This window comes from Flagellimonas spongiicola (assembly GCF_023502425.1).
Lineage (GTDB): Bacteria > Bacteroidota > Bacteroidia > Flavobacteriales > Flavobacteriaceae > Flagellimonas > Flagellimonas spongiicola.
On sequence record NZ_JAMFMA010000001.1, the window covers coordinates 519,045 to 634,387 of the forward strand.

General features: G+C 39.8%; 91 protein-coding genes and 1 tRNA gene (2 of these 92 cut by a window edge). 48 read left to right on the forward strand and 44 right to left on the reverse strand.

Features of this window, described 5'->3' with window-relative positions; all coding sequences use genetic code 11:
* The 3 genes from accC to M3P19_RS02565 form a co-directional block, all read left to right on the forward strand.
* Positions 1-825 carry the 3' portion of an acetyl-CoA carboxylase biotin carboxylase subunit gene (gene accC, locus M3P19_RS02555; protein ID WP_249656049.1) on the forward strand. The gene continues 618 nt to the left of window position 1, outside the view, so only the last 825 of its 1,443 coding nucleotides appear in the window; its start codon lies beyond the left edge, outside the window; its stop codon occupies positions 823-825.
* A 5-nt stretch (positions 826-830) separates the two neighbouring features.
* On the forward strand, positions 831-2,372 hold the full coding sequence (locus M3P19_RS02560; RefSeq protein ID WP_249656050.1) for an acyl-CoA carboxylase subunit beta: 1,542 nt from the start codon (positions 831-833) through the stop codon (positions 2,370-2,372).
* A gap of 104 nt (positions 2,373-2,476) precedes the next feature.
* Positions 2,477-3,688 carry a multidrug effflux MFS transporter gene (locus M3P19_RS02565; RefSeq protein ID WP_249656051.1) on the forward strand — a complete coding sequence of 404 codons (1,212 nt, stop codon included), beginning with the start codon at positions 2,477-2,479 and terminating at the stop codon, positions 3,686-3,688.
* Here M3P19_RS02565 and M3P19_RS02570 read toward each other — a convergent pair.
* From M3P19_RS02570 to nagB, 5 genes are read right to left on the reverse strand one after another with little or no spacing between them, the layout of a single operon-like run.
* Entirely contained in the window at positions 3,681-4,766 is a 1,086-nt protein-coding gene (locus M3P19_RS02570; protein ID WP_249656052.1) for an anhydro-N-acetylmuramic acid kinase, read from the reverse strand. The genes M3P19_RS02565 and M3P19_RS02570 overlap by 8 nt on opposite strands.
* The gene (locus tag M3P19_RS02575) at positions 4,763-6,379 is read right to left on the reverse strand and encodes a glycoside hydrolase family 3 protein (RefSeq protein ID WP_249656053.1); all 1,617 of its coding nucleotides are present in this window, start codon (positions 6,377-6,379) and stop codon (positions 4,763-4,765) included. The genes M3P19_RS02570 and M3P19_RS02575 overlap by 4 nt, the downstream gene beginning before the upstream one ends.
* Positions 6,366-7,646, reverse strand: a complete 1,281-nt coding sequence (locus M3P19_RS02580; RefSeq protein ID WP_249656054.1) for an MFS transporter — start codon at positions 7,644-7,646, stop codon at positions 6,366-6,368. The genes M3P19_RS02575 and M3P19_RS02580 overlap by 14 nt, the downstream gene beginning before the upstream one ends.
* A gap of 7 nt (positions 7,647-7,653) precedes the next feature.
* Positions 7,654-9,207, reverse strand: a complete 1,554-nt coding sequence (locus M3P19_RS02585) for a glycoside hydrolase family 10-like protein (protein WP_249656055.1) — start codon at positions 9,205-9,207, stop codon at positions 7,654-7,656.
* Positions 9,207-11,141, reverse strand: a complete 1,935-nt coding sequence (nagB, locus tag M3P19_RS02590) for a glucosamine-6-phosphate deaminase (protein ID WP_249656056.1) — start codon at positions 11,139-11,141, stop codon at positions 9,207-9,209. Before nagB ends, M3P19_RS02585 begins: the two co-directional genes overlap by 1 nt.
* Before the next feature lie 206 nt (positions 11,142-11,347).
* On the opposite strand from nagB, the gene M3P19_RS02595 reads away from it, so the two are divergent.
* The gene (locus tag M3P19_RS02595; RefSeq protein ID WP_249656057.1) at positions 11,348-12,100 is read left to right on the forward strand and encodes a DeoR/GlpR family DNA-binding transcription regulator; all 753 of its coding nucleotides are present in this window, start codon (positions 11,348-11,350) and stop codon (positions 12,098-12,100) included.
* Position 12,101: 1 nt separating this feature from the next.
* A complete protein-coding gene (gene murQ / locus M3P19_RS02600) occupies positions 12,102-12,914 on the forward strand; it encodes an N-acetylmuramic acid 6-phosphate etherase (RefSeq protein ID WP_249656058.1) in 813 nt (270 codons plus the stop codon).
* Between the two features lie 8 nt (positions 12,915-12,922).
* On the opposite strand, the gene M3P19_RS02605 is transcribed toward murQ, so the two are convergent.
* Positions 12,923-14,041 carry a PQQ-dependent sugar dehydrogenase gene (locus tag M3P19_RS02605; protein WP_249656059.1) on the reverse strand — a complete coding sequence of 373 codons (1,119 nt, stop codon included), beginning with the start codon at positions 14,039-14,041 and terminating at the stop codon, positions 12,923-12,925.
* 147 nt (positions 14,042-14,188) lie between these two features.
* Here M3P19_RS02605 and M3P19_RS02610 point away from each other — a divergent pair, with 147 nt between their 5' ends.
* From M3P19_RS02610 to M3P19_RS02635, 6 genes are all read left to right on the forward strand, one after another.
* Entirely contained in the window at positions 14,189-22,507 is an 8,319-nt protein-coding gene (locus M3P19_RS02610) for a T9SS type B sorting domain-containing protein (RefSeq protein ID WP_249656060.1), read from the forward strand.
* A gap of 89 nt (positions 22,508-22,596) precedes the next feature.
* A tRNA-Pro gene (locus M3P19_RS02615) sits at positions 22,597-22,670 on the forward strand.
* A gap of 310 nt (positions 22,671-22,980) precedes the next feature.
* A complete protein-coding gene (gene mog / locus M3P19_RS02620) occupies positions 22,981-23,514 on the forward strand; it encodes a molybdopterin adenylyltransferase (RefSeq protein ID WP_249656061.1) in 534 nt (177 codons plus the stop codon).
* A 416-nt stretch (positions 23,515-23,930) separates the two neighbouring features.
* Entirely contained in the window at positions 23,931-25,205 is a 1,275-nt protein-coding gene (locus tag M3P19_RS02625; RefSeq protein WP_249656062.1) for a ribonucleotide-diphosphate reductase subunit beta, read from the forward strand.
* A 3-nt stretch (positions 25,206-25,208) separates the two neighbouring features.
* On the forward strand, positions 25,209-27,002 hold the full coding sequence (locus M3P19_RS02630; RefSeq protein WP_249656063.1) for a ribonucleoside-diphosphate reductase subunit alpha: 1,794 nt from the start codon (positions 25,209-25,211) through the stop codon (positions 27,000-27,002).
* Between the two features lie 73 nt (positions 27,003-27,075).
* Entirely contained in the window at positions 27,076-28,116 is a 1,041-nt protein-coding gene (locus M3P19_RS02635) for a sugar kinase (protein WP_249656064.1), read from the forward strand.
* An 8-nt stretch (positions 28,117-28,124) separates the two neighbouring features.
* Here M3P19_RS02635 and M3P19_RS02640 read toward each other — a convergent pair whose 3' ends face one another.
* The 3 genes from M3P19_RS02640 to M3P19_RS02650 all read right to left on the reverse strand — a co-directional run bounded on the left by M3P19_RS02640 (position 28,125) and on the right by M3P19_RS02650 (position 30,571).
* A complete protein-coding gene (locus tag M3P19_RS02640; protein WP_249656065.1) occupies positions 28,125-28,775 on the reverse strand; it encodes a hypothetical protein in 651 nt (216 codons plus the stop codon).
* Between the two features lie 11 nt (positions 28,776-28,786).
* Positions 28,787-29,794, reverse strand: a complete 1,008-nt coding sequence (locus M3P19_RS02645) for a DUF6588 family protein (RefSeq protein ID WP_249656066.1) — start codon at positions 29,792-29,794, stop codon at positions 28,787-28,789.
* A gap of 156 nt (positions 29,795-29,950) precedes the next feature.
* Entirely contained in the window at positions 29,951-30,571 is a 621-nt protein-coding gene (locus tag M3P19_RS02650; protein WP_249656067.1) for a DUF3313 domain-containing protein, read from the reverse strand.
* 200 nt (positions 30,572-30,771) lie between these two features.
* Here M3P19_RS02650 and M3P19_RS02655 point away from each other — a divergent pair, with 200 nt between their 5' ends.
* From M3P19_RS02655 to M3P19_RS02690, 9 genes are all read left to right on the forward strand, one after another.
* On the forward strand, positions 30,772-31,158 hold the full coding sequence (locus tag M3P19_RS02655; protein ID WP_249656068.1) for a hypothetical protein: 387 nt from the start codon (positions 30,772-30,774) through the stop codon (positions 31,156-31,158).
* A gap of 113 nt (positions 31,159-31,271) precedes the next feature.
* On the forward strand, positions 31,272-32,309 hold the full coding sequence (locus M3P19_RS02660; RefSeq protein WP_249656069.1) for a sensor histidine kinase: 1,038 nt from the start codon (positions 31,272-31,274) through the stop codon (positions 32,307-32,309).
* Complete coding sequence (locus M3P19_RS02665) at positions 32,306-33,067, forward strand: LytR/AlgR family response regulator transcription factor (protein ID WP_249656070.1); 762 nt, start codon at positions 32,306-32,308, stop codon at positions 33,065-33,067. The genes M3P19_RS02660 and M3P19_RS02665 overlap by 4 nt, the downstream gene beginning before the upstream one ends.
* A 9-nt stretch (positions 33,068-33,076) precedes the next feature.
* The gene (locus M3P19_RS02670) at positions 33,077-33,490 is read left to right on the forward strand and encodes a hypothetical protein (protein ID WP_249656071.1); all 414 of its coding nucleotides are present in this window, start codon (positions 33,077-33,079) and stop codon (positions 33,488-33,490) included.
* A gap of 9 nt (positions 33,491-33,499) precedes the next feature.
* Positions 33,500-34,525 carry a S1C family serine protease gene (locus M3P19_RS02675; protein ID WP_249656072.1) on the forward strand — a complete coding sequence of 342 codons (1,026 nt, stop codon included), beginning with the start codon at positions 33,500-33,502 and terminating at the stop codon, positions 34,523-34,525.
* A 135-nt stretch (positions 34,526-34,660) separates the two neighbouring features.
* Positions 34,661-35,302, forward strand: coding sequence for a DUF6515 family protein (locus M3P19_RS02680; protein WP_249656073.1), 642 nt, complete (start codon positions 34,661-34,663; stop codon positions 35,300-35,302).
* 19 nt (positions 35,303-35,321) lie between these two features.
* Entirely contained in the window at positions 35,322-36,059 is a 738-nt protein-coding gene (locus tag M3P19_RS02685) for a hypothetical protein (RefSeq protein WP_249656074.1), read from the forward strand.
* A gap of 270 nt (positions 36,060-36,329) precedes the next feature.
* Entirely contained in the window at positions 36,330-36,464 is a 135-nt protein-coding gene (locus tag M3P19_RS16895) for a hypothetical protein (RefSeq protein ID WP_283777899.1), read from the forward strand.
* A gap of 19 nt (positions 36,465-36,483) precedes the next feature.
* Positions 36,484-37,143 (forward strand): hypothetical protein, encoded by a 660-nt coding sequence (locus M3P19_RS02690; RefSeq protein WP_249656075.1) that lies wholly within the window; start codon positions 36,484-36,486, stop codon positions 37,141-37,143.
* 61 nt (positions 37,144-37,204) lie between these two features.
* Here M3P19_RS02690 and M3P19_RS02695 read toward each other — a convergent pair whose 3' ends face one another.
* From M3P19_RS02695 to M3P19_RS02715, 5 genes are all read right to left on the reverse strand, one after another.
* A complete protein-coding gene (locus M3P19_RS02695; protein WP_249656076.1) occupies positions 37,205-38,284 on the reverse strand; it encodes an adenylate/guanylate cyclase domain-containing protein in 1,080 nt (359 codons plus the stop codon).
* Between the two features lie 10 nt (positions 38,285-38,294).
* Positions 38,295-41,408 (reverse strand): efflux RND transporter permease subunit, encoded by a 3,114-nt coding sequence (locus M3P19_RS02700; protein ID WP_249656077.1) that lies wholly within the window; start codon positions 41,406-41,408, stop codon positions 38,295-38,297.
* An 18-nt stretch (positions 41,409-41,426) separates the two neighbouring features.
* Positions 41,427-42,518, reverse strand: coding sequence for an efflux RND transporter periplasmic adaptor subunit (locus tag M3P19_RS02705; RefSeq protein ID WP_249656078.1), 1,092 nt, complete (start codon positions 42,516-42,518; stop codon positions 41,427-41,429).
* Between the two features lie 14 nt (positions 42,519-42,532).
* On the reverse strand, positions 42,533-44,881 hold the full coding sequence (locus M3P19_RS02710) for a TolC family protein (RefSeq protein WP_249656079.1): 2,349 nt from the start codon (positions 44,879-44,881) through the stop codon (positions 42,533-42,535).
* 146 nt (positions 44,882-45,027) lie between these two features.
* Positions 45,028-45,498, reverse strand: coding sequence for an OsmC family protein (locus M3P19_RS02715; RefSeq protein ID WP_249656080.1), 471 nt, complete (start codon positions 45,496-45,498; stop codon positions 45,028-45,030).
* A gap of 559 nt (positions 45,499-46,057) precedes the next feature.
* On the opposite strand from M3P19_RS02715, the gene trxB reads away from it, so the two are divergent.
* Positions 46,058-47,026 (forward strand): thioredoxin-disulfide reductase, encoded by a 969-nt coding sequence (gene trxB, locus M3P19_RS02720; protein WP_249656081.1) that lies wholly within the window; start codon positions 46,058-46,060, stop codon positions 47,024-47,026.
* 74 nt (positions 47,027-47,100) lie between these two features.
* Here trxB and M3P19_RS02725 read toward each other — a convergent pair whose 3' ends face one another.
* From M3P19_RS02725 to M3P19_RS02745, 5 genes are all read right to left on the reverse strand, one after another.
* Positions 47,101-47,547, reverse strand: coding sequence for a DUF2147 domain-containing protein (locus tag M3P19_RS02725; RefSeq protein ID WP_249656082.1), 447 nt, complete (start codon positions 47,545-47,547; stop codon positions 47,101-47,103).
* 207 nt (positions 47,548-47,754) lie between these two features.
* Entirely contained in the window at positions 47,755-48,477 is a 723-nt protein-coding gene (locus M3P19_RS02730) for a head GIN domain-containing protein (RefSeq protein ID WP_249656083.1), read from the reverse strand.
* Between the two features lie 86 nt (positions 48,478-48,563).
* Positions 48,564-50,294 carry a PspC domain-containing protein gene (locus M3P19_RS02735; protein WP_249656084.1) on the reverse strand — a complete coding sequence of 577 codons (1,731 nt, stop codon included), beginning with the start codon at positions 50,292-50,294 and terminating at the stop codon, positions 48,564-48,566.
* Positions 50,295-50,302: 8 nt separating this feature from the next.
* Positions 50,303-50,632 carry a PadR family transcriptional regulator gene (locus M3P19_RS02740; RefSeq protein WP_249656085.1) on the reverse strand — a complete coding sequence of 110 codons (330 nt, stop codon included), beginning with the start codon at positions 50,630-50,632 and terminating at the stop codon, positions 50,303-50,305.
* A gap of 184 nt (positions 50,633-50,816) precedes the next feature.
* A complete protein-coding gene (locus M3P19_RS02745; protein WP_249656086.1) occupies positions 50,817-51,299 on the reverse strand; it encodes a DUF4870 domain-containing protein in 483 nt (160 codons plus the stop codon).
* Positions 51,300-51,467: 168 nt separating this feature from the next.
* Between M3P19_RS02745 and M3P19_RS02750 the strand changes: the two genes are divergently transcribed.
* The 5 genes from M3P19_RS02750 (at position 51,468) to nudK (ending at position 55,778) form a co-directional block, all read left to right on the forward strand.
* Positions 51,468-51,926 (forward strand): DUF4442 domain-containing protein, encoded by a 459-nt coding sequence (locus tag M3P19_RS02750; RefSeq protein ID WP_249656087.1) that lies wholly within the window; start codon positions 51,468-51,470, stop codon positions 51,924-51,926.
* Positions 51,927-51,965: 39 nt separating this feature from the next.
* Positions 51,966-53,549: an outer membrane protein assembly factor BamB family protein gene (locus tag M3P19_RS02755; RefSeq protein WP_249656088.1), complete on the forward strand. Its 1,584-nt coding sequence runs from the start codon at positions 51,966-51,968 to the stop codon at positions 53,547-53,549.
* 117 nt (positions 53,550-53,666) lie between these two features.
* Positions 53,667-54,464 (forward strand): TIGR00266 family protein, encoded by a 798-nt coding sequence (locus M3P19_RS02760; RefSeq protein WP_249656089.1) that lies wholly within the window; start codon positions 53,667-53,669, stop codon positions 54,462-54,464.
* Between the two features lie 48 nt (positions 54,465-54,512).
* Positions 54,513-55,166, forward strand: coding sequence for a DUF2461 domain-containing protein (locus M3P19_RS02765; RefSeq protein ID WP_249656090.1), 654 nt, complete (start codon positions 54,513-54,515; stop codon positions 55,164-55,166).
* A 24-nt stretch (positions 55,167-55,190) separates the two neighbouring features.
* A complete protein-coding gene (gene nudK, locus M3P19_RS02770) occupies positions 55,191-55,778 on the forward strand; it encodes a GDP-mannose pyrophosphatase NudK (protein ID WP_249656091.1) in 588 nt (195 codons plus the stop codon).
* Here nudK and M3P19_RS02775 read toward each other — a convergent pair.
* On the reverse strand, positions 55,772-57,058 hold the full coding sequence (locus M3P19_RS02775; protein WP_249656092.1) for a D-alanyl-D-alanine carboxypeptidase: 1,287 nt from the start codon (positions 57,056-57,058) through the stop codon (positions 55,772-55,774). The genes nudK and M3P19_RS02775 overlap by 7 nt on opposite strands.
* 116 nt (positions 57,059-57,174) lie before the next feature.
* On the opposite strand from M3P19_RS02775, the gene M3P19_RS02780 reads away from it, so the two are divergent.
* On the forward strand, positions 57,175-57,375 hold the full coding sequence (locus tag M3P19_RS02780) for a hypothetical protein (RefSeq protein WP_249656093.1): 201 nt from the start codon (positions 57,175-57,177) through the stop codon (positions 57,373-57,375).
* A 34-nt stretch (positions 57,376-57,409) separates the two neighbouring features.
* Here the strand turns inward: M3P19_RS02780 and M3P19_RS02785 are convergent, their stop codons facing one another.
* Entirely contained in the window at positions 57,410-58,351 is a 942-nt protein-coding gene (locus M3P19_RS02785; RefSeq protein WP_249656094.1) for a LysR substrate-binding domain-containing protein, read from the reverse strand.
* A gap of 163 nt (positions 58,352-58,514) precedes the next feature.
* On the opposite strand from M3P19_RS02785, the gene M3P19_RS02790 reads away from it, so the two are divergent.
* The 3 genes from M3P19_RS02790 to M3P19_RS02800 all read left to right on the forward strand — a co-directional run bounded on the left by M3P19_RS02790 (position 58,515) and on the right by M3P19_RS02800 (position 64,637).
* The gene (locus M3P19_RS02790; RefSeq protein ID WP_249656095.1) at positions 58,515-60,365 is read left to right on the forward strand and encodes a sigma 54-interacting transcriptional regulator; all 1,851 of its coding nucleotides are present in this window, start codon (positions 58,515-58,517) and stop codon (positions 60,363-60,365) included.
* Positions 60,366-60,543: 178 nt separating this feature from the next.
* A complete protein-coding gene (locus tag M3P19_RS02795) occupies positions 60,544-61,098 on the forward strand; it encodes an OsmC family protein (protein ID WP_249656096.1) in 555 nt (184 codons plus the stop codon).
* 65 nt (positions 61,099-61,163) lie between these two features.
* Positions 61,164-64,637 (forward strand): thiamine pyrophosphate-dependent enzyme, encoded by a 3,474-nt coding sequence (locus tag M3P19_RS02800; protein WP_249656097.1) that lies wholly within the window; start codon positions 61,164-61,166, stop codon positions 64,635-64,637.
* An 8-nt stretch (positions 64,638-64,645) separates the two neighbouring features.
* On the opposite strand, the gene M3P19_RS02805 is transcribed toward M3P19_RS02800, so the two are convergent.
* A complete protein-coding gene (locus M3P19_RS02805) occupies positions 64,646-68,029 on the reverse strand; it encodes a tetratricopeptide repeat protein (protein WP_249656098.1) in 3,384 nt (1,127 codons plus the stop codon).
* 244 nt (positions 68,030-68,273) lie between these two features.
* On the opposite strand from M3P19_RS02805, the gene M3P19_RS02810 reads away from it, so the two are divergent.
* Positions 68,274-70,436 (forward strand): TonB-dependent receptor, encoded by a 2,163-nt coding sequence (locus tag M3P19_RS02810; protein ID WP_249656099.1) that lies wholly within the window; start codon positions 68,274-68,276, stop codon positions 70,434-70,436.
* Between the two features lie 7 nt (positions 70,437-70,443).
* Here M3P19_RS02810 and M3P19_RS02815 read toward each other — a convergent pair whose 3' ends face one another.
* Complete coding sequence (locus tag M3P19_RS02815; RefSeq protein WP_249656100.1) at positions 70,444-70,866, reverse strand: DoxX family protein; 423 nt, start codon at positions 70,864-70,866, stop codon at positions 70,444-70,446.
* Between the two features lie 110 nt (positions 70,867-70,976).
* Here M3P19_RS02815 and M3P19_RS02820 point away from each other — a divergent pair, with 110 nt between their 5' ends.
* Complete coding sequence (locus M3P19_RS02820; protein ID WP_249656101.1) at positions 70,977-72,092, forward strand: adenylate/guanylate cyclase domain-containing protein; 1,116 nt, start codon at positions 70,977-70,979, stop codon at positions 72,090-72,092.
* A gap of 7 nt (positions 72,093-72,099) precedes the next feature.
* On the opposite strand, the gene M3P19_RS02825 is transcribed toward M3P19_RS02820, so the two are convergent.
* A complete protein-coding gene (locus tag M3P19_RS02825; RefSeq protein WP_249656102.1) occupies positions 72,100-72,573 on the reverse strand; it encodes a GNAT family N-acetyltransferase in 474 nt (157 codons plus the stop codon).
* A gap of 302 nt (positions 72,574-72,875) precedes the next feature.
* Between M3P19_RS02825 and M3P19_RS02830 the strand changes: the two genes are divergently transcribed.
* Positions 72,876-74,636: a PorP/SprF family type IX secretion system membrane protein gene (locus M3P19_RS02830; protein ID WP_249656103.1), complete on the forward strand. Its 1,761-nt coding sequence runs from the start codon at positions 72,876-72,878 to the stop codon at positions 74,634-74,636.
* A 6-nt stretch (positions 74,637-74,642) separates the two neighbouring features.
* Here M3P19_RS02830 and M3P19_RS02835 read toward each other — a convergent pair whose 3' ends face one another.
* The 6 genes from M3P19_RS02835 to M3P19_RS02860 form a co-directional block, all read right to left on the reverse strand.
* Positions 74,643-75,254: an FMN-binding negative transcriptional regulator gene (locus tag M3P19_RS02835; protein ID WP_249656104.1), complete on the reverse strand. Its 612-nt coding sequence runs from the start codon at positions 75,252-75,254 to the stop codon at positions 74,643-74,645.
* A 122-nt stretch (positions 75,255-75,376) separates the two neighbouring features.
* Positions 75,377-76,141, reverse strand: a complete 765-nt coding sequence (locus M3P19_RS02840; RefSeq protein ID WP_249656105.1) for a hypothetical protein — start codon at positions 76,139-76,141, stop codon at positions 75,377-75,379.
* Between the two features lie 29 nt (positions 76,142-76,170).
* Complete coding sequence (locus M3P19_RS02845) at positions 76,171-76,683, reverse strand: nuclear transport factor 2 family protein (RefSeq protein WP_249656106.1); 513 nt, start codon at positions 76,681-76,683, stop codon at positions 76,171-76,173.
* A 53-nt stretch (positions 76,684-76,736) separates the two neighbouring features.
* A complete protein-coding gene (locus M3P19_RS02850; protein WP_249656107.1) occupies positions 76,737-77,510 on the reverse strand; it encodes a hypothetical protein in 774 nt (257 codons plus the stop codon).
* A 354-nt stretch (positions 77,511-77,864) separates the two neighbouring features.
* Positions 77,865-78,677 (reverse strand): DUF4249 domain-containing protein, encoded by an 813-nt coding sequence (locus M3P19_RS02855; protein WP_249656108.1) that lies wholly within the window; start codon positions 78,675-78,677, stop codon positions 77,865-77,867.
* A 27-nt stretch (positions 78,678-78,704) separates the two neighbouring features.
* Positions 78,705-81,101 carry a TonB-dependent receptor gene (locus tag M3P19_RS02860; RefSeq protein WP_249656109.1) on the reverse strand — a complete coding sequence of 799 codons (2,397 nt, stop codon included), beginning with the start codon at positions 81,099-81,101 and terminating at the stop codon, positions 78,705-78,707.
* A gap of 256 nt (positions 81,102-81,357) precedes the next feature.
* Between M3P19_RS02860 and M3P19_RS02865 the strand changes: the two genes are divergently transcribed.
* The 9 genes from M3P19_RS02865 to M3P19_RS02905 all read left to right on the forward strand — a co-directional run bounded on the left by M3P19_RS02865 (position 81,358) and on the right by M3P19_RS02905 (position 87,219).
* A complete protein-coding gene (locus tag M3P19_RS02865; RefSeq protein WP_249656110.1) occupies positions 81,358-82,482 on the forward strand; it encodes a glycoside hydrolase family protein in 1,125 nt (374 codons plus the stop codon).
* A gap of 166 nt (positions 82,483-82,648) precedes the next feature.
* Positions 82,649-83,068, forward strand: coding sequence for a DUF2141 domain-containing protein (locus M3P19_RS02870; protein WP_249656111.1), 420 nt, complete (start codon positions 82,649-82,651; stop codon positions 83,066-83,068).
* 4 nt (positions 83,069-83,072) lie between these two features.
* Positions 83,073-83,696 carry a hypothetical protein gene (locus M3P19_RS02875; protein WP_249656112.1) on the forward strand — a complete coding sequence of 208 codons (624 nt, stop codon included), beginning with the start codon at positions 83,073-83,075 and terminating at the stop codon, positions 83,694-83,696.
* Positions 83,697-83,698: 2 nt separating this feature from the next.
* Positions 83,699-85,021: a 2TM domain-containing protein gene (locus tag M3P19_RS02880; RefSeq protein ID WP_249656113.1), complete on the forward strand. Its 1,323-nt coding sequence runs from the start codon at positions 83,699-83,701 to the stop codon at positions 85,019-85,021.
* A 168-nt stretch (positions 85,022-85,189) separates the two neighbouring features.
* Positions 85,190-85,468 carry a 2TM domain-containing protein gene (locus tag M3P19_RS02885; RefSeq protein ID WP_249656114.1) on the forward strand — a complete coding sequence of 93 codons (279 nt, stop codon included), beginning with the start codon at positions 85,190-85,192 and terminating at the stop codon, positions 85,466-85,468.
* Between the two features lie 41 nt (positions 85,469-85,509).
* The gene (locus M3P19_RS02890; RefSeq protein WP_249656115.1) at positions 85,510-85,812 is read left to right on the forward strand and encodes a 2TM domain-containing protein; all 303 of its coding nucleotides are present in this window, start codon (positions 85,510-85,512) and stop codon (positions 85,810-85,812) included.
* 2 nt (positions 85,813-85,814) lie between these two features.
* Complete coding sequence (locus tag M3P19_RS02895) at positions 85,815-86,120, forward strand: 2TM domain-containing protein (protein ID WP_249656116.1); 306 nt, start codon at positions 85,815-85,817, stop codon at positions 86,118-86,120.
* Positions 86,120-86,449 carry a 2TM domain-containing protein gene (locus tag M3P19_RS02900; RefSeq protein ID WP_249656117.1) on the forward strand — a complete coding sequence of 110 codons (330 nt, stop codon included), beginning with the start codon at positions 86,120-86,122 and terminating at the stop codon, positions 86,447-86,449. Before M3P19_RS02895 ends, M3P19_RS02900 begins: the two co-directional genes overlap by 1 nt.
* A 14-nt stretch (positions 86,450-86,463) precedes the next feature.
* On the forward strand, positions 86,464-87,219 hold the full coding sequence (locus M3P19_RS02905) for a LytR/AlgR family response regulator transcription factor (RefSeq protein WP_249656118.1): 756 nt from the start codon (positions 86,464-86,466) through the stop codon (positions 87,217-87,219).
* A gap of 96 nt (positions 87,220-87,315) precedes the next feature.
* Here M3P19_RS02905 and M3P19_RS02910 read toward each other — a convergent pair whose 3' ends face one another.
* Positions 87,316-88,500 carry an LETM1-related biofilm-associated protein gene (locus M3P19_RS02910; RefSeq protein ID WP_249656119.1) on the reverse strand — a complete coding sequence of 395 codons (1,185 nt, stop codon included), beginning with the start codon at positions 88,498-88,500 and terminating at the stop codon, positions 87,316-87,318.
* Positions 88,501-88,701: 201 nt separating this feature from the next.
* On the opposite strand from M3P19_RS02910, the gene M3P19_RS02915 reads away from it, so the two are divergent.
* On the forward strand, positions 88,702-89,349 hold the full coding sequence (locus M3P19_RS02915) for an OmpW/AlkL family protein (protein ID WP_249656120.1): 648 nt from the start codon (positions 88,702-88,704) through the stop codon (positions 89,347-89,349).
* 79 nt (positions 89,350-89,428) lie between these two features.
* On the opposite strand, the gene M3P19_RS02920 is transcribed toward M3P19_RS02915, so the two are convergent.
* Positions 89,429-90,433 (reverse strand): bifunctional helix-turn-helix transcriptional regulator/GNAT family N-acetyltransferase, encoded by a 1,005-nt coding sequence (locus M3P19_RS02920; protein WP_249656121.1) that lies wholly within the window; start codon positions 90,431-90,433, stop codon positions 89,429-89,431.
* Positions 90,434-90,697: 264 nt separating this feature from the next.
* Between M3P19_RS02920 and M3P19_RS02925 the strand changes: the two genes are divergently transcribed.
* Positions 90,698-90,871, forward strand: coding sequence for a hypothetical protein (locus tag M3P19_RS02925; protein ID WP_249656122.1), 174 nt, complete (start codon positions 90,698-90,700; stop codon positions 90,869-90,871).
* 8 nt (positions 90,872-90,879) lie between these two features.
* Here M3P19_RS02925 and M3P19_RS02930 read toward each other — a convergent pair whose 3' ends face one another.
* The 5 genes from M3P19_RS02930 to M3P19_RS02950 are packed head-to-tail and all read right to left on the reverse strand — an operon-like array spanning position 90,880 to position 100,798.
* Positions 90,880-92,100, reverse strand: coding sequence for a bifunctional alpha/beta hydrolase/OsmC family protein (locus tag M3P19_RS02930; RefSeq protein ID WP_249656123.1), 1,221 nt, complete (start codon positions 92,098-92,100; stop codon positions 90,880-90,882).
* A gap of 52 nt (positions 92,101-92,152) precedes the next feature.
* Positions 92,153-92,851, reverse strand: a complete 699-nt coding sequence (locus M3P19_RS02935) for a DUF2490 domain-containing protein (RefSeq protein ID WP_249656124.1) — start codon at positions 92,849-92,851, stop codon at positions 92,153-92,155.
* Positions 92,851-96,042: a VPS10 domain-containing protein gene (locus M3P19_RS02940; protein WP_417953513.1), complete on the reverse strand. Its 3,192-nt coding sequence runs from the start codon at positions 96,040-96,042 to the stop codon at positions 92,851-92,853. Before M3P19_RS02940 ends, M3P19_RS02935 begins: the two co-directional genes overlap by 1 nt.
* A gap of 50 nt (positions 96,043-96,092) precedes the next feature.
* Entirely contained in the window at positions 96,093-97,469 is a 1,377-nt protein-coding gene (locus M3P19_RS02945; RefSeq protein WP_249656125.1) for an amidohydrolase family protein, read from the reverse strand.
* Between the two features lie 35 nt (positions 97,470-97,504).
* The gene (locus tag M3P19_RS02950; protein WP_249656126.1) at positions 97,505-100,798 is read right to left on the reverse strand and encodes an amidohydrolase family protein; all 3,294 of its coding nucleotides are present in this window, start codon (positions 100,796-100,798) and stop codon (positions 97,505-97,507) included.
* Between the two features lie 226 nt (positions 100,799-101,024).
* Between M3P19_RS02950 and M3P19_RS02955 the strand changes: the two genes are divergently transcribed.
* Together M3P19_RS02955 and M3P19_RS02960 are read left to right on the forward strand one after the other, a co-directional pair.
* Positions 101,025-101,498, forward strand: a complete 474-nt coding sequence (locus tag M3P19_RS02955) for a hypothetical protein (protein WP_249656127.1) — start codon at positions 101,025-101,027, stop codon at positions 101,496-101,498.
* Positions 101,499-101,560: 62 nt separating this feature from the next.
* Positions 101,561-102,814, forward strand: a complete 1,254-nt coding sequence (locus tag M3P19_RS02960) for an MFS transporter (RefSeq protein ID WP_249656128.1) — start codon at positions 101,561-101,563, stop codon at positions 102,812-102,814.
* Positions 102,815-102,819: 5 nt separating this feature from the next.
* Here M3P19_RS02960 and M3P19_RS02965 read toward each other — a convergent pair whose 3' ends face one another.
* The 6 genes from M3P19_RS02965 to M3P19_RS02990 form a co-directional block, all read right to left on the reverse strand.
* The gene (locus tag M3P19_RS02965; RefSeq protein ID WP_249656129.1) at positions 102,820-103,395 is read right to left on the reverse strand and encodes a YdeI/OmpD-associated family protein; all 576 of its coding nucleotides are present in this window, start codon (positions 103,393-103,395) and stop codon (positions 102,820-102,822) included.
* Entirely contained in the window at positions 103,396-105,009 is a 1,614-nt protein-coding gene (locus tag M3P19_RS02970) for a M1 family metallopeptidase (RefSeq protein ID WP_249656130.1), read from the reverse strand. It abuts the gene before it with no gap.
* A gap of 15 nt (positions 105,010-105,024) precedes the next feature.
* Positions 105,025-106,359, reverse strand: coding sequence for a M28 family peptidase (locus M3P19_RS02975; RefSeq protein ID WP_249656131.1), 1,335 nt, complete (start codon positions 106,357-106,359; stop codon positions 105,025-105,027).
* Positions 106,360-106,368: 9 nt separating this feature from the next.
* Positions 106,369-106,872 (reverse strand): VOC family protein, encoded by a 504-nt coding sequence (locus M3P19_RS02980; RefSeq protein ID WP_249656132.1) that lies wholly within the window; start codon positions 106,870-106,872, stop codon positions 106,369-106,371.
* A 123-nt stretch (positions 106,873-106,995) separates the two neighbouring features.
* Positions 106,996-108,522 (reverse strand): nuclear transport factor 2 family protein, encoded by a 1,527-nt coding sequence (locus M3P19_RS02985; protein WP_249656133.1) that lies wholly within the window; start codon positions 108,520-108,522, stop codon positions 106,996-106,998.
* On the reverse strand, positions 108,519-110,729 hold the full coding sequence (locus M3P19_RS02990) for a bifunctional alpha,alpha-trehalose-phosphate synthase (UDP-forming)/trehalose-phosphatase (RefSeq protein ID WP_249656134.1): 2,211 nt from the start codon (positions 110,727-110,729) through the stop codon (positions 108,519-108,521). Before M3P19_RS02990 ends, M3P19_RS02985 begins: the two co-directional genes overlap by 4 nt.
* Before the next feature lie 101 nt (positions 110,730-110,830).
* Between M3P19_RS02990 and M3P19_RS02995 the strand changes: the two genes are divergently transcribed.
* Positions 110,831-112,630, forward strand: a complete 1,800-nt coding sequence (locus M3P19_RS02995) for a glycoside hydrolase family 15 protein (protein WP_249656135.1) — start codon at positions 110,831-110,833, stop codon at positions 112,628-112,630.
* On the opposite strand, the gene M3P19_RS03000 is transcribed toward M3P19_RS02995, so the two are convergent.
* Entirely contained in the window at positions 112,623-114,065 is a 1,443-nt protein-coding gene (locus M3P19_RS03000) for a pyridoxal phosphate-dependent decarboxylase family protein (protein WP_249656136.1), read from the reverse strand. The genes M3P19_RS02995 and M3P19_RS03000 overlap by 8 nt on opposite strands.
* A gap of 97 nt (positions 114,066-114,162) precedes the next feature.
* On the opposite strand from M3P19_RS03000, the gene M3P19_RS03005 reads away from it, so the two are divergent.
* On the forward strand, positions 114,163-115,343 hold the 5' portion of the coding sequence (locus tag M3P19_RS03005) for a PorT family protein (protein ID WP_249656137.1). The gene runs 28 nt beyond the window's last position; the window shows 1,181 of its 1,209 coding nt (coding positions 1-1,181); its start codon is at positions 114,163-114,165; its stop codon lies beyond the right edge, outside the window.

A 115,343-nucleotide genomic window follows, 5' to 3' on the forward strand; every position in this document is an offset into this window, starting at 1 on the left:
CATATTGAAATACAGGTAATGGCTGATACACATGGTAACGTTCTACACTTTTTTGAACGCGAATGCAGTATTCAGCGTAGACACCAAAAAGTAGTTGAAGAGGCACCTTCTTCCGTACTGTCCGCGGTATTGCGAAATGAAATGGGGGAAGCGGCCATAAAAGTGGCCAAAGCCTGTGATTATGTGGGTGCGGGAACTGTGGAATTCTTATTGGATGCGGATCACAATTTCTACTTTTTAGAAATGAATACCCGTTTGCAAGTAGAGCATCCAGTTACCGAACTTATATCTGGAGTCGATTTAGTAGAGCTACAAATCAAAGTGGCTCGTGGGGAAGCACTATCCTTAAAACAAGAAGATTTGACCATTAAAGGTCATGCCATGGAACTAAGGGTTTACGCTGAAGACCCTTTGAATGATTTCTTACCAAGTGTCGGTAATTTAGAAACCTATAAGTTACCTGTGGGCGATGGCATCCGGGTAGACAATGGATTTGAAGAGGGTATGGATATCCCGATTTATTATGATCCAATGTTGTCTAAGCTTATCACCTATGGCGAAACCCGCGAAGAATCCATTGAATTGATGTTGCAGGCAATTCGGGATTACAAAGTAAAGGGTGTTCAGACCACGCTTCCCTTTGGGGCATTTGTGATGGCACACGACGCTTTTAGATCCGGGAATTTTGACACCCATTTCGTGAAAAATTACTACACTCCAGAAAAGATAATGGAAGCCAAATCCAACGAAGCACAAATAGCGGCGATGATGGTATTGCGAAAATATCTGGATGATCAAAAAATAATTCAACTCCCTACAAACTAAGTACTATGGATTCCAAATTGAAGATTCTAAATGAAAAACTGGCTCAAGCACGACTTGGAGGAGGGGAAAAACGGATTGAAAAACAACATCAAAAGAAAAAGCTTACTGCTCGTGAGCGAATCCATTATTTGCTGGATGAAGGTTCCTTTGAAGAAATGGGCATATTAGTGACGCATCGAACCACAGACTTTGGGATGGACAAAGAACAATATTACGGTGATGGTGTGGTAACAGGTTATGGAACCGTAAATGGGAGGTTGGTTTACGTTTATGCCCAGGATTTTACCGTGTTTGGAGGTGCATTGTCTGAAACACATGCAGAGAAAATCTGTAAGGTGATGGATTTGGCCATGAAGGTCGGAGCCCCAGTTATTGGTTTGAATGACTCGGGAGGTGCACGAATCCAAGAAGGGGTGAAATCATTAGGTGGGTATGCAGATATCTTTTATAGAAATGTGCAAGCATCTGGTGTTATTCCCCAAATTTCAGCGGTAATGGGGCCATGTGCCGGGGGTGCTGTGTACTCACCAGCTATGACCGATTTTATTATTATGGTCGAAGAGACAAGCTATATGTTTGTAACTGGACCCAACGTGGTAAAAACCGTAACGAACGAAGAAGTTACATCAGAAGAATTGGGTGGTGCCAGCACGCATGCAGTAAAATCTGGAGTTGCACATAAAACGTCGTCAAATGATGCTGCTTGTTTAGATGACATTAAAAGACTGTTGGATTATTTGCCGCAAAACAACACCGAAAAACCTAAGAAGCATTCCTATGAATTAGGCGATGAAATTAGAACGGAGTTGTCAAAAATAGTGCCTGATAATCCAAACAAACCTTATGACATGCATGAGGTAATCGAGGGGATAGTTGACACCGATTCATTTTATGAGATCCATAAGGATTTTGCTGAAAACATTATTGTGGGTTTTTCAAGAATAGGAGGGAGAAGTGTCGGTATAATTGCCAATCAACCTTTATTCTTGGCAGGTGTTCTTGACGTGAATAGCTCGGCAAAAGCAGCCAGATTTACAAGATTCTGTGATGCATTCAACATCCCATTATTGGTGCTTGTAGATGTGCCGGGATTCTTGCCGGGAACAGACCAGGAATGGAATGGGATCATTATGCATGGAGCAAAATTACTTTATGCACTTAGTGAGGCTACGGTACCTCGAGTAACAGTTATAACACGAAAAGCGTATGGTGGGGCCTATGATGTGATGAATTCCAAGCACATCGGAGCGGATTTCAACTTTGCATGGCCAGGGGCAGAAATAGCGGTTATGGGTGCCAAAGGTGCAAGTGAGATAATATTCCGAAGAGAGATTGCCGCTGCTGAAGATCCTGAAGCAAAATTGAAAGAAAAAGAGGCTGAATATGCCGATAAATTTGCAAATCCGTATCGCGCAGCCCGAAGAGGCTTTATTGATGAGGTCATTTTGCCGGAAAACACTAGACGTAAGTTAGTAAAGGCCTTTGCCATGTTAGAGAAGAAGCAAGTGCATACACCAAAAAAGAAACATGGAAACATTCCACTTTAATACCATCAAAGCAATTTGGAAAGCTTCGTTTTAAAGTTGGATTCATAACATAAATACTTCATAAAATAGTTCAATGCTCAATAGGGGATGTGTAATTTTGCCGAATGCAAAACGAAAATCAAAAACCCAACTTTGAGTTTGTGGCCTTGATGGCTGCTTTGATGTCCATAGTTGCCTTGGCAATTGACGCTTTGTTGCCGGCAATTTCCAATATTAGTGAAGCTATCAACAGCTTTAGCACTACGGATAATCAAATGCTGATTACCATGATTTTTCTTGGACTCGGACTGGGTCAATTGATTTTTGGTCCATTATCAGATTCCTTTGGAAGAAAGCCAGTAGTATACTTGGGGTTTGCATTGTTTGCCATCGCAAGTGTTATCTGTGTTATGGCGCCATCCCTTGAAATAATGGTGGTAGGGCGTATTCTTCAGGGAATTGGACTTTCTGCGCCAAGGACTTTGGCCATATCCATAATTCGTGATACGTATAAAGGGGATTACATGGCAAAGATCATGTCATTTGTAGTGGCCTTCTTTATTCTTGTACCAGTTGTTGCGCCAGCTTTTGGGAAGTTGATTTTGGATGCATTTGATTGGAGAGCTATTTTTTACATTCAATTGTTTTTTGGAGCCATCGTAGTTATCTGGTTTTGGAAAAGACAAGTTGAAACCTTAAAGCCTGAATATAAAATCCCATTTACCCGACATGTGTTTGTTGACGGATTAAAGGAGTTTTTTAAATATAGGGATACGGTGGTGTTTACCTTTGTGTCAGGACTGGTAACAGGTTCATTCTTGGTGTATTTAAGTTCCTCCCAACACATATTTGAAAATCAGTATGATTTGAAAGAGGCATTTCCATACATTTTTGCAGGCTTGGCAATATCAATAGGATTGTCAACATTTACCAATGGGACACTTGTAATGCGATTTGGGATGCGCAAGTTGTCAATTATGGCGTTAGCTGCCTTTTGCAGTATTGCGGTATTGTATGTGTTGTTGTTTTGGAATTCCCCGAATCCTAATATTTATGTTTTGGTAGGATTTCTAACGGTACAGTTCTTCTGCCTCGGGTTTATGTGGGGTAATTACCGTTCAATTGCCATGGAGCCAATTGGGCATATTGCAGGAATTGGCGCAGCTATTAATGGTTGTATTTCTACCATCTTGGCAATTCCCATAGCTACTTTTATAGGCGAGTTCATCGCAGATAGTGTTTGGCCTCTTTTTGCTGGTTTGGCAATTTGTGGAATGGTTTCCTTATTGTTGGTTCTGTTCACGCGAAAACCAAAAAGAATCGTGGCGGCTAGTTGATGCCTTGTGGTTGAAAAATGGCTCCACTAACGGAATCGGAATCAGCACCCGTTACTGAGGATAATACATTTATTTTTTGCTGGCTGCGTAGGACACCCATAAATGCGAATACCAAAGCCTCTTTATACGCTATCAAGGTTTTTGAGGGAATCACCACTTCTACAGTGGGGCCTAAATGCTCCTGAAGTACCGCTATGAAAAAGGAATTTAGTGCACCTCCACCTGTAGTCAATAGTTTATTTTTCGGATTGGTTACATGGCGATGTATTGCTTTGGCAATTTGAATGCAATTGTGATGAATCAATGTATGTAGAAGATCTTGATTTGAAGATTTTGATGCCTTCAACAAAGGAAGTACCTTAGCGATGAACCATTCATAGCCGGTGGATTTTGGATGGGGTAAATCATAATAGGCCAAACCATTCAGTTTTGCCAACAAATCCTTATCTATCTTTCCTTTGCTCGCAATTTGTCCATCTTCGTCATAAGCCAAACCCATTTGTTCAGTGATGTAGTTTAATGGCATGTTGGCCATTCCTATATCAAAAGCAATTCGCTTTCCATCCCTTTGAAAAGAAACATTGCTTATTCCTCCAAGATTCAAGCAAAAATCATAAGAATTGAACAACAAGCTATCTCCGATAGGAACCAAAGGTGCCCCTTGTCCCCCCAATTTCACATCTTGACTTCGAAAATCACATATGACTTGTAGGTTACTCGAATCCGCAAGAACTTGACCATTTCCCAGTTGAAAGGTAACGCCATCTTCTGGTCTATGATGTGAAGTATGCCCGTGGCTCGCAATAAAATCAACAGGAATATCGGATTCTTCAATGAAAATGCGTGCTTGTTCGCCCAACCATTCCCCATAGACCAAATCCAATTCAGCATGGGCTTCATTTGACATTCTAATGGCATTCTTCAATCGATCTCTCCAATCCTTAGAATAACCAATCTCCTTGGTTTTTTCAATTTTAAATTCCCAACCGGATTCAGATTCCCAAAAATGACAATAGGCTAAATCCAAACCATCCAAGGACGTGCCAGACATCATGCCCAATACCTTTTGAATTTTCATGGCTTATTCAGAAATTTTAGTTGAACCGGTAATTTTCCCTTAGCTTCCAATTTATCCGAAAAATGCTCAAAGGCAACTTTTTGAAAAGACTCGAAACATTGATAAGCAAAGACCACGTTGGATTTCCCATTTAATCCTAATATATCTGAGACGTAGGGATTTCCAAACAGATAGATGAGCATGTTTTTCTTCTGCACGATATCACGGATAAATTCCAGCAATTCTGGTTTTATTTCAAATTGGTCTTTGGGCTTTGCCGCCGGGGGAAACAATGCCAACACTGCATTATCGGATTTGTATAACGCTTTTTTGATTTCCTCCAGATTGTCTACATCGATATAATGATGCTGGGCGTTATAATTTAACTCAATCGCAGTCGAAAAATAATTTCCAATACATTTTCCAATGGACAGATTGAGGAATGAATCCGATTTAATCAGGTCTAATTGACTCTCGTTTCCGTAATATTCAGTAATGGAAAAACGGGCCAATTCTGTATTGAGTTCGTTATAATCCAGTTTGCTTTTAGTAAACTTGGTAGGATTTGAAGCCATGGCTTTTCTCTTTAAATGCCATACTCTTTCAAAGCTTTCTTGAATGCGTTCGGGGGTAGCGGTTTTCAAAATTTCATCTATTCCCTCGACCGGATGCTCAGAAAAACACATCATGTCCATTCCAGCATCAAAGGCCTTGGCTTCCAAACTACCTTTCGTAGTGTATTTTTTGGAAACTGCGTGCATATTCAACGCATCTGATATGATTACACCTTCAAACCCAAGTTGATTTCGTAATAAGCCATCAATAATGGTTCGGGAAGTGGTGGCAGGATTTCCTGAATCATCCAATGCAGGAACCTGCAAGTGGCCTACCATTACCGAATCAACACCTTTATCGATTAATTTCTTGAATGGATAAATTTCATTTTCCAAAAATTCCGCTTTGGATTTATTGATCACAGGTAGGCCTAAATGTGAATCCGTAGCGGTATCGCCATGACCAGGGAAATGTTTAAGTGAATTCAGGATACCTACACTGGTCATACCGTCTATGAAAGCTTGAGCTTTCCTGTATACTTTAGTTTTATCATCACCAAATGAGCGATAACCAATAACAGGGTTATTGGGATTGTTGTTAATATCCGCAACTGGTGATAGATTCCAGTGAATCCCCACATTTTTGCAATCCTCCCCAATTTTCTTTCCTAATTCAATAAGAATTCCCTCTTGATCTTGAATCGCACCTAAGCCAATTGCATAAGGGTATTGTGGTGTGTTTTCTATTCGCATGGCCAATCCCCACTCGGCATCAATGGCTATTAGCAATGGATATGGGGCAGCAGTCTGATAACGCTCAATTAATGAAACTAACCTTGCGTAGCTGTTATCATTGTGGATGATTTTTTTCTTGCCTTCAAAGTTTGTCGCGGCGCTGGCACGACTATGAAAGAAACATAATGCTCCAATATTGGCTGCACGTATGAGCGCTTCCATTTTCTGAACTTCCTCTTCAGAATCATTGATAAATACCGCAGGCATAAATAGTTGTCCCACTTTCTGCTTAAGGGATAATTTTTTTGCGTCTAGGATATCACCTTTAGATTCAATCATTTTCATTGGAGGTTTTTTTGCCATAATCGGCGGGGTAATTCAAAAAACGTACGACTAGAAAAGCGGGTAGTGCAGCGATTACGACCCAAAGGAAAAAACCATCATAACCTAGCCATTCCTGGATGTATCCACTGAGCATTCCGGGCAACATCATACCTAAGGCCATAAATCCTGTGGCCAAGGCGTAATGTGATGTTTTTGAGGCACCCTCGGCAACATATATGAGATAAACCAGAAAGGCAGCAAAGCCAAACCCGTAACCAAATTGCTCTACGACCACTGTGCTAATTACGGCCCACAAGCTATCTGTATGTGTAAATGCAAGCAAAGCATACAATACATTGGGAAGGTTCAATGACAAGAGCATGGGAACCATCCATTTTTTGAGGCCATCTCTAGATATGAGGATACCCCCAAGGATTCCTCCCAATGACAACATGATGACACCAACAGTCCCGTAAATGGTGCCAACGGCTTCAGTGGAATACGCCAATCCCCCTACGGTTTTATCATCCAATAAAAAAGGGGACGCCATTTTTACCAATTGTGACTCGCCTAACCGATAGGTAAGGATGAATAATAAGGCCAATCCAATCTGTTTCTTTCTGAAAAACGTTTCAAATACCTGCCAAAAATTTTCAGGCTTATCTTTTTTTGATTCAACACCTAATTCAAATTTTGGCGCTGCGAACATATTTGAAATAGTCAGGATCAACATAAGAACAGATGCCGCTACCATTGTTATGGACCAAGCTTTTGTATTGTCTCCGTATTGATTCTCAAGGAAGCCGGCAAAAATCACCAAAAGTCCTTGACCAGTAACCATGGCCATTCGGTAAAAAGTGCTTCGCATTCCTATAAAGAAGGATTGTTTTTTTTGAGATAAGCCAATCATGTAATAACCATCAGATGCAATGTCATTGGTTGCTGAGGCGAATGCAGCCATCCAGAAAAATGCCAATGAAATAAGAAAGAATGCATTTGTTGGTAATGATAGGCCTATACCTAGAAACGCCAATGAAACCAGGAATTGCATTGCTAAGAACCATTTGCGCTTAGTGCCGTTCAATTCTACCAGTGGACTCCATAATGGTTTAAGCACCCAAGGCAAGTAAAGCCAACTGGTATATAAACCAATTTCTGCATTGCCAACGCCTAATCGCTTATACATGATAACGGAAACAGTTACAATCAATATATAGGGTATGCCTTGGGTAAAATAAAGGGTTGGAACCCAAAACCATGCTTTTGTATCTTTTGCAACTGCATTCATAATCTAATCAATCTTGTATACTGGATATTAAATGAACATCACTTTCATTTCCCAAAGCGTCCGAAATGGTAATGCCCAATTGCCTTTTTGTTTTCACCATATCTATACACCCATTTTCATCGTTCTCAGAAAGGTATCGCTTTTGGATAAGTATCCAATCTTTTTCCTTAAATCCGCTCTTTGATTGATACAGTTTTAGAAAACGTGGAACAGAATCTTTATGTGAAATACAAACTTGGCCAACTCCGTTAGCTGTATTCAGTGTTTCAACCTTTGCAATCGATAACTCCCTATTAATTTTTATTGAACCAAAAGGATTTTGTGCTGGATTGGCATAGAATTTCCGTTTCATGATTTTTACAACGGCATCGTGCTTTCCCATTAAAGACTTAGCGCTGAAGAAAATGTTACCGTTAATGTTGTTTAAACTCCTTGCTAACTGAAGTTGTTTAGGTATTTCATTTTTTTTGTTCCAGGCTTTGTCAGGATTGTTCTTGATTTTATATGTTCCGTTTCCCATATAGAGATTGGTCCTGTTGGTGGTGTTGGACCACCATTGACTAATGGTCTTATGCGCTGCTGGTGGGTATTCCATACTCCAATAGGCTTGAGGTGCCAAATAATCCAACCAACCCTGTTCCATCCACAATAAGGGGTCAGCATAAAGATCTTCATAGGTGGTCTGACCTGCTTTGGTTGCTGAACCTTTCGGGTCTGTACTGTTGTTTTTCCACACGCCAAAAGGACTTATACCAAATTGAACCCAAGGTTTTATGGATTTTATGGTATGATGGACGTTCTTTACCAAAGAATCAACGTTACTCCTTCTCCAATCTTCAAGGTTTTGATTTGGAAGTTGATGAGCCTTAAAAGTCAATGAGTCGTTAAAAACTTCATCTTTGATTTTATAAGGATAGAAGTAATCGTCAAAGTGTATGGCATCAATTTCGTAATTGGAAACAAGCTCGGAAACTACCTTGTCAAAGTTTTGTCGAACTTCAGGGAGACCGGGATTGTAATAGTATTTTTTGCCATATTTGACCATCCAATCGGGGTGTTTAAAAAAATCGTGTTCTTGCGATAGCGACAATGTATCCAAGTCCACGGTTGCCCTGTAGGGGTTTAACCAGGCGTGAAACTCCATCCCTCTTTTATGGGTTTCCTTAATCATCCATTCCAAAGGCGAATCAAAACCTTCAGGTTTTTGGCCTTGTTTACCACTTATGTATTTGGACCAGGGGGCAAATGACGATGGATATAATGCATCACCTGCTGTTCTAACCTGAACGATAGCTGCATTAAAGTTCAACCGTTTGTAAAAGTCCAGTATCTCAATGAAATCCCGTTTTTTCTTATCTAGGTTGTCCAGCGGATGTTTTGGCCAGTCAATATTTGCTACGGTAGCAATCCAAACGCCTCTGAATTCTGGTTTTGAATAGACCTTAGGCTGACGTATGGTGGAACAGGAGAATAGAAAAATTAATACAAAGCTTAGGGTATATCTGTACATCATAAATCTAAAAGGCCCACTTTGAATAAAAGTAGGCCTTTTTTTAAGCATTAAATAAAGTGATAACGAACAAATCCTTCCATGGCTTCATATTCAGCCATTCCTAGCTTATTGTACTTTCTGGCCGTGTCCTTGTTCCGTTCTTCGGCACGCATCCAAAACTCTCTGGAATCATCACCTTGGAACATTACCCCATCTTTCTGCGATTGATGGCAAAATATGGCCATCCTTTTTCTCAGAACTTGGTCCGGACTCATTGGGACTGCCATTTCTATTTCGTCAATGTCCCATTCATGCCATGCACCTCTATACAGCCAGACCCAACAGTCTTTCATGTATTCTTTGTCCTTAAGTTCTTCCAGTGCTGCAAACAAGGCATCCAAGCAAATCTTATGTGTTCCGTGTGGATCCGCCAAATCGCCTGCTGCATATATCTGGTGCGGTTTTACTTCGGCAATTAAGTCCACCATAATGTCGATATCAGCCTGAGAAAGATCATTTTTCTTGATGGTTCCTGTTTCGTAAAATGGGAGATCCAAGAAATGTACGTTGGTATCCTCAACTCCAAAGTATCTCGTGGCTGCATAAGATTCACCTCTTCGGATATTTCCTTTCAGTTTTCGAACTTCAACCGGATCGTAGTCCGCATCTTTTTTTGTTTTTAAAGCGTCAATTATCGCCTGAACATTTTCCGATGGGTTAATGGACTTGGAGATTTCAGCAAATTTCAATGCTTCGGTATCGGATACTGCAATATTTCCTGATGTCTGATAGGCAATATGTACGTCGTGACCTTGAGTTACCAGACGGTCAAAAGTACCACCCATGGAAATAACGTCATCATCAGGGTGTGGACTGAAGATGATCACACGTTTGTTGACAGGTTGGGCACGTTCCGGTCTGTTGGTGTCATCCGCATTTGGTTTACCACCAGGCCAGCCTGTGATGGTGTGCTGTAACCTATTGAACATTTTAATGTTCAAATCATAAGAGTCTTGACTCGTCAGCAACCCGGACATGCCATTATCGTTATAGTCCTTATCTGTTAGACTAAGAATAGATTTACCGGTTTGGCCGCACAGCCAAACTATTGCTTTTGCTGTTAACGCTGCAGTCCAAGTCAAAGATTCATCTACGAGCCATGGAGTTTTATGACGGGTCAGTTCGCTAGCCGCACCCGTATCCAAAACAAAAGTACAATTACGATGTTCTTGTAGGTAGGTTGCAGGAACTTGAGAAGAAATGTCTCCTTCTACGGTTTTTTTAATAATCGGAGCCTTGTTGGATCCCCAACCAAGCAATACGATTCTTCGTGCGCTCATTACTGTGGCAATACCCATTGTGATCGCCCTTCTCGGCACATTGTTAATACCGAGGAAAGCTGGAGCTGCATCCACACGTGTAATATGGTCTAAGGTAATCACCCTAGTAGCTGAGTTGTGGTGGGAGCCGGGTTCATTGAATCCTACATGCCCTGTTCGTCCAATTCCTAGTAATTGAAAATCGATACCGCCAGCGGCCTTTATCTTTTTTTCGTAATCCAAGCAATGTTCAATAATGGCTTCACCTGAAACGGTTCCATTTGGAATATGAACGTTTTTTGGATCAATGTCGATATGGTCGAATAAATGTTCATGCATGAAAAAGTGATAACTCTGCTTGTTTTCCTTTTCCATAGGGAGATACTCATCCAAATTAAATGAAATCACGTTGGAAAAACTCAATCCTTCTTCGTTGTGCATACGAACCAATTCCCTATAAACCCGAATAGGGGATGACCCAGTTGCCAAGCCTAAAACACATTTTTCATTGTTTGCTTGTTTTTGCTGTATTAAGTCTGCAATCTCTTTTGCTACTACGGCAGATCCATCACTTGAGTTTTCGAAAATGGTGTTGTGGATTTTCTCAAACCTTGTCTCTTCAAATCTTCCCGCGGGATGATAAGAGATGTCTACGTTGGATTTTTTTAGTGTTGTTGATTCCATTAGGCGGTAAATTTCTTTTTTTTCTTTCTGTTCTTTGCTGCTTTTGAAATGCAAAAATAGCAAATAATTTTAAAAAATGCAGTTTTTTGCTGTTTTAATGCAATATTTTGCTTTTTTTAATACTTTTGTAAAGCTGTGGTAACATTAAACCGCATAAATTGGAATTGTTTTCAGTATTTTTGACGCTGATTTAACCCAAGGGAAAAATGCTAAAGGAAGAAAGACAACATACTATACTAAACGAAGTAGAGCTTCATAATAGAGTATTGTTAACGGATTTGGCAGAAAAACTGGATGTTTCCATTGACACAGTTCGTAGAGATGTCAAAGAATTGGATTCGGACAACAGGTTGGTCAAAGTGCATGGCGGAGCTGTTTCATTGGGATTCGCTAACCATAGTCCACAGCGAAACAACAATGTATATTCCCTGGAAGAAAAGATTTCAATTGCTCAAAAAGCAACAAGTTTGTTAAAGGACAATAGTGTAATCCTGATAGATGGAGGTACTACTTGTCTTGAATTGGCAAGACTGTTACCAGCAAATATCAATTTAACCTGTTTTACGCTGAGCTTACCTGTTGCCATGGAGTTATTGAGCAAACCAAATGTGGAGACCATATTTATTGGAGGCGCTCTATCAAAGGATTCCCAAATAGCTATGGGTGCCAATGCAATTCATAATTTATCACAGATAAAGGTTGATTATAGTTTTATTGGTACTGGATATGTTGATGCAGCATTTGGATTGACAGAATTTGATTGGGATACGGTACAAACCAAAAAAGCCGTAATCCAAGCATCCAAGAAAACCGTATTATTGTGTATCTCAGAAAAGTTAAATTCGCAGCATCGATTCAAGACCTGTGACTTGAACATGATTGATACCATGATTACTGAATTACCACCAGACCATCCTTTATTGGAAAGTTTCAAAAACCAAGAACTGTTTTTATTATAGTATGTCAGATTTTAAGAAGATTACAGAAAAGCCTTCACTTCATAATGATTTGGAATTAATGTCTACCCAAGAAATATTGGAAGGCATAAATAAAGAAGATAAAAAAGTGGCCGATGCAGTGGAGGCGGCTTTACCGCAAATTTCTAAGCTTGTAGATGGAATCACTCCACGATTTTTAGAAGGAGGAAGATTGTTTTACATTGGGGCAGGAACTAGTGGAAGGCTTGGCATATTGGATGCGTCGGAAATACCACCAACATTTGGCATGCCACATGAACGGGTAATTGGTTTGATAGCAGGAGGTGATGTGGCTATTAGAAAGTCTGTGGAGTTTGCGGAAGACGATACCCAGCAGGCTTGGAAAGATTTGGAAGCTCATGGTATTAATTCCAATGATGTTCTCGTAGGAATAGCTGCTTCCGGTACAACGCCCTATGTACTTGGAGGTATTGCTGATGCTAAAAAACATGGTATTCTTACTGCTGGAATTACGAATAATCCTGGTTCTCCACTAGCGCTAGATTCAGACATTGCTATTGAAATCAACGTGGGACCAGAGTTTTTGACCGGGAGTACGCGAATGAAAAGTGGAACAAGCCAAAAATTGGCCTTAAATATGATATCTACTGCATTGATGATTCGCGTTGGCCGGGTTAAAGGAAATAAGATGGTGGATATGCAACTAAGTAATAATAAGTTAATGGACCGTGGTACACGTTATCTTGTAGAGGCATTGAATCTGGACTATGAAGCTGCTGAAGAAGCCTTGAAAAAATATGGTTCCGTTCGAAAAGCGATTTCTGAATTAAAGTAACCCTACGGTTATTTAGGTTCTAATCGTACGATACCCTTTCCTTCTATTCCTACGTAGATAAAACCATCAGGCCCCTGGCGCACATTTCTTACTCTGCCAAGTCCATCTAAAAGTTTTTCTCGGTAAGAGACCTGTCCGTCTGTTATAACCAGTCTTTCCAAATATTGAAAGGCTAGGGAACCCACTAGCAGATTTCCTTGCCAATCAGGGTATTTATCGGAGTTTACAAATGTCATTCCGCTGGGAGCAATGGATGGAGTCCATTGATATACGGGTTGTTCCATGCCTGGTCTTGATTTTTCATCTGTAATTTTGGTACCGCTATAGTTAATGCCGTAGGTGATGACTGGCCATCCAAAGTTTTTTCCTTTCCGTATGATATTGATTTCATCCCCACCTCTTGGTCCGTGCTCGTGTTCCCAAATTGCTCCGGTAATTGGATGCATGGTCATACCCTGCGGATTTCGGTGTCCATAACTGTAAATAGCTGTTTTCGCGCCACTTTCATTTACAAACGGATTGTCATTTGGAATTGAACCATCGTCATGAATTCGGTAAATTTTACCGCCATCTCTTTTTATATTTTGAGGGTTTACATCCCTATTACCTCGATCTCCTACCGAAAAATAGAGGTATCCATCTTTATCAAATTCCAATCGCGATCCAAAATGATGTCCTTTTGTGGTATTGGGTAAGGCTTTATAAAGTAATTGACGATCAATTAATTTGTTGTTATCGATTTTGGCGCGGATAATAGCGGTATTACCTCCTTTTTCCTTACCCTCTGTCGAAGAATAGGAGAAATAAATCCAACCATTTTTTGGATAATCCGGGTGGAGTTCAATATCCAAAAAGCCGCCCTGACCTCTTACATAAAGTGGAAGATCATGACTGATTTCTATGCGGTTTCCATCATGGAAATGAATCAATTTTCCCGATTTTTCAGAAATCAGGATTGTGCCATTCGGCAGAAATGCCATTCCCCACGGGTTTTGAATGTTGTCAACCACCGGAACTACAGTAAAATCAATACTTTCAGGAAGATTATTGCTTTTATCCGCAGTTTGGGCGCAAGAAGATGATAGCATTACAACGAATAAATAGGGTAAAATGGCACTTTTTTTCATAATTTAACGTTGAAATTATAGATTTTATAGACGAACGACGGCTTTCTAAAGTCGAAAGATAAAGAGAATTATATAAGTTTAGAAAAATACGATCTAGAATATTAAGACCCCAAATCTGACGTATTCTACCATAACAAGACTTAACCTATGCTCCCACAGAAAACAAGGCATTTGCTGTATGCCGTGCTGTTGGTGTTTGTATCAATATTTGGTTCCACAGTGCTTGCAAAAACGGAAGTCAGAGAAGCTCTGACCCGATTTTCCAGTGCAGTTTCGGGAACAAAAGATGACCATGCTACCAAAACGGTAGTTGCCAATGAATCGGTAAAAGAAAAGCGTTCTTCAGCGCTTGAGATGAGCCCCATGTTCATGACCATAATTCAAGGGGCTAATGAAGAAGTGGTGTGTCCAAATGATGGTAGCACACTTGCAAAATTTTTCCTATGTGGTACCAGTGATATCAGAACCTTATCATTGAGTCTATCCGGTAGTAGCTACGAATGGCAACAATTGGATACGAACACTTGTGCGCCCACTGTTGTTGACGATTGTCCTACAATCAATGCTGCCTGTACTTGGAATACCGTTGGAACTACCGCGACCTATAGTCTTTCTACAGCAGGCGAATTTAGAGTACGTGTGGATTCCGGTCAGTATTTTTATTTCAAATCCACTTTAAATCCCTTAGATCCACAGCTTATAAAAGACGATATTATTTGTGGTAACCCCGGAAGAGTGGAGGTGACGAATGTTCCGGCAGGTTATGAATATAGTATTAGTGGAGCATCAGGACCATATCAGGATGATCCATATTTTGATGTTACCACAGCGGGCAATTATATGGTTTGGGTTCGATTGAAAAATGTATCTGCCAGTGCCTGTGTTTTCCCTTCCAATACCGTAACTGTGGATGATTTGGACATTACAGTGGATGTTACAGCCAACGATATTCTTTGTAGCGGGGAATTGGGGAGTGTGGATGTCCAAGTGGCGGGCGTACCAGGATTTTATACCTATCGACTGATTAAAAATGGTGTTACTGTTGATACGTTTGGTCCCAATGGCGCCGATTCCTACACCTTTGCAAATGTAAGTCCAGGAATATATACCATTAGAGTAGATACCAATGATTGTTCGGAAACAGTTACCACGGATACCTCAGGGGCCTTAATAGAAATTGGAAATGGGATTAGTCCATTGGATGTGTCAGCAACTGCTTCCGATAGTTTTGGTTGTGGCGCGACTTCTGTCGATGTGAATCTAACTACATCAGGAGGAACCGCTCCATACCGTTTTAGTGTGGATGGTGGTGCTTTCAGTGCTCCGTATTCCGGAAGCGCTACATTTACAGTAAGTTCTGCAGCTGCATATGCTATATTGGTAGAGGATGCCAATGGATGTCAAAGAGGTGCATCAGTAGATGTTCCTAACATTCCACCTCCTATTTTCAATATTACTCCAGAGGATGCCAATTGTGGCGGTGTCAATGATGGTCGGATAACAGTTAATGTAACCAATGGTTTCGGTTATGAAATTGAGTATAGTATTGATAATGGTACAAATTATCAAGTCAGTAATGTATTTTCCAATTTAGCACCAGGATCGTATGATATTGTATTAAGATATGAGCAGGACTCCTTTAGCTGCACCACTACACCTCAAAATACTACAGTAGGTACGCCAACGGTTATCAATGCAACGGCAACAGCTGATTCAGCGCCAACCTGCCTTAATGAAAATGGAGGGCAAATTACCATATCCGGGGTCTCCGGAGGAACAGCACCTTATGAGTATAGTATTGGAGCAGGTTTTGGATCAGGAGCTGTGTTCAGCAATTTAGGTGTTGGGTCATATACCCCATTGGTAAGAGATGCCAATGGTTGTGTACAAACACTCCCAGCCATTGTTTTCAACACGTTGAATAAGCCTACGGATTTGGCATTTACAATATCTAGTTTGGATTGTATTTCCACTACGGCTGCAGTTGGTTTAGTCGTTACTGGAGGAACAGGACCATATACCTATGAAATCATTGCCCCGGCTGCAAGTGCGGTAAATAATGGCACGAATGATACATTTACTGGCCTTGGATTAGGGACATACACGTTTAGGGTAACGGACAATGAAGGTTGTAGTTATGATGAGAACTATGCGATTACAGATATCAGTTCAATTGGGGTACAAGCCCAACAAACTCGTGTAGTTACTTGTGTTGGAGATGCAGATGGAGAAGGACGTTTTCTAGTTGACGGTTTTGGTACGACATATAGTTATAGTATTGACGGAGGAACAGTTTTTACCGGTCAGAATGCAGGGATAATACCAGTTACCGGTTTATCAGCAGGTAGTTATGTGATTTCCGTAACAGACGAAGACACCAATTGTACGGATACTTCTACTTTGGTGATTGAGGAACCTTCCACGGCTTTTGCCATAGCAAGTTTAGATGTGACCGCAATGAGCTGCCAAAATGGAAATATTGGTGCTGTTAGAGTTAATACCGTTGGAGGTTGGGGCGGTAACCGATACACCTTGAGCCAACCTGATGGATCTACGCGCGGCCCAAGGAATGGTAGTGTGTTTTCAAATTTATCACAAGAAGGTTTGTATCAAGTAAGTGTGACAGATGCCAATGGCTGTACCGTTACGGATAGTTTTAACCTTACGGCATTGGAAGCGCCAACACTGACATTGGATACCGGAGCATCGGATTTCTGTTATGATAATTTTACGGCGGCGACTTTGGTGGTAAGTACGACTTTAGGCACCGCACCTTACCAATATCGTATTAATGGCGGGGCACTTGGTGCCAGTAATACATTTTCTGGTCTTACACCTGGCAATTATACTATTGAAGTAATTGATGCCAATGATTGTAGAGATACGGTAACAGCCACAATTGAACCGCAGGTTATTGCAAATGCTACTACCATCCAGGAGCTTGATTGTGCAGGACCTCCGGCGCAAATACAGGTCAATATCGGTAATGGATATACCTCTGGAGGAAATTACGATATTTATGAAGTCAGTATCAACGGTGCACCATATACATCAGATAGTAACAACATAACAGGCAATTCATTTGTCTATAACATTCCCAATGATGGTTCCATTATTGTAGATACCACATTCCAGTTTTTGATAACTGATAGTCAAGGTTGTACGACAGAATCCAATGTGGTGACCATTTCACCCCCAGAAACAATTGCTGGTTCTGTTGTTGGAACCGATACCCAATGTGGTGACAATACCAGCGGTATTGTCGAATTGATTCCTGATACCACTCAAGGTGTGCCTCCATATGAATTTAGTAATGACAACGGAGCAACATTTGTATCCGGGAACATTTTTGGTGGTTATGGAGCAGGCACCCATGGTGGTTTTGTGATTCGGGATAGTAGGGGCTGTATAAGTCCAGCTTATAGCGTCACTATTGCAGCTAGTGCAGCTTTAGATGCCACCGCAACGCCAACACCTGCAGTCTGTTCAGCCGGTGCGGTAAATGGTTCAGTATCCACAACCATTAATAATGGTGTAGCACCTTTTGACTACGTTTTGCTTGACGTTGCTGGGAATTTAGTGGCTTCCTCTATGGGAACTGGAAGTACAACCGTGAATTTCCCAAATTTACCTTTAGGTAATTATACGGTCGTTACCACAGATGCGCAGGGTTGCGAGGACAGGGATGATGTGGTAATAGACCAGAATGTATTGGATCTAATTCCTTTGGATCCACCACCTGCACTATGTACGGATGCTTTTATTTCATATCGAGTACAGGCAACTGGAGGAACTGCGCCATACGAATTTCGATTGGTAGGCGACCCAACTTTTGTTCCTGCCAATGTAAACGGTGTGGACATTCACGACTTTTCTGCTGTAGTGACTTTTGGTGTGACCTATTTTGTTGAAGTAAGGGACAACCTGGGCTGTATTTATATTGAGGAAATTGATCCAATTACAGCGCCAAGCCCTGTAACGGTTTCAGCAACAGCAACTACGGCCTCCTGTAATGTAGCGGGTAGTGGCGCAATAGATTATGAAGTTACTGGTATAGCCAGCCCTGCTAATATCACGGTAACACTTGAAAACACAGATTCGGGTACCACGATTAATGGACCTACCAATCACCCAACAGCTATAATTCCATTTAACGACACATTTACAGGATTGGCACCTGGTAATTATCAAATTTTGGTTACCGATAATGCTACAGGTTGTACTGGAAGCACATTGGTTTTCATAGGATTTAGTTCTCCTTCCATTGTTATAGATAGTAATGTTCAAGCGACATGTACATCCAATGCATTTGTGTCTGTAAGAGGTATCGGTTCAGCAACACCATTCAACTACGCATACGTTCCTTCAGGTGCCGTACCTCCAACGGTATTCAGTCCGGATACCACTTTCGAGATTCCAGGACCTTATCCCTCGAACTATGATTTTTACGTACAAGATGTAAACGGTTGTACAGCCATGGTGATGGCAACGGTATCACAGGAACCTGGTGTGCCAAATCCAACAATTGATGTCACGAATCAGTGCACAGCTACCAGCGGATATCAAATAGAGGTTACCTCACCTTTAACCACAGGGTCAGGATTGCCGGAAGATACATTTATGTATGATATTGGAAGCGGTTTTCAGACCAGTGTGAATTTTGTGGTGCCCAACCCAGGTAGTTACGTGATTACCGTACGAGATGGTAATGGATGTACCAATACAGTGACTGCTGATGTATTTGATTTCTTTGCCATTACTGCGGATGCAACTTCTTTTCCAACATGTAATGCAGGGGATGGTGAAATCACGGTAAATACCACCGGTGGTAGCGGAGTTTTTGAATTTCAGCTAAGGGATGCCGGAACACTAGCGAACATTGGACCACCTCAAAACTCAAATATCTTTACCAATGTTCTGCCAGGGGATTATAACATTTTGGTTACCGATTTAAATTCGAACACGGCCCCGCTATGTTCTGATGAAGCACTAGTGAATGTTTCCACTGTGAATACACCAGTGATTACAGCTACCCCAAGTACTAACATTACCTGTAACGGAGCTGCTGATGGTACAATTGCTATAGAGCTTCAACCTGGTAGTGATACGGATACACCTATTAATTACATTCTGTATGATGGTGCCAGTTCTACAATTTTGGCAGGTCCGCAAGCGTCACCGATTTTTGATAACCTTACTGCGGATACTTACCAAGTTGAGGTTGTATCGGATAGGGGTTGTTCAGATCGTTCGGGAAATGTTATTATTGATGAGCCCACAGTGTTACAGGTCGATGCAATCCATACAGAATTCAGCTGTAATCCATCAAGTAATCAATTTAGTACAGCAACAATTACGGTTTATACCGATACCAACGGCGATGGAACCGGGGCATTAACAGGAACTGGTCCGTATACCTACAGTTTAAATGATGGTACACCACAGTTTGATGGTACTAATTTCCAAACCAGCAATGTATTTGAAGTTATTGATAATGGTACCAATCAATCCTTCATTTTGACGGCTCGGGATCAAAATGGATGTGAAGAATCAACCACGGTTAACATTAATACCCCGACGGATATAACATTTAACTATGATGTTGGACCAATTAGCTGTGATGCCACTGGTGTGGGAGTAAGTCCTGGTTATATTGAGATCATTGTTAACGAAGGACCGGGTAATTATGAAGTTGAAATTCTTCCATTAGGTTCGGAACCTGCTCGCAGTTCTTCAGGTACTGATCGTGTGGTATGGGATATTGCAACACCTGGTGATTACATCTTCGCCGTTACTGATATTGGGAATGGAGGATGTTCGTATTTAACGACCACCATAAATATGCCGGAGTACAATACAATTGAAGCGGTTATCGCAGAGGTGCGTCCAGTAACATGTTTTAATGGGAATGATGGTGAAATAAGCATAACGATCAATAATTATAGTGGAGCTTACAATTATGAGGTCTTCTCTAGGGATAATGCAGGTGTGGAAACATCTACAGGTGTAACAGGAAGTTTTGATACCACCGCCCCAATAAATACGCCAGAAATCATAACAGGATTGCCCGCCGGTAATTTGATTGTACACGTAGAAGCGTTGGATACGCCGTTTTGTGATGTCGTAAGTAATGTGACAACGGTTAGATCACCAGACCGACCTTTGGATGTTGTTGCCATTCAAACGACTGAAGTAACTTGTAATGTACCTGGTTTTGGCGAAATAACAGCTACTGGTGATGGCGGATGGGGTACGTATGAATATCAATTGATAGCACCAGATGGAACAACTGTGCTTGTGGATTATCCAAATACCAATCCGGTTTTTCCAGGCTTATCAACAGGAACTTATACAGTGAACATTAGGGATTTGAGAGGGTGTGAAGAAAGTACCACGATAAATTTACCATTACCTACTCCTATTACGGCAAATATTCAAGTAGTTCAACCACTTCGTTGTAACAATGATAATGACGGAATAATAGAAGCCCATAATATGGCAGGAGGTCAGGGACCAGGTAACTACTTGTATCAATTAAACCGGATTACTGATGGAACCAATAGTGGTTTACAGACTACACCAACCTTTGCCAATCTTTCTGCTGGAGAATATACGATCACCATTTTTGATGGATGGAATTGTAGTTTTACAACCGTTCCGATTACAGTTCAAGACCCTGAAATCGTAATCACTGAATTAGTGGAATTACAACCTCCAGGATGCGGAGATTTGGGTCGAATGCAATTGACAGTGTCGAATCCGGAAATTGGGGTGGATTATTTCTATCGCAGATCAGGTACAGCGGATCCTTTCACGCCGTTTGGTGCTGGAATGACAAGTGTGGAAATTACTGCTGATATCACCTTGGATCCTGGACCATTCCAATATGATGTACAGAATTCCAACGGATGCCCGTTTGAACGATCTAATCAGATTTCCTTGGATCCAGCTGCACCTCTGGTGATTGCCTTGGATTTGACAAATGCAACGATAAATTGTGCCGGTGAAGCAACAGGAATTATTCGTTCCGAAGCTTTTGGAGGTATTGGCAGCTATGTGTATACCTTATTGAATTCAAATACACCTCCAAACCCAACACCTGCAACTACGGTTAGATCAGCTCAAAGCTCTGGTATTTTCAGGGATTTGCTTCCTGGAACGTATTATGTTTATGCCCAGAGTGGGGGGTGTGAGGCAATTTCCGACCCCATCATTATAGAACCGAAACCGCCGTTGGTGCTCGAGTATTTAGAGGCGGTTCCAGTGGCTTGTTATGGCGACACTAATGGACAGATCATAATTGAAGCGAGTGGAGGTACTGGAGATATTCGTTATTCGATATCGGATACGCTAAGTGAATTCTTTGAAGGGGACGACCCTGCTAATCCAAATAGGAAAACGTTCAATGATCTTTCACCTAGAACCTATGACGTTATTATCCAAGATGATTTGGGATGTACCATTACAAGAACGGTTGAGATTACACAACCTATGGAATTATTGGCTGGTGTAGCATCAACCACCCCTGAAGTTTGTTTGGGGGATATGGATGGTACGTTGACCTTGGAAGTTACCGGAGGTACTGCTCCATATTACACCAGTGTAAATTCTGCAGATGATGTGGACTTCGTACAAAACGATACCATGTTCTTTGATGGATTAACGGGAGGAGAAACCTATGTGATCTTTGTGCGTGATGCCAACGGTTGCCAAACAAATGTAACCGCGGATATTGGTCTTGGAATAGAACTTATGGCCGAACCTATTGTGGAATACGGTTGTGAGGGGATTTTCCCCAATAGTACAGCAACTGTAGCCATTGCAAATGAATCACTATTGGATAGACTCTTGTTTGCGTTGGATGTTGACGATATCAATTTAGCTACGGAGCAGCGTGTGTTTGGAGATCTGCCACCAGGAGAACATACAGTTTATATTTATCATGAAAACGGTTGTGTCACCTTTGTTGAATTTGAAATTGATGCTTACGAGCCATTAACCTTGGACGTGATGAAAACTGGCCCAACGGAAATCACTGCGGTTGCCAATGGGGGCTTTGGGGATTATGAGTTTTTCTTCCAAGGAGAGTCCTATGGTGAAACCAATACGTTTACGATTACACATGATGCCAATATCAGCGTAATGGTTCGGGACAGATATGGATGTATGGCCAATTTAATCATGCCTTTCAATTTTGAGGGAATGCCGGAGATGCCTCCATTCTTTACACCTGACGGGGACGGAATGAATGACAATTGGTATCCTAGAAACAGAGAATTCTTCCCAAATATAGATGTGATAATTTACGACCGATATGGGCGAGTAGTAGCACGATTGAATCAGGTTAAAAAATGGGATGGAACCTATGAAGGTCACCCACTTCCAACAGGTGATTATTGGTATGTTGTTTTTGCAAATGATCGTGAAAAACAACAATATGTTGGGCACTTTACGCTATACAGATAAGCCTCAAATTAGCTAAACAGCAAGCTTCCAAAATAGTTGCGTTTTGGAAATGAGGTTTCATATTAATTTATATTTTTGCATTCCGATTTCGGGATGTGGCGCAGTCTGGTAGCGTACACGCATGGGGTGCGTGTGGTCGCTGGTTCGAATCCAGTCATCCCGACAAGCTAAAGCGTTGAAGGTTTTCGTAGAAAGTTCACTTTCTTAAGGAAACCTTTCGCTTTTAGATACAATTATAGCTTTGCTATAATTTGCAACAATCCTTTGCTCTGGATGCACGTAGTGAATCCAGTCATCCCGACGATAACCCTTCAATTTTAGAAAAAAGCACCGTTCGTAAACAGTGCTTTTTTTATTCCGAAAAACTTAACAGTATTTGCTGCTATTAAAAAATACAAAGCGTTTAATTTCGTCAAGCTTTAAAAATTGGAGTTTAAAAGAAATAAGCTTGTAATAATTAAATCTAAGGGAAAGTGGAGCATGCTAAAATTGGAATAATCAATGTGTCGGACCGCGCAAGTCGAGGGGAGTATGAGGATATACCCGGCAAGGAAGTCAAAAGACTACTTAATCTATGGTTGGTAAGTCCTTGGGATTCGGAGTATGCCGTAATTCCAGACGAGCAGGACCAATTGGAAAAAGAAATGATACGAATGGCGGACGAAGTAGGGTGTTGCTTGATTGTCACAACTGGAGGTACGGGACCTGCAGTTAGGGATGTTACACCTGAAGCAACCATAGCCGTCTGTGATAAGATGCTACCTGGATTTGGAGAGCAGATGCGACAAGTGAGTTTACAATATGTGCCAACCGCGATTCTCTCTCGTCAAACCGCAGGAATAAGGGGTAAGGCATTGATCGTAAACCTTCCAGGCAAACCAAAGGCAATACAAGAGTGCTTAGAAGCTATATTTCCTGCAATCCCATATTGTATTGATTTGATTGAAGGGCCTTATTTGGAGCCTAATTCGGATGAAATAAATGTCTTCAGGCCAAAGCAAGGATAACAAGTTTTGATGGCTGTGTTAACAAAGTCGTCAAAACAAAAACTTTTTCAATTTAATTTTCAAATTGATGATGAATTGAAATGAAAAAAGGTGTCGAACAAACTCAGCACCTTTTTTATTTAGTGTTAATTTCAAGTGTTGAAAATCTAATGAAAATCGCTCTAAACTCCCTTAAAAACAGCGATTAATTCGCTTGTTTCACCAATTTTCCTACACCATTGAACAGCGATAAGCTCTTTAATAGGAAAATTTTCAAATAATTGGAAATCAATGTTTTATACGGGGAAAGCTGACCTTTCTGGTGCTGTTGATAAGATTGTGAAGAACACATTTGGTCGGTCGTAAAATCAATGTAAAGAAAATGTGAATTTTACAGTAAGCTTTAAAAGCGATTCCAACCTAAATTCATTTTCTTCATGGAGATTACCCATATCACTAAAAGGGATTTTAGTACAAAACCCTTCGAGCTTTATAAGATTACCAACGCTGTTTTAAAGGCAATGACGGCTGTTGAACATGGTCAAATGGTGGATGCTCAAGCTATTGCGAACAATGTACATAAAGCCCTTTTGGAGCGAAAGGTTTTGGATTCGGGTTACGTACCAACAGTAGAAGAAGTACAGGATATTGTTGAGACCAAATTGATGCAGAGTGAGTTCCAAGATGTGGCCAAGGCATATATCATTTATAGGAACAAACAAGCGCAAGACAGACAATCCAACATCTTTGAAAAGCGTATTAATTTAAAGCCTTACGAATACCCACAATTATATGAATACGTCCCAGCGATAAGGCACTCGTATTGGATTCATACCGAATTTAATTTTACTAGTGATATCCAAGATTTCAAATCTAGGCTTACAAGTGTTGAGCGCACAGCTATTAAAAACACCATGCTTGCCATTTCCCAAATTGAGGTGGCGGTAAAGACGTTTTGGGGGGACATCTATCATAGAATGCCAAAACCAGAGATTGGTTCCGTAGGTGCCACCTTTGCGGAAAGTGAGGTAAGACATCACGATGCATATTCCCATTTATTGGAAATTCTAGGCTTGAACAAAGAATTTGAGACCTTAAAGAAAAAGCCCGTGATAATGAAACGGGTACAATACCTGGAAACCGCCTTGAAAAATGCGAAGAGCGAAGACAACAAGGAATATGCAGAATCAATTCTGTTGTTCTCATTGTTCATTGAACATGTATCCTTGTTTTCACAGTTCTTGATCATCATGGCATTCAATAAGCATAAAAATATGTTCAAGGGCATATCCAATGTAGTGGAAGCTACTTCCAAGGAAGAACAAATTCACGGGGACTTTGGAATTGATGTAATAAACATCATCAAAAAAGAGAACCCTAATTGGTTCGATGATGAATACCAAAAAACCATTCAGCAATTATGTGAGGATGCCTTTAAGGCCGAAAGTAAGATTGTGGATTGGATTTTTGAGGATGGTGAACTCGACTTCTTGCCAAAAGCTGTGGTCAATGCGTTTATCAAAAACAGATTCAACAATTCCTTGGAAAGTATTGGTATTGCAAAAATGTTTGAAGTCGATCAAGAGTTACTCAAGCAAACAGAATGGTTCGATGATGAGATTATTGGGACCAAACATGGCGATTTCTTCGTAAAACGATCAATTAACTATAGCAAAAGAACACAAAGTATAACCAGCGACGACCTTTTTTAAGATATGGAAAACAAAACCTTCGAGAACCTGAATACCCAAACCGAAACCAAAACTTCAACCTCACAAGATTTAGTTAATGCTAGAAAAGAAGGACTTGATAACTTAAAAACGAAACCACAGGAAGGCTTTAAATGGTTAAATGATCACAGTAGGAAATTCTTGGGGTCTGGATATTTGACCGATGGTGCCACTCCAGAGGGTAGAATCCGGGAAATAGCGGAAAGGGCTGAACATATTCTACAACTACCGGGTTACGCGGACAAGTTTTACAATTATATGTCCGAAGGTTTTTTCTCATTGGCTTCTCCAGTGTGGTCCAACTTCGGAAAAGAACGTGGACTTCCAATCAGTTGTTTTGGTTCCCATATTGATGATGACATGGGGAATATCCTTTACACCCAGTCTGAAGTTGGAATGATGTCAAAGCTGGGTGGAGGTACTTCTGGTTACTTTGGAAAAATAAGACATAGAGGGGCACCCGTTAAAAACAATGGCGAAGCTTCTGGTGCGGTGCATATTATGCAGTTGTTCGAATCGATGGTGGACGTGGTAAGCCAAGGTTCAGTAAGAAGAGGGCGCTTTTCACCGTATTTGCCTATTGAACATCCAGATATTATGGAATTCCTTGAAATTGGAACAGAAGGGAATCCAATCCAACAATTGACACATGGCGTGACGGTTACCAATGAATGGATGCAGGAAATGATTGATGGAGACGTGGATAAACGTACCATTTGGGCAAAAGTGTTGCAATGTCGTGGAGAAATGGGGTATCCTTATGTGTTCTTTACGGACAATGCGAATAACGCCAGCGCAGATGTTTATCAAGATAAAAAGCACAAAATCTACGCGAGCAATTTGTGCACGGAAATCATGTTACCCTCCAATGATGATTGGTCCTTTGTGTGCGTACTTTCCAGTATCAATTTGTTGCATTATGATAAGTGGAAGCAAACAGATGCGGTGGAAACCATGGTATATTTCTTGGATGCTGTCATCACTGAATTCATTGAAAAGCTTGAAGTATATCGAGATTCATCAAATAGGGATGATAGACAAACATTCCTTTTCATGGAAAGAGCGTACAATTTTGCCAAAGAGAATAGGGCTTTAGGTCTTGGTGCTCTAGGATGGCATTCTTTATTGCAATCCAAAAGAATACCGTTTGATAGCCAAGAAGCTTACAATTATAACAATGAGATATTTAAAGCCATAAAAGAGCGATCTTATAAGGCTTCAGAAGAATTGGCAAAGCGTTTTGGAGAACCAAAGGTTCTTGAAGGTTATGGAAGACGTAACGCAACACTTAATGCCATAGCACCAACGACTTCTTCGGCCTTTATACTCGGTCAAGTATCACAGGGTATCGAACCAATTTGGTCCAATATTTACGTGAAAGACATTGCAAAGATCAAAGTAACGATCAAAAATCCATTTTTGATGGATTTGCTGGAAGAAAAGGGGCAAGATACAGATGAGGTTTGGCGAAGCATTCGTGATCGTGATGGATCGGTACAGCATTTGGAATTTTTAACCGAAGAAGAGAAGTCAGTTTTTAAGACGTATTCCGAACTTGATCAGTTGGATGTGGTCTATCAGGCCGCTGCCCGTCAACACCATATTGATCAAGGACAATCTGTAAATATCATTGTTCATCCTGATATGCCCACAAAGGATATCAACAAAATACATGTTTCTGCTTGGAAGCTAGGCCTTAAATCTTTGTACTATCAGCATAGTATGAATGCCGCCCAAAAATTTAAGCAGAAAAAGGAATGTACGAGTTGCGAGGCTTAAGGCTTGTGCTTTTAAGAGAGAAAATTGTAACTTTTAAGTCCTATTTTAAAAGTCAAACAGCCATTCCAACCACATGAAAAAAGTTGTCACCTTCGGGGAGATTATGCTTCGTTTAGCACCTCCTGGTTTTTTACGGTTTTCCCAAACCAATAGTTTTGATGTTATCTATGGCGGAGGTGAATCCAATGTTGCCGTTTCATTGGCTAATTATGGAGTGCCTGTTGATTTTGTTACGCGACTTCCAGATAATGATATCGGTCAATGTGCTTTGATGGAGATGCGAAAGCGCGGAGTTGGCACGGATAAAATTGTTTTTGGTGGTGATCGTCTGGGAATTTACTTTCTGGAGACAGGTGCCGTTAGCCGCGGAAGTAAGGTGGTATATGATCGTGCTCATTCCGCTATGGCAGAAATAGGTCAAGGTATGATCGATTGGAAGGCTGTGTTTGATGGCGTGGAATGGTTTCATTGGACTGGAATTACCCCTGCAATCTCACAGGGAGCAGCGGATGCTTGTTTGGAAGCTGTTAAAACTGCCAGTGAAATGGGTGTCACAATTTCCACGGATTTAAATTATAGGGCAAAACTTTGGAAATATGGAGGTGATCGAGAGGCCATCATGTCTGAACTTACATCCTACTGCGATATCATTTTAGGAAATGAAGAGGATGCAGAAAAGCACTTTGGAATCAAACCTGTAGGTTTGGACATTACAACGCAAGGAGAGCATGTAAAAGCGGAAGCGTTTCTTTCCGTATGTCAACAGATGATGAAACGTTTTCCTAAGGCTAAAAAAGTAATTACTACGCTACGTGGTTCGCTTTCAGCCTCTCATAACACCTGGGCGGGCGTGCTGTATGATGGCGAAACCATGTTCAAATCCCCGGAATATCAGATTACCCATATTGTGGATAGAGTTGGGGGAGGAGATTCTTTTATGGGTGGCCTTATTTATGGATTGCTTACCTATCCGGAGGATGATCAGAACGCACTGAATTTTGCCGTGGCGGCTTCCTGTTTAAAACATACGATTAAGGGTGATGCCAATTTGGTTACTGTCGCTGAAGTTGAAAAACTGATGGGTGGTGACGCATCCGGAAGGGTGGCCCGTTAGCAATTCGTTTATTGTGCCACAGTAATAATCCCATCACCCAGTAATTGGTTCACCATTTGCTTGGTAAAACTTTTGGAAGCGGATGCTACGGATGATGGATCCACTAATGACGATTGACCTGTCCAAACCATGGTTTCTTTTCCTTCAACAAGTTCACCCTTTACATTGTACAAGACTGCTTCAATTAAAAACGATTTGGAAGAGCGATAATAGCCTGGAGTATCAATGGTATTGTAGCGTCTAACAATATATCTGCCAACACGATAGTAAGAAGGTATATACACGGTTTCACCGGGCTCGTAACGGTCAGATTCCTGGGAATCTATCAAGGCCATGGTCAGGACACCATCCAAGTTTTGCTCTTTAATAATTTTGATGTATTCCTTGGCGGTTCTCATTTTTTCACCTCCGGTGGGCGGAAAAAGTCCAATACCTTCAACGGCGTTTATGCCATTTTCCCGCAATAGTTTCACAGCATCCTGTTCAAAAACCGTACGGGAATTTAAATTCTTACTGATACCAATAACTGCAATTTTTCCATAGTCGCGGTTAACATAATTGTCTTTGGTCCAAGTAGAGTTCATTTTTGCTGGACCGCAACTCATTAGAAATATGAGGCAAAAGAGCAAACTGTATGTCAAGGTGTTTTTGATTTTCATGGTGGTATGTTTTAATTTTTAGGATTGTAAATGTTAAAATTGAGTCCAAGTGATAAGTTATTAAAGCCTTGGAAGGTATAACCCAAATTTAAATTGAACCATCCCATGCGGACTTTCCCGCCAACATTCACTCTTAATCCACTTGCGCTATTTTGAACATCAAAAGGGTCATTAAAGACAAGGGGTTCCATTTGTGTTTGTATTATATAGGTGCCTTTTAAGGAATAGTCAGCATTACCGGTCACATATCCTATTCCTCCATACACATTGAAAATAGGATTTTTCGTAGATGCCATCAATTCAAATACCCAGGCATTTAGTGACCCTTCTGCCAATTGATTGTTTCCGGTTACAAAACCATCGGCTTGAAAACTATATTCTGCATCCAATCTGGTAAATCCGGCCATTGCTGCTAGTGCAATAGGACTTGCTTTTAAAATTCCAATGGATTGTGAAAGATCGTGTTTAAACGCCATACCCAACATTCCCAGTGTAACATCACAAATGCCTATTTTTGGAAAATAGCGAAGGGCTACTTCAGAATCACCTGGGATGCCAATATTTGCTTGGATAAATGCAGTAGGTAAAAGGTTTAAGTTAATTAGCCCTATGCCAGTAGGAGCATCAAAAGTGACGATTTCGTCATTTACAGTTGTTACCAAAGTCACACTGGATTCTTTGCTGCCCAATATTGTGGGTATGGCAACAACATCTCCACCACCCAATACTTCCAAATCCGGAATTTCACTGATGTTGATATCTTTAGTCAATCGGTCACTTGGAATAAAGGAACCATTGGAAACCAAAGAAAGTTCTATGCTCCATTTCTTTTTTGATACAGCAGAATTGAACCAACCGCCCGTAAGTCCATAGGCTAGTCCTTCGGATAAAGGCTCTAGGTAAATGGCCGTTAAATCCTCAGCTTGCTCCACGCCGATCAATAGGTAATTGTTGAAGTCCAAATCTTGACTTTTGCCGGAGCACCAGCATATAAGTAGTATGTAAATCAACTTTTTCATAGAGACCAAATAAGATACCAATAATTCGGCTCAACTTCAAAAGCTAATACATTAAAAAATAGTGATTTAAAATGGTCAATTGGGGTATAACTAAATAGAACCTGATTAACTGGATTTAAAGATCACAAAACTGAACTAAGTGGTTTTCAGTATTGCCTACTGGTTTTTATAATGATCAATACGCTCTTTTAAGAGCTCCGCCCAATATTTAAACACGGCTCTTGCATTACCAAACTTACTAAAGGTCTCCACATAACCTCGGTTTTTTCGATTGTCCATGGCTTGACCTAACAATTGGCCCGTTTGGGAATCAACAACTTTCATTTCCAAGGATGCACCGCCTTTACCACGGCCGGTAGCAGAATTTATAGCTACTGAAAAGGGAAGAATATTGCTGATTACCTTACCTGGAACAATATCGGTAATGGCAATCTGTAGTAGTGCAACATCGTCCGCAGGGGTATCAACCAATTCATACTCCTGTTCTAATTGACTTATAATCTCATTCTTGAATAGATCCGTTAGTTCCTTCAATTTATCCACTTTTATCTTCACCCCTTTGGCCTTCTTATGAAATTGGATGGTAATATCATCCAACATAAATCGCTTGTATTTGCCCCTTTCAAAATCGCTGCTCACATAAGACAACATGGTCTTGTTGGCATTGGAATCTTGTAAAAGTGAATAGTCATCTAAAAATCCAGACTGTTTTTTACTTTGACCAAAACCTAGTAATCCTAAAAGTAAAAAGGACAGAATAGTCAGTTTAAGTTTCATGGGTAGCGCATATGGGATTATCTCAAACTAAGATACTAAATAAACCAGCCATAGTCTGTTTTAAAACCCGTTTTCAATTCAGTATCCGATTCGGTCACTTCGCTGTACATATCGGTCATTTCACCTTATTTGAACCATTTGGACAACACGACTCATTCTAGTTTTGTCCTGTAAATCAGAAACAATTAAAACGAAATAATATGAAAACTTTTAGCACAATCTTCGTAACAGGAACTATCATAAGTTCAATTATGATGATGGGAAATAAAAATGACTTTAAGGTGGACGATTTTAATACGCCCACAGAAAATGTTCAGGTGGTTAACATAGATCCAGAAAACGAAATCCCTAAGCCAGAGTTGGATATCAATTTTGACGAGTTATTCCTTATTAGCAAGGAAATAGAGCTCACACTGGATCAAATAGAATACTTGGAAGTGGAGGAAGATGAGCAGCTGGAAAATTACAATATTCCGGACATGGACATCGATATCAATTTTGATCAACTTTTTCAAGTTGAAGATGAGGAGGAGTTAAATCTTGATGAAATTGAATATATGGAATTGGAGGATGATCAATTGTTGTGAGAAGAAGATGATTTGATTGATGATGTCCTTGAAGCCTTTAATTTTTTATTAAAGGCTTCTTCCGATTCCAAAAAATAGTAAACATGCCTATATTTAATAAAATATCCATCCCAATGAGCCCATATTCAGGAATTAGGACCTTGCAATTGGTAAAAGTCTCCTTTTTGGTCACCTTTTTGGTTGTATTGCCCAGATTGGTCGGCTATTTAAATGTTGTGGATATGGGGACAGGTTACTTTTCTGGAGTTACCTTATCTGATATTTTGTTGCGTATTGCCGTGTATTTCGGATTTTCCTTGCTGCTCTTGGAAATCCATGTAAATGGTCATCGTATATTTCCTGAGATAAAACGATTGTATCGTCTAATTGGCGTGTACGCAATTACAATTCTACTTGTCTGGGCCATTACAGAATTGTTTCGATTTTTATACCCTAAGGTTGTTGAAATGGGACCAGGGGATACGATTCCAAAATATGTGGAAATCATATTTATTTTGCTTGCCATCATTTTGATTTTCATTTCGAGCATTATCAATCTCCAAAAAGCACGACATGATAAAATATTGGAGAATGCGGAATTAAAACAACAGAACTTACAAAAGGAACTTTCAGCCCTAAAAAATCAGGTGAATCCACATTTTTTGTTTAATTCACTTAATTCTTTGAGTGCTTTGGTGCGAGATAATGACAAGGCATCAACATTTGTCAAAAACCTTTCCTTTCTATACCGATACATTCTTCAAAGTGGCGATTTGGATTTGGTTACGGTACATGAGGAATTGCGGTTTCTGAAAAGTTATATGGAGTTGATCAAGGTAAGATATGGTGAAAAAATCTCGTTCAATATTACGGTCAATGATGAGTTAATGCCCAAACAAATCCCTCCACTAGCTTTACAATTGCTTGTTGAAAATGCAGTGAAGCATAATGAAATTTCAGATAAGTATCCGCTGGAAATCAATTTGTTTTCATCGACTGAAAATTTGGTAGTTGAAAATAGAATAAGACCACGAAAATCACTTGTGCAAAGCGGTGGTGTTGGACTTTCCAATTTAGATAAGCGCTACCACTTGTTGATGGGTCATCATATCCGAATAAAGAAAAAAGAAGGTATTTTTAGGGTAGAACTGCCAATTTTTGATAAAAGATGAAAGTAGTTATTGTTGAAGATGAAGTAACGGCAAGCGAGAATTTGACGTTTTTGCTTAAGAACTTGGAACCAAACATAGAGATTGTCAGTGTTTTGGATTCAGTCGAAGGAGCAATAAACTACTTTTCTCAATCGGTCGATGCCGAATTAGTGTTTATGGACATTCATTTAGCTGATGGGATTTCCTTTGAGATTTTCGATCAGGTGAAAATCACAATACCAATAATCTTTACTACTGCATATGATCAGTACGCTTTAAAAGCATTCAAGGTCAACAGTATTGACTATTTATTGAAACCCATAATGGAAGACGAACTGGAAACAGCTTTGCAAAAATTCAAGGATAGGGGTAAGGTTCAAAGTACGATGCCGTTGCAGATGACAGCTTTTATGGAGATGATGCAATCCCAGGGAACCCATTACAAGGCTACTTATTTGGTACATCATAAAGATGAAATGGTACCTGTGAAAACCGAGGATATTGCCTTCTTTTATATTGATACAGGAGTGGTTAAAGCAATAACCTTTGCTAATAAGCCCTATGTGATCGAGGAAAAGTTGGAGGATATAGAATCAGAATTGAACCCATCATTGTTCAAAAGAGTAAATAGACAGTACATTGTACAAAAGGAAGCAATTGCCAACTTGAAATATTATTTCAATGGAAAACTGATATTACAGACAAATCCGCCAGCAAAGGAGCGAATTGTTATAAGCAAGGCAAAAGCTACTGAATTCAAATCATGGGTCAACCAATAATACTAGGATATGAGAAAAATTAAGTTTATGACTACGCTATTCTTGATTACCACTTTTTGCGTGCATGGGCAAAAGAAGTCCAGTTCAAAGATAGATAGTCTTAAGGTAGAGATTTATACCTCGGAAGAACGCGACAATCTTCAGTATTGGTTTCATGAAAAAATAGGCCCTATGGCCATGTCTGATACAACAAGCGACCAATATTTCGCAATATTGACCAAATACGGTTATAAAATTGGTAGGTTGAATGACAAAGATCAGTCTTATACCAACTTACAAATCATGCGTAAAATGGATTCTTTGGTTGTACTGCAAAATTCTGAATTGAAATTGTTGCTAACAGAGAAACAATTTGAATTACATCAAGAAAATTATAAAGACATTATTTACAGCATCAAATCCCGTCTTGAAGAGGTGGACTAATCATAGCTTATGAAGCGACTTGTATCCTTATCCATTATTCTTTTTTGCCTTATTGGCCATACACAAAATCTTGCACAACTTTATAAGAAGGTGAGTTCGGCGGTGGTGGTCATCAATGTGGAAAGTGTAGCGCCTGATGGCGAGGGGAGCTCTTTTCAAATGGCTTTGGCTGCTTCCCAAGGCTCAGGGGTGTTGGTCAATTCGGAAGGTTTGATTTGGACGGCGGCCCATGTGATCCAATCTGCAGAAAGCATAACCGTGGATTTTTTAGACGGAGATAGTTACCCAGCGGAAGTAATCGCATCTAACCCCATGTCAGATGTTGCCATCATTAAAGTTTCTGGAACATTTGAGCTAAAGGAAAAAAAGATTGCAACCATCGGGGATTCAGATAAGGTTGAAATCGGTGAAGATATATTTGTGATTGGAGCTCCACACGGCTTTAAACAGTCCTTGTCCCGTGGTATCTTAAGTGGTAGATACATACCGGATAAATTGAGCAATGATTTTGAGCAAATCGAGTTCCTACAGACGGACGCTGCGATTAACCCGGGAAATTCCGGAGGTCCTCTCTACAATATGAAGGGTGAAGTAATAGGTATTGCCAGTAGTATTTATACAACCTCTGGTGGATTCGACGGTATTGGGTTTGTAGCACCATCCAATAGTGTCAAAAATCTCATGGATAGCTCAAACGGTCCTTGGACTGGTATGGAAACCTTGCTCTTAAATGAAGAGTTGACACGGATTCTGAACGTGCCTCAAAAATCAGGCTTATTGGTCATATCAATTTCTTCTAAAGGATCTGCCGGTAAATTAGGGCTTCGAGGGGGGTATATTCCAGCTGTGATAAATGGCAATCAATTGCTTTTAGGCGGTGATATTATCATGGAAGTGGCGGGCATAAAATTTGAGGATAAGAACTCCCGATCATTGATCAAGCAAAAATTGGCATCTTACAAAACAGGAGATTTAATTCCGATAGTAATTCTCCGAAATGGGCAAATTGGAGCAGCTCAATTCCAAAAGCAATAATACTTCAAATGCAAATAAGGTGACTTCATTCCTTAATAAGGACACTTCACCTTTTTATTCATGATTCAGGCCTTTTAGGTGGGATATTTTTGTGTCATAAATCAATGGGATTAACCCCAGACAAAAAAAGGAATCATGAAAACAAAACAGCTAATTACCGTTTTAGGATTGTTCTCATTAATGCTTCTTCCAAATAATTTGGAGGCCCAAAGCCGAAACGCTAAAGCACAAAGAGGCACCATGGACCGTAAGATGGATAAACGAATAGGTATGGACCATTACAGAAGCAATCGCTATAGGACACAACCAATTGGACGTAGACACCATTACAGGTATCCAAAGCACCGCAGATATGTAAGAACCCTTCCGGTTGGCTATTCTAGGTTTTACTTTGGCGGATTTAACTATTATTTCCATGCCGGTATCTATTATATGCTACATGGAGACAACTACGTTGTGGTATTACCGCCTTCGGGATTTAGAATCGCCGTGCTACCATCAGGATATGTCAGAGTAGTAGTGGGCCCTCGAATTTACTTTTATCATTCCGGAGTTTACTATGTGGAATTATCCGATGGAGGCGATCAAGAAAATTACGAAGTTACCAAACCTCCTTTAGGAGGGATCATTAAAGAATTACCTCAAGATGCTGAAGAAGTGGTGATTGACAGAAAAATTCTATATGATGATAACGGAGTGCTTTATAAAAAGATTTATCTTAATGAGGATGAAGTAGGTTATGAAATTGTTTATGTATCTAAAGAAACCACAACATAAAAACTATAAAGAATTAAGTATGAAAACCAAGATTATTATATCAGGATTGGTGTTGATGTGCGGTGTAACGCTGCAGGCACAGAACGTGAAAGAAGCCATTCAAAATACCAAACAAATAACAGAAGGGAAGAAAAACCTGGAACGTGACATAAAGGAATTGGAGGCCTTTAAGGTGAAAATAACAGCTTTGAGCACCGCTTTTGAAGCTAAAAACCCGGAGAAATCCAATGAGTTGAAAGCTAGTATTGTGAAGGATATGATCAGGGAGGTAGGACAGAGTGGCGAAAAGGCCAAGAAAGCTCGAATGGAAATCGCACAAAGCTCTTCCGAGGTACGGTCAGAGCGAAGGGAAATACGAAGAGATCGAGATGACTCGGATAGAGGAAGATATGACCGTAGGGATGATGAGCGTGATTTGGCACGGGACAAGGCCAATGCACGAGATGATCGTAGAGACCGAAGGGATGATATCCGTGATTTTCAGGAACAGATAGATCGCGCTGAACGACAGGCCGCCATTCTTGAAAAACTAAAGGATTACCAATTCGCCTACGGATCTTCTGAAATGGAAAAGGCCATTGCTCAAAAAGCACTTTTGGTTGAATTCCAAAACAGTTTGCAACAAGATGTGGTTGCTACCCAACGAGAACTTGGTGAGGATGTGAGAGAAAGTAGAGAGGATAGAAGAGAACGTAGGGATGACCGTAATGAGCACAATGAATTTGATTCGAAAAAAAAGCGTAAAAAGAATTGGTGATTAAACCAGGACTTTTAGAAAAAAGGCTTTGCAGTAATGCAAAGCCTTTTTTTATGCCTTTTCAATGACGTATTCCCAATCATAGCTGAAAACCAATAATGGAAAATAGTTATGGTGTTCCCTATACAAAACCCAACGGTTAAGAGCATAAATCATTTCACTTTCGGTTTGGGTCACTTCACTATCCGAATTCACCGTTACACCTAGTTTTCTCAGTTTTTATGGGGGTTGTAGAGGTACTTTTGGTATAGAAATTAAAAACAAATCAAAATGAAAACAATAAGAAAATACCTAATCGAAAAGTGGATGGAGAAATTGGACAAGAATTTCAGCATTCTAAGACAGCACAGAGAATTAAACTCCCTTTATGGAAGTAAAGACGAAGAAACATTTTTATTCATTTAAAACCCAAAAACAAATAGCGATGAGAAACTATAAAACAATTTTAGGCCTTTTATTACTTACAGGAACAGTTTTCAGCTGTTCCACGGTAAAAGTATCGGACACATGGAAGGATATAGATGCTTCCAATATCAAAAGCAAGGACATTCTTGTTGTGAGCAAGTCAGAAGACAATACCATCAGGGAAAGATTTGAAAAAGACATGGTGACCCAACTGAACAGCAAGGGATTCAATGCTACGGAGAGTATCACAAAGTATCCCGACCTAAAACCCATTAAGGAAGGAAATGTAAATGAGCTTAGAAAACTTGGGAATTCCCTGCTAGACCAAGGATATGAGGTAGTGGTATTGACCTCTTTGCGAGACATTGAAGAATACACAACTACGGTTACGTCCAGTTCTACTTACTCGGTAAACACATTTCCTGTGCATTATCATAGAAGAGGATATCACAGAAGTTTTTATAGAGGTTTCGGAACCATTTATGTGGACGGAGGACCATCAGAGACCATAACGTCCAACAATAAAAAATACATTTTGGAGACTTTGGTTTATGACTTGACAATGCCGGAGGATGAACAATTATTGACAATTATAACATCAGAAGTAGATAATCCGGAGACCTTGGGAACAACATCCAATGATTTTTCCAAGCAAATGGTAAAGCAATTGTCCAAGTAGGACAGAGGTTGAGTGTTGATTGCGAAGGGGAGTGGTAATGCCACTCCCTTTTTTGTACGTTTTATTCTCTGTTGATGGAATAAATAACAACCTTATTGTCTTTCCCTTTTAACGTTACTTTTTCTTCAATTTTGGTGACGTTTAGTCTATCATCCAAGTTTTTCAATAACTCTTCCGATATCAAGAAATCCGAATTGTTTAGATTACATTGGCCTTGGATTCTCGCAGCGGTATTGATAACATCCCCATGGTATGCCAATTCTTTTTTTACATGACCCACTTCCACAACAATTAATTTGCCTCCATGGACACCAGCTTTGAATATAGGCAAGGCCCCGTATTTTTCCAGATAGTATGATTCTCGTATTGATAATTGTTTTTGGAACGCCCTGAAAAAATGGATACAGTTGTTATTTCTAACTCCTTTTTCAAAAGGCCAGGTCAATACTGCCTCGTCTCCCACATATTGATAAATTTCTGCCTCATACAATGGCGCTATATGATTTAAATCTTCAAAACAATCCTGAATGAGTTGACTATAGCGAAAATGCCCCAATCTTTCTGCCAAACTCGTAGCATCCTTTAAATCTGCAAACATGAATATTCGATGCTGTTCATGTGGATATTTGAATCGTCCGACCAAAGTTTTTAGGAACATATTTTTTCCAAATCGTTCACTTGCCATTTTCAGAAATGAAAATACCAAGGAACCAAAGAAAATGTAAAACAGCAGTACCCACACTGTTTTATTCGCTATCCACCACCCGCGCTCTAGATTGAAATCCACCGGCAAAATGTTAGAGGTGATATTAAGAACTATGGTGAATATAATAATGGAGCTAATAAAGTAAGCCATGGTTTTCAGCATGAGGTGCAGGCCAAGGGTGAACCTTCTTAGAAAAGAATTTTCAAAATACCATTCAATTAAGGCATACAGTACTCCAAGACATGCTCCCATGCTCATCAAAACACTTAGATGCGGTAGGATAGGCGATTTTTCATCTAAATTAGGATTTATGATGGCCGCAGAATTACCGTCAGCGCCATAGTACCTAAGTATGGCAAAAAAGCCGAGGGCCAAACTCCAGTATACCACGGATTGCCATAAATGATGCAGGTATCTTCCAAGTTTCGATGGCATAGTGAATCCGTTAGTCCTCTAAAAGGCTTTCATTGAATTCGTATTCCTTATAGTTTACCTTGAATAGGACACTGTAGAGTGCAGGAATAAACAACAGGGTGATAATAGTACCGAACAACAAGCCGATCATTATACTAACTGCCATTCCTTCCCACATTTCACCGCCACTTACGTAAAGTGGAATTAAGCCCAAAACCGTTGTAAATGTTGCTAAAAGAATAGGTCTGAAACGTTGAAGGCAAGCAGCAATTACCGAATCTTGTTCGGAACGTTTCAATTCGTTCCGTTCAATCTCCATCCGGTCTATTAATACAATAGCGTTGTTGATTACAATACCGGCCAAGGAAATAACACCCAAAAATGGCATAAACCCAAAAGGTTCTTGGAAGACCAAAAGTCCTATGACAACTCCAATTATTGCCAAGGGGATGGTTAATACCACCATACTCATTTTTCGGAACGAGTTGAATTGGATAATCAATAACAAAACAATGATAAACCCGGATATTGGTAAAAATCCTATAACTGAGCCCATATTCTCTGCGGTACTTTCCGCATCTCCACCAAATTTATACGTATATCTTTCTGGCCAGTTGCCTACTTGTTCTTCCATCCATGGACGTATTTCGGCAGTAACTTGCGAGGCATTTCCACCTTCACGTAGCTCACTACTGATAACTATGGTGCGTTTTAAATCCAATCTTTTGATTTTAGCGTATTGCCAGTCAGGAACTATAGTGGCTACTTGCAACAGTGGAATACTTTTCCCAGAGTTTTGGGCATATATGTTCAAGGTTTCCAAAGATGCCAAAGTCTGTTGTTGACTATCACCACTACGCATCAATATTGGTATTGATTTGTCGTTTTCACGATACTCCCCTGTTTGAAACCCGTCTAGGACAGTTTGCAAAGAAGTGGCTATATCCGAGTTGGTTATACCTGCGGATTGCGCTCTGTTTTGGTCAATTTGAATCAAGAACTTCTTACTTTTTGGCCCCCAATCATCCTTGACGTTTTTGGTTGAGGGAATACTGGAAAGGCGCAGTTTGACTGCTTCAGCAATATTTGAAAGCTCATCTGGGTCAGCTCCAGAAACTTTAATTTCAATCGGAGTTCCTCCGCCCCCGCTTCCAAGTAAGCCTACTTTAACATCGGCATTTGGAAAATTACTGAAGGCATAGCCATCCAACTTTGCAACGATTTCGTTGTTTTCATTAAATGAAGTGGTATTTACCAGTATATGGGCATAGTTTGAATTGGCCTCATCTGGATTGTAACCTAGATCATAACTTTCTGGTCCCTCCCCGATATAGGATGACCAACTCGTAACCCCTTTGGTTCTATTTGCATTCACTTTTAGGGAATCGCTCAGGTAATTTTCAATATGGGCTACTACATCTTGGGTACTTTCTATGCGCGTTCCCTCCGGTAAATTTATGTCAATGGTAATCATGTTCCTATCACTATCTGGGAAGAACACAAATGCAATCTTTGTAAAACCATATAATGATGCAATGAAAGCAAGAAAAATAAAACCAATGACCTTGTATTTGTTTGATAGTGCAAGTAAAATCAGGTTTTTGTAGTAGGCCTTCATACTTGCAATAATCCTGTCCACCAAACTGGGATTATTCTCGCCTCCATCATTCCCTTTCAAGAACATGTAACAGAACAGTGTAATTACGGAAAGCGCAATGATCCAAGAAGATATCAAGGCTATACTGATGACCACGAAAATTGGCCCGACAATATCTCCCATTGTGGTAGGAGAGAGGTAAAAAGCCAAGAAGGCTGCAGAGGTGGTTAACGTGGAAATCAACAATGGCATCCATAACTCGGAAAAAGCCTCAGTGGCTGCCTGCTTTTTGGCTATGCCTTTTTCTAATTTCACCATTATGGTTTCGGCCACTACGATAGCATTGTCCACAAGCATTCCCAGTGCCATGATCAATGCAGCCAAGGTAACTTGGTTGAGCCCCACATTGATAAGTCCCATGACCATTAAGGTCATGATGGTTGCAATTGGAATGAGACTGGCAATTACGAATCCAGTTCGAATTCCTAGAAACACAAGCATAACTAAAAGCACAATGCTAATGGACTGTAATAGGTTGACCATAAAGTCGCTCACCTTCACATCGATATAATCGTCCAAAGAGGAAACACGCGTTAATTCCAGGCCAACAGGTAAGCGGCCCTGCCAATCTGCAACAACGAGATTGATTTGTTCACCGAGGGTTACAACATTCTTGTTCTCTTTTAGATTCACGTGCATGGTAAGAGCGTTTTTACCATCTACACTCACAATTTGTTTAGGAGGGTCAATATATCCTTTAGTGACATTGGTAATATCACCCAACTTAACCAATTGTGATCCATCACCTACGGCCACTAACATATTGCTGATGTCATCCACCGAGTTGAAGTTTCCGGTCGGTTCCAAGATGATTCGCTCATCACCGACATTGATTTGACCTCCTGAATTCAGAATGTTGGTTACAGAAATACTCTGCTGTAATTTGGAAGCGGATAATCCGTATTCCTTCAGTCTACTATTGTCAAATTCGATAAATACACGTTCATCCTGTATCCCTCCGATTTCAACTTTAGCCGCATCTGGTAATTTGATTAGATCGTCTTTGATATCATCTGCATATTCCTTCATTTCGGCATAGGAAAACCCGTCTGAAGTAAGACCTACAACAATACCGTATACTTCTCCAATACCATCATCTTGTAGATTTGGGGTCACACCTTGTGGTAAACCTCCCAAGCTATTTAGTTTCCTGCGAAGGCGATCCCAAACTGCTTGCATGTCTTCCTTGGCCACCTCATCCTTTAAGGTCACATTCACTACGGACAAACCGGTTCGGGAGGTACTTTTAACCTCATCCAATTCGGGAAGTTCCTGTGCAATTTTTTCAATTTTATCCGTGACCAATTGCTCCACCCTTTCTGGACTTGCACCCGGGAATTGGGATACCACCGAAGCTACCCTAACCGTATAAGGCGGCATACTGTCCTGGGATAAATTGAAATACATGTTTATACCCAATAGAATAATGGTCGTCAACACCATTATGGTGATGCGATTTTTCTCAATTGCAAATTTTGCGAGATTCATAAGCGTTGGGTTAGGGTTCTAAGGTTGCTGTAATCGTACTTCTTGACCGTCTAAAAGTGTTTGCAACCCTGCTGTGGCAATATTTTGACCGGCAGTTAATCCTGATGTGACCTCAAAGCCCTCCAAGGACAACTCCCCAATGGAAATATGCTGCTTCTTTACGACTACCTTTTCACCTTCAGATTCCAGTAGGAATACGAATCTACCCTGACTGTCTTCCCCAACGGCTTGCGTGGGCACCACCAAACTTTTGGCCCCTGAACCTTCATCATCAAAATTGAACATGACATTTGCCGCCATACCACTTTTAATGTCATCCGTAGGGTTGGTTACGGTAACTTTTACTGGGTAAGTAGCCGTGTTTGAGTCTAAAGCAGGAGCTACCTCGGTTACCACTCCATCAAATTGCACACCTTCTAAAGCTGATAGCCCAATGCTTACTTTACTATTTTCCTTTACACGATTAATAACACTCTCAGGGATTCCTAATGTGATTTGCATATCCGCACCTGCATTCAACACCCCAATTGCTTGCCCCGCTTGTACATTTTCATCCAATTCAGCTGTAACTGATGCAATAATACCATCTTCAGGAGCATAGATATAGCCAAACTGGATTTGCTCTTGTTGAATCTGCACTCCGCGTTTGGCTGATTTATGGCTTTCCTGAGCGGTATTATAGGAATTTTTTGCCGCTTCAAAATCGCTCAGTGAAGAACTTCCTTTTTCATAGAGTGAACGAACCCGATTCAAACTAAGTTTTGCCGTATTCATCTGAGAAGCTGCACTATTTAAATCGGTCAATGATTGCTCATAAGCTAAACGCGATTGTACGTTGTCCAGTTTTGCCAATAATTGCCCTTTTTTTACCTGCTGTCCAAGTTTTATGTCCATTTGGGTAAGAATCCCGGAAGCCCTGAAACTTAAATTGATGATTTTATCTGTTTGGGCGGTTCCACTGAAGCTTCTGGTATTTTCGCCTCCGATAAATCCAACCGTGTTGTATTTAACAGGACGTAGCACCACTTTTTGTTCTTCAGGTTGGTTTCCACAGGAGCTTATGAGAAGACCAATAAAGAGGTATTTAATTGGAGCCAGTTGTAATTTCATGACACTATATTTAGTTAGTTCCTTGTGTTTAAAAAGTCGAAAAAACGCTGTCTAAACGCGTCGTTTTCGGCATCGGTGTTCAATAAGAAATAATACCCCATTATACGTTCCAACTGTATTGCATTTATGAGGTAATTATAGCTTGCATTTACCCGCGCCAATTGGGCATTTAAATAGTTGTTTTGAGCATCTAGGAGCTGCACAATATTCACTGCGCCATTGGAGTAGGAGTTTTGCGTAAGCTCCAAGGCCTCCTTTGCAGCGTTCTCAGATACTTCCGAAAGTTGGATATTGGAAATTTGGTTCACCAGATTAAATACACCGTTCCTTACTCCTGCAGAAATACCCAATTTTGTATTGTCCTTATTGATTTGCAGTTGCTCTTTTTGGATAATGGCCGTCTGACGGTTTACATTCGTCAGATTTTGATTGAATATGGGTAGTGAAATATTCAATGTGGCATTGTAGCTGTTATCCACCAATCCAAAACCTGGTGGTGGGGTGCTTCCAGCCCCAGACCTATTGAAGGTTGAATTGTACTGTCCTTGCAACGCCAATGTTGGAAGAAGTCTACCTAATGAATTCAATTTGAGATTACGTTCCGTTGCATCCAGATTGTAATCCAGAAATTTTAACTCCGGCGCATTATTGTACGCTTCTTCAACCAAAAAATCCACAAAAGGTTCTCTAAGGGAAGGATTATCCAATAGACCAAAGAGCTCGTCATAATTGTAACTTTCAAAAACCCCTTCGCCCAAAATGGCATCCTCTACATCAATATCCAAACTCATGGGATTGTTCAAGACTTGGTTCAAAGAGAGAAATCCCTGTTGCAGCGAATTTATGGCCTCTACCATGGATTGGGTGTTTTGAGCCATTTGACTTTGGAATCGTAACATATCCGATTTGCCAGATTGCCCTGCATCGTAGTTTTGCTCGGCGATTTCAAGATTTCGCTTGGTCAACTCCAGATTTCGGCTTTGAATTTGAGCATTTGCCTTTAGTATGAGCGTGTTGAAGTAGGCATTGGCCACATCAAATACCAAGTCCAATTGTGCCGCATTGAAATTTTCTTGTTGCGCTTTTTGCAAACTTTTTTGAATGGAAATATTCGCGTTGGCACCCTCCGAAAACAAAGTTTGGGTTAATGTTAGATTACCCGCTGTGGAAAATTCTGGATTTTGACCATTGGTGATTGCTGCCAAATCTGGATCAACGTAAGTCCCATTGGCATTCGCTGTCAAAGAAGGTAAATAGTTACTTTGTGCACTTTTAATATCCTGTCCACTAAGTTCAACATCCTTTTGGTTGGCCAATAGGGATAAGTTGGCTCCAATTGCTTGATCAATGGCCTCCAGCAACCCATATTTTTTTTGGGATGCAGTTTTATTGAAATCCCCAACAAAATCGGTTTCCGCAATCAGGCTATATTTAATAGGTATACCAATTGCCTTTGCCGTGTTGAAGTTAATGGTCAATCGTGGTGTATATTCAATGTAGACGGGTAAATCACCTAACGAAGTTCCGTTGATGTAGGATTCGATACTCAATGCAATCCTTCTAAAGAACTGGTCAATATTGTCCTTAGCTTGATTGGTAGCCAAATAACCGCCCTTGACGTCATCCGGGCCATTTACCGTGAAGGATGGGAGTTTCTTCTCAATCAATACCTGGGCAAGTGCAGCATTTTGATCTGAGGTTAAATAAAAACCATCTGCAATATAAACGGCGTCTATTCCTTCTAGCTGTGCTGGAATGTCATCATAGGTACTGAATGGAATCAGCTTATAATCGACATCCAGTTCGTTGGTTAGCCGATCAAAAGTTTCTTTAAGTGGCAGGATTCCCATTAATGGTGCTTCTACCAAAACCCCCAAATTGGAGAAATCGGTCAATTCCTTGAATTTTTTTAAATCTGTACTATACGATTCCGATTCCACTAAATAATAGAAGTTTTCCTGACCAGAAGTAGGTTTGGTTAAATCCAAAATATGGATATCCTGGTTTACCGCTCCAAACATGATTGTTGGTTTGTCATGGGTCTTCAGGCGATTGATAATGTGAGCGTTGACCGGACCGAATGCCAGAACAATATCCGTTTCATTTTCCATCAATGTCTGATAGTTGGACATTGCGGTTTCCAAATCGTAATTGTTGATCAATATGTTGGACTCTGAGAAGGAAATAACGGCATCTTCACCTACCACACTTTCAATTTCGTGCTGAAGTTGCTGTAATAAAGGTTGAACTTCTGAAGTTCGATAATCGGCCAAAATTCCGATATCGTATACTTTTTTTTGTTGGGAGAATGTAATCCCTATGCTGGCGAGAAGAAAAAAGGAAAGAACCCAGTTGGTTTTCATCGATATAATGTGGTTGATTGGAAATGGGTTAATATCGTTTCTACAAGATATAGAAAAATTATTCAAGAACTACGGGATACCGTTTTCTATTGAAAATTGTAACCTGATACTATTTAATAAGTACCTTTTACTTAGAAAATGAAAGTTTAGTACTTACGTACCGAAGGTTTGTGATAAATGGGAAAATTACAAGAGTTGGCGATAAAGCACATTTTATTTGCTTCATGATGTAGTTGGTCAATCAATTTTGGTTCAACCTCGCCTAGCACAGTTACTTCAGGATTTAGTGTTACCTCTCTAAACTTTCCACTGCCATCCTTGGCTTCTTTCATAATGCCAGTGGCGATATCTTGATATTCCATTACGATTATCTTATGGGTACTGCATAGATGCAAAAACCAGAGCATGTGGCAGGATGAAATGGAACTAACAAATATATCTTCAGGGTTATAGCGTGATTTATCACCTCTAAAACTTGGGTCAGAGGAACCTTTGATCACATGGTTTTTGCCTATTCCCGTTAGTTCAAAATCACGCTCATAGGACCGATAATTCTTGGTTCCCTCACCGGTGTTTCCGGTCCAATTTAGTTGTGTCTGGTAGTGGTGTTCTTTCATGATATGATTTATGCTGATGCATTGAATATTGATAAGGGTAAAGAAATTATTCCAATTTCGATTACCGTGCATCAAAGATACGGCCCTCATTTTTCATTCGTTGATCCAAAAAGGGTATCCATGAACGCAAAAGGGGCATTGATCCATTGGCAGGTAGATTTAATCTATAGCCACGCTATGTTTGTACCGGAAATGATAAACGATCATTTAGATTTTGAAACAAACCTCCGACTGTCCAGAATGATAGTATTCTGAGAACACTTTTTAAGCGTTCCTTACCCAAATCTGGTTTTCATGAGGTTACCGTTGTGCTAGGGGGTTTTGAGGTTGAGCCCCTTGGCCATCGGTTTTTCAATGCATAATATTCTCCATACACTTAACCTGCACGTTTGGACAAAGAGTCGAGACCCGGACTCTTTTCCTTTTTCACGCTTATTTTAGGCAAATTTTTTCTTTTCCTTGCCTTGTGCATAACTACTTTTAAATACCCTGTTGCCTACTGTAAGTTTTTTATCAAAAAACCTACTTTTGTAAAAGAAATTTTAGTGGATAATACGTTATGTCAGAACAAATAGAAAGAATAAAGACCTTAATTATAGGCTCAGGACCTGCTGGTTACACTGCAGCTATATATGCTTCAAGAGCTGATTTAAAACCAGTACTTTATACCGGTATGGAACCTGGCGGTCAGTTGACCACCACGACGGAAGTAGATAACTTTCCTGGATACCCGGAGGGCGTTGATGGTCCTACAATGATGGTGCAATTACAACAACAGGCCGAACGTTTCGGTACCGAAGTGCGCATAGGTATGGTTACCGCTGTTGATTTTAGCGATGAACCAGGAGGTATTCATAGGGTTACTGTAGACGATAGCAAGCAAATTGAAGCAGAGACTATCATCATTTCCACAGGAGCAACCGCAAAGTATCTTAATCTACCAAGTGAGCAACGACTTCGTGGTGGAGGTGTATCTGCATGTGCAGTTTGTGATGGGTTCTTTTATAAAGGTCAGGAGGTTGCCATAGTTGGGGCAGGTGATACTGCTGCGGAGGAGGCTTCTTATTTGGCCAATATCTGTAAAAAAGTCACCATGTTGGTAAGAAAGGACCATATGAGAGCTTCCAAGGCTATGCAACATAGGGTCAATAGCTTGGAAAACATCGAGGTCAGATATAATACTGAAGTGGATGAGGTTTTAGGTGACCAGGTGGTAGAAGGTTTGCGAATGGTGAACAACCAAACAGGGGAAAAGGAAGATATTGAAATTACCGGGTTGTTTATTGCCATAGGGCATAAACCAAATACCGATATCTTCAAAGGTCAATTGGAGATGGATGATACCGGTTATATTATTACGGAGGGCAAATCCACAAAAACGAATAAACCAGGTGTTTTTGCCAGTGGGGATGTCCAGGACAAGGAGTATCGTCAGGCAATAACGGCGGCAGGTACCGGCTGTATGGCAGCCTTAGATGCTGAAAGGTATTTGGCAGCTGTAGAAAGTCAGGAAGAGGCAGCTGTGTAATTAAGTTGTCTAAAGAAAATGTAAAAAAGGCGCCTCAATTTCAAGGCGCCTTTTTTAGTGGAGTGCTAATTCAATTAATCGATGCGCTTGTAATTCTCCGAGAAGGTTCTATTGCCTTCTTCATCATAGCTAATTTGGCTATACGTGTCTTCGGTCAGTTCCAATTCAAACCGGAAAACACGTAGTGTATCCAAAGCAGACATCATAGGTGCTGAACCATATTCCAGTCTTTCGATGAGTGAATCTGCGGTAATTTTATAGGTACCGTAACCAAACCAATCCAGTGAATCTTTTGGTGCATGCCTGCTCCACATGATTTTTCCATTGTAATACATTTTTACCTGCCGGTAACCATCTGATGTTGGAACTGTATCCGAAATATTTACACCGTCGTCATAATTGTAAAAACTTTGAAGCTCCCATGTCCCTTCAATTGAATGAAAAGGAGCGGGTGCTACTGTACTGATGGTTGCGGAAATTAGTATGAATGCTAAAATGAGTAATCCCAGTAGTTTTTTCATGGCAGCGTGTTTTTATATTAGTGTTTCGGTTTCACATATAAGGTATGATTTTTTTAAGAATAAATCAATAAAAACGACTGATAGTTAGATATATATCAAAATATTAAGATAAATACAAAAAGCCTAGCAATCGCTAGGCTTTTGTGACAGATTGGTTTGGTCTGTCCGCTAAACAACCAAAATTCTTTGGATGGTAATTGTATATGTTTAGTATTTGTGCACGCTTCCAGATACTGATTTGTTGGTTTGTACACTTGCTTCTCCAGTATATGAAATATCCGCACCGCTACTGGCATCAGCTATCAAGGATTCTGATACATTTACAGCTATATCCGAACCGCTACTGGCATCAGCATTGCAGCGTTTGGCCATAAGATCACGAGCTCTGATATCCGCACCACTGCTGGCATCGGCATATAGCATATCTGTACGTCCTGATACCTTTATATCCGCGCCACTACTTGCATCGGCAGATACCTCAACCGCTACCAATTCTACATGAAGGTCGGACCCACTACTGGCGTCCAATTCAATTTTTTCGGTCTCAATAACATTCTGGGCTATTAAATCAGCACCGCTGGAGCTTTTTAAGCCAGAAACATCAGGTAGGCTTACATACACCTTTTTTGTGGCTCTGCCTATGTTTTCAATAGCGTGGATACGTAGTTTACCATCTTTAATGTCGGTTCCTATAAGATCGATAATGTTTTCGTCAGCTTCGACATCAATTTTAAACTCGCTGTCTTGGGTAACGTACACGTCAATTCCCTCAGATGCGGAAACTACGGTGAATTCCTCATTTACTTTTCGCGATTCTTCTACCACTTGGCCGTTACCTCTTTGTCCGTTACCAAAATCTATATCCCATTTGCAGGAGGAGGCCATCAAAGCCATCAGTACTGCGATTGCGATTCTTGCTAATGTTGTCATGATTGTTGTTTTTTTTGATTGATTAAATTTCGTGTTTATGCTTGTTGTTCTCTATTAAATGTTTCCCAATTGTTTAAAATGGGTTCTCAATTGTTAGTATCGCCGGCTTTAATGCTAATACCGTCTTCATTCAATTTCATTTGAAATTCATCATTTTGATCCTTGATGTCGATATTAACTCCGTCTTTGTCAATTATTATGGATCCCCCGTTTTCCGTTTCATCACTTTCGGGTTCTTCTGGACAATCCTGGCATTTCAGTTCACCATCGTCACCCATTGTCCACAGATGGCCTACGATTGAACTTCTGTAATAATCTTGGTCATTCTTAATTCCTCTCCCGATATGACCTCTTGCGGATTCTTCAAACTTGATAAAGGTACCCTCCGGAATATAAATCGTTGAGGTAATCTCTTGGTTTCTTGCCTTGCTGGATGGCGGTGTAGTCAAAAAATCATCCAAAAAGATGGTGCTTCCAGCAACTTCATAACCATAACTTATTGTTTTGGCCCGCTCGCGAGCATTCAAAGTTGTATTTCCGTGTGAATCTTTTCGAACATTGATGGAAAAGGCATCGTCTTCGGCTTTTCTAACTTTAACATCCACATCGTCAGAAATTAGAATGCGCTTGTCGTTATCGTCGTAAGTAAAACGCATTCGTCCAAAATGTACATCGTCCATATTGAATTCCAATTCGGATCCTCTCATTTTCACAAGTAAAGTGTCCGTTGCGTTTTCAATAAAAATGTTCTCTCTATTGTTTACACTGCCTACGTTTGCAAATTCAGCTGCTTGGCGTACACCTAAGGCAAATAAGGTACCCATGGAGATCAACCAAAGACCTAAAAGCGAGAACTTGGCAATGTTCCCAATGGATTTTAAATTGGTCACCAATATCTTCAGGCCTAGGTACATCAAGAAAAAGAATGGTATACCAACGGTAAAGAATATCAAAATGGACATTAACCACACTGGTACGTTGGTAGTGCCTATGATTTCATAAAAATCCACTCCGGGAATACTTATTGCATTTGATAAACCTACGGTGAACATGGCAATGAACAGTCCTATAAGCGTGGATGCACCAATAATGATCAAGAGTATTCCTATGAATTTACCAAAGATCTTGAAAAAGAACATGATGATATCCCCGATGGTATCGAAAAAGGTCTTGGAGCCGCTTTTGACCTTGTTGCCCACTTTTTCGTAGTCAACATTTTTTACTTTGTCCGCAACATCATCAAACCCCTCTTTTACTTTGCGTTCTATATTGCTGATGTTGATGGGCTCTCCCGACATATCCAGTTTTTGGGAGGTTGTGGCGGCTTCTGGAACCAAAATCCACAATAAGATATAGGCGATTAAACCAAATCCACTGAAAATGGTCAGCAGAATGAATCCTAAACGTAACCAAAGGGCATCGATACCCAAGTAGTGCTCCAATCCGGAACATACGCCACCAATATACTTTTGTTCGATATCACGGTAAAGTTTTTTGGTCCTTCGTGTGGTCTGGGTTTGGGTTTTTCTTGGTTCGTCTTCAAAAATATCCTCATCAACCATATAGTCTTCCGGTTGCCCCATGATATTTATGACTGCGTCCACTTCTTTTTGAGTGATGACCTGACGCTCGTTTTCCATCTTCTCCAAGAAAAGCTCTGCAACTCTGGCTTCAATGTCGGATATGATTTCTTCACTTCCTGCGGTACCCGAGAATGATCGTTTTATCGACTCTAGATATCGTCTCAGCTTGTTATACGCCTCATCATCGATGTGGAAGAGGGTATTTGCTAGATTTATATTTACTGTTTTGTTCATTGCTTTTTTTATTTTGTGTTGGTTACCAGATTAACTGCATTTCTAAGTTCATCCCAGGTACCGTTTAGTTCGTTAAGGAACAATTTTCCTGTTTCGGTTAGTGCGTAATATTTTCTTGGTGGTCCAGAAGTGGATTCTTCCCATCGGTAGTTGAGCAGTCCTGCATTTTTCAGCCTCGTCAACAGCGGATAAATTGTGCCTTCCACCACCAGCATCTTAGCGTCTTTTAGGGCACCAAGTATCTCGGAGGCATACTTGTCCTTATCCCTAAGGATAGACAATATGCAATACTCCAGAACCCCTTTGCGCATTTGTGCTTTTGTGTTTTCTATGTTCATAATTACATGGTTCTTATTTTGCCGAACTAGGTTCGGGTTCTTGTTAACTGTTCGTTTTTTGTTTCCGTACCGTCCCGCTTTGATGAGAAGCGGGTACGGAAACGTTTTTTGATTGATTGATTGCTTTGATTGATGTTTGTTTTTTGATTGATGAATAAACTTCGTTAGGTGTTTCGTATGCCTATTACTTGATGAATTTAATGGTTATGGGATACTTGAATTCCTGACCTTCATTGGTTCTGATCGTAGCCAATATGGTGTAAACTACATTGATAACCACTAATGCTACTTGTAATAAACCGGCAATACCTGCTGGCCAAAATATCCTGCCAAACCTAAAATCGTCGCTATTGATGTGGATGTTCAGATTGTTCAAATCGTTCAATCCATGGAATCCAAACCAGTTCCAATCGAATAGGTCAGGTAAAAAACCTATAAAGAAGGGTATACTGATCATACCAACCAAAATTGAATACAATAACATACTGATTTGAAAATTCAATGCTTGTTTACCGTTGTAATCCACGAAGGCATAGTCCTTTCTGTTTGCCGTCCATAATATCAATGGAAGGATGAAATTCCCGAATGGAATAAAGTACTTTGAAAAAGTGGACGCGTGTATGATCGCTGATAAATTTCTTTCGTGTTTGGTTAATGTTGCTGCCATTTTTAATTGATGATTTTTGGTTGTAAGAGGGGTTAACCTATTAGCTTACGATGCAAATATATATCCAAAGGAGGGTACTATGCAAAACAAAGTACTAAATATTAACATATATTTAACAAATGGAAATGGCGAATATTTTAGTTATTTTTAAGCGCAAATAGAAAAATTATGGCTCTTAATCCCAGTAAATTCAACAGTTTCACTTTTTTTAAGTTACCCTCCGCTTGGTGGTGCGGCGTTCGCTTAAAATTTATTGATGACCAAAAGGCGGTAACAAGTGTAAAGCATAAATGGTTCAATCAGAATCCGTTTAACTCCATGTTTTGGGCAGTACAGGGTATGGCAGCGGAGCTAAGTACAGGAGCTATGGTTATCAGTCAAATTCAAAAAAGTGGAAAGAAGATTTCCATGTTGGTTGCTAACAACAACGCCACCTTTACCAAAAAGGCCACGGGTCGCATCACCTTTACTTGTGAAGATGGTCATTTAATTGGCGAAGCCATTCAAAAAACAATTGAAACCGGCGAGGGGCAGACCTTCTGGATGAAATCCGTAGGCGTAAACGAAGATGGCGTTCAAGTTTCGGTTTTTAATTTTGAGTGGACCGTGAAACTTAAAAAATCATAACATATTCCTTTCGGAAACGATTTGAGAGCATAACAAATCATGAAGTACACGCTTATAATTGTCATCGTAAATTTCATCTGCATAACTGCTATGGGCCAGACAGCTACTAATTGGCCTCAGTCTTCGGGTCCAAATGGTAATTGGACCTTATCAACAGAAAATAAAATCCCGACAGAGTTTAGCGTAACTACAGGTGAAAACATCCTTTGGACTGCCGAATTACCTGAAGGCGGCCAAAGTGGAATCGCCATCTGGGAAGACACCATCTTCTTAACGGTAATGAAACCAATACTGGAAGTTAAAGAAGGTCAAACTATCAAAGGAAAAGATGTTCTTGCTCTTTGTATCGATGCCAATGATGGACATATAATATGGGAAAGAGAACTGAAAGGTAGCGCACCAAGCGAATATATGTACGGTTTTAGCGATTCTTCCACACCAGGACCGGTTACGGATGGCCAATTTGTTTGGTTTTACAATGCTAGTGGAAATCTTAGTTGTTTCGATTTTAAAGGTAACCTAGTTTGGGAAAGAGCCTGGTATCCAGTGGAAGAGTTGGATGGCATACATTTTCCTTTCAATAAGCAATTTGAACCATTTATGACCGACGACCTAGTCATTAATATGGAAACCTATTGGGAAAAAGACGGAAATCGTACTTATGGCTGGAACTATCTCTACGGAATTGAGAAAAAAACTGGCGTGGCACACTGGATTTCTGAAGATGCATTGACACATTACAATACACCTGTCTATTCAACCACAGCTGACGGAAGACCCGCTGTTTTGATTGGTAGGGGAGGGCATCATCAAGTTCCAGAGTCACCAACAGGCTATTCCTTGATTGATTTAGATAATGGCAAACGGTTATGGAAATTTGACAGTGATGAAGGTCTTGCATTGTATAATGCCACTTGGAACGCGGATTATGCGATTTGGTATACAGAAAAGGAAGGTGTGGTTCATATTTTGGATTCTAAAACAGGAAAACTACAAAGGAAGGTATCATTGACCGCAAATGCCGATGTGCGCACATACGACAATGATATTAATTCCTATATGGTAAGAACCAATGTAGATATCCAAAAGGATTTGAACATCAATGTTTTTCCTGCTTGGTTTACCAACATAGTAGTGGATGACCAACTCTTTTTTCTTTGTTTTAAATCGGGAAATTATAGGAAGGACATTGGTCCGGAATATTCAATCGCACGAATAAATTTAAACTCCGGAAAAGCAGAATATTTACAAGTCCCAGTTCAAGTAACGTATGGAAATAGCGGTAGATCCTATATCTGGAACCAAGAATTGACGACGGAAACGATAAATTCTAGAGGATTGGATGTTTCCAATGACAAACGATCTCGGCGTGACGGTTGGCACTGGAATTTTAATGGAAATCCTATCGCAATTAATCGAAAAATCTATTTTACTACAATGTTGGGAGTTGTATACTGTATTGATAGTCAAGTGGAACAATTTGATGAAACAGCATTGGTCAGTCTTAATGATTTAGGTCCAATGGGTAAAACATGGTCTGTAAATACACCTTCAGTAGCAAATGGTAAATTGTACCACCGAACTTTAAAACATCTTATCTGTATTGGGAACGATAAGCAATAATTGTCGTTAACAACAAGCTATGGCGGGAAGGTTCGTATGTTCAAGTCCATAATTCATTTGTAACAAATCAGCCAAATGCTCAACTAATGATTGTCAATTAAAAACAACGATAAAAAAATGAATGCACACGAAATAGATTATCAGATTTACGGGGAGGAAATGCAATATGTTGAAATAGAACTTGACCCGCAGGAAGCCGTTGTGGCTGAAGCAGGAAGTTTTATGATGATGGATACCGATATACAGATGGACACCATTTTTGGAGATGGTTCCAATCAAGATTCTGGGGTATTGGGTAAATTGTTTTCCGCAGGTAAACGATTATTGACAGGGGAGAGTCTTTTTATGACTGCATTCCTGAATATAGGCCAAGGTAAAAAGCAAGTGAGTTTTGCTTCACCCTACCCGGGAAAAATTCTTCCTATTGACCTGTCAGAAACTGGCGGGAAATTTATTTGTCAAAAGGATGCTTTTCTATGCGCAGCCAAAGGTGTGTCAGTGGGTATTGAGTTCTCAAAACGATTAGGGCGAGGTTTGTTCGGAGGTGAAGGATTCATCATGCAAAAACTGGAAGGTGATGGAATGGCTTTTGTCCATGCTGGAGGTACCATGGCAAAAAAAGAACTTGCGCCAGGAGAGGTCTTAAAAGTGGATACGGGTTGTATCGTAGGGTTTTCGCATACCGTGGATTATAACATAGAATTTGTTGGCGGAATAAGGAATACTGTTTTTGGCGGTGAAGGTTTGTTCTTCGCCACACTTAGAGGTCCCGGCACTGTTTATGTTCAATCATTACCATTTAGCAGACTTGCCGGTAGGGTGCTGGCTTCGATACCCAGAGGAGGAAAAGATAAGGGAGAAGGAAGTATTCTAGGCGGCCTTGGTGATATCGTAATGGGAGATAATCGATTTTAGATTAATTAGCAGGAAATAGTTTTATTTTAGGTCTTTCAAATTCATAACATGGATTTCAAAGACCTTTTTCAATTTTTGGAGCATCTCCAGAAAAACAATACCAAAGAATGGATGGACGCCAATAGAAAATGGTATAAATCCCTGCGGATGGACTTTATCGCTTGGTTGGATCAATTGGATATGACCATGGAGCAACTAGATGACCATTATTATTCCACTCCTGGTAAAAAGGGAATCAACAGAATCAATAACAATCTCATGTTCCATCCACATAAACCTATTTACAAAGATCACTTTGGAGCGGGTTTGGACAAGGCTCCAAATTCAGCGGATTTTTATATCGAAATAGGTGTAAAACAATGTTTACTGGCAGGAGGATTTTGGAGACCAGATTCTAAAACCCTTCGTAGTATCCGAGAGGGGATTGATTATAATGGCGAGGAGTTACAAGCGATATTGGATAGCCCTTCCTTTAAAAAACAATTTGGCGAACTCTACAAGGATGAACGCTTGACCAATGCACCTAAAGGTTACAGCTATGACCATCCACATATAGAATTATTGAAAAATAAAACCTTTGCCGTGGTTCATGAATTTGATAGAAAGGAGGTGCTTCAACACGGATTTGATGATAAAATCAAAAACGTTTATTTGGAAATGCTTCCGTTCCGACGTTATTTGAACAATTCAGCTTCAGTATAAAACTTCATCCACAAAATACCTTAAATGAAAAACGGCACCGTAAGAAACATCAAAAAAGAATTATTATCAGACAATTGGTACTCCCTCAATAAGGTCACTTTTGAATATCACCGTGAGGACGGCGAATGGGAGACACAAATCCGAGAAGCGTATGACCGCGGGAATGGGGCCGTGATTTTACTGTATAATAAAGAGAAGAAATCCGTGGTCTTGACCCGACAATTTCGAATGCCCACCTACCTGAACGGAAATGAAGATGGGATGATGATTGAAGCTTGTGCAGGTATTTTGGAGAAAGGTAATGCGGAACAGACAATTCGGATGGAAGTGGAAGAAGAAACCGGGTATATGGTTGAACAGGTAGAAAAAGTCTTTGAATCTTATATGTCACCTGGTTCTGTTACGGAAATCCTTTACTTTTTTATTGGACAGTACCATGAGGACATGAAAGTAAGCGAAGGAGGAGGTGTCGATGACGAAACCGAGAACATTGAGGTTTTGGAAATGCCATTTGCACAGGCATTAATCATGATGGAATCTGGTGAAATCAAAGATGCGAAGACCATAATGTTGTTGCAATATGCACAACTAAAAGGCTTGTTCAATCAATAGCTACGATGGATTTCCTTTAGCGTGGCATAGATTTCAGCCCGGATTTGTGAAGAAGGCACCCTAAAATGATTATTCATCATACTGAAAATCAATAGTTTTCCTGAGGAAGTTTTTATATAGCCACTCAGGTTGTAATGATTGCCAAAAGAACCCGATTTGGCAAAGATGAACGGCTCAATTTCAGAATGGGTCCAATGTTCAACAGTTCCTGTTTCATCCCACATGGGGAATAAAGTCAAGAGTCTGTCATGAGAAACTTCATTATACAACTTTTGTAAAATCGTAGTAAAGGACTTGGGTGTAAATAAATTATAGCGTGATAAACCTGAACCATCAACCCATCGGGGTTGTGTATTTAAATCATTCAAGTAATGTTCCAGCATATGGTTGATTGCTGTTCGTGTGCTCAGCGTATCAGTTAGCGTTGAGGATGCCATCATTAAAATCTGCTCCGCTAAAAAATTATCACTTTTGTGCATCATCCTTTTATAGATAGAGTCCATCGGGATTCCGGAAAGGGTTTGTTTTGGACCTTCAGGAAATTGATTTACAGTATAAACCCTCATGTTCAATACTTCTTCCAGTAGATTTAGGGTCAATGCTTCATCGATTATAAAGGGTATTTCCAAAGTATCTGTTCGATGTTCCGGTATATAAAAGTCATTTTTAAACTCAGCCCTCCGGAATTTATTTGTTTCTGATTTCAAATCCTTTTTGAAATACTCAGGGAGCAGATGCCTTGAGGAATCTTTCCACGTAGTCACAACATTTCCATAGATTGGAAGTTCACTTTTCTCAGGAGAGAAATAGGTATCGTAATCTTCCCATGCCCAACCGGGGCCATAACGATCTTCGGAAGTATTGTTTGGGACCCAATAAAGTACCTTATAATCTTTTAAAAACGTTAATGTGGTTTGTTCCTTATAATAGGGGTGTGCCAATGTTGGATCACCAGTCCCCTCAAAATAAAGTGTATCCTTTCTAGCGTTATATTTTAACGCAGGTGCATGATTAGGCAGCAATTTTATTCCGGAATAAAGCGTAACGATTTTGGTATTGCTGGCAGGGGTGAAATAACGATCTCCATTATGGGAATAAAGTACCTCCTGGGATGATGGGTCACGAACAACCAAAGCGTGAAATGATTGATCTAATGGTTCGTTTTGGACCAAATCTTTAAAATAAGGCATTCGAGATGAAGAACAACTGGAAAGCAAGAAAAGGATTACGAACCCTTTGAAAGTCAGATTGATAACTGTCTGATTAGATGTGCTGTACATTTAGGTGTTCATCGATTTTAACACGAAATTATTTATTTTTTAACTTAGAACGTTTCTAAAGAAGGTGGATTTTTTTTAATTTAGGAGGACAACCTTTTAATCCAAATCAAATTTATATGCCACGAGCAATGTTAGATTACACCAAAACGGTCCTTCAGAAGGTAAGTTTTGATGCTAAACTATTCGCTAAAGAACTAAAAAAAGCCGTTTCCAGGCTATTACCAAGTGAAATTGAAGAACTTAAAATCTGGTTGCAGACCTATATTTTGGACAAGCCAGAATTACGACCCACATTACTTTTAATAGAAGCAAAATAATAGGAAGGCCGCTTAAGCGGCCTTTTTTTATATCTTAGTTTTTACTCAATGGGCTAATGATTTTCACGTCCTGGAAAGCAATCGCGCCCTTTACAATACTGGAGATCACTTCTCTTATGGCCTCTGTAATCTGGATTTTTAATTCACTTTTGTGGTAAATAAGGCTGATTTCCCTTGCTGGCGAGGGATTCCTGAATGGCCTTAATTGCTGCTGCTTTTTGGTATCAAGGTCCAATGTATTGAGATAGGGTAATAGCGTCATTCCCATTCCCTCATCAGATAAACTCACCAAGGTTTCAAAGCTTCCACTTTCAATTTTGAAATGCTCATCTTGCGCATTTTTTGGTGTCTTGCACAGATTGATTACACCATCTCTAAAGCAATGACCATCTTGTAGTAGGAGAATATCGCTTACATCCAAATCTTCAGTAACTAATTCTTTTCGGTCTGCAAGCCTATGGTTATTGGGTACGTAACCAACGAAAGGTTCATAATATAAGGGCCGTTCTTTAATGAATTCAATTTCCAAAGGGGTTGCCGCTATTCCGGCGTCCAAATGTCCATCAAGAATATTACGGATCAAAGCCTCCGTAGGTTGTTCCTTAATGATGAGATTTACCTTTGGATACTTCTTTATAAATGTATTTAGGAACATAGGTAGTAACGTGGGCATTACAGTAGGAATAATACCAATAGTGTAATCTCCCCCAATAAACCCTTTGTCTTGATCAACTATGTCCTTTATTCTTTCTGCTTCAGCAACGATGTTTTTGGCCTGTGCGACAATTTTCTTGCCCACCTCTGTAATGGTAATGGGCTTTTTACCGCGATCAAAGATCAAAATGTCCAATTCGTCTTCCAACTTTTGAACCTGCATACTTAATGTAGGTTGGGTCACATAGCTTTTTTCAGCCGCCAAAGTGAAGTTTCTATATTCAGCTACGGCCAGGACATATTGTAGTTGTGTAATGGTCATTAAAATAAGTTTGAGAAATAAAAATATAAAAAACTATCAATTTAATTTATGATGTTGATAAGCTAAATACCAACAATAAGTAGGTAATACCTATAGAGGTTTCCTATTGTATTAATTTTCAATTCTGTATATTTAATTGACACCAAATTGTCATTCGTCAACCATGACCAACCACAATCCTGAGCAGTTTGTAGATTTCCTTTCAAGCGTCACATTCTTCTCCGATGTTTCCAAAAAGTCCTTGTTGCAACTTTCCAAACATCTTAAAGTGGAAACTTATGATAAAAAGGATTGTATAATCAACAAAGGTGAGGTCGGTGATGCAATGTATGTGATTTTGAAAGGTGAAGTTAAAGTCCATGACAAGGAGCACCTTTATATTAAATTGTCCAGTTCGGAATGTTTTGGAGAATATGCATTGATCGATGATGAACCTAGATCGGCCTCTGTTACTGCCCTAGAAGAAACTACACTCTTAAAGTTAGGAACGCGTCATTTTGTCGAATTGATCAGTACGGACCGTGGTTTTGCCATGGGCATTCTTTCCGTTTTGATTAAGCGGCATCGAGAGCTGGATATCATTCAAGAAAGTTTGACGGTGTCCAAGCGTGAACTGGAAATAGCCAATTCCAAGATGATGGGCCTCATCAATGGTGCCATGGACGCCATAATAATGTTTGACAGCAATTTTAGGATTGTACTAGCCAATGCATCGGCCAAAGACATTTTACAGAATGCCGACGTGAACCAAAGAAATGTGTTGTTTTTCTTTGAAGATGAAGATGCCAAAATGTTGGAAGATTTAGTTGCCTCGAACGCAGAAGGAAAGGTGGACAATATGAACACCTATTTACCAAAAGTGGTCAAGGTAATTGGCTCCCAAGAACGGGAAACTCTGAATGAAGGCACCATAAGCAGCTATGGTACGGGTCAAGAAATCTATTATACCTTAATATTAAGGAGTATAGAAGAACGGTTACAAGCAGAAACCAAGATATCCCGACTCACCAACCAAACAAAGTACCTTCAGGAGGAGATCAAGGAACTCACCAATGACTATGGGATAATTGGGCAAGATAAATCGATGCGGAATTTATTGAAATTGGTGGAGCAAGTAGCGGGCACCAGTGCAACGGTTTTGATCCAGGGTGAAACTGGAACCGGGAAAGAACTGGTAGCACGGGCTATCCATAAAGCCAGTAATAGAGCCGAACGCCCGTTGATACGGGTTAATTGCGGAGCAATTCCTGAAAATCTTATTGAAAGTGAACTGTTTGGTCATGAGAAAGGGGCTTTTACAGGTGCCACAGCAAGTAGAAAGGGCCGTTTTTTATTAGCGGATAATGGCACCATATTTTTGGACGAAATTGGAGAGTTGCCATTGGCTTTGCAACCAAAACTGTTACGGGTCATTCAAGAAGGGGAATTTGATCCAGTCGGAAGTTCCAATACCATCAAGGTAAATGTGCGCATCATAGCAGCCACCCATAGAGATCTGTTTGACCTTTCCAATGAAGGCAAATTCCGCGAAGATTTGTTTTATCGACTGAACGTATTTCCACTACAAGTTCCTGCACTTCGGGAAAGAGGTAAGGATATTTGTCTCATTGCCAATCAAATGATACGGCAATACGGCAAAAATCTGAATAAGGCCGTTGCAAAACTATCCAAAGAAGAGGAAAAACTTTTTCGGGAATATCACTGGCCTGGAAATGTTAGAGAGCTTCAAAATTTGGTAGAACGTGCTATTATTGTCTCCCAACATGGCGAGGTTGATTGGCTTCGAATCATTCCAAACTCCAATTTAACTGCATCGGCGTCTTCGGGTATGGAAGCGGAGCGGATATTTTCCGCAGAAGAATGGCTTGAAATGGAAAGGGCCAACATTCGAAGAGCATTGCGGCATACCAATTGGAAAATTTCTGGTGAAAAAGGCGCTGCTTCATTACTCGGACTGAAACCTACTACACTTACATCCAAAATTAAGGCATTGGGTATCACTAGACCTATCTAAAATCAACGAAATATCGTAAAATATATAGCGATAAATCGTTTATTAACGAAATATCGTTAGGGTAATATTGTTGTTATGTCTGTTTATATATCTGTAAATCAGTATATTATGTTTTTTGGCACGGCAAATGCATTTTCTAAGGCAAATGCGAAATAATTAATCTTAAAAACAAAAAAAAATGATTACAACAGCAAACATTAAAAACGGAGTAAACGTAGATCAATTGGTAGACACAATCAATGCAGTTCAAGAAAATCCAGCATTGGCAAAGTTCGAGTTCAGAGCTAAAAACAACTGGATAGAAGGGGGACATTGCGTAACGAGTATTAAGGACTACTATGGGGTAGGTGAAGAGCACACCGAACGTGCTAAGGATTCTTTTACCATGGAAGCCGACCACGTAGAGGTTCTTTTAGGTAAGGACAAAGCACCTAACCCAGGTGAAATTGTATTACATGCGCTAGGTTCTTGTTTAACTGGTGCCATGGTATATCACGCAGCTGCTCAAGGGATTGAAATTGAAGGTATGGAGTCCAGCTTAAAAGGTGGCGTTGACTTACACGGTTTCTTAGGTCTTGATCCTGAAGTTAGAAAGGGTTATGACGGTATCACCGTAAAATTCAAAGTAAAATCAGATGCTTCTGAGGATCAATTGAGGGCCTTGTCACAATTCTCCCCAGTATTTGATATGTTGACAAATCCAACTCCTGTAACCATCGAGTTCGAAAAGTAAGAAAGAGGTAGAGCCGCCATTTAAGGCGGCTCTATACTTTAGGCAAATAAGCATCCACTCCTACCATGAAAAAACAAGAACTTGTCGTTTTAACTGGAAATCAAGCTGCGGCCCACATTGCATACAAAGTCAATGAGGTCTGTGCTATTTATCCTATTACGCCTTCTTCGGAGATGTCCGAGTTGGTAGAATTGTGGAGCGCAGAAGGACGGGAAAACATATTTGGGGATATTCCCTCCATATTTGAAATGCAAGGCGAGGGTGGCGTAGCGGGTGCCATGCACGGAGCCTTACAAACAGGGGCTTTTAGTACCACATTCACCGCTTCACAAGGATTGCTTTTGATGCTTCCGAATATGTATAAGATTGCTGGGGAATTGACACCAAATGTGATTCATGTGGCAACACGTACAATTGCAACGCATGCCTTATCAGTGTTTGGGGATCACAGCGACATCATGGCGGTAAGAAATTCGGGTTATGCCTTTTTAGGAGCTGCATCAGTGCAGGAAACCATGGATTTCGCTTTAATTGCCCAAGCCGCAACATTGGAATCAAGAATTCCTTTTGTCCATTTTTTTGATGGATTTCGAACTTCCCACGAAACATCCAAAATTGAAAAAATAAACGATCAGGTTATCAGTGCTATGATCTCAAAAGATATGGTTAATGCACATGCCCAAAGAGCGTTGAATCCAAATAACCCGGTAATAAGAGGTACTTCTCAAGGACCCGATGTCTATTTTCAAGCTAGGGAAGCAATAAATCAATATTACGATGCCTGTCCAACGATTGTCCAACGTCAAATGGACAAATTTGCAGCACTAACCGGACGTCAATATCGTTTGTTTGATTATGTAGGTCATCCAGAGGCGGAATATATACTTATTGCCATGGGTTCTGCAACGCAAACCATGGAGGATACCGTTCTAAATTTAAATACCGAGGGTGCCAAAGTAGGTCTAGTTAAAGTAAGATTGTTTAGACCTTTTAGTATGGAAGGTTTGATCAATAGCATTCCAGAAAGCTGTAAAGCAATTGCCGTATTGGACCGCACGAAGGAACCTGGAGGAACAGGAGAGCCACTATATTTGGATGTTTGTCAGGCGTTTATGACCACTGGCAAAACCAAATTTGAATCACTTCCAAAAATTGTTGGGGGACGTTATGGGCTTTCTTCAAAGGAATTTACACCAGCAATGGTCAATGCTGTGGTGGAAAATCTTAAAACATTTGAACCAAAAAACAACTTCACTGTCGGAATTGAGGATGATATCACAGGACTTAGTCTTACTATTGATTCGGATTTCAGCTTAAGATCAACTGCATATCAGGCAATATTTTATCAAACAAAAAAAGGTAACACCTTGCACGATTTTGAAAACAGTCTAAAACTGTTAGGTAATGAAACCCATCATTTTGTTCAAGGTTATACCGAATGCGATTACAAAAAATCAAACTCTAGAAGTGTTTCCCATCTTCGTATATCCGAAAATACAATTAATGCCCCTTATTTGGTTTCCGACGCGGACTTTGCGGTATGTGGTTCCATCGAATACGTTGTCGAAGATTCGGTTTTAGAACAGCTTCAACCTAGTGGTATTTTGTTGGTGCATACGACCTTAGACGAAAAAGCCTTTTGGAATTCACTACCAATTCATACACAAGAAAAAATCGTTGACAAATCCATCAAACTGCACATAGTGGATTTGCAAGCTTTAGACCAGAGTTTTACCATTAACGGATATGTAATTTCAAGCATACATGCTTGCTTTTTAGCGCTTACTGATTTTTTACCCAAAAACCTTTTCCCAGTACAGTTGAAAAGTCAAATTCTTGAAGTTGAACCATTATTTGATTTAGGGAATAAAACGATTAACAAGCTTGACGAAACTCAACAAGCTACTACACTTCTGGATATGTTATTGCAAGGAAGAGGCCATGAAGTACCTACTAGTCTTTTGCCCGTTGACGGTACATTTGAAAGCGGTACCTCCGACCGTAACAAGAGAAATCGGTCACTTCCTATTCCAATCTGGGATACCGATTTATGCACACAATGTGGAGCTTGCAGTATGGCGTGTGCTCAAGCTGCAATACGAACAAAAGCATATGAAAAGGGAGTATCAAATGATGGTCCGGAACTGTTTAAGGCCATACAGTTTGAAGATACCATAGATGACTTTGATTTACTGGACTATACTGTTCAGGTGAATCCTGAACAATGCACATCTTGCTATAATTGCGTTGATGCCTGCCCGGCTAAGGCATTAACCATGAGTTCATCGATTCAAAAGAAAGAAATTGAACAAACCAACTGGGAATTCTTTACAACTATTCCAGAACTAGATCGAACTAAGTTGGATGTACTCAATGTTGCGCAGCAGCAATTACAGGAGCCTTTGTTTAAATATTCCATGGGTGTTGACGGTTGTGGAGAAGCACCTTACTTAAAACTACTATCACAATTATTTGGAGACCGAATGTTGGTAGCCAATGCCACCGGTGCCAGTTCTATTTTTGGAGGTGGATTACCAACTACCCCTTGGGCAAAAAATGAAAAGGGGAGTGGCCCTGCATGGTCCAATTCATTGTTTGAGGATAATGCGGAATTTGGCTTGGGTTACCGCTTGTCTTTGGATCATAAGGAGGAAAAGGCAAAAAGATTGTTATTGGAACTTTCTGAATACCTAGATGAAAGTTTGGTGGAAGAAATTAGTAACGCAACCCAAAATTCAGAAGCAGAAATTGATACACAAAGAAAACGTGTACGGGAACTAAATGCACAATTATGCGAACTGAAACTGGAAAGTGCGGCTAAGCTGCTTGAGACATCTGAACATCTGGTCAAAAAAAGTGTTTGGATTGTAGGGGGTGATGGTTGGGCCTATGATATTGGATTTGGAGGTTTGGACCATGTACTTGCTTCGGGTAAAAATGTAAATATTTTGGTGATGGATAACGAGGTGTATTCCAATACCGGAGGACAAATGTCAAAGGCCACACCATTTGCTGCAACGGCTAAATTTGCCGCCAAAGGCAAACAAAAACAAAAAAAGGATTTGGGGCTTTTGGCTATGGGTTATTCCGATGTTTATGTTGCTTCTGTGGCAATAGGTGCAAGTCAAGAACAAACACTCAAAGCCTTTGTTGAGGCTGAAAAACACGATGGTCCGTCGCTGATTATTGCGTATTGCCATAGTCCAGCACATGGTATCGATATGAGTAGACCCTCCCAATACCATCAGGCCGCAGTTGCTTCAGGTCAATGGCTTTTATATCGAAATGACCCAAAAAGACAGGAAATGAGATTGAAAAGTTTGCAATTGGATTCAAAAAGGCCCACAATACCTATTGAAGACTATTTGAAAATGGAAGGGAGATTTGTTCGCTGTTTTGGGAATGATCAATCAATAGAATATGAACTGATACGAAGTATGCAGTTTATGGTGGATTCGCGATTTGAATTTTATAAAGGTCTGGAATACAAAAAGGCTGGAAAACCAGCGAGGATAACCGAAATGGAATATATCCAATAGTGAAGTGATTACTTTTCCTGCATTACGGTAACCGATTGCCAATTCCCTGGAGCACCTGAGATGGCATAGACATTAGCCTTTCCTAAAAAGTACTGCGTTACGGTATCTTCAGGATTCATTGTTAAGACCTTTTCAAAATGCTCGACGGCTTTTTCAAATTTTTGGTCAAAAAACAATTTGATGCCTTTGTCGTAGTCTTTTTTGGTGTTTAGTTTTAATGTAATGGCCTCAACCGGGTCACCATCAATACACTCGTATATGCCCATCACTTTTTGCTTGCCCTTTACTTTAACCTTACCCAAATACCTAAAGTTAAATCCGCTGGCATCCTCCATGGCTTCCAAGCAACTTTCACTGATAATGATGTTGGCACCATAATGTTTCGTAACACCTTCCACACGTGCACCGCTGTTAACGGTATCTGCAATTACAGCTGGGTCATTGCGTTTTTCATCACCAATTATACCCATAACTAGTGGACCTGAATGAAGCCCCATACCAACGGTTATAGGTTTGTATCCTTTTTCTTCTATACGTCTTTTGTTGTACAGTGCTAGGGTTTTTTGCATTTCGATGGCCGCATCAAGTGCTGATTCGGAACTTTTGGGAAATAAGGCCATAATACCATCACCCAAATATTGATTCACAAATCCTTGATTGTCTTTTATAATGGGCCCCATTCGTCCAACATAGGCATTTACAAACTTGAAGTTTTGTTCTGGGGTCATAGATTCAGAAAGCGTGGTATAGTCACGTATATCACTGAACAATACCGTCACTTCTTTCTGAATATGATCGCCAAGTTTCACATCTGTAATGGATTCCTTACCAACGGACTGTACAAATTCCAAAGGAACAAATTTGGAAGTTGCACGATGGATCGTATTCAGATTGATATGCGTTCTTATCCGACTTAAAAGTTCATTTTTGGAAAATGGTTTGGTCAAATAATCATTGGCGCCAGCTTCAAATCCAGTAACCAATTCGTTGATTCGGTTTTTAGCGGTGAGCAGAATAATTGGTAATTCGCTTGCTGGCGTTTCTTCCCTTATTTGTTTGCATACTTGGTATCCCGAAAGACCGGGCATCATTACATCTAAAAGAACTAGGTTGAACAATACTCCGGAATCCATAATTTTTAAGGCCTCTTTTCCTGAGCTGGCCTCAACTACCTTGTATCCAGCAACGGTAAGATGATTTTCGAGCACACGACGGTTTACTGGTTCATCGTCAACAATCAACACTGTGGCTCCTGCAGCTGATTCAGTTTCCTCTACATCATTTGTGAGAGGCTCTTTAGGTGTATTGAGGTGTTGGACAAAATCTGTTGTCGCGTCAAACTTATAGCCGGATTTCTTCCTTTTCTCCTTACTCATCGGAAGTGTGAACGTAAATATGGAACCTTTGCCTTCCTCGGAGGTTGCTTGAATGGTACCCCCATGAAGTTCCACCAATTTTTTGGTAACAGATAACCCAAGGCCTGTTCCCCCATATTCGCGTTGCGTGGAACCATCAGCTTGCTCAAACGAATTGAATATGGTTTTCAGTTTATCCTTGGGAATGCCAATTCCAGTATCCGATATCGTTATTTTCAATACTTCCTTCTTGGGTTCGGCCAAAAGTGTGATATAACCCTTTGGCGTAAACTTTATAGCATTACCAATTAGATTATACATTATCTGTTGTAATCGGTTTTCATCAGCTTCTACCAATGCAACTTCTTTTGGAATGGAATTTATGAGTCGTAGTTTTTTTCCATGCAACAACGGCTGGCAAAGCTGTAAAACAATGGTGGCTATCGCATGTATATCCACTGGCCTTTTTGCAAGTTCCAAATCCTTATTCTTTAATTTTGAAAAATCAAGGATGTCGTTCACTAAGTGGGATAAACGTCGGCCGCTATTTGCAATCATATCTAGATTGTCAATTGCTTTTTGGGGCAAATCTCCAGCTATCCCATCTTTTAATGATTCGGTTAAACCAATAATCCCAACAAGTGGTGTACGTAATTCATGTGAGGTGTTGGCTAGGAATTCATCTTTGAGCTGATCTATTTTTTGAAGCTCGGTCACACGCTGTTTTTCAATTTCCGTACGATTCCGTTCTTCTTCAATTGCTCTTTGCTTTTCCTCGTCCGCCCTTTTTACGCGTTGTGCATGTCTGTATCTGTTAAAGGCAAAAAGTAGAAAAAGTACAATGGCCGCTGCAATACCTATAATAACATTCCGTAAAGTGGCCTGTTGCCTTAGTCTTAGCGCACTTATTTCCGCATCTTTTTCCAATGCTGCAATGGCATCTTGTTTCTTTTGGGTGTCAAACCGAACTTGCAGTTCTTCAATCTGCTTAGATCGGGAAACATTGAACAGACTATCTTTAATATTGACCGATTTGTTTTTGAATTCCAAGGCATTTTTGAAATCCCCAGTCTCTTCATACAATCTGGCGAGCAAACCATAATTGTTCTGCAGCTCTGAACGTGCGCCGATTTCTTCCGATATGGCAATAGCCTTGTTGATACTATTTTTTGCGCGGTTGTATGATTGTTGTTCTAGGTAAACTTTGCCTATTTGTGAATGACTCATGGAAAGTTCGAGTCGCATACCCAATTTCTCACGCAATTGCATGGCTAACTCATGATACTTAAGCGACTCCGAGTAGTTCTTTTGGAACGCATATACTTTTCCCAAGGCTTCATAATCATAGGCCAACCCCCATTCGCTTTGGGTTTCTAAATCCAAGTCCAAGGCCCTCTGAAATAGACCCAGAGCCATGTCGTATTCTTTTAGCTGCATGTGCGTGTCGCCAATATTGTAAAGGCAGTTCGCAATTTCAGCCTTGTCACCAATTTCCGTGAACTGTGTCAATGCCTTGGTGTAGGTCTCCAAGGCCTTTTCCATCTTCCCTGTTTTTTTAAGGATTTCCCCCAAGGCATTTAAGGTAGATGCCTCACCGAATTTATCATCTATGTCTTGGTAGATTTCGAGAATGTCATAGTAGATTTTCAAACTCTGATCAAAATTTCCCAGATCATCCAGTATCAGCGCCTTTTGATAGAGCCCATTCGCCATCGCAAATGGCGATTCGGTGTTTACAGGGTTCACTAAATAATTTTCAATGTAATCCAGTGCTACTAGATAATTGTTTTCCTGTCGGTTTAAAACCGCATATTGGTAGTTGGCTATGGCAATCCCACGCTGATGATTGATTCGTACACTTATTTTATGGAAGCTGTCAATATGTTGTTCTGCTAGTTTTATGTCCCGACTATTGTTGAGGTATTCCCAAGAAATATTTTTTAAAATCTGAATTCTTGCGGAGTCAGATGTAACTGCTTTGAATGTCTGCTGTAAACTATCCAGCGTGTTTTCTTGCCCATAAAGTGAGGTGGGCAAATAGCAAAGAAATGCGAATATGAGAATCGCTTTTTTGATGGTGATGGTTTAAAGGTTGATTAACAGTCTCTTAAATGTAACGTTAATTGGAATAAGGTCAAAATTGCAATGTTTTACTGACGTCGAGCGAAAAGAAAAAAAGAGACATTCTTCAGTTCATCGCTTAAAAACAACAATTGAGTATTTCTGATTGGTAGGATTTGGAATAGGATGGCATTTTTGGACCATCAATTAACGAACAGTCATGAAAAACCAATTACTTCTTTTCTTTTTTCTACTAAGTTTTACAGCTCATTTTGGGCAAACCACCATAAGCGGTAAAGTAACAGATACTAAAAATACACCCATTGTTGGCGCCAATGTCTATTTGGAAGGTACCTACGATGGAGGTTCCACAACTGAAGATGGTAGTTTCAGTTTTGAGACTACTGAATCAGGTACCCAAACCCTTGTCATTTCCATGCTTTCTTTTGATCCTCACTATGAGGTAGGAGATGTCTCCTATTTCCAGGATCTTAAAATTGAGTTGCAGGAGTCTATCAATACTTTGACAGGAGTTACTTTGACTGCCGGGACGTTTGAAGCGGGTGATAATACCAAAGTTTCCGTTTTGAAGCCATTAGACATTGTGACCACAGCAGGAGCAGCGGGTGATTTCGTTGCTGCTTTACGAACATTACCTGGTACCACTACAGTGAATGAAGACGGGCGTTTATTTGTTCGTGGAGGAGAAGCCGGCGAAACCCAAGTATTTATTGATGGTCTACGTGTATTCCAACCTTTTAATGCAACGGCTAACAATATTCCGACTCGAGGTAGGTTCTCACCATTTCTATTCAAGGGAATTACGTTTAGTACAGGAGGGTATTCCGCAGAATATGGCCAAGCACTTTCAAGTGTACTTTTATTAAATACCACAGATGTTCCCGTTCAGGAAAAAACAGATATTTCAATTATGTCTGTAGGGGGTGGGCTTGGTCATACCAAGATCTGGGGAGGTCAATCCTTGAGTATCAATACATCATACATCAACTTATCACCCTATGAAGCATTGATTCCGTCAGATCAAGGTGTTCGTTGGAATAGTCCATATGAATCCATTGCCGGTGAGGCGGTATTTAGAAGCAAGGGTGATAAAAGCATGTTTAAGTTGTATACAGGATTCAACCATGCGGATTTGGATATTTCACAAGAGGATATCAACTTCGACGATTTTGTTCGCTTTAGATTGACCAATAACAACTTGTATTTCAATGCTTCTTATAAATATTATTTTGATAATGATTGGAGCGTATTTACTGGAGGGTCCATTTCCTGGGATTCCAATGATATAGGATTGGAGAATAATACGGTTGATGCAAGTGAAACTGCTTCACATGTCAAAGTCAAGGCACACAAGAACTTTAGTAGTCGATTCAATCTTAATTTTGGTTCCGAACTATTCAATCTAAAATACGATGAGACTTTTGCCGATGAAACCAACAATGAATTTGAAAGTGGGTATACGGACCGATTATTCGCAGGTTTTACCGAAGCCGATATCTTTTTGAGCAACTCATTTGCCATGAAGTTAGGCGCAAGGGTTGAGCATAGCAGCTTGTTGAATTCCTTCCAAATCATGCCTCGTGTTTCACTGGCCTACAAACCAGGCGATAAAGGTCAATTTTCATTGGCCTATGGGGATTTCTACCAGAATCCATTAACAGAATCTTTGCGATTTGATGCGGGTCTTGGTTCAGAAAAAACATCACATTATATTCTTAATTACCAGAGGGTTGGTGATGGGACTACGTTCAGGGCAGAAGCCTATTATAAGGACTATGACAATCTTGTTAAGTACGACACGGAAATGGTACAATTCAATTCAAATTTTGATAATTCTGGTAGCGGTTATGCCAAAGGGTTGGACATTTTTTGGAGAGACAATAAGAGTATCAATCAATTGGATTATTGGATTTCATATTCGTATTTGGATACAGAACGCGATTATCGAAATTTTTCGGAAAGCGCAACACCTAACTTTGCGCCAAAACATAACTTTTCTGTGGTCACCAAGTATTTTGTAACGGATTTACGTTCGCAGATAGGTTTTTCTTATTCCTATGGTTCAGGTAGACCGTACGATAATCCGAATACACCAGAATTTATGGCAGAGAAAACTAGATCTTTCAACAATCTTAGCTTTAACTGGGCCTATTTGATCGATCAGCAAAAAATCCTTTACTTCTCGGTAAATAATGTACTTGGTTTTAAAAACATCAATAATTACCAATACGCAAACACACCCAATGTGGATGGTATTTTTGATAGAAGGGCCATAACGCCTGCTGCTGACCAGTTTTTCTTTGTTGGTTTCTTTTGGACCATCAGTAATGATGGAAAAAGCAATCAATTGGATAATCTATAGTGAGAACTTACTGCTGCATTTTTAGATAGTAATCCGCTGAATGTTTTCCCGATCCATAGAACACGAAGAAAATGCAAACTAATAGGGTAATTGTTGCCAAAACCAAGTTGGACGTATTCATTACACCCAAGAAATTAGTAAGCACAGCACCAATAAGAATGGGCAGTTGCGCAAGCGCTGCCCATCTGGTGAGTAAGCCAACAACAATCAAAAACCCGCCAACAAAATGTGCTGGCGCAATGTAGTGTAGTAGAATCATTCCACCAGGCATGTCTTGAAACGGACGAACCACCTCTGCCATTTCAATAGGATTGGACATGAATTCCACACCTTTCATAAAAAGAAAAACGCCTAAGGCAATTCGGATAAGATCAAGGGGATAATACGTATGGGCATTTGCCCACTTGTTCAATCTTTTAACTCTTCCCATGACTTCAAGTATTAATGTGACTTCTATAAGTTACTCATTTTTAAATGCATATGAAAATTCTAAGGTGCTTAATCCAATGTGTTGCATAAGGAGTTTACCGCTCTTACCAAATGAAAATAGTATCTTTATTTTCCATGCCTAAACTCCATCCTCGATACATAAGTTATATCCAACAAGCTTTTTTATTCGCAATAGTTTGGGGCATGTTCGGTTTTATTTATGGTATTCTGGAAAAGGGTATACTAGGGGATTTGAACTACTATCCAGCTACCAATACAAAGTATGATTTTGTCAGTGCCATAAGCTATGCCACCTTTGGTGGATTTATTGTAGGTTGGCTTCATGGTTTGTTGGAAGTGGGGTGGTTGCGAAACAAATTCACACAAAACCGTTTATGGTTTAAAATTGTGGTCAAAACGCTGTTCTATCTTTTGTTTTCTGTAGTGTTCATACTCATTTTAAGCACAGCGGTAAATAGTTATAGGCTTGATGCCTCACTTACAAGTGATGTTGTCATTGAAGGTGTCAGTAGGTTTTTCTGGAGCTTCTCATTTTTGAGTGTGATCATGTTTGTTGCATTTGGATTGGTCATTGCAATGTTGTTTTCAGAATTGTCTACCTATTTGGGACAAGGCATGTTTTGGAATTTCCTATTAGGTAAATATCATACCCCAAATCGGGAAAATCGGATTTTCATGTTTTTGGATATGGAATCCTCTACCAGTATTGCTGAAAAGATTGGACATGCCAAGTATTTTAGGCTATTAAGAAGGTGCTTTGCTGAAATGACAAATCCAATATTAGAGGCATCTGGTGAAGTCTATCAGTATGTGGGTGATGAAATTGTAATTTCTTGGCCCTTGGATTTAGGTGCCAAGAATGGTAATTGTTTAAACTGTTATTTTGGGATAGCCAAAGCATTGGAAGCTAATTCCACTTATTTTAAAAAAAGGTTTGGTGTGGTACCAGTATTCAAGGCAGGTGTTCATATGGGTGTGGTTACGACCGGTGAAATTGGTGTGATCAAAAAGGAAATTATTTATACAGGTGATGTGCTCAATACCACGGCAAGAATACAAGGGCAATGCAAAAACTACGATTCTAGTCTATTACTTTCAGAATCCCTACATACATTTCTAAAACCGGAACCATATCGATTTAGAAAGGTGGCACAACTTAAACTGCGCGGTAAGCAAGAATCCGTCGGCTTATTTGCGATGCAATAGTGATGATTTAGGATAAATCCAATTCCATTTGGATATCACTGCGTTCATAAGGAGAGGTGGCACCAACAATTTCTGTAAAACCCAATTTTTTATAAAGATTGATAGCTGGCTCTAGTATTCGGTTACTTTCCAAATAGATTTTTTGTGCACCTAGGGATCTGGCTTTTTCAACAATATGTAGACCAAGTTGTTTGCCAATACCTTTTCCTTGCGTTTTTGGTGAGACCCCCATTTTGGCTAACTCATACTCAAATCCTTTACGGGTACTTGGAATCAGAGCACAAACACCAACGGGCTCATCATTTAATAAAGCCACCGCAATGTAGCCACCTTTGTCAATAATATATGCTTTGGGGTTATGGAGTGAAACAAGATCCATTTGTTCCATTCTGAAGTATTTGGTAATCCATTCTTCATTAAGATCGCGGAAGGCGATAGCATAGTCATCTGTATATGGAATAATGCGCGTGGAATTACTCATTTATTGGGATGGTTTAAAGAATTAAAAATACAATCAATTTGAAAAAATGACAAGATGTAAATGGAGTAAGCAGGGATAAAATAAATACCTAAATTCCTCGTTTTTAAAATCTTAGGCGGTTAATTACCGCTTAAACCATGCAGTTGAACGATAAAATTGGTTTTTTACCGATTTAATATGTAATATTACAGATAAGTTAATAGTAAAACTCTTACAAGTATCCCAAATCTTGCTAATGAGAACCAACAAAACATACACACCTGTACCAATCAGGCTCTTTAACCTACTAACACCCATTGGCTATGGAAGTAATTTTACCCCCATTCTCCCAAAGCAAAAAAACGTTACCGTATAAATACGTATTTTTTCTTTTCATATCATGCTTGATCACAACTGGGTTAAATGCTCAGGAAAGCAACCCGTACGTTAGTTATGATGTACCGTTTCAGAATTTATTGAAGTTCAATCGATTCCTGATTAACCCAACATTTTCAGCAGTCCGTGAAGACAAATCTTATGTGAACCTATTCCATAGGAGTCAAGGAGCGGATTTTAATGATAACAATCAAAATTACTTTTTAAGTTATAGTGGGCGTATCAATGATCGCATTGGTATGGGCGTTAGTCTATACAATCAGCAAGAAGGTGTAATATCCAATTTAGGGGTAATGGCCAACTATTCCCATGGTATTCAATTAGGACAGAAGAGTAACCTAAGCTTTGGAGTGAATATCCCTTATTATGTGAGTAGTTTTGATCCTGATCGTGCGATTACGGTAGAGGATGACCCTTTATTGAATTCCACCACACAGAACTCTATAATTTCTTTTCAGCCCGGATTAAATCTGTCCTTAGGTAAATTTGATTTTGGCGTTTTTGCCCAAAATCTAGTGGATTACAACATCAAAACCGGAAAATCTTTGAGTGAGTTCAACGAGAAGACATTTTCAGGTCATATTCAGTTTGCCCATGAGTTTAAAAATGGGCCAGGAATTTTTGAAGATGGTCGATTGCTACCTTTGGCCCGCGCGCGATTTGAAGGTAATGAGGACCCTATTTTTGGTGGTGGTTTGATACTGGATTTACCAAAATTAGGATGGATCCAAGGCGGATACGACCAATTTTATGGCGCTTCAGCAGGAACGGGTTTTAACTTGAATCGTAGATTATCCTTTGGATACAACTTTGAAAAAAACATCAACAACAATCTAACTGATTTAGGGGTAACCCACGAAGTTTCCATTGCATTCTCCTTTGTACCCTCACTAAGTAAAAACACACTTGCTTCCAACAATGAACAGGAACGCAAACCCATTGAGGGAACCTTTGTTGCCGATATAAAGGAGAGCAAGAAAAAGCGTAAAAACAAACTTAATGCCCAGACAACTTTGCGTCCAACCAACAAAGAGGACCTTGCGTTCTGGGAAGCACAGGTAAAGGAGCTAAAGGCACAGCAAGACGATAACTATGCCGTTATCAACGAGCTGATTTTTAAAATGGATTCTTTGGAGCAACATAGGCAGCGGGATTTGGAGAAACGATTTGAAATGGTGATGCGAATGGTAAAACGACAGACCAATAATAAAATGCCCGATATAGAAGCCCAGGCACAGAAGCTATATTTGGCCAAGAGTACCGATTTAGACTCATTAGCGAATACTTTAAACAACACTAGTCTAGCAGAAAACACGGTAAAAGCGGAACCAAAAAAAGAAACTAAGGGAACGTTTACGGGAGGTGCCTATAAGCCCATTGAGAAATTCATTAATTTGGATGGTGTAGGTAAAGGTCATTATATCGTGGCCAATGTTTTTAAAAATGAAACCTACTTGAAAAATTTCATGAATGATTTGAAGAAGCGTGGTTTGGATGCGAAGTTCTTTAAGAATCCTGATAATGGCTTGAACTATGTATACCTTGCAAAATATGAGGAAAACGAATTGGCTTATGAAGCCTATCGTTCACAAATGGAAGGGGAGTATCGGGATGAACTTTGGATTATGCATGTGGATAATCCCAGATATTCAAATTGGGCGGATACCAAGTTCCAGGATAACGAATAGGATTTCTTACGCTTTTAAGTCTTTCATTCTGGATGCAATTTCCTTGCTTCCAGCATCATCCTGATTACCTAATTCCTCAATAATACGAGCATGGTCGTGGGTTCTACCTTGTGAAAGCTTATATGCCGCTTGTATTTCATCAATTTCTATTTGAAAACCCACAACGCCTTTGACTTGTCTTAAAGTTTTTGGTGATAAATCATTTAACGATAGTGGGTTAGATGAGTTCATCTCGTATTTATCCACCAATCGATGTAAGGCTTCCATGGTATCTGATTCCGAAAGAATTTTCAAAGTTCCGTAGATATGTACTGCAATATAATTCCAGGTTGGGACTTCCTCTTCTTGATACCATGAGGAGGACACATAGGCATGCGGGCCATTGAATATGCAAAGTACTTTTGAGTTGTCTTCAAAGGCTTTCCACTGCGGATTGGCCTTGGCAATATGACCTTCCAATATTTCCTTGCCATTTGAATTTGTTGCGAGTTCTAGAGGAAGGTGGGTGGCCCAAGGTTTACCCTCCAACTGGTTCACTAAAATTCCAAAGCTATTTTTGGTTATAAATTCCCTTATTTCATCAAGGTTTTCATTTTGGTAGGAGTGAGGGATGTACATATGTTTAACTATTCAATTCACCATCAAATTTCAGAAATATAAACTGTAGAATTCAAGTTTTAAACAAAAAAAGTGGAGACTCATTATGTAGCCTCCACTTTCTCGGTTGGTTATGGTTATTCTTATTGCCGTTCCGCAGATTGTACGGAACCGTCGGTACCACTCAAATCAGGTCTAAATGCCCATAGTTCCTGCATGTCGCCATGTGTGGTTGCATCAAATTCCTTTAAAAACTCCATAAAGGAGCCTTCGCCATGGACTTCTTCGTACCATTGCGGAAATTTATCCTCCTGAGACATCCATGAACTACTTTCAAAGAAGTTTACCCAAGCCATGTCCTGACCGTCTTTATTTGCCAATTCATTCCAATACACCCCCCACTGCTCAGCACCATCCTTGGTTTTGAACACTTCAGTTACTTTGTCTAATAGCTTAGCAAAGTCCGGACCCTTAAATCGCTTGATGTCCAACATGAATACGGCTAGGTTTTTCAGTTTGAAATCTTTGGTAAAATTGGAACGTTTGGTGTCCAGTTTCCAATAGGTAACATTTGTTTCTGCCATGGCATGGGCAGCCACATTTTTATTCCAATCTTCGTTATGCCCATTATCATCTTGTGGGGCATTGTCCATAGAGCCCCAAGTATTTGGCCCCATGCTCCAAATGTACTTTCCAAAATTGCTGCCGCTCATTACAAAAAACACATTTGCTGTGTAAGGTCCTTCAGCGTGGTACTTCTGGTTATGCGCAGCGATACCAGCTTCAAATTCTGTAATTTTTTCAGGATTGGCAGTAAGCATAACGTTCGTAAACATGCCGTAATCCCTTGCTTCTTGCGCTAAAACCATGGTTGGAATTAGCAATGCTAGAAATACTATTCGTTTCATTTCATTAAAGTTTTTGGTTGGTTATTAGTTTATTCTTCGACCGGTTCTTCTTCTGCCATTGCAGCTTCTGCGGCCAATTGTTGGAGGGTCATTACAATTTCAGTGGGATCCCAATATCCATATTCACGTACAATTTTTCCTTCGGCAAAACGATAAGTTAAATGGATTGGCACTTTTACTTCTTTCCCGTTGGCTGCCAAAGTAGCCTCCCAGGTTAACCAGCAATTGACCCACGTCTGACCCTTGTCGGTCAATACCATTTCGTATTCTGGGTCTTCCCCAGTAAACCCTCGACTGGAATAGTTGGCATCGTTTCCTTTATGATAGTCCATTGTCTCTGCTGGAGACATAACTTTTGAAGAGTTATATACCGTTTGGGAGGTATCCGCATACATACTGGCATCATAGTTTTTACCATTGTAATTGGCGATTAATTTTTTTACAGTGTCAATTTCCGGGGAGTTTTGGGTGTACCGAACTGGTCCCTGGTTGCAGGCAGCAATTAGAATTACTGTAAAGCAAAGTGCAAATAGTTTTTTCATTATAATGGATTTTAGTTATTTATAACCATGGAATCATTTCCCATGGAGGTATTTTAATTATTGGGTGAGTAGGCTAAATCTGGTCGCATTTTCCCTGAAACTTCTTTGATTTCCGTGGCATGCGCCATGACTTTACCGAATACCGCCTGAGCGTCAGGGCCAAGCAATTTGTTATTGGCATCTCTATTCATTTCATAGGTTGCTCCATCTTCCGCAGCTATGGCAACCATATAAAAACTGTCCATGCTTCCAAAGGCACTGCGATAAACACGGTAATTGGTTTTGGACTCCTTTTCCTCGAACATTTTTTTAACGGCCATCATTCCTTCTTTCATTTCACCCAGACCAGAGGGTGTGGTGTATAAATAGACGAAACGACGATAATCTTGACCTTCAGGGGTTTGCGTAATTCCTCCTGGCATATAGGAAAGACTTTTGTCCAATACGAGCACATAATCCCCATGGGCCGTATAGCAATTATCCATGTCGTCAAATAATTTGTCAAAGGCCTCTGCGCCCATTTTATCCCGTAAGGTTCCAAATCCTTGATTTGCCTTTGAAATGTCCGATAACGAATCAATTGGCGAAATAAAGAGATACCTTAAATCATCCGTTTGAGCTGAGATCCATGCCAGGGTTTGGATGTTATTTGTCTTGCAAGCTTCAGTTAGTTCTTTGCTAACCTTTTCATATTCCATCACCATGGATGGTTTAATGCGATCTTCATGGACCCAATACGCTTGCGTCGTTTTTTCTTGGGCATAGCTACCCATTGCAATTACCGCTGTGAACAGAGTCACAAACAGCTTTGTTGTTCGTGTTTTCATATATATAAGTGATTGGTTGTTATCGAATCAGTCCTATTAACATCGGGGGTCAACTTGCCTAATTTCAATCAACATGAGCCTGCCCATTCTTTGCAAGTAAAGGGTCTACTATTAAAGGGGAACAAATAACGGAAGTTGGGTAGGGGGTAAGGTGTATGTCCCAACTCTTCAATATACTAAAAAACTGGTAATGAATAGCTTAAAGAGTTGAAAAATGTTAAAATAAGTATTGAAACTTATTTTTTTCGGGAATTTTTCCCACAAAAACACATTAGGGTGTCGTGTTATTTTTAAAAAGCAAAATCCCAAGTTCAACCAAAAGGTCGAAACTTGGGATCTGCACCAACCAAAAAACTACTCAAAAGTATAACTGTCCTGTACCATCTGGGTAACTCTAAAATAGCCATAGGGTACATTCTCTGGATTGTCCAGATTAATACAATTTCCAACCAAAGGAACAGGTGTAGCGCTAAATGGATCTCCTGCACTTTCGTATTGTTCTATCAATAGCTGCAGGTAGTAGTAGTAATCTTCAGAAACACCCAAGAGTTTCACATCTACAGTTTCACCTGGTATAAATTCATCGGTATCATCGTCTCCGGTTTTTTCCCAGTAAAATGTTGCTAGGTTTCCGTCGATGAACTCATCTTTGATGTCAAACAGTTCTGGTAACTGGTCATTCCTGCTTTGAAACCGCAGGAAATAGTAATTTTCTTCATCCACAGGATCTTGGAAAGAAACATTGATTTCCAAGGCTTCATCATCCTCGCCGTCTTCCAAGGATTGAAAAATATCGGTAATATCACTAACAGGATTAAGTGTTTCTGTACCGGTGTATCGTTCACCTTGGTAGGTAACATTAAGCGTGTAGGAATTGCCAAGAACAGGAACGAAGGAATTTGTGCTATAGCTACCATTGTTTTGGTCTGCAAAATTGAATACTGCTCCAGAATCATTGTTAATGACTTGTACCACAGCTCCGGTGACCGGTGCTGGATTTTCATTATCAAAAAAAGCGGTGGAATTGCTCAATAGAACAGTTTGCACGTTGCCAGATGTCCCTTTTTCCCAATCCAGAGAAGCCTCTATGGTAAGTCGAATAGGACCTTCTGGAACATCAACTGAAACTACATCGGTACAAGAAACCGCAAGGATTAGTATTGGCATCAATAATATTTTATGAAATTTCATGGCTTAGAATTTAAAATTGTAGGTTAGGGATGGAACGATGCCGAAAATGGCAGTACGCGTAGCCTCATTGGCTCCGGTTTCAAAATTTTGACCGAAGGAAATGGATGCCGCATTTTTTCTATTCAATACGTTGTAAATGCTAAAGACCCATTCGCCTTTCCATCTTTTTTGAGGCTTTTTGTTTGGTCGATAAGTAGCAGAAACGTCCAATCTATAATAGTCAGGAAGTCTATCAGCGTTCCGTTGCGAATAACTTGCAACGGAAACGCCTTCATATTGATATTGCCCATTGGGATAGGTTACTGGTCTACCGGTCTGATAGATTGCGTTTGCCCCAAAACTCCATTTAGGATTCAGTTGGTAGGCACCTGTCACGGAAATATCATGCGTACGATCATATGGAGTACTATACCAATCCCCATTGTTTATACCTGGGCCACCTGCCCGTGTATCCGTTGTTCGTTGCTCCGATTTGGAAAGTGTGTAGGCAATCCATCCGGTAAAATCACCTTCGTTCTTGCGTAAAAGTAATTCCAATCCATATGCTCTAGATTCCCCATTCAAGATTTCGGTTTCAATGGTATTGTTACCGATAAGGTCCGAACCATCTATGTAATCAATACGGTTGTCTACGGTCTTGTAATAAACTTCAGCTTCCAGTGAATACATTTTGTCAACGAAATTCCTGAAATAACCCAAGGCATATTGATCAGACAATTGGGGCTCAATATACTTACCACTTGGGGTCCAAACATCCAAGGGTGTCACGGAAGAGGTATTTGAAAGCAAATGGATGTATTGCGCAGCTCTGGAGTATCCAGCTTTAATGGATGAATAATCGTTTAGTTGATAAGCCAAAGCCAATCTGGGCTCCAAGTTCGAAAACTTTCTGATGCTTTCACTTTTCTTGAAGGTCACTTCGTCAATTGGATCCGTCCTTTGATAAAAATTCAAGGTGTTGTTGTAGATCAATGGCTGATCATTCGCATAGATGGACAGCGGTTGACCTCCCATACGATTAAAATGACTAAAACGAATTCCATATTGTGCCGTTAGACGATCCGTGAGTTTGTGCTCCGCATCAATATAAGCAGCACTTTCCAACGCTCTTTTTTGATCTAATTGCAACGCATTGATTGCTGAATTAGGCCCCGTGGGTTCTATTTGCCCAGGGTCAAACTCATATTTGATGGTACTGATTCCGAAGTCCAATTTAAAGGCATCACTGAAATAATACTTCAAATCATATTTGGCGTTGTAGTTCTTGATGGACGCAATCCAATCGAATTCAAAATCTTCAATACCTAATTCATAATCATATTTACTATAAATCAATGAAAGGTTGGAAAACAAGCGGTCATTGAATATGTGGTTCCACCTAAGATTCCCAGAGGCGTTTCCATAACTACTACTGAAAGAACCGTCAAAATCAAATACGTCCCTACCAAAGTAACCTGAAAGGTAGAGTTTGTTGTTTTTGTTGATTTCATAATTGGTTTTCAGGTTGAGGTCATAAAAACTGACACTATTTTTCTCACCTGCCAGTTTCAAGAAAAGGTGCGCATAAGAACCACGACCTGCTACAAGGAAAGACCCTCTATCATTGAACATGGGACCTTCAGCAGCCAATCTACTCGAAATGGCTCCTATACCCCCAGTAAGAGCGAAATTTTTACTATTTCCATCTTTTTGACGGACATCCAATACCGAGGAGACCCTACCACCAAACTTGGCAGGAATACCACCTTTGTATAGTTTAAGATCTTTTACAGCATCAGCATTGAAAACAGAGAAGAAACCTAAAAGGTGCGATGTGTTGTAGATTATGGCTTCATCCAATAGTACTAAGTTCTGATCTACGGCACCACCTCTAACATGGAAACCACTGGACCCTTCACCATTGCTTGTGACACCGGGTAAAATCTGCAACGATTTGATTACATCTACCTCTCCCAAAACTACGGGCATCTGTTTAACCGTTTTGATATTGAGTTTGGAAACGCTCATCTCCGGTTTTCGTAGAATGGCTCTTTCCGGTTCTTCTGCAGTAACTTCAACCTCGTCCAATTGTGTGGAAAACTCTTCGATTTCCATATCAATCTTTTGGTTTTGGGTTAAATTGATTTGCATGCTTACATCTTTGTAACCCATGTAAGAAAATACCAAGGTGTAATCACCTGAAGGTGCACTCAAGGAATAAAAGCCATACTCATTGGTAACGGCTCCAATACTCGTGCCTTCTAAAAAAATGGAAGCGCCAAATAACGATTCCCCGTTCATTTTATCAGTAATGGTACCACTGATGGTAAAATTTTGAGCCACAGCTAGTGTGGTTCCCATTAAAAAGCATAAGCCAGTCCACATCCACGGAAGGCTTCGCCTTTTTTTCTTTTGTCTCATGTTTTTTGATTTAATGAATTTGATGGAATCCAGTTTAGGATTCATTTGACTTAAGGACAATTGAAATTTGGAAGGGGTTGCATTTAACTCGAAAAAAAAATCGGGTTATGGTTTTTTTCTAAAATTCAATCGAATGGAGGAGTGAAAGAGGGCTTAATTTGATGTTCGTATTTCCATCGATGTCGTTTAGCTAAGATTCAGTTGATTAACAAAAAGGAATCTTTAAATTCATCCTCGATTAATGCAATAGCCATAAATGAGAAACCTTTTTACCTTTTTAATCTTAGCCTTGCTGATAACTTCCTGTGCAGAAAAAAAGGAAGCTGAGAAAACCAAAATTCCGGTTTATGCTTGGATGGGAGGACCTGGCGATGCCTCAGACCAAGAATTGAGAGCCCAGTTCAAAGATTTGAAAGGTAAAGGGATAGATGGTCTAATGTACAATGGTGGACATGATCCAGCAACGTATAAAAGGGTAGGGAAGTTTGTGAAGGAAGCCGGGATGGAATTCCATACATGGATTCCTACCATGGTACAAGGTGAAAATCCAAAAATTGACAAAGAATGGTACGCGGTAAACCGAAACGGTGAATCAGCATTTGACAAGCCTGCCTATGTACCACATTATACTTTTCTCTGCCCAAGCAGGGAGGGTACTTATAATTTCTTGGCCGACTTGTATGGTAGCGTGGCTGAGGTTGAAGAAGTAGATGGGATTCATTTGGATTATATCCGTTTTCCTGATGTGATTCTTGCCCGCGGATTATGGGATAAGTATGGCTTGGTGATGGATAAGGAGTATCCTGAATATGATTATTGTTACTGCGATTTATGCACCGCGAACTTCAAGAAGAAAACCGGTATAGATATCCTAGAGGTGGAAGATCCAACACAGGTAATGGAGTGGAAGCAGTTTAGGTATGATTTGATTACCAGTATAGTAAATCGATTGGATGAGGTTGTGGAAAGTAAAGGGAAAGAAATAAATGCCGCAGTTTTTCCAGGACCGAGCATTTCAAAAAAATTGGTTCGTCAAGAATGGAACAATTGGAATTTGGATGCCGTTTATCCTATGAACTACAATGACTTTTATCTGGAAGGAACGGATTGGATAGGCGAAATGGTTAAGGAAGAAGTAGCAGCAGCAAAAGACGGTGCACCAGTTTACAGCGGGTTGTTCATCTGCCCCAAACCAGAAAAGAAAGGTAGTGAGAAGGACCCTGAAAACCACGGTCTATTGCCAGAGGAATTGGCAGCTGCTATAGAAGCATCAATGGTTAATGGAGCAACAGGAATATGTTTGTTCACTCCAGGAAGAATGACAGATGCACATTGGAAAGTATTTGAAGAGGCTATATATAAAGAATATAGTAGACGTTAGTTTTTATATTTCAAGTGGGATACCCGGTGATTGTAATGGTCATCGGGTATTTTTTTTGCTTCAGGTTTACAGTTCATCCCCTAAAAGTTACAATTCGGTAGTTCTTATTACCTAGATCCATGGTATAAGGCAATTTTTGTGGTGCAAATCACTAAAACGAAAAGTAATGAAATCATTAATCTTAAGTCTTGGGTTCGGTCTATTTTCTTTAATGGCCGCCATTGCCCAAAACACAGCCACTCTTAGCGTGAAGATTCAAGATATTGCATCTGACGATGGCATGCTATACGTTGGGCTATACAATTCCGCAGGAGAATGGTTGGAGCAAACGTACAAGGGTGAAAGCTCCACCATTACCAATGGAAGATGTGAAGTCGTGTTTAAGGAGGTGCCATATGGCGAATATGCTATCTCTGTATACCATGACGAGAACGACAATGGAAAAATGGATAAATATTTGGGAATGATCCCAAAGGAATCCTATGCGTGCAGCAACCAAGCACCTGCTAATTTCGGACCACCTAGATGGGACGATGCCAAATTCATCATCAATCAAGAAACGAATCAGCAAATCATAAAACTCTAAACTCATGAAAAGATTACTAGTACTTGCATTTTTAAGCATAACCGCAGCAACAACAGCACAAGATAAATACGTGAAGGGCATGGAAAAAGCGTTCCAGTTATGGAGACAACAACAACCTTTGGAAGCTTCCAATTTGTTTGAAAGAATTGCCATGGCCGAACAGGACAATTGGATTCCTCATTACTACGTGGCCCATGTCAATACCATTTCATCATTTGGTGAAAGGGATTTTGAGAAACTGTCCAAACAACTTGAAAAGGCAAAGGAGTTTTTGGATTTGGCCAAGGCAATTTCCCCAGATAATCCGGAATTGATGGTGTTGGAAGCATTGATCAATACGGCCTGGATAGCTTATGACGGAGCCACTTATGGTATGACATTATCTGGTAAAAATTTCCAGCTGTATGAACAGGCCATGGCTATGGCGCCTCAAAATCCACGAGTGGTGTTATCCAAGGCTGAATGGGATATGGGAAGTGCACGTTATTTCGGTAAAGATATCGCGCCTTACTGCCAGGACATTGAAAGATCCTTGGAACTTTTTGCTAATTTTAGCAATGATACTCCGTTTTATCCCTCATGGGGGAAAGATCGTGCCGAACAGGTATTGGAGCAATGTAAATCATAAGCATGCAGAACTTTCTTAAAGTTTTAAAAGTTTCATTACTGATAACAGTAGTAGTCGCCATCCTAAGCCTTTTTGTATTTGGGGATGGCGACTATTCTCTTGAGAATATTATTAGGAGCGTTGTTATTGGTTTTATATTTTCATTTGGCCTTACAGCTGTCAATTCGTACTTCCATGATTGGATGAACGTTGTCTATCCTTGGGAAAAGTATCCTCAAAAACGACTATGGGTAGGGGCGATTGGTTCTTTCATCCTTACTATTATTGCTTTCGGATTGCTTAGGTATGCCATTTACTTTTATTATACCGATGTTGCCTTCGTTAAGTTCTTTAAAAATGAAACCTCAGAGCCTTATCTCATTGCAATAGTTATCACTTTGATTGCCTCATTGTTCACCCATGCATTTTATTTCTATCGGGCAATGCAGAAAAAGGAGGTAAAAAAGCAAAAAATCATTGCGGGTTCGGCTTCTGCGCGTTTTGATGCACTTAAAAACCAGCTGGATCCACATTTCTTGTTCAACAGTTTAAATGTGTTGACCAGTTTGATAGAGGAAGACCCTAACCAGGCGCAAAAATTCACCACATCACTTTCCAAAGTTTATCGCTATGTGTTGGAACAAAAAAATAAGGATTTGGTAACAGTGGATGAAGAATTGAACTTTGCACGTACCTATGTTCGGTTGTTAAAAATGCGATTTGAAGAAAGTATAGTGTTTGATATCCCTGAAAAAAGCAGTATGCCGGACGCTAAAATTGTTCCATTGTCCCTCCAACTTCTTTTGGAAAATGCTGTTAAACATAATGTGGTAACAGCCACCAAACCACTTCATATCAAGGTAACGGAAGACGCTGGTATGCTTACGGTAAGTAACAACCTTCAAGAGAAACAAGTAGTTAAGAAAAGCAGCGGAGTTGGGTTGCAGAATATAAAACAGCGGTATGGTATTTTGACAGATCGTGCAGTGGATATTTCCAAAACACATTCCAATTTCAGTGTTTCATTGCCAATGCTTACTCAACAGGTGGTAGTCGCCGAAACCCAGCAAAGTTTTATTGCGGAAAAACGCTATCAAAAGGCAAAAGAGCGTGTAAAGGCTATCAAGGAGTTTTATTCCCATTTGCTTTCGTACTGTATTGTGATCCCCTTTCTATGGTGGTTAAATTTTAGGACTACTGATTTCCTTTGGGCCTTTTTCCCAACATTTGGTTGGGGTATTGGACTATTGGCTCATGGAATGGAGGCCTATGGGTATAATCCACTTTGGGGGAAACGTTGGGAAGAGCGAAAGATTCAGGAATTGATGGACAAAGAGGATTTTTGATAGTATTGTGCGGTAATTTATAGCCCTTGCTTCTGGTCATCTTTAGTTTGTACTTACAGTTCATCCCTCAAAAACAACAATTGGTTCAAGTACTTTTTTAAATCCTTCGGTAGATTCGGAAATTTGATATGTAATTAAAAATCAAGTCAATCAATTAATACACATCAAATGGAATTCAACAACGAAAAAAGTTATAACAGAGCTAAAGAAAGAGTGGAATGTTTAAAGGGATTTTATTCGAGTCTTTTCGCTTATTGTATAATTATCCCTTTTTTGGTTTACCTCAACTATCGATCTTCAAGTTTTCCATGGGCATTGTTCCCTGCAGTGGGATGGGGGATAGGTCTTTTAAGCCAATGGATGAATGCTACTGGCAATCACCCAATACTCGGAAAACATTGGGAAGAACGCAAGATCAGGGAGTATATGAACGATAGCAAATTCTAATGAATACGTATCTTTAATAAGCCTTCCAAAAACCGACCAAGATGAATAAACTTAGTAACGAATCCAAGTACATACGTGCCAAGGAACGCGTAGATCAGTTGAAAAAATTTTATGGGAACTTAACTTCCTATTGCGTTGTGATTACTGTATTGGCAATCATCAACTACCTTTCAAATGACTTTTCCTATATGTGGTTTTTATGGGCTGCATTTGGATGGGGAATTGGATTGTTCTTCCATGCGGTTAAAGTCTTTGACCTCAATCCTTTTTTTGGTAAAGGTTGGGAAGAGCGAAAGATTCAGGAACTGATGGGTCAGGATGAAAATCAACAAAAATGGAAATGATCATGGAAAATTTTAATGAAGAAAAATATAAAAGAGCAAAAAAGAAAATAGAGGATTTAAAAGGGTTCTATATTCACGCTTCAATTTATACGGTGGTGAATACTTTTATCCTTTTCAATATTTACAGAAATACTGATGATTTTTGGCACTGGCCAAATTTCATCACCTTGTTCGCTTGGGGAATTGGTTTGTTCTTCCATGCTAGTAAAGTCTTCGATTTCAATCCCTTTTTCAGTAAAGATTGGGAAGAAAGGCAGATACAAAAGTATATTGACGAGGATAAAAAAGAAATGGATAAGTTCAAGTAATGGAAACCAATCTGGAAAAACTTGAAAAAGCGCATAAACGTGTGCGTAAAATCAAAGGATTTTATTCGCATTTGATTGTTTACTTGGTGGTCAATATTATATTGTTACTCATCAAAAATGACGTTTCCAACTATGTTATACAAGAATCTGGGATTCATGACGAAGGTTTTGCCAGATATTTACACTGGCAATTTATATCAACACCAATATGGTGGGGTTTCATACTTGTAATACAAGCTTTGAACCTTTTTGGTCATCCAATAATAGCTGGATGGGAGAAGCGAAAAATTAACGAAATCATGAATAAGGAGGAACAAAACTCCAAATAGCATTAAGGAATACTATGAACGTTATTATCATTGAAGATGAAAAACCGGCTGCTAGAAGGTTAAGCAGATTGTTGATGGAACTGAATGTAGAAGTCTCTCAAATGCTCCATTCGGTTGAAGAATCCATAGAGTGGTTTCAAAACAATCCTCATCCGGATTTGATCTTTCTGGACATTCAATTATCTGATGGACTTTCATTTGAAATTTTTGATAGTATTGAAGTCAAAAGTGCCATTATTTTCACTACGGCATATGACGAATATGCACTCCAAGCATTCAAGTTGAACAGCATCGATTATTTGTTAAAACCCATTGATGATGAAGAGCTCGAAAATGCGGTAAAAAAGTACCGTGATTTCAAGCCCGAAAATCAAAAGATTTCGGTTGATTTCAATGATATCAAAAAGCTGTTGGTCAACCCACTTGAACGGGAATACAAAAAACGGTTTACGGTAAAAGTTGGGCAGCACTTAAAGATTATAAATGCGGAAGATGTGGAATGTTTTTATAGTGAAAACAAGGGAACATATGCTGCAACTTCTGAAGGTAGAAATTACTTGTTGGATACTACCCTTGAACATTTGGAGGAGGAGTTGTCCCCGCAATTGTTTTTTAGGGTAAGCAGGAAGTTTTATGTGAACGTAAATCATATCAATGATATCATTTCGTATACAAATTCAAGGCTTCAAATCAAGTTAAAACGCTTTGGTGAACAGGAAATTATCGTAAGTAGGGAACGCGTGAAAGACTTTAAGCTATGGTTAGAGTAATATGAATCAAAGTGCTGATTATCAAATTATAAATATAATTAAAAACCCACTATAAATTTTCTTTATAGTGGGTTTTTAATGCCAAATCAACTCTTTTTAGTCAATACGATTGTCATCGAATGCCGAAGGTAACAATTTTGGAATCAACTTGATGAAAATGGGGAGTAGAACAGCTCCTCCAGGTAACATAAAAATAGCTAAAGAAGGGACGCTTTTAAAAATATCAAGCAGTTGATTTTGCATTTTTTTCTTTTCATCATGACTCAATTCCCGGACAGCTGCTTGTGAAAGTAGGCCCATTAATTCTTTACTTTCCGTTAACTCTTTTTTTAATCGTTTGCTGTTTCTTAAAATCAGTTTGCTCACATTTTTAGACATCCCATCGTAGAATTGTGAGGCCAAGTTTTTGTCGCTTAAATAGGCAACTTGATCCTTGTTTTTTTCGAAGAAATCTTGAACATTTTTCAGTGCAATTTCCACCTGTTTTTCAGTCCAATTTAAATCCGTTCCAAGACCTAAAATGTAATCGGATTCGGTGTAGTTTAATGACTTGTCTTCCCATATGGTCAAGCAAGCCATATCCATAAAATAATTCTTTTCTTCTTGGGTGAAATTGTGTTGCAATAAATCTCTATAGGTTCCATCAAAATTTGTAGAATTCAAATCTACATAGGTCAATGAAGAAGCCAACAAATGCATTAATCTTCCATCTTTTTCATCACTCTCTTTACTGTTGAGTGCATGATAGGCAATATTCATGGTTACATATTCCAATAATTGGGCATGTTCCCTCAGTAGGTCTTGGTTCTTGAGGTATACCTTGAAAATTAGTATGTCAACATATAATAAAGAATTGGTTATACTATTGCCAAAGGCTCTATTGAAAGCATTTCCTCCAAGATAGATTCTAGAATCCAACAGCTTTTCCAACTGATTTTCCGTCCGTTTTCCGGCTAGTATTTTGTTTAAAAAGGAGATTTTACCAACATCCAAGGATTGGTAGTAATTGAAAACAGTGCTTACAAATGTTTCAAAGTCCGTTTGGTTGGTCTCAAATCTATAGGTAAAATACAATGCCGTCAGTAGGTTTATTTTGGCAATTTCATCTTCGGTTAGACTATGTGTGGTTGGTATAAATTCCGGAATGTATAAATGAATCCCATAGATAAAACCATTTCTCCTTAATTCGGTGTATAAAGCATCAAAGTCCTTGAAGCAAGAACGATCGTTTTTTACGAGGTGCCCAAACTTGTTGATCCATCCAGAAGAAGAAGGGTTCATCGGTTAAGATTTACATGTCAAAGTAAAGGAAATTCTAAGATAATAACATCCAATTCACAAATTAGATGTTGAATGGTTTCAGAACAAACAAATTTATAGTGTTAATCGCTGTATTTATAGGCATTGCAACCACCAATGATAATGGTCATATTCTTGGGAAACATACCGAAGTAGCTTTGGGGAAATTTTAAACTTCAAATCATGGGAAACAAAAGGATTCTAATAATAGCAATGGTGATGTTGACATTCGGTAATGCATTGGCTCAAGATGTACAAAACACCGATGGCAGTAAATGGCAATTTCGTTTAAGGGGAATTGTAGTTACGCCAGATGAAAGTGCGGATATTGAAGCTATTGGTGGAGATGCATCAATTTCTACAGCAGTAGTACCGGAATTTGATATTACCTACTTCTTTAATGAAAATTGGTCTATGGAGCTGATATTGGCGACCACCAAACATGATGTTGAAGCGGTTGGTACAGCTGCTGGGGATTTGGATTTGGGCCATGTATGGTTACTACCGCCAACATTGACCGGACAATACCATTTTACTGGGGGTGACTTTATCCCTTACGTTGGAGCAGGATTGAATCTTACACTTTTTTATGGCGTTAACGAAGGACCAGTAGCTGACAATGTTGATTACGATACCACAATTGGCTATGCCCTTCAAAGTGGTTTTGACTATATGTTGAATGACAAATGGTTCTTGAACCTTGATGTTAAGAAACTCTTTTTGAATACTGATGCAACAGTAAATGCAACCACCGCTCTGGGCGCCACAGTAGGTGCAGATGTGGATATCAACCCTTGGATTATAGGATTTGGCGTAGGGGTCAAATTATAGGGTGAAAACCAGTATTGGTTTTTAGGTTTATTTTGATGGTGGGAGCGGCTTGTATTGGCAAGCCGCTTTCTTTTTTACATCAGGCTAATGGTAACCGGAAGCCATATACTTCCAACCCGTTTAATTTAAAGTCTATTTGTGGATGTCGTTTGAATCCAATCTGCTTATACATACGTTGTGCCGGTTTCATGTAGGCGGTGGAATGAATTAGAACTTGTTTATGACCCGATTTCTTTGCTTTTTCAATACAGGCATTGCTTAATGCCCTGCCAATTCCTTTCCCTCTTGCTGAAGGGTCAACGGCCAATAATCGAAATCCGGATACATCACTTTTTGGGAATTTGACATTTGGAGCACCATAATGTGTCATGTCTGAAAAATAGAGAATAGCACCCCATATTTGGTTGGTATTGGATAGGGCAACTAGTAATTCTACACCAGGATTATGCGTAAATTCACCAATATTGGCCAACGATTCATAGTACTCCGGTTGTTCATTGGCCTTTGGGAATCCTTCCAAATTTGAATATACGGACACCAGAAGCTGTCCTATTCCTGCAAATTCATATGGTAGGGCATTGCGTATAGTGTAATCCATAGTAGGACTATTTTGCCCAAATCGCAGGTTGTATCGCTCTGAAAAACTTTGGTTGTCCAACGCATTCTCCAATTCAGTAAGTTGAATTAAAAAATCAGGGTTTACCACTTCTTGCAACACAGTACGGATATTCTCCCATTCTTTCTCGAAATAGGGGAGCACATCTTTACCTTTTTCAGATAGACTAATACAGGTTTTTCTACCATCTTTTGGATCCTTATACATGTCCAAGTAACCATGCTCACGCATTTTTCGTGTAATTTTTATCATGGCAGGATGAGAGAAACCTAAGGAGCTGGCAATTTCAGTGACGGTAAGTGGTCCCTTGGATTTTAAGAGTAGGAAAATAACATGCCAATTAGGGTCTATGTCCATATGGTGCCGTGCATAATGCGAAACCGTGCTTGATACGATACGCTCATTTAGGCGTTTGATCCGCGCAGTAAACCCTAAATGCTCCAAGCTTTGAAGAAAGTCTATTTCCATAAAAAAACGTAACTAGTTACGTAAATATATAAATATTAAAACAATTAAACATTTTCCTGTTCGATGTAAACTGAAGTCACATAGCGATGTTTTACAAGGACAAATTGACCCAAACTTCATTAACCCAGTAGTGTTTTTTACCATACCTGGAAGTAATAAGCTTAAGAAAAGGTCGTTATTTATATAAGCCCCCGATTAACGTAGTATAAACAATAACTGGAATTTATGTTGGTTCAACAGCCATCGCGTTATATCGATTTTCTTATGTACTGCAAAAAGCGCAGATCTTTTTGCAAGGGCTATCATCGTCTAAAAAAACTGCTTTACAATGGGGAAATCGGCTATGCCGATTACGTACGTTCCCTGCGTAAAATCCATAAGGCTGCCATTGAACTAGAGCTTGATTATTTTGATATTCTCTACATGCGTCAATGCTAAGAACGCCATTATTCCACTAGCTTGCTGATTACCTGAGTCTCACTGTGCAATGTTTTATGCACGGGGCATTTATCCGCTATTTGCATGATTCTAGCTTTTTGGTTGTCATCGAGGTCACCTTGCAACTTAATTTCTCTACGGAATGTGTCGATTTTAGCCGATGGATTTTCACAATCCTCACAATCTTCAGCATGTGATTTACTATATGAAGTATGAACTTCAACGTTGTCCACTGGCCACCCTTTACGACGGGCATACATTTGAATGGTCATGACTGTGCAGGCAGATAAACCGGCAGATACCAGCTCATATGGGGAAGGACCAAAATCGTTACCACCAAAACTTGTAGGTTCATCTGCAACCATATAATGGTTACCAACCTTCATCTGCGTTGTAAACCCATCGTTAGCGTCCAAACTTGCAACCACCTGATGCTTTGTTTTTAAGCCTTTATTGTTCGTTTCCAAATTATCCACGTACCGCTTGGCCCAACCTGAAATAACCTCGCCAACGTAAAGCGAATCTTCCTTTCTGGTCAACAAATGATCTGCTCCATCCAGAGAAACAAAACTTTTTGGATGGTGTGCCGCTATGTAGATTTCTTCTGCGTTCTTAATACCAACTGTATCATCTTGGGGCGAATGCAATACCAGTAAAGGTTTGCGCATCGCTTTTGCAGTTTCTGGGAGGGATTTGGTCTCTAAATCAACGAGGAATTGTTTTTTAATAGTAAAATCCCTTCCACTTAAATTAATTACGGCCTTACCGGTGTTTTCGATTTCTTCAATACCACTTTGCAACAAATGTTTTACATGGATGGGATTAGCAGGAGCACCAATAGTTGCCACCGCTTTAATGCTGTCGAGTTCAGAGGCGGCAAAGATAGCTGCCGCTCCACCCAATGAATGTCCAATCATAAGACTTGGCGCGCTGTAATTCTCTTTTAGAAAATTGGCCGCCGCAACCAAATCCTGAACATTCCCTGAAAAATTTGTATCGGCAAAATCACCATCGCTTTCACCCAATCCCGTAAAATCAAAACGCAAGACCCCAAAACCATGTGAAGTCAACGCTTTTCCAATGTTTTTAACGGCCAATAGATTTTTATTGCAGGTAAAGCAATGGGCAAATACTGCAAAATTATGTGGATGCTGATCCACTGGTAGTTCCAAACGGCCAATCAAAGATTGCCCGTCTGCATTTTTAAATGATACTTTTTGAAGACCCATAAGACTGATACATTTAGTTGGTATTCCAATCAGAAGTTATGCGTCTTTGTTTTTAATCCAAAGGCTCCTTCTTTTTGAATACTTTCCTTAAGTCGGGATTAAAGAAGATTCCTATCTGCCAACGATCAAATACAGCGTTGGTGAACTGGTTTCTGAGGTAGCCAAATTGTACACTGCTGTTTTCGGTTACATGGATTCCGAGTGCACCATATAATCGGTTTTGACCGAATAAATCGTCCTGTAGATTGATGAACAATTCGTCATAAAAATTCAAGAAAAAGGTATCTGTCAAAGGTAAAGTAACCTGAATACGATAGCGCGCTCTATGTTGTGTATCTGTTCTATCCCCAAAATCAATAAATCGTTGTTCCAATCTATACCGATGTTCAAAAAGGAACTCCCAGACTTTATTTTTAAGTATGAATTGCTGGAATATTCGATGTTCCTTGCTGTTGGTTTCATTAGGGAACTCCTCAAAAGTGCCGTCCGTTGAAATAAAACCATAACCTGCAGTTGCAATGGCGTTTGGGTTGATGTGATAATTCAATCCAGTTCTTAACAACAACTGATTAAAGTTGGATGCGGTCTCATAGAATCGAAATTGTGCTTCTGTATGTACACTGAAGCGCTCAGCAATTTTATTGGTTCCGAAATACATGTACCAGGCGCCCATTTCATTTTCCCCTGGTTGTTGGGCGTGGATTCCACTAGAGGTCACTAGCAGAATTAAAAGAACAATTAACTTCTTCATTAGTTCAATCTAAATTCCTTGGTTTCTTTAAAAGGGGACAAATTTAAGGCTTCAATGGAATCTTTATAGGTTTTCCATTTTTCGTTGAAAAATAAATTGGTTTTAGCTAAGGCGGTTTTCAATTCGGCTTCCGCAAAATTGACTAATTGTGTTTCTGTATCGGTTAATCCTGTTTGTCTGGTTCCAACATAAAAATTGGCGGTATTGATTCTTCTCATTACCGTAATTTCAGGATTCCGCGTTAACCCCTGTCGGGTATCTTCCTTCCCAATAAACAGTGCCATCACGCTATCTATTTCCTTTGTTATTTCCTTTGATGCTTTAATTTGGTCCGCATAAGCTTCCTTGTCTTTTTCTTTTAATTCCTTTTGGAATTTATTTGCCAACTCCTTGCTTTGGGCTAATTGCTTTACAGCATCAGCTGCAGTTTGCGTAAATGCTTCAAGTTTTTTACCTGCATCATATACCGCATTTATTGAACTAGAAGAGGTTTTTATTCTTGGGTCTGTTTTTACAGTTATGCTCGTAGAATCGATAGCATTCCCTAAATGAACTTTTACCTTGTACGTACCAGGTTTTACGGTTATGCCGCCTCTTTCATTTGTGTTGGTGCTAATTGTTCTCGACGGGTTATCAGGACCTTTTTCATCCAGTTCCCAATAGATTCTGTGAAAACCAGCTTTTTTTGGAGTCTTTGAACCTAAAGTTCGGATTAATCGGTCTCCGTCATAAATCTTAAAGAAAATAGAGTCTTTTTTCGCTTTGTCATCGGACTTTTCTGCGTCTTCTTCCTTGTTTTCTTCCTTTTCTTTGACTTTTTCACCTTCCTTTAAATAATAGGTGATCATGGCGCCTTCCTCTCTATTTGTTCCATTGTATAAGGCATCTCCACCAAATCTACTACCGGTAGCTTGCTGGTATGCAGCAAGGTAGGCATCAGGGCTTTCGAACAAGGCAACATCCTTTTTCAAAATAGTATTGTCATTGGCCAAAGCTCTTAGCGGTCGGATGTCGTCCAATACCCATGCAGCTCTTCCGAAGGTTCCCAAAACCAAATCTTGCTCCCTTGGATGAATAATCAAATCCTTCGTGGAAACCGTTGGAAATCCAGCGGTCCATTTTTGCCATTTGTTACCTGCGTTCAGCGATACATAAAGACCATCATCTGTTCCAAGAAACATGAGATTTGGATTTGCCGAATCTTCCACAATCGACAAAGCATAACTTTCCACATCATTTTCATCTACAATTCGGGTCCAAGTTTTTCCGTAATCCTTAGTGCGATAGGCATATGGCGTATAATTGAAACGTCTGTAATCATTAGCAATTAATAAAGCTTCACCGCGATTGGTTTTGGATGCCTTTATTTGCGGTATCCAGCTACCCTTGGGTAGACCCTTGATATTATTTGTTACTTCCGTCCAGGCATTTCCTCCATTTTGAGTGTAGTGAACGCGACCATCGTCTGTGGCAACCCAAAGCATATCCCGTTCCACTGGTGATGCTTCAATAACGAGTATGGTACAATAGTTTTCTGCTCCGGTGGCATCCATGGTCAACCCGCCACTCTCGCTTTGTTTTTGTTTGGATTTGTCGTTGGTGGTCAAGTCGGGTGAAATGACTTTCCATGTTAGGCCTTTATCCGTGGATTTATGCACAAATTGACTTCCAAAGTATACGGTGCTATTATCAAATGGATCTTGTCCAATTCCTGCATTCCAATTAAATCGAAGTCTGGTGGTTTCATCTGGCGGGGTAGGGCGAACGATATAATTGTTTCCTGTTTTCCAATCGTAACGTGAGACAAAACCTTGTTGACTCATGGCATACCCAAATTGATTATTGTCCAAATCTGGTACAACATCAAATCCGTCGCCAAATGCGATTTCCTGCCAGTAATCATTTCGGATGCCTTGGTACTTCCAGACATAGGCTGGTCCTCTCCAAGAGCCATTATCCTGCATACCTCCATAAACATTGTATGGGTATTCGTTATCAACATTGATATGATAGAATTGTGCCAATGGAAGATTCCCAACAAATCGCCAAGTCTTTCCTCCGTCTTTGGTGATATTCATTCCACCATCATTGCCATCAATCATAAATTGACCGTTTTCCGGATGTATCCACCACGCATGATGATCAGGGTGCACACCATTATCAACTTGATAGGCTGGCATCAATTGCGTAAAGTTTTTTCCGCCATCTTCAGAAACATTCACGTAGGTAAATATGGAAAACACTCGATTTTCATTTTGAGAATCCACATAAATTTCAGAATAATAAAATGGTCTATTACCAATGTCATTTTTATCGTTGATTTTTTCCCATTTGGAACCGCCATCATCTGATCTATACAACGCATTCTTTTTGGCTTCCACCAACGCGTAGATTACATTGGGTTTGTTTCTAGCTATCGCAATGCCAATCCTTCCCAAATCACCTTTTGGAAATCCATCATCTGGAGACACTTTTTTCCAATTGTCACCACCATCATGTGTAATGTACAATCCACTACCTGAGCCACCTGACTTAAAAAACCAAGGGTCCCTTTTATGTTCCCACATGGCCGCAATCAATTTGTTCGGGTTGGAAGGGTCCATGACCAAATCCCCAATCCCTGTTTTATTATTCACAAAAAGAATCTTGGACCAGGTTTTGCCGCCATCTGAGGTTTTGAATACACCTCTTTCGGGATGTTCCCCCCAGGGAGAACCGATTGCCCCGGCATATACTACATCTGGATTTGTAGGGTCAATTACAACGCGATGGATATGCCTTGTTTTTTCCAATCCCATAGATTTCCATGATTTTCCGCCATCCAACGATTTATAAATTCCATAACCGCCATTTAGACTGTTTCTGGGATTACCTTCCCCAGTACCTGCCCAAATTACGGATGGATTGGATTGCTGTATGGCAATTGCCCCAATCGAACCAGTGACTTCTTTTTCAAAAACAGGCTCCCATTTAATGCCGCCTGATGTTGATTTCCAAATACCTCCAGAAGCCGTACCCACGTACATTATATCAGGGTTGTCATTTACCACATCAATGGCCGTAACCCTTCCGCTCATTCCTGCAGGACCTATGTTTCGAGGTTTCATGTCCTGTATCATTTCCATATTGAATTCCTGGGCACATACCATCGATGTTAAAAACAATAACATCAGGGAAAATAAATTCTTGATCATTTTGGTGTATTTAATTTTTCGTGTTTTGATTAATGATAGTTTCATTTCTAGTTTTGAGCAGCATGGTCCGCTATGGAAGCCAATTTGGTATCAATGGCTTGCTTATCTATTACTTTACCTTGAACAATAACCGCGGTAATCTGTTTTAAGTTTTCCAAGTTTTCCAACGGATTGGCATCTAGGACTACCATATCTGCTGCCAGACCTTCTTTTAGGTCTCCAAATTCATCCGTAAGTTCTAAATAACGCGCTGGATTTATGGTTCCGCTTTGTAAAATCTCCAAGGGGGTCAATCCTGCCCGTTCCATTCCCGCAATTTCGTGATGAATGGAAAAACCAGGTACATTATACAATTGTGGAGCATCAGATCCCAAAAGAATACCAAGTCCATTTTCTTGAAGGCTTTTCAATAGTTGTTTTCGAATACTGATAAATTTCTCCCATTGGGATGTGTCAAATCCGGATTCTGGTCCTGTTGTTGAAATTTTTATATCCCTCCATTGATTCAAGGTAGTGGTTGGCATATACTTCATTTCAGGTTGTTGTAACAAAGTATCAGCAGGTATAGGTGCAAACCAACGCTCAAAAAGACTCTGGGTAGGTACTATCCACACCTTATGTTCTTTGGAAAGTGCCACCAGATCTGCAATTTTTGTAGTATCTGCATGTTGGGTAAAATTGTATCCAAAAAAGCCATTGTCAGCTGGGTTCAGATTCTTGCTTTCGGGTACCAATCCTTCTAAAAAACCATCGATATGATCAATAGTGGCAAAATTACTTTTCAGTGCGTGCTCAATTCCAACATTGACAGGGACATGTCCGGCAAAAGGTATGTTTACCTCATGCGCTGTTTTGGCCAGTGCATCAAACACAGGACGTCTAATCCCAGGATGGATTTTTAAAAAATCATATCCATCTTTTTTGTACGCCTTTACCTTAGCTATCGCTTCTTCTTCGGAGGTAACCGTAAGACCATTCATTGACGGACTGCTAGTGAATATTCTAGGCCCAAGGGTTTCACCAGATTTGACTTTTTCGCGAAGTTCCAAATGAATAGGTGCACCCAACATTCCACGAATAGTAGTGATACCGTTTGATAAATAAAGAAAAAGTGTTTCTTCCATGCGTTCCGCCGAGGTGGTTGCCGGTGGAATATGTGCATGCATTTCTGCCAGCCCCGGAATTACATATTTACCAGTGCCATCAATGGATTCATTGAAGTTAGCTGCATTTAATTGCACATCAGAAATCAGTTTGATCCTACCAGAGTCAATGACAATGGATTGTGCTGGAATTACAGCACCATTGTTCACATTAATGAGGTTGATATTTCGGACCAATAAATCACCGCTAATCCTATTCTCTTGCGCTTGATTGCAGCTCGTAGCGATAACGGCTAATACCAGAACAATTAGTTTTTTCATAGGGTTATATCGTTTCGAAGGTTGTCAAAAATGGATTAGTTATGCCCAATGTGACATCCGCATCCTGGTCTCATGAAACTCTGTGCTGTCTCATGCCATGGAAAGGCTGCGTTGTATTTATTGTTTTCCCACCAGAATTGGGTTCGTTCCTGTTCTGTGTTTCCAATTTCATTCATTGTGGCCGCATCAAACAAGCGTCCATTCACCATGGTGTATTTCACGGTCTCCGTGTTTCGTATATCTTCTAGTGGATTTTTATCCAGGACTATTAAGTCCGCCAGTTTGCCCACTTTTAATGAACCGATATCCGCACCAGCGCCAATATAATTTGCACCGTTTATTGTGGCCACTTGTAATGCCTGTAAATTGGTCAATCCGCCTTGATGCAGCAACCACAACTCCCAATGTGCACCCAGTCCTTGCAATTGTCCATGAGCCCCTAAATTGAGTTTTACACCTTCATTGTTTAAGGCTGTCGCCGTTTTCGAAACCAAGATGTGTCCATTTTCATATTCTTCATCGGGAATCATGGTACGATAACGAGATCGCGCATCAACCAAACCTCTTGGCGTAAAATTCAAAAGACGCTCGTTTTCCCAGATTTTATCCTTTTGATAAAACCAATACTCCCCATTCATTCCGCCGTAATTAACGACCAATGTTGGGGTATACCCAGATTTACTTGTTTTCCATAACTCCACAACATCTTTATAAACTGGTGCTACAGGAATATTGTGCTCCACTCCTGTATGTCCATCCATAATCATGGTCATATTGTGATAGAAGGTAGAACCTCCCTCGGGAACCACGTTGATACCTAATTCGCGTGCAGCTTGCATGACTTGCTGCCGTTGATCACGTCTCGGTTGATTGTAACTTTTAACGGATTTCGCACCAAAAGCCTTTGTTCTTCGAATAGCAGAACGCGCATCCTCGAGCTTATTGATTACCGCTTTAAAATCTCCGTCGGCACCATATAAAATGATTCCGGTTGAGTAGACTCTTGGCCCCACCATTTCACCGCTCTTTATTAATTCCGACATGGCGAAAATCGATTCCGTATTGGCTGACGGATCATGAGAGGTTGTTACACCGAATGCAAGATTTGCGTAGAGTTGCCAATGTTTTTGCGTTGTTAAACCATATCGAAATCCACCAATATGTGCATGGGCATCCACTATCCCGGGCATAATGGTCTTTCCGGAAACATCATATACCTTGGCGTTTGATGGTACATTGATCTCATTAGAATTGCCAAGATATTCAATACGGTTTTCGTTGACTACGATTGTGCCATTTTCAATGATCTCATCGCCTTCCATAGTTATGATCCTGGCATTGGTAAATGCAATTCGTCCCGAAGGTTTATGGGTTTTGGAAACCAGTCCGATTTTTGTTCCTACACTATCAATCTTGGCCGCCTTCTCAGGAGATCCTGGTAAGTAGGTATACTTGTCTTTGACCTCATTGGCAAAATATTCATCCCCTAAAGTCCAGAAGATTTTTTGACTATCATTAGACCAATGCAAATTGATACCGGCATCTTTTGAAATTTGTGACACAGGAACATACTTGGTGTTTTTGTCCAAATCAATTTCTTTCCCATTAAGTATCAAAGGGGCAATATATGCTTTGTGCAGATGCGTAAATGCAATCCATTCATTGTTTGGACTCGGGACCAATCTATTGGCATATTTTGATTTTACATGGATTTTCTTATCCATACCATTTAGGTCTACGGATTTGAGCTGTTTTGTTAGACTTCCAAAATAGGTGCCACCTGTTTGATAGAAAATTCGTTTTCCATCCTTTGTGAACATGGGATATTCTCCTTCATCAGCTACGCGTTTTACATTGGATCCATTTGAATCCATAGTATAAATACCTGTGTTTTTTGCGAAACTTCGCCCTTGGTCGTTGTTTCCAGGTTCTTTTCTATAGGTTATCTTCTTTCCATCTTGACTGAAAGCAGGCGTTCTGTAAATACCCTTTTCTTTGCTTAGTTGAACAGGCATGCCTCCATTGGCGGAAATTTTGAATATGGACCCTAATTGTTCATCGTTCCAAGTAACATAGACAATGTTTTTCCCATCTGGAGAAAAAGCGGGCTCAAATTCGTAATCAGAAGCAGTTGTAAGTCGTTTTGGCTTCCCATTGGGTAGTTTCTTCGACCAAAGATGCCCAAGTGCATTGAAAACCAAAGTTTTTTGATCAGGTGAGGTCACCGCTTGTCGAATTACTTTTGCTGTAAATTGTTCCGGGGCAACAGGAGAATCCACTCGTAGGGTTTCTGCAATTTTAATATCAGCGTCAACAGTGAACGGAATGTTTGTTACTTGCTGGGTATCAATATTTATTTTATGGATTTTACCTTTATTCCAAAACACGATTTCTTTTCCATTTGGCATCCAATCAAAATTGGGGTAGACACCAAATATTGCCCATGCTTCTTGTTGATCTTTATTCAGATTGTCCAATAGCGGCCATTCTTCCCCCGTTGTTAGGTCATGTAAAAACAAAACTGTTTTGGTTCTCACCCGTTTGATAAAGGCCAATAAATTGCCATTGGGACTGACTTGGGGTCTAGCAGCGCCTCCAGGACCACCCGTAATAGTTTCCGTTTTACCAGTTTCAAAATCATATCTTTTGATCACATAGATTTGCTTGTTGGGATCCTTGTTGTACTGAAAAAAACCGCCTGGGTAGACGTCTTCACTGTAATACAAATACCTGCCATCATTGGAAACACAAGGCTCGTTTACATCTTGTTGGTCATTTTTCCGCTTGGTCAATTGCAAACCGCTTCCTCCAGTGATGTGATATTGCCAAATTTCTCCAGCTCCTAGAGACCTTTGTGAAGTATAATGTTTACGTGCAACCAAATAGTCCCCATTAGGCATCCAATACGAATTATTCAATAGTCTAAATGTCTCTTTGGTAACTTGTTTAGCGTCCGAGCCATCATTATTCATCACCCAGATATTATCGCCTCCGCCAGCATCGCTGGTAAAGGAGATTTTGTTGCCATCAGGACTGAATCGTGGTTGAATTTCGAAAGGGATTCCAGTTCGTAAAACCTTAGCTTTCCCCCCTGAAACAGGCATAGTGTAAATATCCCCCATAAGGTCGAAGACAATTTGTGTGCCATCAGGGCTTACATCCAGATTCATCCATGTACCTTCGTCTGTGGAAAATTTATGGGAAGTATAGTTAAAGTCGCCAGGAGGATTGGAGACATCCCATTTGTCATCTTCTTTTTTTTGGTCTTTTTCTTGGGCGTGGAAGGTAATTGATGCCAACAGCAACAATACGAGGTAATGGTATTTCATTTTCGGTTCAATTAGTCAGTTAAAGATACCAAAATAGGCAAGGGGATTTCTTAAAGGCTTGTTAAGGAAAAAAACCGAGTTGTTTTTAGGCGAAAATAGACGAATTAGAAGATTGAAAACATTGAAATGTCATTGATTTTTAGGAAGTTAAGTTGAAAATTACCATATTTAAAGGTCTTCCCCCTATTTACAGTACTGATTTTCACCAATTCTAACTCAAACTACAATGAAAAGATTGATCCTCATTTGCGTTTTGATTTCAAGTTTTACCATTCATGGTCAAGAAACGATTGATACTCAAAACTTGTTCGTACGTGTGTTTGATATGCAAGGCAATAAAATAGCTAAAGGTGTCATTGTTTCGTGGTCTGAAAATGGCTTGGTCTTGCAACAAAATAAGAAATCAACTGAAGTTCCATTCAATAACATAAGTAAAATCAAACTTAAAAGGTCTGGGGGGCATCACATTGGAATCGGTGCACTTTTTGGCGCTACTGTTGGTGGTGTTTTTGGAATTACAACAGATGATGGTCTTTGGCTTTCTCAGGGTGAAAATAGTGCCGCCATGGCCATAGTTGGGGCTATGCTTGGTTCCGCTTTAGGTGGAGTTTCCGCTGCTTTAAAAGAAAACAAAACCCTTATGATTGAAGGCGATATCTCCAATTGGGAAAGACAAGTAAGGCAGAATCAACAACCTTAGGGCATACTTAGAACAAAACTTTAGGCATAACCGGCTATATTTTTTAAGCTATATTTAGGGCAATGAAGAACAAAGCCCCTTGGTATTATCTTGTTTTGCTGATATTGGCTGGTGAGGCCGTTTTTATTCTCCCTTTTGTACTTCCTAGGATTTTCAGGTCAACGGTATTAGCTGTATTTGAGATAAGTAATTTTGATTGGGGCTTATCAATAGCCCCTTATGGAATTGTGGCAATGTTATCTTATCCATTAGGCGGGCCATTAGCTGATAAATACCAACCAAAAAAACTCATTGCAATTGCATTATGGATGACTGCACTTGGAGGAATATGGTTCGCAACATATCCGGGTTTAAATCAATTAAAATTACTTTACGGTTATTGGGGTTTTACTACCATCTTTTTGTTCTGGGCACCTATGATCAAGGCAACTCGAGTTTGGGGTGGACTGGCTTCTCAAGGTAAGGCTTTTGGCTTTTTGGATGGCGGTCGTGGATTGACCGGGGCTCTCTTTGGACTTTTAGGCGTTTTGATTTTTTCGTTTTTTCTAGGAACTGATGTGGATAGCAGTACCTTAATTGAGCGTCAAAATGCATTTAAATATGTAGTGTATACAGCTTGTGCTATCATTACGGTGATTGGATTATTGGTCTGGCGCTTCATGGACTCGGGAATGGATGAACGTAAAATACAAGCTGAGCGAATTTCAAAGAAAGAGATTGCTCAAGTATTGAAAATCCCTTCTGTTTGGTTACTAATGATCATTATACTTTGTGCTTATGTGGGTTATAAGATTACGGATGTGGTTTCTCAATACGCCAACGAAGTAATGTTGTACAATGAGGTTGACGCGGCCAAGGTGGGCACCCTCTTTCAATTTTTGAGACCCACTGTTGGAATATTGGTTGGGTTGTTGGTAGATCGTTTTAAAATTACCTTGTGGCTTTTCTTTAGTTTTTGCGCCTGTATCCTAGGGGGAATATTATTTGGTTCAGGAGTTATTGGGCCGGATACTACGGTATTGTTCTTCTTGTCTGTTATAATAGTGGCGACTGGTGTTTATGCCGCAAGAGCCTTGTATTTTGGGGTGATGCAGAAGGGACAAATACCCTTGGTGCTTACGGGTACTGCAGTGGGTTTGATTTCTCTTGTTGGATATACTCCTGATATCTTTGCCAGCCCTGCCTTTGGTATGCTATTGGATGCCCATAAGGGGGAAGAATTAGGTCATCAAAATGTTTTTTGGATGTTGACCGCTTTTGCCTTTGTTGGCGGAATTGCTTCGATGATTTATCATCGCCTTTACGGAAAATCATAAATGATTCACCAAGAATCCCTTGATTTGATATTCTTTTTACAGTTAGCTAAGATTTCGGTTATTCTCTTTTGTCTGGTTTCTTCTCTTTTGGCTTGATGGAGCCAGTAGAGATAGCTTTTACGCTGGCTTCTGGTGAAATTTTGAAAATTCTGGAATGCACGCTTGTTCCGGTTGAACACCTTTTGAAGATCTGGTGGTACCACTCCATTTTCTACATCGTCCAACAACGTCCAAGTACCATCCTCTTTGGCGGCATCAATCAAGGCTTGCCCACTGGAATGCATCAGGTTTTTTGCGGTCAAGTCTACAATATGGTCTTTATTCACCTTACTCCAGGTACTTTTTGGTTTTCTAGGACAGAAATATTGTCTTCGTTTTCCATCCCCTAGGCTTTTAACCGTACTATCTATCCAACCATAGCATAAGGCAACCCTTACCGCTTCCTCCCAACGCATGCTTTGCATTTCATGATTCACTTTGTAAAGAATCACATAAATGCCTTTGGAATTGGAATGGTTTGAATCCAACCAATTCCGCCATTCCAAGTCAGTTTTAAAATAGTGTTCCTGGATGTCTTTCACTTACAATTGTTGGGTATGGATGTAAAAGTTATTGTCAAATTCAAGGGAGGTACCTGCCAATGTTTCGGTTTTCCATTCTTTATTTGGGTACAACCAAACTTCTTTCTGGTCTACAAAAACGCGAATGGGCATATCAAATTCCTCAACAATATCCACATACCTATAACTGATTTTATCCCCATCTCTTTTAAACTCAAATTTCGGAATCATCGTGGTGCGCAAATATTGATTGAAGAATGCACTTAGGTCTTTTTTGGACTGTTGACTGATATAATCCTCAATCTGCTTTGTGGTCACAGTTTGATGGTAAAACTCTTTGTTCAAACCTCTAAGGATTTCACGCCATAATGCATCATCCTCAATGAGTTGGCGTAAGGTATGCAACATATTCGCTCCCTTGTAATACATATCACCTGAACCTCGCTGATTAACGTCGTAAGGACCAATAATGGGCTTGTCGTTTAGGATGTTATTTCTTGTCCCAATCACATATTCTGAACTTGCCTTGGCTCCAAAATGATAATCCAAATAGAGATTTTCAGAATAGGCTGTAAAGGCTTCATGGATCCACATATCGGCAATGTCCTTGTAGGTTATGTTGTTCGCAAACCATTCATGTCCACCTTCATGTATGATGATGAAATCAAACTTCAACCCCCATCCAGAGCCTGAAAGATCTCTTCCTAGATATCCATTCAAATATTTATTGCCATAGGTCACTGAACTTTGATGTTCCATGCCTAAATAGGGGACTTCAACCAGTTTGAAACTATCTTCATAAAAAGGGTAGGGGCCAAACCAGTGTTCAAAAGCCTTAAGCATCATCGGGGTCTGTTTGAATTGTTCTTTGGCCGTTTCCAAGTTGTCACGAAGCACATAATAATCCACATCCAATGCCCCATTTTCACCGTCAAAAGTTTCGCCAAAATGCACGTAATCCCCAATATTCACATTTACACAATAGTTGTTGATGGGGTTTGATACGAACCAAGTATAGTTTTTGAATTCGCCTTTATCCTCAGTCGATATCAATCTACCGTTAGAGACATTCATCAATTTTTTGGGAACATCCACGCTGATTCGCATGCTGTCAACTTCATCATACATATGGTCTTTATTGGGCCACCATACACTTGCACCAAGTCCTTGGCAAGAAGTTGCTGCAAATGGATTCCCGTTTTCGTCTTGATCCCATGAAAAACCGCCATCCCAAGGGGCGCGTATCGCCTTTTTGGGTTTACCAGAGTATTCCACCTTCAATTCATTGAATGCTCCAGGAACTTGCTTTTTTTGAAGCTTGATGAAGTGTGCAGGACCAATTGAGTTAAACTCCAAAGATTTTCCATCTTGGGTAACGGCATCAATTTTCAACGGTTTCTGTAAATCAATTTGAATAACATCCGCTTCTTGTAATACTTTATACCTGACCACGTTGTAACCAGCAATGGTTTCAGCTTCTGGTTCTACTTGGATATTCAAATCGTAATAACTAAGGTCCCACCAAGAGCGTTCAGGGGTAATACTGCCCCTCAAAGTATCCAGTTGTGTGAACATTTGTCCAGTTGATGACCATGTGCAACAAAGCACGGTAAGAAGAAATAAGAGTTGTTTCATGTTCAATAGTAAAAATTATCTGAAAACCGCATTTGGGAATACCACTGGACTTTCATGTCCGTTGGCTCCAATTGCGGCTACACCAAAAAAGAAGTTATCAATTACAATACCATCCAATGTGAATTCTGTTTTGTTACCCACATATGTATAATGGTCCCAGGTAGGCGAGGTGGTAGCTCTCCAATAAATTTTATACCCTGTAGCACCTTCAACCTTGCTCCATTTTAGTTTTGCTGAAGGCTCAACTATCCCGCCAATTTCAACCGTTTTTGGAGCCGGAGGTGCCCAAGCCATTGCCGCTAAGTTAATAGCATTGACGGCGGTAAGCTTTTTGACATACTCAAAGTCCACGTGTTCCAAGACATCACCATACGCAATGCCATTTTCTGTTCTTATGTCTTGATGTTGCTGGGTGTAATTTTCGTGTGCTTCCATTATACGAATACCGGCATAGCCAGCATCATTGAATGGTCGGTGATGGCCACCCCGACCAAAACGATCAAGCCGGTATACCATTATTGGATTCATTTCGGGCATATAGGTTTTGGTGGTTTTATGGATATATCTTGCCAACTGCCTTGATATTCCATCGACCTCGCCACCATAAAACCGTCTTGCTCTCCTTTGCTCTTCAGTTTCAGTGGGAGGTACTGGTTCAGAGAATATCCTAAAATCCCTATTGCTGACTACACCATCTACACCGGTTATGTTGCCGATCATGTCATTGTTCATAACCCCAATAATCTCCCAGTTATGTTCTTTCGTGTATGCCGCAAATCCTTTGCCACCAAAAAGTCCTTGTTCTTCCCCCGATAATCCCAGGTAAACGATGCTGTTTTCAAACTGGTATTTGGACAAGACCCGGGCAGCTTCCATGGCACCTGCCATTCCAGTAGCATTGTCATTGGCACCTGGGGCATCTGAAGTGTAATCATTTGGGTCACTCACTCTGGAATCAATATCCCCGCTCATGATTATAAAACGATTGGGGTATTTGGTTCCTCGTTGAATCGCTGCGACATTGACCACCATTACATCTTTGGTAATCCGCGAATTTTCACCCTTTTTAACCAAATCTTTTTGATAGAAAACTTCCAGACAGTTATTACACTCTGAGGCTATTTTGTCAAATTCCGACTTTATCCATCTTCTTGCGGCACCAATGCCTCTTGTTTCTGAAATTGTGTCGCTTAGTGTATGTCGTGTCCCAAAATTGGCAAGGGTGGTGACATCATTTTGAATCCGTTTTGCTGAGATATTATTTATAATATCATAAAGTTGAGTATCCGTTTGGCCAACCAATGTTGCGGTACTACATAAAGCACCAAGCAGAAAAAGAAAATGCTTCATTTCTTGTATTTATTTGCCAATCAATTCTACAAACACACCATCTGGATCTTGGACTAAGACAAAACGTCTACCATCAGGTATATGCGTAGGTTCGTCACTTAGAAAAGGAATGTTGTTGGCTTTGAGTCGTTGGATAACTCCATCCAAATTGCTATAGAATATGGTCACATAGCGCATACCGTTTCTATCGGTAATATTGCTTTCAGCTGGGTTTTTGGGTTTTTTAAAGGATAGCAGTTTAAACTCTGTGGCATTATCATCTTCCATCAATTTAAGGACCTTAACATCGAAGGCAACTCCGCCAGCAAGTCCAATTTTTTCACTTAGGACTTCTGGTACGCTGAATCCACCAACTTCCTTCATCCCAATAATTTCTGTGTAGAATTTATACGAAGTATCAAAATCAGAAGCTACCAATCCAATTGATATGGAGGGATTTGAGAATTCGGACTGGGCCATCAAGGTAGATTGCGCCATTCCTACTAGTAACAAAAGGGAAATGAATTTTTTCATGAGTGGTTTTTTTAAAGAGGATTTCGTGAAAGTAGCAAAAAAGCCAAGGTTCTACAATTGATATTAAGATGAATGTTTCTCAAGGTACGATACGACAGCTAGGAAAGCAGTAAGGAATAATGATTATCTAATGAATGTTACTTTGGCAATTTTGCCATTTTCCACTTCGTAAATGGCCACTGCCCTAATGATGGAATCCTTGAACGTAACATATTCTTCATCTATGACCTTGTTACCAATGACAATTCTATTTTTCAATTCGCAGTGTAAATCTGGATTGTTTTTAAAGAAAGTCCCGTAGGATTCCTCCATTTTGTTGCGATTGTCCTCTCTTAGGTCATTTGGGAAATTGAAAAGTTTTATGTTATCGGTATACGTGGCCATAAATGCATCGAGATTACCTGAATTGTAAGCGTCCAGTTGGGTTTGGACAATTGATTCTGAATCCACCGTCTCCCGTTCAGGAAAAATAAAACGCATGGATGCGATAAATCCATTCTCAACTTCATAAATAGCAACCTGATGTCCTTTTCTGCCATCTACCATACTGATTTCCTCGTCAATAACCGTATTGCCCAATCGAATTCTATTCACTACTTCTACCTTGGCATCTTTGGTGTTCTGATAAAACCGATCGTAGTTTTCGGTCATTTTATCGCGACCTATGTACATGGGTTCATTTGGAAATCGCTCCACAATAACATTCGGCGAATAACAAGAGACGAATCCAAACAAATCCCTACTATTAAAGGTTTTTACTTGTCTATCAATAATTTGGATAGGGGAGACTTCCGCTACGAATGCTAATCGATTGCCACTGGGATTAACTGCAATTCTGCTAATAGCATTGATTTCGTCCAACTCAAATTCAACTACTTTTTCCCACGTATTTCCGTTTCCCGTATTGAATTTATAAATGGTCTTTCCAATTCCGGTTAAAATAGTATTTGTGTTTAACCAGCAGATATCTTCACTTTGAAACAAGGTATCCGCAATCAAACTGATTTCTTTGGTGTCAGGATTAAGCGATTTGATTTGCCATTTTTCTTCTGATTTGGCAATGAAACTTATAAGATCCGTTCCCGGTATCTTATGAAAGGAACGGCCAACGTTTTTTTCCAGTACCTGCGATGTATTTTCGGCTAAATCAAAAAGTACCATATCCATTCTATTTTCAACAAGTACAGAGGTGACAAGCATAGCTTCATTATGCCATACATGGTAGCCAACTTTCGCTTCGGGTAGTATGGGTTTTGAATCACCGGTTGGGATGTTGTATTCGTACAGTAATTGCAGTCCATCTAAATCTAACCGAATGGAAGAAATGGAATTCTTACCTGGTATCTTCAATGGGGAATACTCGCTACCTGTTGGTGTGTTACTGATCCAATCAGAAGTGCTGCCTCCAGCTATGTTAAAGCGTTTAATATCGGTCTGTTCGGAACGGGTGGAGGCAAACAATACCGTATTATCATCCAAAAAAGAGGGTTGATTGTCATACCCATGATTATTTGAAATGTTTTTGGGATTGGAAAGTAGCGGCATTCCAGCATCCATTGTCAAATCAAACAAGTATACTTCTGTGTTTGCCTGCGCAGAAAGATGTGAAGTAGAAACAAGGAATAAGATGGGGATTATAAGGTGGTTCATGCTTCTGTGAGGGTTTGAAGTAATTCACGTACCCGTTTGGTATTTTCCACAAAATACTTGGCTTGGGTTTTTTTAAGACCAACTTTTACGGTAACTGCCGTTTCTGGCAGTTCTTGAAACATATATTCATCGGTCCAATCGTCTCCGATTGCAAAAACAAAATCATAGTCATCTTCGCCCAAAATGCGCACAGACGCCCTTCCTTTGTTCACATTACTGCTTTTAACTTCCATCACCTTGTTGCCATTCAATACACTGATGCCATCATTACCAATGAGACTGGTCAGCACTGTATTCAATTCTGTGGCACGTTTTTCACCAAAATCAGGGTCGGTATTTCTATAGTGCCAGGCCATGGAATAATTTTTTTCTTCAATAAATGAGCCAGGGGTTCGGTCTACAAATGATTCCAAGACAGGTTTGATTTTTTCCATCCATTCACCTTTCACATTTTCCAACATTTTGAAGGGTTCACCGCCTGTTGAAATCCATACGCCATGCTCTACGATCATATTGTATTTTTTGTCTAGAAACCATTTGGTGAACGTTTGCTTGTCCCTACCGCTGATTAAAAACAGTGTGGTGTTTTCATCATTGTGGAGTTTATCCAATAAATTGTATAACTCGGCATCCGGTATCGCCTTTTGGGGGTCTTTGTGAAATCCAGTTAATGTGCCGTCATAATCCAAGAACAACAACCGTTTATTGGCAGATGCGTAGGTTTTGCTGATTTTGTTCAACAGAGCATTCGTCATTTTTTGGGAGACAAAAGTTTCATCTCCTTCGCTTTTTCGATTTAACGAATTCATGAATTCATTGGCCCATACTTCCACATTATAGCGTTCTAATCGATTTTGGAGGAACATATTTCGGGCCATTTGTTCTTCCTTCGGCATGGTAATGGCTCGTTTAAGCGTATCCGCCTGTTGCTCAAAATTATTTGGGTTGATAAGTAAGGCTTCATTCATTTCATAGGCTGAACCAGCCATTTCACTTAAAATAAGCACTCCGGTTTTATCTATTCTTGTTGCGATATATTCTTTGGCAACAAGGTTCATACCGTCACGAAGCGGTGTTAACCATGCAATATCACTTGATGTATAGAGATCTATCAAATTTTCAAAAGGAAGCGACCGGTAAAAATACCAGATGGGCGTCCAGTTAACGGTGGACAACTCTCCATTTATTCGACCTACCAACTCGTCAATTTCGCGTTTGAGCAGCTGATATTGCGGCACATTGGACCTTGACGGAACCGCCAATATGATCAATCGTACTTTTTCCTTGTATTCAGGGTATTTGTTTAGGAAGTACTCAAACGCATTGATTCGTTTGGCAATTCCCTTACTATAATCCAAACGATCAATGGATAAAATCAACTTCGTATCTGGGGCCGAAGCCTTATGATTATCAAGTTTTATCTGAAGATCCGATCGTTGATCTTCTTTGTTCTTATTATGTTCTAATGCCGCATCCTTGAACTTTTTATAATCAATACCCATTGGAAACGAATCCACCTTGATTACACGATGGTCCAAATACACATCATTAAAACTCACATCCAAGCCCAACAATCTGCGCACCGAACTGAGGAAATGTCTTTCGTAATCATAGGTATGGAATCCTATTAAATCGGAGCCCAGCAAGCCTGTCAATACTTCTTCACGCCAGGGCATTGTTCGAAAAATCTCATACGAAGGGAAAGGAATATGCAAAAAGAAACCAATGGAGGTATTGGGACGTTTTTCGCGAACCATCTGAGGAACCAACATCAATTGGTAATCGTGTACCCAAATAGTGTCATTCTCATCGGAATGTGCAATAATGGCATCAGCAAACTTTTGATTGACACTCTTGTACACATTCCAAAAATCGAGTTCAAACTCAGTGTATTCCAAGAAATAATGGAATAACGGCCAAATGGTCCTATTACTAAACCCAAAATAAAACCCATCCACATCTTTTGCTGTTAATTTTACTTTGGCGCAACCATGTTCTGACAAGGCTCTATCTATTTCACTTTCAAGGGATTCTGGGGTATCTTCATCAGTTAGGCCAGACCAGCCTATCCATAAGCTTTCCCCACCACTATGAACTGATTTCATACCTGTGGCCAAACCACCAACACTGGGAATTGCGGTAAGGCCGCCATCACTAATTTGTAATTGGACTGGTAGTCTATTGGAAATAATTATAGTTTTACTCATGAAAAGTGATTTTAGGACTAAAATGTAATAAAATTCCTATTTTTTCGATTTAATAGAAGGTAAAGCCAAACAACAACCAACAGAAAAATTGATTCCCTACTATGGATAACCTAAATTACGGAATAATTGGTAACTGCAGAAGTGCCGCATTAATTTCAGATACCGGTTCATTGGATTGGTGTTGTTTGCCCCAATTTGACTCTACTTCGGTCTTTGCAAAGCTTTTGGATGAAAAGAAAGGTGGAAGCTTTGAAATCAAGGTCAAGTACAATTATGAAATCCACCAACAATATTTTAAGAATACGGCCATTTTGGTTACCCGTTATTCGGATGGTGAAAATACCTTTGAGGTTCATGATTTCATGCCAAGGTATTACAAATTGAATGGCAAGTACAATGCGCCCCCAGAGATAGTCCGGTATGTAAAATACGTATCTGGAGCACCGCGATTTAGTGTTAAATACGACCCTAAATTGGAATATGCCCAAGGTCAAACCACAAATCATGTAAAAGCCAATTTTATTGTCAGCTTGACCAACAAGCAAAAATTTGACACGCTTTTCATGTACACTTCATTCAATAAAAACAGCGTGGTTTCTGGCGATGAAATTGTATTAAAGGAGGATGGATACTTTCTGATCTGCTACAACGAAAAAATACTAAAACCTTCTACTGAAAAGATGTCATTGGAGCTTGAGCGTACCAAAATCTACTGGTTGGATTGGGTGGACAGAACTCCTACGTACAAGCAGTTCAATGACGAAATAATGCGTAGCGCCATTACGTTAAAAATGCTCACGTATGACAAGACTGGAGCTGTATTGGCCGCTGCTACGACCTCACTTCCGGAAACCATTGGTGAAGTTCGGAATTGGGATTACCGTTTTTGTTGGATTAGGGATGCTTCTATGGTAATCAAAGTAGTTTCCGAATTAGGTCATAAGAATTCGGCAAAAAGATATTTACAGTTTATTATTGATTTGATGCCCGATAAGGATGAAAAACTCCAAATCATGTATGGTATCAATAAAGAAAAGACGTTAACGGAAAAAACTTTGGAGCATTTGGACGGCTACAAAGGATCCAAACCGGTTAGGACCGGAAATGCTGCTTACAAACAAAAGCAAAACGATATTTATGGCATCCTAATGGATGTTATCTATGAGCAATTGGCAAAGTTCAGCAATGACTTGGAAAATGGAGAGGAATTGTGGAGCATCACCAAAGGAATTGTGTGGATTGTTAGCAAGCACTGGCGTGAACCGGACAAAGGAATTTGGGAATTTAGAGGGGAAGATCGTCATTTTACGTTCTCCAAAGTGCTGTGTTGGGTTGCTCTAGATCGTGCCATTAAAGTTGCACGAATGTTTGGAAAGCATCGAAAAATCGAAAAATGGACAGCCTTGGAACAAGAAATCAAGGAGGATATCCATGCACATGCCTGGAATGATGAGGTAAATGCCTTTGTTCAATCTTATGGTTCCAATCACTTGGATGCTTCGGTATTATTAATGGAATCCTATGGATTCATCCACGCCAAGGACCCAAAATTTGTAAGTACTGTTAGGGCTATAGAGGAAGATTTAAGCAACGATGGTTTGTTATATCGTTACAAAAACGAAGACGATTTTGGATTACCGTCATCTTCTTTCACTATTTGTACCTTTTGGTTTATCAATAGTCTGTTCAAGATAGGAGAAGAGGAAAAAGCCTTGGCCCATTTTGAACGTTTATTGAGTTATAGTAACCATCTAGGTTTGTTCAGTGAGGATATCGACTTTAAAACAAAGCGCTTATTGGGTAACTTCCCACAAGCCTATTCACATTTGGCCTTGATAGAATGTGCCATCAATTTCTCAAGAAAGAAAAGAGAAGAAAAAATATTGGAATCTATTAGCTAGCTTGTGATTTCAATACGTTTTTAGCTTCTATTTTTATTTTTTCCATTAAATAGGAGAGATGTTCCATGGTGGTAAAAGGATTCATTAGGGTGGTTCGGAGGTAATGCATTCCGTTTAACTTAGTTTGCACAAAGTAGTATTCTCCTTCTTCCAATAACCGCTGTCTAATTTTCTGATTTAAAATGTTAATCTCTTCTAGGTTTAATCCATCTTCCACATATCGAAAGCAAAGTATGTTTGACATGGGTTCCACGGCCAGTTCAAACCGTTCATCTTTATGGATCAAATTGGCAAAATCACGAGCTTTGTCATAGAGATCGGTAACATTTTGGTCAAATACTTCTTCACCATATATTTTTAATAGAATGAACCAATGCATGCACATCATGGTTTTAGTACATTCAAAAGTGCGCTTGCCACTATTATACCAATCCTCCTCATCGGTATCAATTAGTAAATAGTCAGCTTTTTGGGAAAAGGTAGTGTATGAATGTTCCCCGTCTTTAAAAAGCAAAGCCGTTGTTATGGTTGGCATCATTAGCATTTTGTGACCGTCAATAACCACAGAATCTGATTGGGCTGTTCCGTCTAACAAATGGCGATATTTTTTGGAAAATATTGCGGCACCACCGTGCGCTCCATCTACATGAAACCATAGGTTGTATTTCTTGGCAAAATCGCCAATAGCTTCCAAATCATCGTAAATACCGGTGGCTGTTGCTGGAGCACTACCTACAATAGCAAATACATGGATTCCTTTGGATTTGGCCTCTTGATAATGATTTTCCAATTGGGAAATGTCCATGGTAAAATCATTGGTTACAGGGATTTTGATAATTCCGGCATCACCGAGTCCCATAATTTTGGCAGCCCGATCAACACAATAATGTGCCTCTTCGCTTACCATGATCGCCAAAGGTTTTGTGTGACCTTCCTTCCACACATCATGTTCTACCTTTACTTTTCTTGCAGCCAATAGCGCCGTTAAGTTGGCTAAAGTCCCTCCTGAAGTGAGTATTCCTCTGGAAGCTTCAGTGTATCCAAGACGATTCCCCAAAATATCGCACACTATACGCTCCATAGCGTTAGGCGACATGCCCATTTCGTAAACGGCCATGCCATTATTGAAAATAGAAGAAACCAAACCTGTTAAGGCAGTAATAGGAGCAGGAGCAGCTACTTGATGACCGGTACATTTTGGATTGTGGACATGGGTGGTCCGTTTAATGATTTCCTTGAAAAAGTCTTCTTGGTTACCATTTTTCAAATATTCTTTCCAAAAGGCGAGTTCGTCTTCCGGAAGATTCCAATTAATGGTTTTTTGTTCCCCTTGGATAGCATCCGAAAGGTGTTTGGTCATTAACTCAATTAGTTGCTGTCCTTGATTTCTAAAATTTTCCGAATCGTAAACAGAAGAAGGCCATGTTTTGTTCATTGCATAAAGGTAGAATGATGGAGTAAAGCTTCAATATTCTGTAGGAAATCTCGTTGTTTAATTGCATTATTGCAGCTTCAATCCGAAAACCTCAAAAATGAAAATTAAATTTCTACTCTCTTTACTTTTTATATTGATTTTAACAACTAATTTTTATGGTCAGACTCAATTTGAGCCTGGATATTTTGTAAATGTTAAAGGTGAAAGAATAAACTGCCTAATAAAGAATTCAAGATGGAGTGATAGTCCTGAAAAGGTAAGCTATAAACTATCGAAATCCGGTAGTACTGAAACCTTTGATTATGAAACGGTAAGAGAGTTTGGTGTGGAGGAAGAAGTTAGATTTATAGCAGTGACTACAGAATTCCCAAATTCATTTAGAAAACCAAGTAAATCCGATATTGAGCCTGTACCCATAATGACTAAAAATACAGTTTTTGTAAAGCAAATTTTACAGGGTACTGCTTCATTGTATGAGTATCGGGGCAATAATCAGGAGTTTTATTTATATCAATCAGGTGATTCGGAACTCATCGTACTGAATTACAAGAAATATGTTACCACGGAAGATTATAAAGTTCGTGAGAACAACATTTACAAAAGACAACTCTCTAAGGAATTGATATGCGGTGGTAATCAGGATATTCAAAAAGTAGCGTACACCAGTAAATCTTTGATATCCTACTTTAGAGAATATAATAAATGCGTTAATCCAGAAGGGTTGGACGAATCCAAAGTAATTGTTCGGAAAAAGGTCAAAACCAATTTCAAGGTTTACGGCGGAATTCAACAATATGGATTTACTTTCGAGCGTAATTTCAGAACTTTGGATTTTGGGGAAAAGACCGTACCCAAGTTTGGAGTAGAGTTGGAAGGTATATTACCTTTTAACAACAATAAATGGGGTATTTTCTTATCAATTGATTACAGTAGCTATTACAGTGATATTACTTCGCCTAGTTCCAATTTCGTAAGTTATTCAATGAAACTGAATCGACTTGGCACTGTTTTAGGGGGGAGACACTATGTGTTTTTGAATAATAAAAATAGCATATTCTTTGAAGCTGGTGTTACTTTCGATAAAGATTTCGATTCCAGAATAGATGAATTTATACAAAATCAATTTTTTGAAAACGATGAATTCAATATGTTGGAATTCAATTTTAGTGGAACGTTCGGATTAGGATACAGTTACAACCAACATTTGGCAATTAAACTCAATTATTATCTAGACCAGAGTCTACTTAAACTTTATAGATCTGATGAATTATCTAGGTT

What these genes read in the sequence shown, in the direction of transcription:
- M3P19_RS02775 (WP_249656092.1), bottom strand. Translation starts at nt 57,058, where the DNA reads ATGTACAGCACATCTAATCAGACAGTTATCAATCTGACTTTCAAAGGG.
- M3P19_RS02795 (WP_249656096.1), top strand. Translation starts at nt 60,544, where the DNA reads ATGATTACAACAGCAAACATTAAAAACGGAGTAAACGTAGATCAATTG.
- M3P19_RS02810 (WP_249656099.1), top strand. Translation starts at nt 68,274, where the DNA reads ATGAAAAACCAATTACTTCTTTTCTTTTTTCTACTAAGTTTTACAGCT.
- M3P19_RS02820 (WP_249656101.1), top strand. Translation starts at nt 70,977, where the DNA reads ATGAAAATAGTATCTTTATTTTCCATGCCTAAACTCCATCCTCGATAC.
- M3P19_RS02925 (WP_249656122.1), top strand. Translation starts at nt 90,698, where the DNA reads ATGTACTGCAAAAAGCGCAGATCTTTTTGCAAGGGCTATCATCGTCTA.
- M3P19_RS02880 (WP_249656113.1), top strand. Translation starts at nt 83,699, where the DNA reads ATGCAGAACTTTCTTAAAGTTTTAAAAGTTTCATTACTGATAACAGTA.
- M3P19_RS02865 (WP_249656110.1), top strand. Translation starts at nt 81,358, where the DNA reads ATGAGAAACCTTTTTACCTTTTTAATCTTAGCCTTGCTGATAACTTCC.
- M3P19_RS02985 (WP_249656133.1), bottom strand. Translation starts at nt 108,522, where the DNA reads ATGAACCACCTTATAATCCCCATCTTATTCCTTGTTTCTACTTCACAT.
- M3P19_RS02935 (WP_249656124.1), bottom strand. Translation starts at nt 92,851, where the DNA reads ATGAAGAAGTTAATTGTTCTTTTAATTCTGCTAGTGACCTCTAGTGGA.
- M3P19_RS02890 (WP_249656115.1), top strand. Translation starts at nt 85,510, where the DNA reads ATGAATAAACTTAGTAACGAATCCAAGTACATACGTGCCAAGGAACGC.
- M3P19_RS02595 (WP_249656057.1), top strand. Translation starts at nt 11,348, where the DNA reads ATGCTAAAGGAAGAAAGACAACATACTATACTAAACGAAGTAGAGCTT.
- M3P19_RS02585 (WP_249656055.1), bottom strand. Translation starts at nt 9,207, where the DNA reads ATGCTTAAAAAAAGGCCTACTTTTATTCAAAGTGGGCCTTTTAGATTT.
- M3P19_RS02885 (WP_249656114.1), top strand. Translation starts at nt 85,190, where the DNA reads ATGGAATTCAACAACGAAAAAAGTTATAACAGAGCTAAAGAAAGAGTG.
- M3P19_RS02800 (WP_249656097.1), top strand. Translation starts at nt 61,164, where the DNA reads ATGAAAAAACAAGAACTTGTCGTTTTAACTGGAAATCAAGCTGCGGCC.
- M3P19_RS02785 (WP_249656094.1), bottom strand. Translation starts at nt 58,351, where the DNA reads ATGACCATTACACAACTACAATATGTCCTGGCCGTAGCTGAATATAGA.
- M3P19_RS02845 (WP_249656106.1), bottom strand. Translation starts at nt 76,683, where the DNA reads ATGAAAAAACTATTTGCACTTTGCTTTACAGTAATTCTAATTGCTGCC.
- M3P19_RS02570 (WP_249656052.1), bottom strand. Translation starts at nt 4,766, where the DNA reads ATGAAAATTCAAAAGGTATTGGGCATGATGTCTGGCACGTCCTTGGAT.
- M3P19_RS02565 (WP_249656051.1), top strand. Translation starts at nt 2,477, where the DNA reads ATGCAAAACGAAAATCAAAAACCCAACTTTGAGTTTGTGGCCTTGATG.
- M3P19_RS02975 (WP_249656131.1), bottom strand. Translation starts at nt 106,359, where the DNA reads ATGAAGCATTTTCTTTTTCTGCTTGGTGCTTTATGTAGTACCGCAACA.
- M3P19_RS02740 (WP_249656085.1), bottom strand. Translation starts at nt 50,632, where the DNA reads ATGAACATAGAAAACACAAAAGCACAAATGCGCAAAGGGGTTCTGGAG.
- M3P19_RS02690 (WP_249656075.1), top strand. Translation starts at nt 36,484, where the DNA reads ATGAGAAACTATAAAACAATTTTAGGCCTTTTATTACTTACAGGAACA.
- M3P19_RS02980 (WP_249656132.1), bottom strand. Translation starts at nt 106,872, where the DNA reads ATGAAAAAATTCATTTCCCTTTTGTTACTAGTAGGAATGGCGCAATCT.
- M3P19_RS02660 (WP_249656069.1), top strand. Translation starts at nt 31,272, where the DNA reads ATGAGCCCATATTCAGGAATTAGGACCTTGCAATTGGTAAAAGTCTCC.
- M3P19_RS02685 (WP_249656074.1), top strand. Translation starts at nt 35,322, where the DNA reads ATGAAAACCAAGATTATTATATCAGGATTGGTGTTGATGTGCGGTGTA.
- nagB (WP_249656056.1), bottom strand. Translation starts at nt 11,141, where the DNA reads ATGGAATCAACAACACTAAAAAAATCCAACGTAGACATCTCTTATCAT.
- murQ (WP_249656058.1), top strand. Translation starts at nt 12,102, where the DNA reads ATGTCAGATTTTAAGAAGATTACAGAAAAGCCTTCACTTCATAATGAT.
- M3P19_RS02710 (WP_249656079.1), bottom strand. Translation starts at nt 44,881, where the DNA reads ATGAAAACCAACTGGGTTCTTTCCTTTTTTCTTCTCGCCAGCATAGGG.
- M3P19_RS02835 (WP_249656104.1), bottom strand. Translation starts at nt 75,254, where the DNA reads ATGTACATCCCTCACTCCTACCAAAATGAAAACCTTGATGAAATAAGG.
- M3P19_RS02670 (WP_249656071.1), top strand. Translation starts at nt 33,077, where the DNA reads ATGAGAAAAATTAAGTTTATGACTACGCTATTCTTGATTACCACTTTT.
- nudK (WP_249656091.1), top strand. Translation starts at nt 55,191, where the DNA reads ATGAAAAACGGCACCGTAAGAAACATCAAAAAAGAATTATTATCAGAC.
- M3P19_RS02680 (WP_249656073.1), top strand. Translation starts at nt 34,661, where the DNA reads ATGAAAACAAAACAGCTAATTACCGTTTTAGGATTGTTCTCATTAATG.
- M3P19_RS02655 (WP_249656068.1), top strand. Translation starts at nt 30,772, where the DNA reads ATGAAAACTTTTAGCACAATCTTCGTAACAGGAACTATCATAAGTTCA.
- M3P19_RS02675 (WP_249656072.1), top strand. Translation starts at nt 33,500, where the DNA reads ATGAAGCGACTTGTATCCTTATCCATTATTCTTTTTTGCCTTATTGGC.
- M3P19_RS02850 (WP_249656107.1), bottom strand. Translation starts at nt 77,510, where the DNA reads ATGAAAACACGAACAACAAAGCTGTTTGTGACTCTGTTCACAGCGGTA.
- M3P19_RS02995 (WP_249656135.1), top strand. Translation starts at nt 110,831, where the DNA reads ATGGATAACCTAAATTACGGAATAATTGGTAACTGCAGAAGTGCCGCA.
- M3P19_RS16895 (WP_283777899.1), top strand. Translation starts at nt 36,330, where the DNA reads ATGAAAACAATAAGAAAATACCTAATCGAAAAGTGGATGGAGAAATTG.
- M3P19_RS02625 (WP_249656062.1), top strand. Translation starts at nt 23,931, where the DNA reads ATGGAGATTACCCATATCACTAAAAGGGATTTTAGTACAAAACCCTTC.
- M3P19_RS02580 (WP_249656054.1), bottom strand. Translation starts at nt 7,646, where the DNA reads ATGAATGCAGTTGCAAAAGATACAAAAGCATGGTTTTGGGTTCCAACC.
- M3P19_RS02960 (WP_249656128.1), top strand. Translation starts at nt 101,561, where the DNA reads ATGAAGAACAAAGCCCCTTGGTATTATCTTGTTTTGCTGATATTGGCT.
- M3P19_RS02665 (WP_249656070.1), top strand. Translation starts at nt 32,306, where the DNA reads ATGAAAGTAGTTATTGTTGAAGATGAAGTAACGGCAAGCGAGAATTTG.
- M3P19_RS02695 (WP_249656076.1), bottom strand. Translation starts at nt 38,284, where the DNA reads ATGCCATCGAAACTTGGAAGATACCTGCATCATTTATGGCAATCCGTG.
- M3P19_RS02640 (WP_249656065.1), bottom strand. Translation starts at nt 28,775, where the DNA reads ATGAAAATCAAAAACACCTTGACATACAGTTTGCTCTTTTGCCTCATA.
- M3P19_RS02920 (WP_249656121.1), bottom strand. Translation starts at nt 90,433, where the DNA reads ATGGAAATAGACTTTCTTCAAAGCTTGGAGCATTTAGGGTTTACTGCG.
- M3P19_RS02765 (WP_249656090.1), top strand. Translation starts at nt 54,513, where the DNA reads ATGGATTTCAAAGACCTTTTTCAATTTTTGGAGCATCTCCAGAAAAAC.
- M3P19_RS02855 (WP_249656108.1), bottom strand. Translation starts at nt 78,677, where the DNA reads ATGCCAATACTAATCCTTGCGGTTTCTTGTACCGATGTAGTTTCAGTT.
- M3P19_RS02560 (WP_249656050.1), top strand. Translation starts at nt 831, where the DNA reads ATGGATTCCAAATTGAAGATTCTAAATGAAAAACTGGCTCAAGCACGA.
- M3P19_RS02705 (WP_249656078.1), bottom strand. Translation starts at nt 42,518, where the DNA reads ATGAAATTACAACTGGCTCCAATTAAATACCTCTTTATTGGTCTTCTC.
- M3P19_RS02725 (WP_249656082.1), bottom strand. Translation starts at nt 47,547, where the DNA reads ATGAAAAAACTACTGGGATTACTCATTTTAGCATTCATACTAATTTCC.
- M3P19_RS02650 (WP_249656067.1), bottom strand. Translation starts at nt 30,571, where the DNA reads ATGAAACTTAAACTGACTATTCTGTCCTTTTTACTTTTAGGATTACTA.
- M3P19_RS02755 (WP_249656088.1), top strand. Translation starts at nt 51,966, where the DNA reads ATGAAGTACACGCTTATAATTGTCATCGTAAATTTCATCTGCATAACT.
- M3P19_RS02905 (WP_249656118.1), top strand. Translation starts at nt 86,464, where the DNA reads ATGAACGTTATTATCATTGAAGATGAAAAACCGGCTGCTAGAAGGTTA.
- M3P19_RS02635 (WP_249656064.1), top strand. Translation starts at nt 27,076, where the DNA reads ATGAAAAAAGTTGTCACCTTCGGGGAGATTATGCTTCGTTTAGCACCT.
- M3P19_RS02760 (WP_249656089.1), top strand. Translation starts at nt 53,667, where the DNA reads ATGAATGCACACGAAATAGATTATCAGATTTACGGGGAGGAAATGCAA.
- M3P19_RS02910 (WP_249656119.1), bottom strand. Translation starts at nt 88,500, where the DNA reads ATGAACCCTTCTTCTTCTGGATGGATCAACAAGTTTGGGCACCTCGTA.
- M3P19_RS03000 (WP_249656136.1), bottom strand. Translation starts at nt 114,065, where the DNA reads ATGAACAAAACATGGCCTTCTTCTGTTTACGATTCGGAAAATTTTAGA.
- M3P19_RS02830 (WP_249656103.1), top strand. Translation starts at nt 72,876, where the DNA reads ATGGAAGTAATTTTACCCCCATTCTCCCAAAGCAAAAAAACGTTACCG.
- M3P19_RS02610 (WP_249656060.1), top strand. Translation starts at nt 14,189, where the DNA reads ATGCTCCCACAGAAAACAAGGCATTTGCTGTATGCCGTGCTGTTGGTG.
- M3P19_RS02700 (WP_249656077.1), bottom strand. Translation starts at nt 41,408, where the DNA reads ATGAATCTCGCAAAATTTGCAATTGAGAAAAATCGCATCACCATAATG.
- M3P19_RS02930 (WP_249656123.1), bottom strand. Translation starts at nt 92,100, where the DNA reads ATGGGTCTTCAAAAAGTATCATTTAAAAATGCAGACGGGCAATCTTTG.
- M3P19_RS02990 (WP_249656134.1), bottom strand. Translation starts at nt 110,729, where the DNA reads ATGAGTAAAACTATAATTATTTCCAATAGACTACCAGTCCAATTACAA.
- M3P19_RS02575 (WP_249656053.1), bottom strand. Translation starts at nt 6,379, where the DNA reads ATGAAAATGATTGAATCTAAAGGTGATATCCTAGACGCAAAAAAATTA.
- M3P19_RS02750 (WP_249656087.1), top strand. Translation starts at nt 51,468, where the DNA reads ATGGCTCTTAATCCCAGTAAATTCAACAGTTTCACTTTTTTTAAGTTA.
- M3P19_RS02950 (WP_249656126.1), bottom strand. Translation starts at nt 100,798, where the DNA reads ATGAAATACCATTACCTCGTATTGTTGCTGTTGGCATCAATTACCTTC.
- M3P19_RS02825 (WP_249656102.1), bottom strand. Translation starts at nt 72,573, where the DNA reads ATGAGTAATTCCACGCGCATTATTCCATATACAGATGACTATGCTATC.
- M3P19_RS02970 (WP_249656130.1), bottom strand. Translation starts at nt 105,009, where the DNA reads ATGAAACAACTCTTATTTCTTCTTACCGTGCTTTGTTGCACATGGTCA.
- M3P19_RS02730 (WP_249656083.1), bottom strand. Translation starts at nt 48,477, where the DNA reads ATGACAACATTAGCAAGAATCGCAATCGCAGTACTGATGGCTTTGATG.
- M3P19_RS02715 (WP_249656080.1), bottom strand. Translation starts at nt 45,498, where the DNA reads ATGAAAGAACACCACTACCAGACACAACTAAATTGGACCGGAAACACC.
- M3P19_RS02870 (WP_249656111.1), top strand. Translation starts at nt 82,649, where the DNA reads ATGAAATCATTAATCTTAAGTCTTGGGTTCGGTCTATTTTCTTTAATG.
- M3P19_RS02875 (WP_249656112.1), top strand. Translation starts at nt 83,073, where the DNA reads ATGAAAAGATTACTAGTACTTGCATTTTTAAGCATAACCGCAGCAACA.
- M3P19_RS02900 (WP_249656117.1), top strand. Translation starts at nt 86,120, where the DNA reads ATGGAAACCAATCTGGAAAAACTTGAAAAAGCGCATAAACGTGTGCGT.
- M3P19_RS02955 (WP_249656127.1), top strand. Translation starts at nt 101,025, where the DNA reads ATGAAAAGATTGATCCTCATTTGCGTTTTGATTTCAAGTTTTACCATT.
- M3P19_RS02895 (WP_249656116.1), top strand. Translation starts at nt 85,815, where the DNA reads ATGGAAAATTTTAATGAAGAAAAATATAAAAGAGCAAAAAAGAAAATA.
- M3P19_RS02815 (WP_249656100.1), bottom strand. Translation starts at nt 70,866, where the DNA reads ATGGGAAGAGTTAAAAGATTGAACAAGTGGGCAAATGCCCATACGTAT.
- M3P19_RS02840 (WP_249656105.1), bottom strand. Translation starts at nt 76,141, where the DNA reads ATGAAACGAATAGTATTTCTAGCATTGCTAATTCCAACCATGGTTTTA.
- M3P19_RS02645 (WP_249656066.1), bottom strand. Translation starts at nt 29,794, where the DNA reads ATGAAAAAGTTGATTTACATACTACTTATATGCTGGTGCTCCGGCAAA.
- trxB (WP_249656081.1), top strand. Translation starts at nt 46,058, where the DNA reads ATGTCAGAACAAATAGAAAGAATAAAGACCTTAATTATAGGCTCAGGA.
- M3P19_RS02915 (WP_249656120.1), top strand. Translation starts at nt 88,702, where the DNA reads ATGGGAAACAAAAGGATTCTAATAATAGCAATGGTGATGTTGACATTC.
- M3P19_RS02790 (WP_249656095.1), top strand. Translation starts at nt 58,515, where the DNA reads ATGACCAACCACAATCCTGAGCAGTTTGTAGATTTCCTTTCAAGCGTC.
- M3P19_RS02945 (WP_249656125.1), bottom strand. Translation starts at nt 97,469, where the DNA reads ATGAAAAAACTAATTGTTCTGGTATTAGCCGTTATCGCTACGAGCTGC.
- M3P19_RS02605 (WP_249656059.1), bottom strand. Translation starts at nt 14,041, where the DNA reads ATGAAAAAAAGTGCCATTTTACCCTATTTATTCGTTGTAATGCTATCA.
- M3P19_RS02860 (WP_249656109.1), bottom strand. Translation starts at nt 81,101, where the DNA reads ATGAGACAAAAGAAAAAAAGGCGAAGCCTTCCGTGGATGTGGACTGGC.
- M3P19_RS02735 (WP_249656084.1), bottom strand. Translation starts at nt 50,294, where the DNA reads ATGAACAAAACAGTAAATATAAATCTAGCAAATACCCTCTTCCACATC.
- M3P19_RS02745 (WP_249656086.1), bottom strand. Translation starts at nt 51,299, where the DNA reads ATGGCAGCAACATTAACCAAACACGAAAGAAATTTATCAGCGATCATA.
- M3P19_RS02630 (WP_249656063.1), top strand. Translation starts at nt 25,209, where the DNA reads ATGGAAAACAAAACCTTCGAGAACCTGAATACCCAAACCGAAACCAAA.
- M3P19_RS02780 (WP_249656093.1), top strand. Translation starts at nt 57,175, where the DNA reads ATGCCACGAGCAATGTTAGATTACACCAAAACGGTCCTTCAGAAGGTA.